Source organism: Catellatospora vulcania (assembly GCF_009720385.1).
GTDB classification, from domain to species: domain Bacteria; phylum Actinomycetota; class Actinomycetes; order Mycobacteriales; family Micromonosporaceae; genus Catellatospora; species Catellatospora vulcania.
This window is the reverse complement of record NZ_ML769306.1, coordinates 125,005-238,122: the sequence shown is the minus strand read 5'-3', so window position 1 is coordinate 238,122 and position 113,118 is coordinate 125,005. Positions and strand designations below refer to the sequence as shown.

The 113,118-nt window shown below is 71.7% G+C and carries 110 protein-coding genes and 1 pseudogene (1 of these 111 only partly in view); 64 read left to right on the top strand and 47 right to left on the bottom strand.

What is annotated here, in order from left to right; all coding sequences use genetic code 11:
• The 3 genes from F6W97_RS14410 to F6W97_RS14400 all read left to right on the top strand — a co-directional run.
• A protein-coding gene (locus F6W97_RS14410; protein ID WP_155370812.1) for a helix-turn-helix transcriptional regulator crosses the window boundary here: on the top strand, window positions 1–124 show its end. It extends 2,579 nt beyond the left edge of the window; 124 of the gene's 2,703 nt are visible here — the last part of the coding sequence; its start codon lies off the left edge, out of view; its stop codon occupies window positions 122–124.
• Window positions 125–224: 100 nt separating this feature from the next.
• A complete protein-coding gene (locus F6W97_RS14405; protein ID WP_155370811.1) occupies window positions 225–788 on the top strand; it encodes a superoxide dismutase family protein in 564 nt (187 codons plus the stop codon).
• A gap of 68 nt (window positions 789–856) precedes the next feature.
• The gene (locus F6W97_RS14400; protein ID WP_155370810.1) at window positions 857–1,327 is read left to right on the top strand and encodes a hypothetical protein; all 471 of its coding nucleotides are present in this window, start codon (window positions 857–859) and stop codon (window positions 1,325–1,327) included.
• A 31-nt stretch (window positions 1,328–1,358) separates the two neighbouring features.
• Here F6W97_RS14400 and pdxR read toward each other — a convergent pair whose 3' ends face one another.
• On the bottom strand, window positions 1,359–2,747 hold the full coding sequence (gene pdxR / locus F6W97_RS14395) for a MocR-like pyridoxine biosynthesis transcription factor PdxR (protein WP_230686672.1): 1,389 nt from the start codon (window positions 2,745–2,747) through the stop codon (window positions 1,359–1,361).
• A 46-nt stretch (window positions 2,748–2,793) separates the two neighbouring features.
• On the opposite strand from pdxR, the gene F6W97_RS14390 reads away from it, so the two are divergent.
• From F6W97_RS14390 to F6W97_RS14375, 4 genes are all read left to right on the top strand, one after another.
• Window positions 2,794–3,249 (top strand): carboxymuconolactone decarboxylase family protein, encoded by a 456-nt coding sequence (locus tag F6W97_RS14390; protein ID WP_155370809.1) that lies wholly within the window; start codon window positions 2,794–2,796, stop codon window positions 3,247–3,249.
• The gene (locus tag F6W97_RS14385; RefSeq protein ID WP_155370808.1) at window positions 3,246–4,142 is read left to right on the top strand and encodes an isocitrate lyase/PEP mutase family protein; all 897 of its coding nucleotides are present in this window, start codon (window positions 3,246–3,248) and stop codon (window positions 4,140–4,142) included. The genes F6W97_RS14390 and F6W97_RS14385 overlap by 4 nt, the downstream gene beginning before the upstream one ends.
• 12 nt (window positions 4,143–4,154) lie before the next feature.
• Window positions 4,155–5,156: an SMP-30/gluconolactonase/LRE family protein gene (locus tag F6W97_RS14380; protein ID WP_155370807.1), complete on the top strand. Its 1,002-nt coding sequence runs from the start codon at window positions 4,155–4,157 to the stop codon at window positions 5,154–5,156.
• Window positions 5,157–5,225: 69 nt separating this feature from the next.
• On the top strand, window positions 5,226–5,849 hold the full coding sequence (locus F6W97_RS14375) for a class I SAM-dependent methyltransferase (protein ID WP_155370806.1): 624 nt from the start codon (window positions 5,226–5,228) through the stop codon (window positions 5,847–5,849).
• Window positions 5,850–5,894: 45 nt separating this feature from the next.
• Here the strand turns inward: F6W97_RS14375 and F6W97_RS14370 are convergent, their stop codons facing one another.
• Window positions 5,895–7,070, bottom strand: coding sequence for a cytochrome P450 (locus tag F6W97_RS14370; RefSeq protein ID WP_155370805.1), 1,176 nt, complete (start codon window positions 7,068–7,070; stop codon window positions 5,895–5,897).
• Window positions 7,071–7,286: 216 nt separating this feature from the next.
• Here F6W97_RS14370 and F6W97_RS14365 point away from each other — a divergent pair, with 216 nt between their 5' ends.
• Window positions 7,287–8,246 carry an oxidoreductase gene (locus F6W97_RS14365; RefSeq protein WP_155370804.1) on the top strand — a complete coding sequence of 320 codons (960 nt, stop codon included), beginning with the start codon at window positions 7,287–7,289 and terminating at the stop codon, window positions 8,244–8,246.
• Here F6W97_RS14365 and F6W97_RS14360 read toward each other — a convergent pair.
• From F6W97_RS14360 to F6W97_RS14345, 4 genes are read right to left on the bottom strand one after another with little or no spacing between them, the layout of a single operon-like run.
• A complete protein-coding gene (locus F6W97_RS14360; protein ID WP_155370874.1) occupies window positions 8,202–9,098 on the bottom strand; it encodes a carbohydrate ABC transporter permease in 897 nt (298 codons plus the stop codon). The two genes, F6W97_RS14365 and F6W97_RS14360, sit on opposite strands and share 45 nt — an antisense overlap.
• 26 nt (window positions 9,099–9,124) lie before the next feature.
• Window positions 9,125–10,186, bottom strand: a complete 1,062-nt coding sequence (locus F6W97_RS14355; protein ID WP_155370803.1) for an ABC transporter ATP-binding protein — start codon at window positions 10,184–10,186, stop codon at window positions 9,125–9,127.
• Window positions 10,183–11,511 (bottom strand): ABC transporter substrate-binding protein, encoded by a 1,329-nt coding sequence (locus F6W97_RS14350; RefSeq protein ID WP_230686671.1) that lies wholly within the window; start codon window positions 11,509–11,511, stop codon window positions 10,183–10,185. The genes F6W97_RS14355 and F6W97_RS14350 overlap by 4 nt, the downstream gene beginning before the upstream one ends.
• Window positions 11,508–12,341 (bottom strand): carbohydrate ABC transporter permease, encoded by an 834-nt coding sequence (locus F6W97_RS14345; RefSeq protein WP_155370802.1) that lies wholly within the window; start codon window positions 12,339–12,341, stop codon window positions 11,508–11,510. Before F6W97_RS14345 ends, F6W97_RS14350 begins: the two co-directional genes overlap by 4 nt.
• A 101-nt stretch (window positions 12,342–12,442) precedes the next feature.
• On the opposite strand from F6W97_RS14345, the gene F6W97_RS14340 reads away from it, so the two are divergent.
• Window positions 12,443–14,710, top strand: coding sequence for a WD40/YVTN/BNR-like repeat-containing protein (locus F6W97_RS14340; protein ID WP_196279139.1), 2,268 nt, complete (start codon window positions 12,443–12,445; stop codon window positions 14,708–14,710).
• 113 nt (window positions 14,711–14,823) lie between these two features.
• Window positions 14,824–15,261, top strand: coding sequence for an STAS domain-containing protein (locus F6W97_RS14335; RefSeq protein ID WP_155370800.1), 438 nt, complete (start codon window positions 14,824–14,826; stop codon window positions 15,259–15,261).
• A gap of 98 nt (window positions 15,262–15,359) precedes the next feature.
• On the opposite strand, the gene F6W97_RS14330 is transcribed toward F6W97_RS14335, so the two are convergent.
• From F6W97_RS14330 to F6W97_RS14305, 6 genes are all read right to left on the bottom strand, one after another.
• Entirely contained in the window at window positions 15,360–15,989 is a 630-nt protein-coding gene (locus F6W97_RS14330) for a LysE family translocator (protein WP_155370799.1), read from the bottom strand.
• Between the two features lie 67 nt (window positions 15,990–16,056).
• Window positions 16,057–16,959 carry an SMP-30/gluconolactonase/LRE family protein gene (locus F6W97_RS14325; protein ID WP_230686670.1) on the bottom strand — a complete coding sequence of 301 codons (903 nt, stop codon included), beginning with the start codon at window positions 16,957–16,959 and terminating at the stop codon, window positions 16,057–16,059.
• 22 nt (window positions 16,960–16,981) lie between these two features.
• Window positions 16,982–17,938 carry a sugar kinase gene (locus tag F6W97_RS14320; RefSeq protein ID WP_155370798.1) on the bottom strand — a complete coding sequence of 319 codons (957 nt, stop codon included), beginning with the start codon at window positions 17,936–17,938 and terminating at the stop codon, window positions 16,982–16,984.
• The gene (locus F6W97_RS14315; protein ID WP_230686669.1) at window positions 17,929–18,627 is read right to left on the bottom strand and encodes an SDR family NAD(P)-dependent oxidoreductase; all 699 of its coding nucleotides are present in this window, start codon (window positions 18,625–18,627) and stop codon (window positions 17,929–17,931) included. The genes F6W97_RS14320 and F6W97_RS14315 overlap by 10 nt, the downstream gene beginning before the upstream one ends.
• Window positions 18,624–19,523 (bottom strand): dihydrodipicolinate synthase family protein, encoded by a 900-nt coding sequence (locus F6W97_RS14310; RefSeq protein ID WP_155370797.1) that lies wholly within the window; start codon window positions 19,521–19,523, stop codon window positions 18,624–18,626. Before F6W97_RS14310 ends, F6W97_RS14315 begins: the two co-directional genes overlap by 4 nt.
• Window positions 19,520–20,671 carry a mandelate racemase/muconate lactonizing enzyme family protein gene (locus F6W97_RS14305; protein WP_155370796.1) on the bottom strand — a complete coding sequence of 384 codons (1,152 nt, stop codon included), beginning with the start codon at window positions 20,669–20,671 and terminating at the stop codon, window positions 19,520–19,522. Before F6W97_RS14305 ends, F6W97_RS14310 begins: the two co-directional genes overlap by 4 nt.
• An 88-nt stretch (window positions 20,672–20,759) precedes the next feature.
• Here F6W97_RS14305 and F6W97_RS14300 point away from each other — a divergent pair, with 88 nt between their 5' ends.
• The 14 genes and pseudogenes from F6W97_RS14300 to F6W97_RS14235 all read left to right on the top strand — a co-directional run bounded on the left by F6W97_RS14300 (window position 20,760) and on the right by F6W97_RS14235 (window position 34,400).
• Window positions 20,760–21,575: an IclR family transcriptional regulator gene (locus tag F6W97_RS14300; protein ID WP_155370795.1), complete on the top strand. Its 816-nt coding sequence runs from the start codon at window positions 20,760–20,762 to the stop codon at window positions 21,573–21,575.
• A complete protein-coding gene (locus tag F6W97_RS14295; protein WP_155370794.1) occupies window positions 21,572–22,471 on the top strand; it encodes a carbohydrate ABC transporter permease in 900 nt (299 codons plus the stop codon). The genes F6W97_RS14300 and F6W97_RS14295 overlap by 4 nt, the downstream gene beginning before the upstream one ends.
• On the top strand, window positions 22,468–23,358 hold the full coding sequence (locus F6W97_RS14290; protein ID WP_155370793.1) for a carbohydrate ABC transporter permease: 891 nt from the start codon (window positions 22,468–22,470) through the stop codon (window positions 23,356–23,358). The genes F6W97_RS14295 and F6W97_RS14290 overlap by 4 nt, the downstream gene beginning before the upstream one ends.
• 40 nt (window positions 23,359–23,398) lie before the next feature.
• The gene (locus tag F6W97_RS14285) at window positions 23,399–24,694 is read left to right on the top strand and encodes an extracellular solute-binding protein (RefSeq protein ID WP_155370792.1); all 1,296 of its coding nucleotides are present in this window, start codon (window positions 23,399–23,401) and stop codon (window positions 24,692–24,694) included.
• On the top strand, window positions 24,691–25,314 hold the full coding sequence (locus F6W97_RS14280; RefSeq protein WP_155370791.1) for a bifunctional 4-hydroxy-2-oxoglutarate aldolase/2-dehydro-3-deoxy-phosphogluconate aldolase: 624 nt from the start codon (window positions 24,691–24,693) through the stop codon (window positions 25,312–25,314). Before F6W97_RS14285 ends, F6W97_RS14280 begins: the two co-directional genes overlap by 4 nt.
• 25 nt (window positions 25,315–25,339) lie before the next feature.
• Window positions 25,340–26,182, top strand: a complete 843-nt coding sequence (locus F6W97_RS14275; RefSeq protein WP_155370790.1) for a fumarylacetoacetate hydrolase family protein — start codon at window positions 25,340–25,342, stop codon at window positions 26,180–26,182.
• Between the two features lie 13 nt (window positions 26,183–26,195).
• Entirely contained in the window at window positions 26,196–27,140 is a 945-nt protein-coding gene (locus F6W97_RS14270; protein ID WP_155370789.1) for a glycoside hydrolase family 88 protein, read from the top strand.
• A gap of 64 nt (window positions 27,141–27,204) precedes the next feature.
• Window positions 27,205–30,783: a glycoside hydrolase family 2 TIM barrel-domain containing protein gene (locus tag F6W97_RS14265; RefSeq protein WP_155370788.1), complete on the top strand. Its 3,579-nt coding sequence runs from the start codon at window positions 27,205–27,207 to the stop codon at window positions 30,781–30,783.
• A 2-nt stretch (window positions 30,784–30,785) separates the two neighbouring features.
• A pseudogene (locus tag F6W97_RS40650) lies at window positions 30,786–31,214 on the top strand (mandelate racemase/muconate lactonizing enzyme family protein); the annotation flags it as partial.
• The gene (locus F6W97_RS40645; RefSeq protein ID WP_230686668.1) at window positions 31,175–31,714 is read left to right on the top strand and encodes an enolase C-terminal domain-like protein; all 540 of its coding nucleotides are present in this window, start codon (window positions 31,175–31,177) and stop codon (window positions 31,712–31,714) included. The pseudogene F6W97_RS40650 and the gene F6W97_RS40645, both read left to right, overlap by 40 nt.
• Entirely contained in the window at window positions 31,714–32,883 is a 1,170-nt protein-coding gene (locus F6W97_RS14250) for a glycoside hydrolase family 16 protein (RefSeq protein ID WP_155370786.1), read from the top strand. The genes F6W97_RS40645 and F6W97_RS14250 overlap by 1 nt, the downstream gene beginning before the upstream one ends.
• 144 nt (window positions 32,884–33,027) lie before the next feature.
• On the top strand, window positions 33,028–33,435 hold the full coding sequence (locus tag F6W97_RS14245; RefSeq protein ID WP_155370785.1) for an ester cyclase: 408 nt from the start codon (window positions 33,028–33,030) through the stop codon (window positions 33,433–33,435).
• 192 nt (window positions 33,436–33,627) lie between these two features.
• Window positions 33,628–34,227, top strand: a complete 600-nt coding sequence (locus tag F6W97_RS14240; protein ID WP_155370784.1) for a DEAD/DEAH box helicase family protein — start codon at window positions 33,628–33,630, stop codon at window positions 34,225–34,227.
• Window positions 34,224–34,400, top strand: a complete 177-nt coding sequence (locus F6W97_RS14235) for a hypothetical protein (protein WP_155370783.1) — start codon at window positions 34,224–34,226, stop codon at window positions 34,398–34,400. The genes F6W97_RS14240 and F6W97_RS14235 overlap by 4 nt, the downstream gene beginning before the upstream one ends.
• A gap of 28 nt (window positions 34,401–34,428) precedes the next feature.
• Here F6W97_RS14235 and F6W97_RS14230 read toward each other — a convergent pair whose 3' ends face one another.
• Window positions 34,429–35,190 (bottom strand): DUF427 domain-containing protein, encoded by a 762-nt coding sequence (locus tag F6W97_RS14230; protein ID WP_155370782.1) that lies wholly within the window; start codon window positions 35,188–35,190, stop codon window positions 34,429–34,431.
• Window positions 35,191–35,460: 270 nt separating this feature from the next.
• Window positions 35,461–36,039, bottom strand: coding sequence for a TetR/AcrR family transcriptional regulator (locus F6W97_RS14225; RefSeq protein ID WP_155370781.1), 579 nt, complete (start codon window positions 36,037–36,039; stop codon window positions 35,461–35,463).
• 71 nt (window positions 36,040–36,110) lie between these two features.
• On the opposite strand from F6W97_RS14225, the gene F6W97_RS14220 reads away from it, so the two are divergent.
• On the top strand, window positions 36,111–37,283 hold the full coding sequence (locus tag F6W97_RS14220; protein ID WP_155370780.1) for an FAD-dependent monooxygenase: 1,173 nt from the start codon (window positions 36,111–36,113) through the stop codon (window positions 37,281–37,283).
• 50 nt (window positions 37,284–37,333) lie between these two features.
• Here F6W97_RS14220 and F6W97_RS14215 read toward each other — a convergent pair whose 3' ends face one another.
• The 6 genes from F6W97_RS14215 to F6W97_RS14190 form a co-directional block, all read right to left on the bottom strand.
• Window positions 37,334–38,185 carry a DUF6999 family protein gene (locus F6W97_RS14215; protein ID WP_230686667.1) on the bottom strand — a complete coding sequence of 284 codons (852 nt, stop codon included), beginning with the start codon at window positions 38,183–38,185 and terminating at the stop codon, window positions 37,334–37,336.
• Window positions 38,182–40,074, bottom strand: a complete 1,893-nt coding sequence (locus tag F6W97_RS14210; protein ID WP_155370779.1) for a 3-oxoacyl-[acyl-carrier-protein] synthase III C-terminal domain-containing protein — start codon at window positions 40,072–40,074, stop codon at window positions 38,182–38,184. Before F6W97_RS14210 ends, F6W97_RS14215 begins: the two co-directional genes overlap by 4 nt.
• A 70-nt stretch (window positions 40,075–40,144) precedes the next feature.
• The gene (locus tag F6W97_RS14205) at window positions 40,145–40,774 is read right to left on the bottom strand and encodes a response regulator (protein WP_155370869.1); all 630 of its coding nucleotides are present in this window, start codon (window positions 40,772–40,774) and stop codon (window positions 40,145–40,147) included.
• 17 nt (window positions 40,775–40,791) lie between these two features.
• The gene (gene macS / locus F6W97_RS14200) at window positions 40,792–41,904 is read right to left on the bottom strand and encodes a MacS family sensor histidine kinase (protein ID WP_155370778.1); all 1,113 of its coding nucleotides are present in this window, start codon (window positions 41,902–41,904) and stop codon (window positions 40,792–40,794) included.
• A 178-nt stretch (window positions 41,905–42,082) separates the two neighbouring features.
• Entirely contained in the window at window positions 42,083–42,529 is a 447-nt protein-coding gene (locus F6W97_RS14195) for a hypothetical protein (protein WP_155370777.1), read from the bottom strand.
• Window positions 42,530–42,643: 114 nt separating this feature from the next.
• Window positions 42,644–43,432, bottom strand: a complete 789-nt coding sequence (locus F6W97_RS14190; protein ID WP_196279137.1) for a hypothetical protein — start codon at window positions 43,430–43,432, stop codon at window positions 42,644–42,646.
• A gap of 224 nt (window positions 43,433–43,656) precedes the next feature.
• On the opposite strand from F6W97_RS14190, the gene F6W97_RS14185 reads away from it, so the two are divergent.
• Window positions 43,657–44,184 (top strand): hypothetical protein, encoded by a 528-nt coding sequence (locus F6W97_RS14185; RefSeq protein WP_155370775.1) that lies wholly within the window; start codon window positions 43,657–43,659, stop codon window positions 44,182–44,184.
• Between the two features lie 196 nt (window positions 44,185–44,380).
• On the opposite strand, the gene F6W97_RS14180 is transcribed toward F6W97_RS14185, so the two are convergent.
• From F6W97_RS14180 to F6W97_RS14170, 3 genes are all read right to left on the bottom strand, one after another.
• On the bottom strand, window positions 44,381–45,112 hold the full coding sequence (locus tag F6W97_RS14180) for a VOC family protein (RefSeq protein WP_155370774.1): 732 nt from the start codon (window positions 45,110–45,112) through the stop codon (window positions 44,381–44,383).
• 145 nt (window positions 45,113–45,257) lie between these two features.
• The gene (sodN, locus tag F6W97_RS14175; protein WP_155370773.1) at window positions 45,258–45,662 is read right to left on the bottom strand and encodes a superoxide dismutase, Ni; all 405 of its coding nucleotides are present in this window, start codon (window positions 45,660–45,662) and stop codon (window positions 45,258–45,260) included.
• Window positions 45,644–46,144: a flavin reductase family protein gene (locus tag F6W97_RS14170; protein WP_269059690.1), complete on the bottom strand. Its 501-nt coding sequence runs from the start codon at window positions 46,142–46,144 to the stop codon at window positions 45,644–45,646. Before F6W97_RS14170 ends, sodN begins: the two co-directional genes overlap by 19 nt.
• Window positions 46,145–46,310: 166 nt before the next feature.
• Between F6W97_RS14170 and F6W97_RS14165 the strand changes: the two genes are divergently transcribed.
• Both F6W97_RS14165 and F6W97_RS14160 read left to right on the top strand, forming a co-directional pair.
• Entirely contained in the window at window positions 46,311–46,544 is a 234-nt protein-coding gene (locus F6W97_RS14165; protein WP_155370772.1) for a DUF3040 domain-containing protein, read from the top strand.
• A gap of 7 nt (window positions 46,545–46,551) precedes the next feature.
• Window positions 46,552–47,160 carry a class I SAM-dependent methyltransferase gene (locus tag F6W97_RS14160; protein ID WP_155370771.1) on the top strand — a complete coding sequence of 203 codons (609 nt, stop codon included), beginning with the start codon at window positions 46,552–46,554 and terminating at the stop codon, window positions 47,158–47,160.
• 62 nt (window positions 47,161–47,222) lie between these two features.
• Here F6W97_RS14160 and F6W97_RS14155 read toward each other — a convergent pair whose 3' ends face one another.
• Window positions 47,223–47,783 carry a CGNR zinc finger domain-containing protein gene (locus F6W97_RS14155; RefSeq protein ID WP_155370770.1) on the bottom strand — a complete coding sequence of 187 codons (561 nt, stop codon included), beginning with the start codon at window positions 47,781–47,783 and terminating at the stop codon, window positions 47,223–47,225.
• Between the two features lie 88 nt (window positions 47,784–47,871).
• On the opposite strand from F6W97_RS14155, the gene F6W97_RS14150 reads away from it, so the two are divergent.
• From F6W97_RS14150 to F6W97_RS14120, 7 genes are all read left to right on the top strand, one after another.
• A complete protein-coding gene (locus F6W97_RS14150; protein ID WP_155370769.1) occupies window positions 47,872–48,321 on the top strand; it encodes a VOC family protein in 450 nt (149 codons plus the stop codon).
• 7 nt (window positions 48,322–48,328) lie between these two features.
• Entirely contained in the window at window positions 48,329–49,192 is an 864-nt protein-coding gene (locus F6W97_RS14145; protein WP_196279136.1) for a pyridoxamine 5'-phosphate oxidase family protein, read from the top strand.
• Window positions 49,189–49,509, top strand: a complete 321-nt coding sequence (locus F6W97_RS14140; RefSeq protein ID WP_230686666.1) for a cupin domain-containing protein — start codon at window positions 49,189–49,191, stop codon at window positions 49,507–49,509. The genes F6W97_RS14145 and F6W97_RS14140 overlap by 4 nt, the downstream gene beginning before the upstream one ends.
• A 50-nt stretch (window positions 49,510–49,559) precedes the next feature.
• Window positions 49,560–50,108 (top strand): signal peptidase II, encoded by a 549-nt coding sequence (locus F6W97_RS14135; protein ID WP_155370866.1) that lies wholly within the window; start codon window positions 49,560–49,562, stop codon window positions 50,106–50,108.
• Between the two features lie 10 nt (window positions 50,109–50,118).
• The gene (locus F6W97_RS14130; protein ID WP_155370767.1) at window positions 50,119–51,189 is read left to right on the top strand and encodes a winged helix DNA-binding domain-containing protein; all 1,071 of its coding nucleotides are present in this window, start codon (window positions 50,119–50,121) and stop codon (window positions 51,187–51,189) included.
• Window positions 51,190–51,267: 78 nt separating this feature from the next.
• The gene (locus tag F6W97_RS14125; protein WP_155370766.1) at window positions 51,268–51,741 is read left to right on the top strand and encodes a (2Fe-2S)-binding protein; all 474 of its coding nucleotides are present in this window, start codon (window positions 51,268–51,270) and stop codon (window positions 51,739–51,741) included.
• Window positions 51,738–53,960, top strand: coding sequence for a xanthine dehydrogenase family protein molybdopterin-binding subunit (locus F6W97_RS14120; RefSeq protein ID WP_155370765.1), 2,223 nt, complete (start codon window positions 51,738–51,740; stop codon window positions 53,958–53,960). The genes F6W97_RS14125 and F6W97_RS14120 overlap by 4 nt, the downstream gene beginning before the upstream one ends.
• 208 nt (window positions 53,961–54,168) lie before the next feature.
• Here the strand turns inward: F6W97_RS14120 and F6W97_RS14115 are convergent, their stop codons facing one another.
• Both F6W97_RS14115 and F6W97_RS14110 read right to left on the bottom strand, forming a co-directional pair.
• Window positions 54,169–56,619, bottom strand: a complete 2,451-nt coding sequence (locus F6W97_RS14115) for an ABC transporter permease (protein WP_155370764.1) — start codon at window positions 56,617–56,619, stop codon at window positions 54,169–54,171.
• A complete protein-coding gene (locus F6W97_RS14110) occupies window positions 56,616–57,296 on the bottom strand; it encodes an ABC transporter ATP-binding protein (RefSeq protein ID WP_196279135.1) in 681 nt (226 codons plus the stop codon). The genes F6W97_RS14115 and F6W97_RS14110 overlap by 4 nt, the downstream gene beginning before the upstream one ends.
• Window positions 57,297–57,469: 173 nt before the next feature.
• Here F6W97_RS14110 and F6W97_RS14105 point away from each other — a divergent pair, with 173 nt between their 5' ends.
• From F6W97_RS14105 to F6W97_RS14075, 7 genes are all read left to right on the top strand, one after another.
• The gene (locus F6W97_RS14105) at window positions 57,470–58,747 is read left to right on the top strand and encodes a sensor histidine kinase (protein WP_155370762.1); all 1,278 of its coding nucleotides are present in this window, start codon (window positions 57,470–57,472) and stop codon (window positions 58,745–58,747) included.
• Complete coding sequence (locus tag F6W97_RS14100; protein WP_155370761.1) at window positions 58,744–59,424, top strand: response regulator; 681 nt, start codon at window positions 58,744–58,746, stop codon at window positions 59,422–59,424. The genes F6W97_RS14105 and F6W97_RS14100 overlap by 4 nt, the downstream gene beginning before the upstream one ends.
• Window positions 59,425–59,463: 39 nt before the next feature.
• A complete protein-coding gene (locus tag F6W97_RS14095) occupies window positions 59,464–60,132 on the top strand; it encodes an MDR/zinc-dependent alcohol dehydrogenase-like family protein (RefSeq protein WP_155370760.1) in 669 nt (222 codons plus the stop codon).
• A gap of 172 nt (window positions 60,133–60,304) precedes the next feature.
• Window positions 60,305–61,414 carry a ricin-type beta-trefoil lectin domain protein gene (locus F6W97_RS14090; RefSeq protein WP_155370759.1) on the top strand — a complete coding sequence of 370 codons (1,110 nt, stop codon included), beginning with the start codon at window positions 60,305–60,307 and terminating at the stop codon, window positions 61,412–61,414.
• A 337-nt stretch (window positions 61,415–61,751) separates the two neighbouring features.
• Window positions 61,752–62,930 (top strand): serpin family protein, encoded by a 1,179-nt coding sequence (locus tag F6W97_RS14085; protein ID WP_155370758.1) that lies wholly within the window; start codon window positions 61,752–61,754, stop codon window positions 62,928–62,930.
• Complete coding sequence (locus tag F6W97_RS14080; RefSeq protein ID WP_155370757.1) at window positions 62,927–64,207, top strand: serpin family protein; 1,281 nt, start codon at window positions 62,927–62,929, stop codon at window positions 64,205–64,207. Before F6W97_RS14085 ends, F6W97_RS14080 begins: the two co-directional genes overlap by 4 nt.
• Before the next feature lie 49 nt (window positions 64,208–64,256).
• Window positions 64,257–65,276, top strand: a complete 1,020-nt coding sequence (locus F6W97_RS14075) for a hypothetical protein (RefSeq protein ID WP_155370756.1) — start codon at window positions 64,257–64,259, stop codon at window positions 65,274–65,276.
• On the opposite strand, the gene F6W97_RS14070 is transcribed toward F6W97_RS14075, so the two are convergent.
• Complete coding sequence (locus tag F6W97_RS14070) at window positions 65,196–65,393, bottom strand: hypothetical protein (RefSeq protein WP_155370755.1); 198 nt, start codon at window positions 65,391–65,393, stop codon at window positions 65,196–65,198. The genes F6W97_RS14075 and F6W97_RS14070 overlap by 81 nt on opposite strands.
• 320 nt (window positions 65,394–65,713) lie before the next feature.
• Here F6W97_RS14070 and fxsT point away from each other — a divergent pair, with 320 nt between their 5' ends.
• Window positions 65,714–68,623, top strand: a complete 2,910-nt coding sequence (fxsT, locus tag F6W97_RS14065; RefSeq protein WP_155370754.1) for an FxSxx-COOH system tetratricopeptide repeat protein — start codon at window positions 65,714–65,716, stop codon at window positions 68,621–68,623.
• A 32-nt stretch (window positions 68,624–68,655) separates the two neighbouring features.
• Entirely contained in the window at window positions 68,656–69,426 is a 771-nt protein-coding gene (locus F6W97_RS14060) for a CYTH domain-containing protein (RefSeq protein ID WP_155370753.1), read from the top strand.
• On the opposite strand, the gene F6W97_RS14055 is transcribed toward F6W97_RS14060, so the two are convergent.
• From F6W97_RS14055 to F6W97_RS14045, 3 genes are read right to left on the bottom strand one after another with little or no spacing between them, the layout of a single operon-like run.
• Window positions 69,417–70,319, bottom strand: a complete 903-nt coding sequence (locus F6W97_RS14055; protein ID WP_155370752.1) for a patatin-like phospholipase family protein — start codon at window positions 70,317–70,319, stop codon at window positions 69,417–69,419. The two genes, F6W97_RS14060 and F6W97_RS14055, sit on opposite strands and share 10 nt — an antisense overlap.
• A gap of 23 nt (window positions 70,320–70,342) precedes the next feature.
• The gene (locus F6W97_RS14050; RefSeq protein ID WP_155370751.1) at window positions 70,343–71,617 is read right to left on the bottom strand and encodes a hypothetical protein; all 1,275 of its coding nucleotides are present in this window, start codon (window positions 71,615–71,617) and stop codon (window positions 70,343–70,345) included.
• Window positions 71,617–72,681, bottom strand: a complete 1,065-nt coding sequence (locus F6W97_RS14045) for a fatty acid desaturase family protein (protein ID WP_155370750.1) — start codon at window positions 72,679–72,681, stop codon at window positions 71,617–71,619. Before F6W97_RS14045 ends, F6W97_RS14050 begins: the two co-directional genes overlap by 1 nt.
• A 207-nt stretch (window positions 72,682–72,888) precedes the next feature.
• On the opposite strand from F6W97_RS14045, the gene F6W97_RS14040 reads away from it, so the two are divergent.
• The gene (locus tag F6W97_RS14040; RefSeq protein ID WP_155370749.1) at window positions 72,889–73,065 is read left to right on the top strand and encodes a hypothetical protein; all 177 of its coding nucleotides are present in this window, start codon (window positions 72,889–72,891) and stop codon (window positions 73,063–73,065) included.
• A gap of 79 nt (window positions 73,066–73,144) precedes the next feature.
• Here the strand turns inward: F6W97_RS14040 and F6W97_RS14035 are convergent, their stop codons facing one another.
• Window positions 73,145–74,011, bottom strand: a complete 867-nt coding sequence (locus F6W97_RS14035) for a sulfotransferase domain-containing protein (protein ID WP_196279134.1) — start codon at window positions 74,009–74,011, stop codon at window positions 73,145–73,147.
• Between the two features lie 240 nt (window positions 74,012–74,251).
• On the opposite strand from F6W97_RS14035, the gene F6W97_RS14030 reads away from it, so the two are divergent.
• Complete coding sequence (locus F6W97_RS14030) at window positions 74,252–75,874, top strand: ankyrin repeat domain-containing protein (RefSeq protein ID WP_155370747.1); 1,623 nt, start codon at window positions 74,252–74,254, stop codon at window positions 75,872–75,874.
• Window positions 75,875–75,900: 26 nt separating this feature from the next.
• Here the strand turns inward: F6W97_RS14030 and F6W97_RS14025 are convergent, their stop codons facing one another.
• On the bottom strand, window positions 75,901–76,710 hold the full coding sequence (locus F6W97_RS14025; protein ID WP_155370746.1) for a DUF6585 family protein: 810 nt from the start codon (window positions 76,708–76,710) through the stop codon (window positions 75,901–75,903).
• A 295-nt stretch (window positions 76,711–77,005) separates the two neighbouring features.
• On the opposite strand from F6W97_RS14025, the gene F6W97_RS14020 reads away from it, so the two are divergent.
• A complete protein-coding gene (locus F6W97_RS14020) occupies window positions 77,006–78,454 on the top strand; it encodes a hypothetical protein (protein WP_155370745.1) in 1,449 nt (482 codons plus the stop codon).
• Window positions 78,455–78,609: 155 nt separating this feature from the next.
• On the opposite strand, the gene F6W97_RS14015 is transcribed toward F6W97_RS14020, so the two are convergent.
• Complete coding sequence (locus F6W97_RS14015) at window positions 78,610–79,371, bottom strand: cutinase family protein (protein WP_196279133.1); 762 nt, start codon at window positions 79,369–79,371, stop codon at window positions 78,610–78,612.
• 169 nt (window positions 79,372–79,540) lie between these two features.
• Between F6W97_RS14015 and F6W97_RS14010 the strand changes: the two genes are divergently transcribed.
• Window positions 79,541–79,999, top strand: coding sequence for a hypothetical protein (locus F6W97_RS14010; RefSeq protein WP_155370743.1), 459 nt, complete (start codon window positions 79,541–79,543; stop codon window positions 79,997–79,999).
• Between the two features lie 130 nt (window positions 80,000–80,129).
• Here the strand turns inward: F6W97_RS14010 and F6W97_RS14005 are convergent, their stop codons facing one another.
• The 3 genes from F6W97_RS14005 to F6W97_RS13995 form a co-directional block, all read right to left on the bottom strand.
• Entirely contained in the window at window positions 80,130–83,858 is a 3,729-nt protein-coding gene (locus tag F6W97_RS14005) for a S8 family serine peptidase (protein WP_155370742.1), read from the bottom strand.
• Between the two features lie 117 nt (window positions 83,859–83,975).
• Complete coding sequence (locus tag F6W97_RS14000; RefSeq protein ID WP_155370741.1) at window positions 83,976–84,953, bottom strand: helix-turn-helix domain-containing protein; 978 nt, start codon at window positions 84,951–84,953, stop codon at window positions 83,976–83,978.
• A 296-nt stretch (window positions 84,954–85,249) separates the two neighbouring features.
• Entirely contained in the window at window positions 85,250–85,657 is a 408-nt protein-coding gene (locus F6W97_RS13995) for an SHOCT domain-containing protein (protein WP_155370740.1), read from the bottom strand.
• Window positions 85,658–85,905: 248 nt separating this feature from the next.
• Here F6W97_RS13995 and F6W97_RS13990 point away from each other — a divergent pair, with 248 nt between their 5' ends.
• Together F6W97_RS13990 and F6W97_RS13985 are read left to right on the top strand one after the other, a co-directional pair.
• The gene (locus F6W97_RS13990) at window positions 85,906–86,631 is read left to right on the top strand and encodes an ester cyclase (protein WP_155370739.1); all 726 of its coding nucleotides are present in this window, start codon (window positions 85,906–85,908) and stop codon (window positions 86,629–86,631) included.
• Between the two features lie 101 nt (window positions 86,632–86,732).
• A complete protein-coding gene (locus tag F6W97_RS13985; RefSeq protein WP_155370738.1) occupies window positions 86,733–88,100 on the top strand; it encodes a fibronectin type III domain-containing protein in 1,368 nt (455 codons plus the stop codon).
• A 46-nt stretch (window positions 88,101–88,146) separates the two neighbouring features.
• Here the strand turns inward: F6W97_RS13985 and F6W97_RS13980 are convergent, their stop codons facing one another.
• Window positions 88,147–88,677, bottom strand: coding sequence for a MarR family winged helix-turn-helix transcriptional regulator (locus F6W97_RS13980; protein ID WP_155370737.1), 531 nt, complete (start codon window positions 88,675–88,677; stop codon window positions 88,147–88,149).
• Between F6W97_RS13980 and F6W97_RS13975 the strand changes: the two genes are divergently transcribed.
• On the top strand, window positions 88,676–89,296 hold the full coding sequence (locus F6W97_RS13975) for a hypothetical protein (protein ID WP_155370736.1): 621 nt from the start codon (window positions 88,676–88,678) through the stop codon (window positions 89,294–89,296). The genes F6W97_RS13980 and F6W97_RS13975 overlap by 2 nt on opposite strands.
• 128 nt (window positions 89,297–89,424) lie before the next feature.
• Here the strand turns inward: F6W97_RS13975 and F6W97_RS13970 are convergent, their stop codons facing one another.
• Window positions 89,425–90,159, bottom strand: coding sequence for a TetR/AcrR family transcriptional regulator (locus tag F6W97_RS13970; RefSeq protein ID WP_155370735.1), 735 nt, complete (start codon window positions 90,157–90,159; stop codon window positions 89,425–89,427).
• Between the two features lie 58 nt (window positions 90,160–90,217).
• Here F6W97_RS13970 and F6W97_RS13965 point away from each other — a divergent pair, with 58 nt between their 5' ends.
• Window positions 90,218–91,012, top strand: a complete 795-nt coding sequence (locus F6W97_RS13965) for a DUF2306 domain-containing protein (protein WP_230686665.1) — start codon at window positions 90,218–90,220, stop codon at window positions 91,010–91,012.
• Between the two features lie 44 nt (window positions 91,013–91,056).
• Here the strand turns inward: F6W97_RS13965 and F6W97_RS13960 are convergent, their stop codons facing one another.
• From F6W97_RS13960 to F6W97_RS41235, 3 genes are all read right to left on the bottom strand, one after another.
• A complete protein-coding gene (locus tag F6W97_RS13960) occupies window positions 91,057–91,491 on the bottom strand; it encodes a hypothetical protein (RefSeq protein WP_155370734.1) in 435 nt (144 codons plus the stop codon).
• Between the two features lie 118 nt (window positions 91,492–91,609).
• Window positions 91,610–91,831 carry a hypothetical protein gene (locus tag F6W97_RS13955; RefSeq protein ID WP_144127914.1) on the bottom strand — a complete coding sequence of 74 codons (222 nt, stop codon included), beginning with the start codon at window positions 91,829–91,831 and terminating at the stop codon, window positions 91,610–91,612.
• 229 nt (window positions 91,832–92,060) lie between these two features.
• Window positions 92,061–92,195, bottom strand: coding sequence for a hypothetical protein (locus F6W97_RS41235; RefSeq protein ID WP_269059689.1), 135 nt, complete (start codon window positions 92,193–92,195; stop codon window positions 92,061–92,063).
• A 168-nt stretch (window positions 92,196–92,363) separates the two neighbouring features.
• Between F6W97_RS41235 and F6W97_RS13950 the strand changes: the two genes are divergently transcribed.
• Both F6W97_RS13950 and F6W97_RS13945 read left to right on the top strand, forming a co-directional pair.
• Window positions 92,364–92,717, top strand: coding sequence for a gamma-glutamylcyclotransferase family protein (locus tag F6W97_RS13950; RefSeq protein ID WP_155370733.1), 354 nt, complete (start codon window positions 92,364–92,366; stop codon window positions 92,715–92,717).
• Window positions 92,718–92,884: 167 nt separating this feature from the next.
• Window positions 92,885–93,217: a YciI family protein gene (locus F6W97_RS13945; RefSeq protein ID WP_155370732.1), complete on the top strand. Its 333-nt coding sequence runs from the start codon at window positions 92,885–92,887 to the stop codon at window positions 93,215–93,217.
• A gap of 32 nt (window positions 93,218–93,249) precedes the next feature.
• Here F6W97_RS13945 and F6W97_RS13940 read toward each other — a convergent pair whose 3' ends face one another.
• The 4 genes from F6W97_RS13940 to F6W97_RS13925 are packed head-to-tail and all read right to left on the bottom strand — an operon-like array spanning window position 93,250 to window position 97,160.
• Entirely contained in the window at window positions 93,250–94,482 is a 1,233-nt protein-coding gene (locus F6W97_RS13940) for an adenylosuccinate synthetase (RefSeq protein WP_155370731.1), read from the bottom strand.
• Window positions 94,479–95,444 carry a hypothetical protein gene (locus F6W97_RS13935; protein WP_155370730.1) on the bottom strand — a complete coding sequence of 322 codons (966 nt, stop codon included), beginning with the start codon at window positions 95,442–95,444 and terminating at the stop codon, window positions 94,479–94,481. Before F6W97_RS13935 ends, F6W97_RS13940 begins: the two co-directional genes overlap by 4 nt.
• A gap of 10 nt (window positions 95,445–95,454) precedes the next feature.
• Window positions 95,455–96,435, bottom strand: a complete 981-nt coding sequence (locus F6W97_RS13930; RefSeq protein ID WP_155370729.1) for a serine/threonine-protein kinase — start codon at window positions 96,433–96,435, stop codon at window positions 95,455–95,457.
• Window positions 96,432–97,160 carry an NUDIX hydrolase gene (locus tag F6W97_RS13925; RefSeq protein ID WP_155370728.1) on the bottom strand — a complete coding sequence of 243 codons (729 nt, stop codon included), beginning with the start codon at window positions 97,158–97,160 and terminating at the stop codon, window positions 96,432–96,434. Before F6W97_RS13925 ends, F6W97_RS13930 begins: the two co-directional genes overlap by 4 nt.
• A gap of 199 nt (window positions 97,161–97,359) precedes the next feature.
• On the opposite strand from F6W97_RS13925, the gene F6W97_RS13920 reads away from it, so the two are divergent.
• Both F6W97_RS13920 and F6W97_RS13915 read left to right on the top strand, forming a co-directional pair.
• Window positions 97,360–98,469: a glycoside hydrolase family 18 protein gene (locus tag F6W97_RS13920; RefSeq protein WP_230686664.1), complete on the top strand. Its 1,110-nt coding sequence runs from the start codon at window positions 97,360–97,362 to the stop codon at window positions 98,467–98,469.
• 402 nt (window positions 98,470–98,871) lie between these two features.
• Window positions 98,872–99,417 (top strand): hypothetical protein, encoded by a 546-nt coding sequence (locus F6W97_RS13915; protein WP_155370727.1) that lies wholly within the window; start codon window positions 98,872–98,874, stop codon window positions 99,415–99,417.
• Window positions 99,418–99,528: 111 nt separating this feature from the next.
• Here the strand turns inward: F6W97_RS13915 and F6W97_RS13910 are convergent, their stop codons facing one another.
• Window positions 99,529–100,443, bottom strand: coding sequence for a MerR family transcriptional regulator (locus tag F6W97_RS13910; protein WP_155370726.1), 915 nt, complete (start codon window positions 100,441–100,443; stop codon window positions 99,529–99,531).
• A 78-nt stretch (window positions 100,444–100,521) separates the two neighbouring features.
• Between F6W97_RS13910 and F6W97_RS13905 the strand changes: the two genes are divergently transcribed.
• A complete protein-coding gene (locus tag F6W97_RS13905; protein ID WP_155370725.1) occupies window positions 100,522–100,668 on the top strand; it encodes a hypothetical protein in 147 nt (48 codons plus the stop codon).
• Between the two features lie 22 nt (window positions 100,669–100,690).
• The gene (locus F6W97_RS13900) at window positions 100,691–101,527 is read left to right on the top strand and encodes an SDR family NAD(P)-dependent oxidoreductase (RefSeq protein WP_155370724.1); all 837 of its coding nucleotides are present in this window, start codon (window positions 100,691–100,693) and stop codon (window positions 101,525–101,527) included.
• A 201-nt stretch (window positions 101,528–101,728) separates the two neighbouring features.
• On the opposite strand, the gene F6W97_RS13895 is transcribed toward F6W97_RS13900, so the two are convergent.
• Entirely contained in the window at window positions 101,729–103,237 is a 1,509-nt protein-coding gene (locus F6W97_RS13895) for a glycoside hydrolase family 27 protein (protein WP_155370863.1), read from the bottom strand.
• A gap of 626 nt (window positions 103,238–103,863) precedes the next feature.
• On the opposite strand from F6W97_RS13895, the gene chvE reads away from it, so the two are divergent.
• The 6 genes from chvE to F6W97_RS13865 all read left to right on the top strand — a co-directional run bounded on the left by chvE (window position 103,864) and on the right by F6W97_RS13865 (window position 113,050).
• Window positions 103,864–104,988: a multiple monosaccharide ABC transporter substrate-binding protein gene (gene chvE / locus F6W97_RS13890; RefSeq protein ID WP_155370723.1), complete on the top strand. Its 1,125-nt coding sequence runs from the start codon at window positions 103,864–103,866 to the stop codon at window positions 104,986–104,988.
• Between the two features lie 61 nt (window positions 104,989–105,049).
• The gene (gene mmsA / locus F6W97_RS13885; RefSeq protein WP_196279131.1) at window positions 105,050–106,582 is read left to right on the top strand and encodes a multiple monosaccharide ABC transporter ATP-binding protein; all 1,533 of its coding nucleotides are present in this window, start codon (window positions 105,050–105,052) and stop codon (window positions 106,580–106,582) included.
• Window positions 106,583–106,587: 5 nt separating this feature from the next.
• Entirely contained in the window at window positions 106,588–107,850 is a 1,263-nt protein-coding gene (gene mmsB / locus F6W97_RS13880) for a multiple monosaccharide ABC transporter permease (protein WP_155370721.1), read from the top strand.
• Window positions 107,851–108,403: 553 nt separating this feature from the next.
• The gene (locus F6W97_RS13875) at window positions 108,404–109,759 is read left to right on the top strand and encodes an RICIN domain-containing protein (RefSeq protein WP_407924576.1); all 1,356 of its coding nucleotides are present in this window, start codon (window positions 108,404–108,406) and stop codon (window positions 109,757–109,759) included.
• A gap of 72 nt (window positions 109,760–109,831) precedes the next feature.
• Window positions 109,832–111,649: a family 43 glycosylhydrolase gene (locus tag F6W97_RS13870; RefSeq protein WP_155370719.1), complete on the top strand. Its 1,818-nt coding sequence runs from the start codon at window positions 109,832–109,834 to the stop codon at window positions 111,647–111,649.
• A 45-nt stretch (window positions 111,650–111,694) separates the two neighbouring features.
• Window positions 111,695–113,050, top strand: a complete 1,356-nt coding sequence (locus F6W97_RS13865) for an extracellular catalytic domain type 1 short-chain-length polyhydroxyalkanoate depolymerase (protein WP_407924575.1) — start codon at window positions 111,695–111,697, stop codon at window positions 113,048–113,050.
• The last annotated feature ends 68 nt before the right edge of the window (window positions 113,051–113,118 follow it).

The following is a 113,118-nucleotide window of genomic DNA, read 5'->3' as shown; positions in this document are numbered from 1 at the left end:
CGCCGCGAGGCTGTTCCTCAGCGTGAAGACCGTCGAGGCGACACTGACCAAGCTCTACCGGCGCACCGGAGTGCGGTCCCGCGCACAGCTGCACCACCTGCTCACCTCGACCGGCCAGGGCTAGTCGAAGGGCCGTTGGCCTGCACTTACGTTTCCCGGTCCCGGGCGGCGGGGTACGGCAGGGGACGGACCGATGCACAGCCCGACCGGAAGGGGGCCACGGCATGAGGATCATCACGCGCGCCGCGGCGATGCCCGCGGCGCTGGCGCTCGCCGCGTTTGCGGCAGCCCAGCCCACACCACCGCCGCAGGTGGAGGCGGCATTCAGCACGTACGCGCCTGGCGCGGCCGCCGTCACCTATGACACGACTCTGGTGCCTGCGGGGGCGACCGTACGGCTGGCGCTCGCCGACACGGACACCACGCCGAAGGTCACCCTGTGGCTGACCGGGCTCAACCCCGACCACACCTACGGCGCACACCTGCACCAGCGGCCCTGCGGCCCGGACGGCGCCGCCGCGGGCCCGCACTACCAGCACACCGCCGACCCGGCGGCCACACCGGAGAAGCCGTCTGCCGACCCGGCGTACGCCAACGCGACCAATGAGGTGTGGCTCGACTTCACCACCGGCCCCGACGGCAGCGCACAGAGCTCCGCCACCCACCAGTGGCCCTTCAACGAGCAGAATCCGCCACGGTCGCTGATCCTGCACGCTGAGGCGACCCAGACCGCGGCTGGTCACGCCGGTATGGCGGGCGCGCGGCTGGCCTGCGTCAACCTGCCCTGAGGTCACGGTTGGGCGGCCTTTCGGCGCCGGGGCGGCGGCGCTGCCCCACGCGCATCGATACTCGTCGCATGAACGGGGAACGCAGTTGGTTGCCGGCGGCGCTCGTCGCCGTCACCGTGCCGGGGGTGCTGCTGCTGTTGTGCTTCGGCGCCGGACGTCTGGGTCTCGGGCCGTTAGCCGTGGCACCCGGCCCGATCGTGACGCAGCACGAGCCGCAGAAGGTGCTGTTGGACCACAGCAGCCCGAAGTTGCTGAAGATCGGCGTGGCGTGGAGCGAGGACGGCTACTGCTCCGGCCAGTTCACCCTGTCGGTGACCGAGACCCCGACCGAAGTCCGCGTGGGTACGGTGACCAGCCGCGACTACCCGCACGGCACCTGTGCCGGCCTGGGTTCGTGGCAGGGTATGGCATGGCCTTCCGTGGTGCTGGCAGATCCGCTCGGGAACCGGGCGGTCGTCCGGGACAGCGACGGGGCACGCCTTCCGCTCTACGACAGCCCCCTGCAGCTGGCGAGCCCGTTGCCCACGAACTCCCGTTGACCGTCTCGCCGGAACTGCCGTACGGCGGGGTTCAGGTCCCGCGTAGAGCGCGCGCGAGCAGGTCCAGTGCTGCGGGATAGGCGCCCTGGCCCGGTGCGGCGTAGCCGACGATCAGGCCCATGGCCGGGTCCTGCCCGGGGGCGTGCATGTGCGCGCGAAGTCCGCTGAGGGCCAGACCGCGGAGGGCTGCGCGGGCGATGACGTCGTCCTCACCGGGACCTGTTGCCGGCAGGGGGAGGAGCGCGTGCATCCCGGCCGCGATGCCGTGCAGCTGGTGGCTGCGGCCCAGGCGTTCGATGAGCAGGTCACGCCGTCGGCGGTAGTGCAGCCGGCAGGCGCGGATGTGCCGGTCGTAGGCGTGGCTGGTGATCAGTTCGGCGAGGGTGAGCTGGCCGATGGTCTCGGTGTGCAGATCGGTGAGTCGCTTGGCGTGGGCGACCGGCTCGACGAGACGTTCGGGCAGCACCATCCAGGCCAGCCGCAGCGCCGGGCCCAGGGTCTTCGCGGCGGTGCCGACGTAGGCGACGTGCTCGGGTGCGATGCCCTGCAGCGCGCCGACGGGTTGCCGGTCGTAGCGGAACTCGCCGTCATAGTCGTCCTCGATCACCAGCCCCCGGTGCGCTCGGGCCCACGCGACCGCCGCGCGGCGGCGTTCGGGGTGCAGCGTCACACCGGTCGGGTACTGGTGGGCCGGGGTCAGCACGGCGGCCCGTGCCGGCGCCAGCGCGCCGCCGCCCAGCTGACCGGTGCAGGCGCCCTGCTCGTCGACGGGCAGGGCGAGCACCTCGCAGCCGGTGTGGCGGACCACGTCGCGGTGGAACGCGAGCCCGGGGTCCTCCATCGCGATCGGCCCGCGCAGCACTCCGGCGAGCAGCGAGAGGGCCTGGACGTATCCGGAGCAGACGATGATGTGCTCCGGGTCGGCGCGCACGCCGCGGGCGCGGCCCAGATATCCGGCCAGCGCCGTGCGCAGTTCGGCCCGCCCCCGCGGGTCGCCGTAGTCGTACGTGGACACGGGTGCGCGCGCCAGCGCCCGGCGGGTGGCCCGAACCCACGCGTCGACCGGGAAGGTGGCCACGTCGGGGCTGCCCGGGCGCAGGTCGAAACGGGGCGTGGGAGCGGTCGTGCGCGCGGCCGCACCGGTGTGGGCTTCGGGCACCCCGGCAACCGTGGTCCCGGATCCGGTGCGGGCGTGGAGATAGCCCTCCGCGGTGAGCTGCTCGTACGCGGCGGCGACGGTGTTGCGGGCCAGGTTCAGCTCTGCTGCCAGCGTCCGGGTCGAGGGCAGCCTGGTGTGCGCGGCCAGCCGCCCGGACCGGATGGCCGTCCGCAGCGCCTGCTCCAGCGCGGTGCGCCGCCCACCGGCGAGGTCGAGGTCCAGATGCAGATCGACACCGGAATTGGCCCAACCATCGGTCACACTATTGGACCTTAGCGGCAGGCCATTACCGCCATACGGTGGGTCCATGAACATCAACGAGATCCCGGTCCGAGTCGCGGTCGACAAGCTCGCCCCGCACCTCAACAAGGCCATGAACGCCCTGGACACCGCCTCCCGCGACACCAAGCTGGAGACGGGACTGCTCGAACTGGTCCGCACCAGGGTGTCCCAGATCAACGGCTGCGCGTACTGCGTCGACATGCACAGCGGCGACGCCGTCACCGGCGGCGAGGACCCGCGGCGGGTGTACACGCTGCCGGTGTGGCGGGAGGCCCCGTTCTTCACCGGCCGTGAGCAGGCCGCCCTGGAACTCGCCGAGGCGATGACGAGGCTGAGCGAGGCGCCGGTCGCCGAGGAGACGATCGCACGGGCGGGCGAGCACTTCACCGAGGTCGAACTCGCCGAGCTCATCTGGACGGTCACCGTCATCAACGCCTGGAGCCGGCTGGGCGCGACCGCCCGGCCGTGGACGCTGAAATGACACCGCCCAGCGCCTGGTCCCCGGGGGCCGCACCCCGGCCGACCGCGGACCAGGCGGTGGCCGTGTCCGGCCGGGCCGCGCTCCTGCGCAGCCTGCACCGGCCGGGTGAGCCACTGTTGCTGCCGAACGTCTGGGACTGCCGGGGCGCTCGCCTGGTCGCCCAAGCCGGGCTGCCCGCGGTCGCCACCAGCAGCGCGGCGATCGCCGACAGCCTCGGCTACGCCGACGGCGAGGCGACCCCGGTCGGGGAGATGCTCGACATGGTCGCCCGCATCGCCGCGGCCGTGGACGTGCCGGTCACCGCGGACCTGGAACGCGGGTACGGCATGAGGCCCGTCGAGCTGGTCGAACGGCTCGCCGCCACCGGGGCCGCGGGCTGCAACCTGGAGGACACCGATCCGCGTACCGGCCGTCTCGTCGACGCCGCACGCCAGGCTGACCTGCTCGCCGAGGTCCGGGAGGCGGCCGAGGCGTGCGGTGTCGACCTGGTCGTGACCGCCCGCATCGACGTCTACCTCGACACGGCACCGGGTGATCCGGCCGGGCGGCTGGACGAGACCCTCCGGCGTGCCCGCCTGTACGCGGCGGCCGGCGCGGACTGCGTGTTCCCGATCCTGCTGTCCGACGAGGCCGGCATCGCCCGGCTCGTCGCCACCGGCGTCGCGGTCAACGTCCTCGCCGACAGCGGCCGGAATCTCGTCCGGCTGGCCGAACTCGGCGTGGCGCGGATCAGCCTCGGCCCGCACCTCTACCGGGCCGGCCGGGCGCACCTGGCGGGGGTCATCGCCGACCTCGTCCGTGCCCAGCACCCCGCAGCGCTGGAGTCCAGCTCGCCGACCGGACTTGCCGGCGTCCCGGCCCACACCGTAGCGCCACCGGCGGCTGGGACTTAGTCTGAGCGTCCCATGAAGCCCAGTATCAAGCCGATCGTGTGGCAGCCACCGGCCACACCCGCCCGAGCGCGCCGCCCGCACGGCGCGGTCGCCATGCCGCAGCCCGTCCTCCACCCGCTGCCCGGCATCGGGCCCGAGGACGTCGCGGTGGCGCCCGACGGCGCGGTCTACACCGGCCTCGCCGACGGCAGGATCCTCCGGGTCCGCGAAGACGGTGTGGACGTCGTGGCCGAAACCGGCGGTCGCCCACTCGGCATCGAGGTCGACCCCGATGGCGCCCTTGTCGTCTGCGACGCCGCTCGCGGCCTGCTCCGCGTGCAGCCCGTCGACGGGGCGATCGAGGATCTCGTTCCGGCGGGCACGCGGATCGACGGCGTACCACTGCGGATCTGCAACAACGCGGCTATCGCCGCCGACGGCACCATCTGGTTCAGCGACTCGTCGGCCCGGTTCGACCTCGCGCACTGGAAGGCCGACCTCATCGAGCACTCCGGAACGGGACGCCTGCTGCGCCGCGACCCGGACGGCACGGTCACCACCGTCCTCACCGGTCTGCACTTCGCCAACGGCGTCGCCCTCGCCGCCGACGAGTCGTTCGTCGCCGTCGCGGAGACCGGCGCATACCGGTTGACCAGGCTCTGGCTGACCGGCCCGCAGCCGGGCCACCGCGACGTGCTCGTGGACAACCTGCCCGGCTTCCCGGACAACATCGCCCGCGGCAGCGATGGTCTGATCTGGATCGCGATGGGCTCGCCGCGCAACCGCGCACTCGACCTGCTCGCCTCGCGGCCGCCGGTCCTGCGGCGGCTGCTGTGGGCATTGCCGGACGCATTGCTGCCGCAGCCCGCCGACACCGTCTGGGTCCAGGCCGTCGACGCCGCCGGACGCACCGTCCACGACCTGCAGACGGCCACGCCAGGGTTCTCCATGGCCACCGGAGTGCGCGAGGAGGCAGGCACGGTATGGCTCGGCAGCCTGCACTCGGCAGCGATTGCGCACTTCAGGCTGCCGTGAGCCGGTGGTGGCCGACCCGCCAGGCAGCTGAAAGCGGCCGCATTCCCGCCGTGGTGGAATCATCGACACATGACCGACACCAGCGCCACGCCGCCTGACTCCGAGCGCAGCCGCGGCTTCGACGCCGCGTACGCCGGCACTCCTCCGTGGGAGATCGGCCGGCCACAACCGGCGCTCGCCGCCGTGGCCGCCGCGGGCGGTCTGCGCGGCCGGGTGCTCGACGTCGGCTGCGGCACCGGCGAGCACGCCATGATGGCCGCGGCGGCCGGATTCACCGCGACCGGGATCGACGCCTCGCCGACCGCGATCGGTCTGGCCAGGGCGAAGGCCGCCGCGCGGGGCCTGGCGGCGACCTTCGTCGTCGACGACGTCCTGCGCCTCGCGGAGCACGGGCGCTGGGACACCGTGCTGGACTCGGCGCTGTTCCACACCCTGTCCGACGCCGACCGCGTCACCTATGGGCAGGTCGTCCGCACTGCGGTCGCTGTCGGCGGGACCTATCACCTGCTCTGCTTCAGCGAGCGGGAGCCGGGCGACTGGGGGCCTCGCCGCGTCACTCAGGACGAGATCCGGGCCGTTTTCGGCCAGGGGTGGACGGTGGAGCGCATCGAATCCGCCGTGCTGGAGATGAGTTCCATCCAGGCCACAGCGCAGGGCTGGCTCGCCACGATCCGCCGCACCGGCGAACACTGAGCCTGCCCGGCCGCGCGGGCACGGCTCACGAACCGGTGGCCGTTGTCACGTCAGGACGGGCAGTGCCTCCGTGCCGTGCTGGACGAAGCCGCGCGCGCCGTAGAAGAAGCTGGGTCGCGTGTCGGGGTCCAGGCGCAGGTCGGGGCAGGCGCCGAGGAGTGCATTGAGGGCCGCGCTGACTTCGATGCGGGCCAGCGGTGCGCCGACGCAGTAGTGCGGGCCGATGCCGAAGCCCAGGTGGGCGCCGCCGCGCCGGTCCAGGCGGAACGTCTGGGCGTCGGGGTATACCTGCTCGTCGAAGTGCGCCCCGGCGATGCACAGGTAGACCATGCTGCCGGCGGCCAGGACGGTCCCGGAGAGCTCGACGTCGCGCGTGACCAGGCGGTAGAGGCCGGCCGTCGGATTGGCCCACCGGAAGGCCTCGTCGATCGCGGCCTCGGTGAGCCTGCCGTCGGCCCGCACCTGCGCCAGCGCGCCGGGGTTGAACAGCAGCGAGCAGACCGTGGCCGACATCATCTGGATCGTGGTCTCGAAACCGCCGAGCAGCAGGCTGACCACGGCGGTCGTCACGGCTTCCAGGGAGTAGGCGTCCTCCGCCTCGAACGCCCTGATGATCTCGCCGAGCATGTTGTCGTTGCGGTCCCGAAGCTCCTGCCGCACCAGCGTGGACGTGTACTCGCTCAGCTGCGCATACGCCTGTCGCCCGGCTTCGGCCACGGACGGGTCCATCGGCGAGCCCAGCCAGGTGATGATCGCCCGCACCCACAGCAGACCCTGGTCACCGAGATCGTCGGGCATGCCGAGCAGGGTGAGGAAGACCTCCATCGGGTACCGCGCGATGCTCTCTTCGACCAGCTCCACCTCGGGCTTCCCGGCGAGCGCCCCGAAGGTGCGCTGCGCGATCGGCACCACGGCCTGGGCGTACTTCGCGCTGGCGCTCGCGCTGAAGAAGCGGTTGTGGCTGCGGCGCAACCGCTGGTGCTGCGGCCCGTCGAGCGCGATCATCGCCTCGCTCATCGGGCCCATGCCGTAGAAGCGGGTGCTGAAGGTGGCGGTGTCGCGCAGTGCGGCGCTCACGTCCCGGTGCCGTAACACCAGTGGCGCGTTCATGAGCTCGTCGAAGATGATCGGTTCCTGCTGCCCGAGTGCCGCGAGGTTGCGCCCGAGCGCGGCGGGTGAGCTGGATCGTTGCGCGAAGGCACTTTCAGCGGCCGGGATCATATATCGATTACAGCCGTTGCATGGGAGGCCGATCGCAAAGCGACGGATGCCCGACAGTGACCGTCACCCTACCGGTGGTAATTGTTGAATGACCACTGTCGCATCAGGACGGCAGCCGACCGAGTAGCGATCGGCTCCGGCGAATCGGCCCATGTCGCACCCCGGCGGCTGCGCTGTACCGTGATCGCCTCTTCCGGACACCGAAAGGTGGCGCACATGAGCAGGGTCGCCGTCGTGACCGGTGCCTCCGCGGGGATCGGCGCGGCCACCGCGCAGCGGCTGCACGAGCTCGGCTTCACCGTGTACGCGGTGGCCCGCCGGCTGGACCGGATGGCGCCGCTGGCCGCGCTGGGCATCCACACCGCCTGTGTCGACGTCACCGACGACGCCGCCCTGGTGGCCCTGGTCGACCGCGTGGTGGCCGAGTCGGGTCGCATCGACGTGCTGGTCAACAACGCCGGCTACGGGTCGTTCGGCGCGCTCGAGGACGTGCCGATGGACGAGGCACGCCGGCAGTTCGAGGTCGACGTCTTCGCCGCGGCCAGGCTCTGCCAGCTCGTCCTGCCTCACCTGCGGGCGCAGGGCTCGGGTCGCATCATCAACGTCTCCTCGGTCGGGGCGCGGCTCTACCAGCCGCTGGGCAGCTGGTACCACTCGACCAAGTACGCCCTGGAAGGCCTGAGCGACTGCCTGCGGGTGGAGCTGCGGCCGCTGGGCGTCGACGTCGTCGTGATCCGGCCCGGCGGCATCGCGACCGAGTTCCCGCAGGTGGCGGGGGAGCGGCTGCTCGCCACGTCCGGCGGCGGACCGTACGACGCACACGCCCGCCGGTACGCGGCGACGCTGATGTCGGAGCCGGACCACATCTCGCCGCCCTCGGTCGTCGCGAAAGCGATCGCGCGGGCCGCGACAGTGCGCCGGCCGCGCGCCCGGTACGCGGTCGGGCGTGGCGCACGTGCCGCGGTGTTCCTGCGCTGGCTGCTGCCGGACCGCGCCTTCGACCGGGTGGTGGTGGCGCTGTTCACGGCGTTGGGCGACATCGCCGCCCGGCGTGCCCGCACGGCGGAGCAGGCGCCGGGCGCCGGACCGGCAGGCCCCTTGCCCGCGACGTCGCCGAAGAGCGCCGAGCCGTCAGTTCCCGGGCAGCCGCGCCTGCCCGCCGACGAGGCCGCGTGACGCCCAGCGGCGCAGCAGCCGCCATTGGATCAGCACCGCCACCGCGGTCAACGCCAGCATGAGCGCGGCGACCGCGGCGGCATAGCCGTACCGCAGGTACTCGAACGCGTCCTGGTAGAGCACCAGGGACAGGTAGGTCGTCGCGTACGGCGGCGGGCCGCCGTTCGTCACGACCAGCGTCGGCACGAACGACGCCTGCAGACTCAGCAGCGTGTCCCGCACGACCAGGACAGTGAGCACCGGCGCGAGCAGCGGCAGCGTCACCCGGCGCAGCACCTGCCCGGCGTGGGCTCCCTCCAGCTCGGCGAGCTCGTAAGCCTCCGGCGGCAGCGCCAGCCGGGCCGTGAGCACGATGACGAACGTCTCGCCGATCGTGAACAGACTCATCAGGACGATGCCCGCGCGGGCGTCCTCGGGGTCGGTCAGCCACTGCGGCGGCAGGCTGCCGAACATGGTCCGCCCGCCCTGCCCGCCGAGCATGAGGAGCTGGTTGACCGGCCCCTGGATCGGGTTGAGCAGCCACAGCCACAGCAGCCCGTAGGCGAGTTCCGGGACCGCGCCGGGCAGCAGCACCGCCGCCCGGGCGGTGCCGACGGCCCGGGCACGCCGATGCAGCAGCAGGGCCAGCCCGACCGCGAGGACGAGGCGCAGCGGCACCGAGACGGCCAGGTAGGACAGCGAGTTGCCGACCGCGGCCCGGACCGCGGGGTCTCCGGTGAGCTCGACGAAGTTGTCCCAGCCGACCAACCGCGAGCCGGCGATCAGGTCGGTCTCGGTGAACGCCATCGCCATCGTGGCCGCGGCGGGCAGCAACACCAGGACCACCAGCCCCACCAGGTACGGCGTGAGCATGAGCAGCAGCTGCCGGCGGTCGCGGCTCATCGGGCGGCCGCCCGGCCCGCCCCGGCGGGCAGCGGGATCCGTTCGCCGGTGACGAGGTCGAAGGCGTGCAGGTGTTCCTCGGCGACGCCGACCGTGACCCGGTCACCGGGGGCGGGCCGGGTCCGGGCCGGGACCCGGGCGATCAGGGCGTGCCCGCCCAGGCGGACGTGGACGAGCGCGTCCTCGCCGAGCACCTCGACGCGTTCGACGTCGCCGGGCGGGCCGTCCCGGGTGGTGCCGTCGCCACCCAGCCGCACATGCTCCGGGCGTACCCCCAGCTCGACGGCCGACGCCTGCACGCCCGGCAGGCGCAGCGGCCCGTCGCCAGGGAGCAGGTTCATGCCGGGCGCGCCGACGAAGGAGGCGACATGACGGGTGCGCGGGCGGTGCCACACCTCGTCGGGTGTGTCGACCTGCTCGATGCGGCCGTCGCGGAGCACGGCTATCCGGTCGCCGAGCGCCATCGCCTCCGACTGGTCGTGGGTCACGTACACCGTCGTCGCACCGAGCCGGTCGTGCACCGCCCTGATCTCGGTGCGCATGCGGGTCCGCAGCCCGGCGTCCAGGTTGGCCAGGGGCTCGTCGAGCAGGAACACGTCGGGCTCGCGTACCAGGACCCGGGCCAGCGCCACCCGCTGGCGCTCGCCGCCCGACAGCTGGTGCGGGCGGCGGGTGAGCAGGTCCTGGCAGCCGACCGTCGCCGCGGCCTGTGCCGCGCGGGCCGCGGCGGCCCGGCGGTCCGCGCCGCGGATCCGGTGCCCGAACGCGATGTTGTCGGCCACCGTCAGATGCGGCAGCAGCGAATAGGACTGGAACACCATGGACACGTTGCGCTGTCCGGGCCGCAGCCCGGTGACGTCGCGCCCGCCGATCTTGACGGTGCCGCCGGTGACGGGGTCGAGTCCGGCGATGGCCCGCAGCAGTGAGGACTTGCCCGCGCCGGACGGGCCCAGGACGACCAGCAGCTCGCCGCGGTCGACGACGAGGTCGACGCCGCGTAGGGCGGTGACCGCCCCGCGCGTCAGGTGCACGCCGTGCAGGCTCAGCCCGGCTGTCACCGCGCCGCCGTGCCGCGCTGGAAGACGGCGCGGGTCGCCGTGTCCAGGTCGGCGATGACCTTGTCGAGCGGGTCGCCGTGGAAGAAGGCGTTCTCCAGCACCTTGCCGGTGGCGTCCTCGATCTCCGGCCAGGTCGAGATCGTCGGCACCGCCCGCAGCGTCGGGATCGTGTCCAGGAAGATCTGCGAGCGGGCCGGTGACGTGCCCGGCGACAGGAACGCCGGCGAGGTCGCCACCGAGGTCCGCGACGGCACGGTGCGCCCGGTCCGGGCCATGAGCGCGGCCCCGGGGTCGCTCAGCGCGTATTCGAGGAAGCGCCACGCCGCGTCCTGGTGGCTTGACGCCTTGGTCATGCAGTACGCGTCGCTGTGCAGGATGTTGGCCGGGGACTGGTACTGCGGCAGCGGGGCGACGTCCCACTCGAATCCGGTGATCGCCCGGAAGGCGGTGGTGACCCGCCGGGAGGAGACGAACATCGCCAGCTTCCCGGCCGCGAACCGGGCCTCGTGGTCCTGGGTCTCCATCTCGACGTCGGACGGGACGACGCCGATCTTCGGCAGTTCCAGGAAGTCCTGGAGCACCTGCCGGGCCTGGGGCGTGTCGAGGGTGAGCCGGGTCGGCGCGTTCGGGTCGTCGACGATGTCGCCGCCGTTGGACCAGATCAGCGGTGCGAGCCGGATCAGCTCGGGCGTGATGCCGAGCCCGTGCACGGCGACCGGCGTTCCGGCGGTCTCCGGCTCTCCGGCCCGGACGGTCCGGCCGTTGGCGTCACGGGTCAGCGCCTGCGCGACGGCGACCATGTCGTTCCAGTGCCAGCCCGCCACGGGCTCGGGGACCTGGTATTTCGTGAACAGGCTGCGGTTGTAGTAGACGGCGAGGCTGGAGATGTTCTGCGGCAGGCACATCTGCTCGCCGCGCCAGCGGAAGGCCCCCATGGCCTGCGGGTAGAAGTCCTTGTCGTGCAGGCTGCCCGAGGCGGCGAGCCGGGCGGTCATCGGCGCGAGGGCTCCCTTGGTGGCGAACTGGCCGAAGGTGCGGTAGTTGATCAAGAACAGGTCAGGGGCGGCGTTCCCGGCAATGGAGGTGGACACCCTGGTCATGAGGTCCTTGGCGCTACTCGCCTCGATCAGGGCCACCGTCGCGCCGGGGGAGGCCTTCTCGTATTCGGCGGCGAGCGTGCGGTAGGCGGCGAGTTCGTCGGGGGTGCCGGCGACCAGCAGGGACACGGTGTCGGCGGCCGGGTCGGCGTCGGCGCCGCACCCGGCGGTGACCGCGGTGGCGGTGAACATGGTGAGCAGGCTCAGCAGGGCGACAGTGCGCTTCACGGGGCTCCTTCGGGGCCGTAGGAGTGCATGAACCGGCGCTGGGCGACCCCGAGCACGAGCAGGGTCGGCAGGGTGGCCAGGACGGCGCCGGCGAGGAACACGGGCTGGTTGTGCGGGTCCATCGCCGCCAGGGCACGCAGTGCCAGCGGCAGGGTGAAGGTCGCCCGGTCGTAGAGGTAGACCATCGGGTCGAGCAGGTTGGACCAGGTCAGTACGAAGGTGAGCGCGGCCAGCGCCGCGGTGACCGGCTGGACCTGGGGCAGCGCCATGCGCCGCCAGGTCTGCATCGGTGTGAGGTCGGCGAGCCGGCAGAGGTCGTAGCTGTCGGCGGGGATGGACCGGAAGGCGAGGTAGTAGATCAGCGGGTAGAGCGGTGAGGTCGCGATAAGCGCGGGTGCGATGAGCGGGACGAGCGTGTCGGTCAGCTGGAGCGTGCGGAACAGCACGAAGCGCGGCAGCAGCAGCGCGGCGGCGGGCACCGTCATCGCCAGCACGGACAGGCCGATGACGGTGTTCGTGAGGCGGCGCGGGAGCTGGGCCAGGGCGAATCCCGCCAGGGAGGCCACGAGCAGGCTCAGCGGTACGCCGACCGCGGCGACGATCATCGAGTTGGCGGCCGCGCGTACCAGGTCGCCGTGGGAGACGGCCTGGTGGTAGGCCGTGAAGCCGGCGTCGTCGGGGATGAGTGGCGGCGCGATGACGGGCGGCAGGCCCGGTTCGCGCAGGGAACCGGTGAACAGCAGCAGCAGCGGCGAGGCGAAGAGCGCCGTCACGGCGACGGCGCCGTAGGTCCGCCTGCGGCGGAGCTTGGCGAAGTCGTGCCAGGACACCGGACACCTCTAGACCTTTAGATGTATAGATGCGTAGCATTGCATGTCTAGCCGGGGTGGGGAATATGAGATCATCACTGGGTTTCAGTCTTACCGTCCTTTTGGGCCTGTCGTTCGTCGCCGCCGCCGACGCGCACCGCCTGCCCGCTGACGTCGTGATCGGAGTCGACGTCGCCGCACTGGAGGCGCTCGAAGGTGTCACCGGCCCGTCCGGCGCCGACGAGTGGTTCATGGCCCAGCGCCTGGGCGCCGGTCAGACCGGTGACCTTGTCGCGCTGGCGGGGCGAGCCCGTGCCCAGGCCGCGCGGATCGGCGCCGCGGGCGCGTCCACGTTCGCCGCGCTGCCCGCCTGGCAGTCGATGGGCCCGACGAATCTCGGCGGCCGGGTCACCGACCTGGTCGTCGACCCGTCGGTCGCCAACACGGTCTACGCCGCGACCGCCTCGGGCGGCGTCTGGAAGAGCACCGACTCGGGCAGCACGTTCAACTACGCGTGGGACTCCGCCATCACCCAGGCCGTCGGCGCGATCGCGATCACCAGCGCGGGCGTCCTCTACGCCGGGACCGGCGAGGCCAACCCCGGCGGCGGCAGCGCCTCATTCCCCGGCACGGGCGTCTACCGCTCGACCGACCACGGCGTGACCTGGCAGTCGATCGGCCTGACCGGCACCAACCGGATCGGCCGCATCGTCGTCGACCCCGCCAACGAGAACCGGATCCTGGTCGCGGCCACCGGAAACCTGTACGTGCCCGGCGGTGCCCGCGGCCTCTACCGCACCACCGACGGCGGCGCCGCCTGGACGCAGATCCTCGCCGGCGCCAACTCCACCACCGGCGCCTCGGACGTCGCCCTCGACCCCGCCGACCCGAACCGGATCTACGTCACCATGTGGGACCACCAGCGGATGCCCGGCAGCCGCCGCTACGGCGGGGTCGGTTCCGGCCTGTTCCGGTCCACCGACGGCGGCACGAGTTTCACCCGGCTCGCCAGCACGCTGCCGGCGTCGGGCGCCAACGTGGGCCGGATGGGCGTGGCGGTCGCCAAGAGCGACGCCAACCGGGTGTACGCGATCGCGGCCAACGCCACCGGCAACTTCCTCGGCTTCTGGACCTCCACCAACCGCGGCGACACCTGGACGAAGATCACCAACACGACGGCGCTGAACTCCTCCCAGTCCACCTTCGGCTGGTGGTTCTCCCGGATCTTCGTCGACCCCCTCGCGCCCCAGCACGTCTGGGTGCCCGGCGTCCCGATGCTCGAATCCAGCAACGCCGGCGGGAGCTGGACCAGCAACTCCAGCTCGTTCCACGCCGACCAGCACGCCCTGGCGTTCGACCCCCGGGTCGCCAACCGCGTCTTCCTCGGCAACGACGGCGGCATCTACCGCTCCACCGCGAACGGGTCGCTGAGCGGCTCCTGGACCAAGACCACCCGGCTGGGCAACATGCAGTTCTACACCGTCGCGGTGTCCCAGCAGGACGTCACGCGCATCAGCGGCGGCCTGCAGGACAACGGCTCGGTCCGGTCCTGGTCGGCGTGGGGGTCCTACTACGGCGGCGACGGCCTGCAGAACCTCATCGACCCCACCAACCACCAGAAGGTGTACGCCTGCTCGCAGAACGGCTCCTGCGGCCGCTCCACCAACGGCGGCAACTCGATGAGCAGCTTCGGATCGACGACCTCGGACCGCCGCGCCTGGCTGACGCCCGTCGTGTTCGACCCGTCGAACCCGGCCGTCATGTACTACGGCGGCAACCGGCTCAACCGCTCCACCAACTCGGCGCAGAGCTGGACCGCGATCAGCGGTGACCTGAGCCGGGGCAGCAGCGGCAGCACCAGCTACAACACCATCTCCACGATCGCCGTCGCGAAGACCAGCGCCGCGACCATCTACGTCGGCACCGACGACGGCCGCGTCTGGGTCACCCGCAACACCGGCAGCACCTGGACCGAGATCGGCACCGCGCTGCCGCAGCGCTGGGTCACCCGGCTCGCCGTCGACCCCACGGACGCCAACCTCGTCTACGCCACCCTGTCCGGATACACCACCGGCGACGCGGCCGCCCACGTCTACCGCACCACCAACGGCGGCGCCAGCTGGCAGCAGATCTCCGGAAACCTCCCCAACGCGCCCGTCAACGACCTGGTCCTCGATCCGCAGAACCGCAACGCGCTCTACGTCGGCACCGACGTCGGTGTCTTCACCTCCACCGACGCGGGCGCCACCTGGTCGGCCGCGGGCACCGGCCTGCCCGTGGTGTCGGTGATGGACCTGGCGACCGCCGTCTCCGGCGGCCGCACCCTGATCACGGCGGGCACCTACGGCCTGGGCGTCTACCGGCTCGACGTCGGTGCGCCGGTCGCCTGATCGGCCACTGTCCGCTTGTTGCCCAATCGTGATGGAGTTCGAGGATTAGCGGCACGCCGTACGGGGAATCGACAGCGGAACCCGACCATCACAACGACGTGAGCGAGCGGCCGATGACCGAGAAGCTGGAGCTGCGCCTGTACACCTCACCGGTGGGCGTCTACCTGACCGCCCGCGGGCGGCTCGACTCGACCACCGCACACCAGCTGGGCAAAGCGATCGGTGTCGTGCTCGACCGTTTTCCCACCGACCAGCTCACCGTGGACTGCGCCGGCCTCGACGCGATCGACGCCGCGGGCGTCAGCGTGCTGATGCTCTTCCGCACCAGCGCGCTGCGACTGGGTGTGCACCTGACGATCGCCGACCCGCCGCCGCACATCCGTGCCGCCATCCAGGCGCTACGTGCCGACCAGCTGCTCGCGGCCACGCCCTGCGACGTTTCGGACAGCGCCCCGCCGTGGCATCACACCGACCGGCGTCGCTCCATCACCGCACACCTGCACTGTCTACGTCCGACGGCAGCGGCCCGCCGCCCACGGCGTACCCGCTGACCCCGGTGCCGGGCACCGCCGAACCTCGGCGTCTGCTCCGCTGCGCCCCGGACGTCGGTGTCCCGGCCCGGCCGCCCATGCAGCCCAGGTACGCACGATCAGTCCAAGGCGATCTTCACGCCAAGCCCGATCAGCACGATCGCGGTGACGGCGTCCAAGGCCCGGCGCGCGCGTGGCTGTTCGAAGAACCGGCGGAGCAGGGAGAATCCGAGCGCCACCACGACGAACCAGAGCAGGACCACGAGCACGGTGATCACACCGAGCGCCGCCCGGTCCACCATGGCTGGTGATTGCGGCAGGAACTGGGGCATCAGCGCCACCAGGAACACCATCGCCTTCGGGTTCAGGATGTTGACCACAAAGCCTCGCCAGAATGCCGTGCGTGCGGAATGCCGCGATTCGGGCTCGGTCTTCGAGGGAACTCCGTCGCGCCTGACCCGCAGTATCGAGACCACTAACCGGATGCCCAGGTACAGGAGGTACACGGCGCCGATCAGCCGAACGACGGTGTAGACCTTCGGCGAAGCGGCCAGCACCGCCCCGAGACCCAGTACCGCAGCCGCCGTGTTCACCGCCATGCCGGAGGCCACTCCGCCGGCGGCGAGCAGGCCGGCGCGTCTTCCCCACCGCGAGGCATATCGAGTGACCAGCGCGAAGTCGGGCCCGGGAGCGACGGCCCCGAGCAGGGCGACCAGGGCATAGGGTATGAGCTGCGAGTTGTGGAACATCAAACCGCATCCTTGTGTCACTCATTTGGGGAAGGCGCAGAGAAGACCCGCTCGCGATGGTATGGCCTCAGCAGGGCACACCGGCCCAGGCGGTGGCGGCCGGGCCGGTGACTCCGATGTCGACGGCGAAGATACGGCCGCTGAGCGGCGCTCGGGCACGGGCCGCCGGATCCAGTCCCGCCCACGCGGTCGTCACCACCAGCGCCGTGCCCGCTAGGCAGACCGCGGTGGGCCGGGGCACCGGCAGCTCCAGTGTGGTGAGCAGCCGCCCGGTGGCGGTGAACCGGCGTACGCACCAGGCGTCCCACACCGCCACCCAGACGCAGCCCTCGTCGTCGACGCAAAGCCCGTCCGGGCTGCCGTCGTCGAAGGCGGCCAGCTCCCGCCGCGCGGTCGCCGCACCGGTCGCGGGGTCGTAGTCGAAGACGTCGAGCCGGCGCGCCAGGGAGTCGATGTAGAACATGGCTGTTCCGTCGGCGTTCCAGCCGATCCCGTTGGAACACCCGACACCCGTGAGGACCGTGCTGACCGTCCGGTCAGGGTCGAGCCGGTGCAGCGCCCCGGAGCGGGGCGCCGTGCCGGGCAGGATCTGGCTGCCGGCCAGGAAACGTCCCGCCGGGTCGCAGGCGCCGTCGTTCATGCGGGTGCCGTCGGCGGTGATCGCGTCGGCTTTGGAAATGCCGTCGTCCGGCCGGAGCTGCCCGAGCGGGCGTACGGTGCCGTCGGCGGCCACGTGCGCGAATCCCCGTCCGGCCGCCACCACCCACCCGGCGCCGTCCCCGGCGACGGGAGCCACGGCACCGACGTGGGTTCCCACCTGGTACCCGGCGGTGGGTGTCAGCGTCGCGCCGTGCCAGCGGCCCCGGTGCAGCCGCCCGGCGGCGATGTCGACCCAGAGCAGCTCACCGGTGCGCGGATCGACCCGCGGGCCTTCGCCGAGCTGGTACGCCTCCGCCGAGATCACGTCCACGTGCCACACCTCCGAAATCTGGTCACCGCCCGACGGCGTCGCACAGGAGCGCCCGTGCCGTGTCGGCTGCGGGCAGCCCGTCCGTGTCGCCGTCGGCCGCCACGACGCCTGCCGCGAGCCGGCTGCCGAGCCACGCCGCCCCGGACGGGGCCGCACCTCGCAGCCGTGCGGCCAGGTAACCGCCGCCGAACGCGTCGCCCGCCCCGACCGGGTCCACCACCGTGGACGCGGCCGTTGGCAGGTGCGCGAACCCGGCGTCCGTGGCGTGGTAGCAGCCGTCGGCGCCGGCTTTGAGTACCGTCTCGCGTACCCCGGCGGCCGCCGCGGCCCGGAAGATCGAGGCGGGGTCGGCCGTGCCGAACAGCGGCTCGGCCTCGTCCAGCCCGAGGAGCAGGACGTCGACGTGCGGCAGCAGCGCGCGGGCCTCGGCGAGCTGGCCGTCCACGTCGCCGAGCGCCGGGCGCAGGTTGGGGTCGAAGGCGACCGTGGTCCCAGCCGCGCGGGCGCGGTGCAGCAGCGCGCGTACCGCCGCCCGCGGCCCCTCGCCCAGCGCCGAGGTGATGCCCGAGACCGCGACGAGCCGGGGTGGATCGGCGAGCAGCCGGGCAACGTCGTCGCCGCTCATCGCCGACGCCGCCGAGCCGCGCCGGTAGTAGTGCACCCGCCGCACCCCGTCGGGCCGGACGTCCTTGAGGAACAGCCCGGTCGGGCGCTGCGCGTCGACGGTGACGAGTCCGGTGTCGACGCCCAGCGACCCGGCGTGGTCGACGACCCGGGTCCCGAGCGGGTCGTCGCCGACCCTGCTGCAGAACCCGGCCCGCAGCCCGACCCGGGCGGCCGCGGCGCACAGGTTCAGCTCCGCGCCCGCCACGTGCACGCCGACCTGGGCTGCGGTACGCAGGTCGGCGCCGTCGAAGGGCTGGAACAGCGCCATCGCCTCGCCGAAGCCGACGATGTCGAGCCGCCGGCTCACTGCCATCGTGCCCGCAGGTCCTCGCGCAGGAACGCGGCCGGGGACGCGATGGACAGGCCGCCGTCGACCGGCAGCACCGCGCCGGTGACGAAGCCGGCTCCGGCGAGGAAGTGCACGGCGGCGGCGACCTCGTGCGGCCGGCCGGTCCGGCCCAGCGGGTAGCCGGCCGTCGCCGCGGGGGAGCCGCCGTCGTCGATGAGGCCGGGGGCGACGGCGTTGACGGTGATCCCGCGCGGGCCGTACTCGAGGGCCAGCTGGCGGACCAGGCCTTCGAGTCCTGCCTTGGCCGCGGCGTAGGCGGGCAGTCCGGGCGCGGCGAGGGTGGCGTTGACCGAGCTCACCGCCACGATCGTGCTGCCACGGCGCATGATCGGCAGCGCGGTGCGGCACACTGCGAACGCCGTGCCGAGCACCGCGTCGAGTGCGGCGTGCCACTGCGCGTCCGTGGTCGCGGTGATCGGCGCGACGGGCATGACCGCCGCCGCGAGGACCACGACGTCGAGTGATCCGGCGCGGTCGACGACGGCCTGCACCGCAGCCTGTGCGCCCTCGGCGCTGGCGCAGTCGGCGATCAGGTCGGCGGGCTGGTGCAGGGAGACGCCGACGACGGTGTCGCCGCTCGCGGCGAAGGAAGCGCCGATGGCCTGCCCGATCGGTGAGCTGGAGCCGACGAGCAGGACGCCGCGGCCGATCACGACAGGAGCCCGAGGTCGGTGAGGATGTCGTCGAGCCAGGCGAGGGTGGCGGCGTCGGCGTCCACGGCGGGCGGGCGCACCGTCGCCGAGGCGATGATTCCCCGGCGTACCAGCACATGCTTGTGGATCGACCAGGCGATGCCCGGCTGCAGCCCGAACCGGATGAGCGGCAGCAGCGTGGCGAACGACGCCCGTGCCGCGGCGGCGTCCCCGGCCGTCCACTGGCGCAGCACGGGTGCCAGCAGGTCGGGGAACTCGCAGGCGGGCATGGTGCCGACCGCGCCGCGGGCGTACTCCTCCAGCAGGAACAGCGCGTTCTGCCCGCCGAGGGTGAGGAAGTCGTCGGCGGTGCCCTCGTGCACGGCGGCGACCTTCGGCGTGGTCGGCTGGGTCTCGACCTTGACCGACGCCACGCCGTCGATCTTGGACAGTTCGACGAGCAGCGAGACCGGCATGTTGACCCCGGTCGGCCCGGGAGCGTCCTGCACCATGATCGGCAGCCCGCCCTCGGCGGCGACGACACCGTAGAAGTCGACCATCTGCGCGGGGCTCGGCTTGACCATGAACGGCGGCACCACCATGGCGACGCTGGCACCGTTCGCGGCCGCGGCGCGGGTCTGCTCGACCGCGTCCCGGGTGCCGACGGCGGCGACCCCCGCCACGATCGGCAGCTCGGCGGGCGCGGCCGCCACGACGGTCTGCAGGATGCTCGCCCGTTCGGCGGTGGTCAGCGTGAACCCCTCGCTGGCGAAGCCGAAGACGGCGACGCCGTCCACCCCGGAGGCCACCTGGAACTCCACCAGCCGCCGCAGCGACGGCAGGTCGAGCGAGCCGTCGGGCTGGAAGGGGGTGGCCAGGACGGGGATCAGGCCGTGTACGTCGGACGAGCGGGTCATGCTTCCTCCTGCAGGGTGCTGATGTCGACCTCGACGCCGAGGCCGGGTGACCGGGGGAGTGCGAAGGCCACCGGACCGCCGGTCAGCGGGCTGGTCAGGATCCGGTTGGCCACCGCCATGGTGGCGGGTTGGAACTCGAACGCCGGCATGTCGTCGACTGCGGCGCTGACGTGCAGGCCGGCGGCGACGGCGACGCCGAGCCCGACGGAGTGGTGCGGGGCGAGGGGCAGGTGGTGGGCTGCGGCGAGCGCGGCGATCTCCATCGCCTCGGTGATGCCGGTGCGCCCGACGTCGGGCTGGCACAGGTCCACGGCACGGGCGTGCAGCCAGTCGCGGAACTCGAAACGGTTGCGCATCGCCTCGCCGACCGCGATCGGGGTGCTCAGTGCGGCGGCGAGCTCGCGGTGGGCGGTCACGTCCTCGGGCACCAGCGGCGCCTCCAGGAACCAGGCGCCGCGCTCGTCGAGGGCGCGGCCGAGCCGCAGCGCGTCGCCGAGGGAGTAGGCCCAGTGGGCGTCGACCGCGACCCGCAGGTCCGGGTGCGCGGCCTGGACGGCGTCGAAGGTGGCGAGGTCGGCGGCCACACCGTGGCCCAGGTGCAGCTTGATGGCGCGTACGCCGCCGTCGGTCCACTGCCGGGCCAGCGCCGCGCGTTCGGCGTCGCTCGGTTTGGCCAGCCCGGAGACGTAGGTGGGGATCTCGTCGCGGAACGCTCCGCCCAGCAGCGCGTGCACGGGTGCGCCGTGAGCCTTGCCGGCGAGGTCCCACAGTGCGATGTCGACCGCGGCCAGGGCGTCGGCCTGGTGACCGGTGAGGTGGCCGCGTTCGCGCATCAGACCGGTGAGCGTGGACCACAGCGGCCGTACGCGGCGCGGGTCGCGGCCGATGAGCACCGGTGCCAGCAGCCGGTCGACGACGGCCTGCGCGATCTCCGGCGCGACGGGAGCCAGTGCCTCACCCCAGCCGTACGTGCCGTCGTCGCAGGTGATCCGGACCAGCAGCGACTCGAACCGGTCGGAGTAGAGGCTGCGCCACGGCGGCCGCAGGTAGTAGGCGTCGCCCGGGGCCGCACCGGCCGGCCGTGCGCCCAGATATGCCTCCGGTGGGCGCAGCTTGACGACATAGGACTCCACGGCCGTTACTTTCACAAGGTGCTCCCACTCACTGATTGACGCCTTGCAACATACGGGATACCTTGCCGTATCGCGCAAGCAACTTCCAGAGGGGCTTTCTCACATGGCTTCGGATACAAGCGGCAACCAGAGCGTCGAGCGAGCGCTCGGTGTGCTGCGGGTCTTCACGGCCGGGCGCGCCGAGCTGCGCGTCTCCGATGTGGCCAGTGCGGTCGGGCTCACCCTGTCGACCGCGTCGCGGCTGCTGGCGACCCTGGAGGCGGCCGGCTTCGTGGACCGCGACCCGGTGAGCGGCCTGTACCGGCTGGGCCTGGACATGGTCTCCTTCGGCGGGGCGGTGCTCAACAGCCACCCGGTGCACCGCGAGGCCCGCCAGGTCGCCCAGAACCTCGCCGCCGAACTCGGCCTGGGCGCCAACGTCGCCATCCGCCGCGGCGACGAGCTGTTCTACCTGCTCAACTTCGAGGGACGGCAGGCCCCGCGGCCGTTCACGCTCGCCGGCCAGCGCAACCCGCTGCACAGCACCGGGCTCGGCAAGGCCCTGCTCAGCGGGCTCAGCCCGACCGAGCGCCGGGTGCTGCTGGAGGACCTGCCGGGCTACACCCCGCGCACGCTGACCACTCACGAGGCACTCGACGAGGCGATCGCCCAGGCCGTGGCCCGCGGCTACGCCAGCGAGATCGAGGAGCTGGCGCTCGGCCGGGCCTGCGTCGCCGCCCCGATCCGCGACGCCTCCGGCGCCGTCGTCGCCGCGCTGTCGGTGTCGGGGCCGCTCTCTGCAATCGACTTGCAGAACCGGGAGGCGGCGCTCGCCAGCGCGGTCATCGAGGCCGCCGACTCCATCAGCATGGGCCTGGGCTACCACGGCCCGGCCCGGGTGCCGTCGCAGCAGGCGTACGCGGAGGTGTGGCAGGCATGACGCCGTTGCCCACCGCCGAGCGGCGGCCCCTGTCCGACCGGACCTTCGGCTTCCTGCTGACCCTGCCCGCGCTGGTGCTGTTCGGCGCGATCGTCTTCTACCCGCTCATCGGGTCGCTGACCACGAGCCTGTTCGAGCAGAGCCTGGTGCAGCCGGGCCGGGAGTTCGTCGGCCTCGGCAACTTCCGGGCCGTGCTGGACGACCAGTTCTGGCCGGTGCTGTGGAACACCATCGTGTTCACCGGGCTCGGCACGATCGCGCCGTTCCTCATCGGCTTCGCGTTGGCACTGGCGCTCAACACCAGGCTGCCGGGCCGGGCGCTGCTGCGCGGGGCGTTCCTGTTCCCCTGGGTCATCCCGGGCGTGGTCGTCTCCTTCGCCTGGCTGTGGATCTTCAACGCCAACTACGGGCTGCTCAACGGCATTCTGGTCCGCCTCGGACTGATCGCCGAACCGGTGAGCTGGCTCGGCGACCCCGACACCGCCATGTACGCCGTCATCATCGCCAAGACCTGGGCCAGCTTCCCGTGGATCATGGTGATGCTGCTCGCCGGCCTGCAGACCGTGCCCGGCGTGCTGCACGAGGCGGCCGGCATGGACGGCGCGGGGGTGCTGCGCCGGTTCTGGCACGTCACCCTGCCGCACCTGCGCGGGATCATCGGCATCGTGGTCCTGCTGGAGATCATCTGGAACTTCCAGCACTTCGACACGATCTACGTGCTCACCGGCGGCGGCCCGGCCGGGGCCACCACCACCTTCGCCGTCGCCGTCTACGACACCGCGTTCAAGGGCTTCGACCTGGGCCGGGCGGGCGCGCTCGGCGCGCTCTGGCTGGTGCTGCTGCTCGTGCTGGTCGTCGTCTACGTCCGGTTCGCCGAACGGGAGGAGCAGTCGTGACCGCCACCGTCCACGCCCCCACGCAGACCGCCACCACACCCGCGGCCGTGCCCCCGCCGCGCAGGCGCAGGCCGGGCAACCTGGGTGCGGCCGCGACCGTCGCCGTCATCGGGGTGTTCGCCTTCGGGCCCGTCTACTGGCTGCTGGTCACCGCGTTCACGCCCAACGACGACGTGTTCCGGTTCCCGCCGCGGCTGTGGCCCGAGCACTTCACCCTGGAGCACTTCGCCAACCTCGCCGACAACGCGGTCCTGGGCCGCTACCTCGTCAACAGCCTGATCGTCTCCAGCCTCACCGCGGTGCTGACGGTGCTGGTGTCGGCCTACACGGCGTACTCGTTCAGCAAGTTCCGCTACCGGGGCCGCCGGTCCCTGATGTCGCTGATCCTCGCCTCGCAGATGTTCCCGCAGGCGCTGCTGCTCATCACCCTCTACCTGGTCTTCAGCGCCTACGGGCTGCTCAACTCCTACCTGGCGCTGATCCTGTCCTTCACCACCTTCACGCTGCCGCTGTGCGTGTGGATGCTCAAGGGCTTCTTCGACACGATCCCCAACGAGCTGCTCGAAGCGGCCAAGGTCGACGGCGCGGGACAGGGCTCCGTCATCCACCGCATCCTGCTGCCGGTATCGCTGCCCGGCCTCGTCGCCACCGGCCTGTTCGCGTTCATCCGGGGCTGGAACGACTTCATCTTCGCCCTCACCCTCGCCGGGCCGGCGAAGCAGACCCTGCCTCCCGGCCTGGTCAACACCTATCTCGGTGAGTTCCAGGCCGCCTGGCCCGACCTCATGGCCGCCTCGCTCGTGGTGTCCCTGCCCGTCGTCATCGGATTCGCCGTCCTGCAGCGCTACCTCGTCGCCGGTCTGACCAGCGGCGCGGTCAAGGGCTGAGCAACACCCCTCCCACACCACACCTCCCTGGAGAACAACGATGTCTCTGTCACCGATGAGCCGCCGCGGCGCGCTCAAGCTCCTCGGCCTCGCCGCCGGCGCAGGCGCCCTGGCCGCCTGCGCGCCCTCCAGCGGTCCCGCCACCACCTCCGGCGACCCCCTCGCCGACAACGGGGTCAAGGACTTCAACTTCACCGCCTGGTCGCTCAACGAGGCGTCCACCAAGGACGCGCTCACCGGCCTGGTCGACACGTACGCCGGCGCGTCCGGCGGCAAGATCACCACTGCCTCGTACCCCTACAACGACTACCTCAACCAGCTCCTGCTGCAGGTGCAGGGCGGCAGCCTCAGCGGGGTCGTGCAGCTCGACGTCGCCTGGCTGACCACCCTGGCCGCCACCGGCAAGCTCGTCGACCTCGGCCCCCTGGTCGACAAGGGCGGCTACACCGACGCCGCGATCGGCATCGGCAAGGCCGCCGGCAAGCAGTACGGCCTGCCGTGGACCTCGGCCGGCATCGGCCTCATCGGCAACTCCGAGCTGCTCGGCAAGGCCGGTATCACCGCCGCGCCCAAGACGGTCGACGAGTTCGAGCAGGCCCTGCGGGCGCTGAAGGGCCTCGGCGGCGGCGTCGTGCCGTGGGCCGCGATGACCAAGGTCGACCAGCTCAAGGACTTCATCGCCTGGATGTGGACGTTCGGCTCGCCGGTCGTCGACGGCGGGAAGATCGTCGTCGGCGACGACGCCAGCGTCGAGGCGCTGACCTGGTACAAGAAGCTCTACGACGAGAAGCTGATCGCGGCCGACGTCAACCGCTTCGACGCCCGCGCCCTGTTCTCCCAGGGCAAGGTCGGCTTCTACGAGGACGCCATCGGCGCGCGCGGCGCGGTCACCAAGACCGCCGCCGACAAGGACCTCGGCAGCAAGCTGATGCCGATCTCCCGGCCGGTCAAGGGATCCGGCGGCACCCCGCGCCACCTCGCGTGGGGCCACGCCCTGGCCGTCCTGCAGGGCGACGGGTCCGCGGCCGCGGCGAAGTTCGCCGCCACCGTCACCAGCGACCCGGCGTACACCGCGAAGTGGTTCAAGAGCGCGGGCCTGCCGCCGACCACCAAGGCCGGGCTCGCCGGCGCCGACGTCACCGCCGACGCCTACGTCACCGCCTTCACCAGCACCATCGGCGCGAACACCACGGCCGACCCGTTCTGGATCTACCCGAAGTTCGCCCAGATCGAGTCGGCACTGGCCAACGGGGTGCAGTCGGCGCTCATCGGCAAGGCGTCCCCGAAGGAGGCTCTCGCCACGGCGAAGTCCCAGATGGACGCCCTGACCTCATGACGGTCAACGGCGGGCTCAGCCGAGTGATCGCCATCATCAGGCTGCCGTCCGCCACGGACGCGGTCCGCGTCGGCGAGATCATCGCCGGCGCGGGCCTCACCGCGGTCGAGGTCACCCTGACCACGCCCGGCGCGCTCGACGCGGTCACCGCGCTGCGCGCCGCCCTGCCGCCGGAGTGCCTGGTCGGCGCGGGCAGCGTACGCAGTCCGGAGCAGGCGCTGTCGGCACGCGACGCCGGGGCGCAGTTCCTGGTCACCCCGACGCTGCGGCTGCCCGTGCTGGCCGCGACCGATCTGCCGGTGATGTGCGGGGCGTTCAGCCCGACCGAGATCGAAACCGCGGCCGAGGCGGGCGCGGCGCTGGTCAAGGTGTTCCCCGCCGCGGCGATGGGTCCCGGCTACGTACGTGAGCTGCTCGCCCCCATGCCGGAGTTGAAGCTCGCCCCCACCGGCGGCGTCACCGCCGACCTGGTGGCGTCCTATGCCGCGGCGGGTGCGGTAGCGGTCGGTGTCGGCAGCGCCCTCGTCAGCGCAGCCGTCGTCGATGCCGCCGACTGGCCCGAACTGCGCCACCGAGCCCACGCCTTCGCCACCGCCGCGGCGGCGGCCTGGCCCACCTGACACATCGGAAAAGCGAGGCGCTGCGATGCGATTCATGCGTGTCGGGCCGGCGGGCCGCGAACGGCCCGCCCTGCTCGACCGGGACGGCACCGCCTACGACCTGTCGTCGGTCACCTCTGACGTCGACGGTGGATTCCTCGACGGCGGCGGGGTCGACCGTGCCGCACGGGCCCTGGCGGTCGGGGACCTGCCCGTGCTCGACCTCGCGGGACAGCGGATCGGCGCGCCGGTGGCGCGGCCCGGCAAGATCGTCTGTGTCGGGCCCAACTTCCGCAAGCCGGGCCTGCAGACCTGGCCCGACGAACCGGCGCTGTTCCTCAAGGCGGCCAACACCGTCGTCGGACCCGACGACGAGGTGCTGCTGCCGCGCGGCGGCACCGCCGTGGACTGGGAGGTCGAACTCGCCGTCGTCATCGGCGCCACTGCCCGCTACCTGGACTCCCCGGCCGACGCGAAGGCCGTGATCGGCGGCTACGCGATCTCCCACGACGTCTCCGAGCGCGTCTTCCAGCACGAGCGCGGCGGCACCTGGGACAAGGGCAAGTGCTGCGAGACCTTCAACCCGCTCGGCCCGTGGCTGGTCACCCCCGACACCGTCGGCGACGTGAACGACCTGGGCATGCGGCTGTGGGTCGACGGGCTGCTGCGCCAGAACGGCACCACCGCCGACATGATCTTCGACGTGGCGTACCTGGTCTGGCACGTCAGCCAGTTCATGGTCCTCGAACCCGGCGACGTGATCAACACCGGCACCCCGCCTGGCTGCGCCATCGGGCTGCCCGACCGGCCCTACCTGCGGGCCGGTCAGATCGTCGAGGTCGAGATCGACGGCCTCGGCCGCCAGCGCCAGCGCGTCGGCCAGGCCTGAAGGGGGTGGGCGGATGCGCGACACGATCGAGGCCGTGGCGGCGCGCACGCTCGACCACGACTTCCGGATCTGGGGCTTCGGCGAGGGCATGGCCCTGCTCGGGCTGCTGCGCGCAGGAGCGCGCTACGACCGTCCGCAGTGGATCGACACCGTCGCGGACCTGACCGCCCCCGCCCTCGGTCGACAGGTTCAGCCCACCGATCACCTCATCCCGGTCGAGGTGCTCGTCGAGCTGCACCGGCTGCGTCCGGCGATCCGGGTCGACGCGGCGATCACCAGGTTCGTCGCGGCCGTCTGGCAGGACGGCGCACCACTGCCGCTCCACCGCCCCGACCTGCCCGACCTCGGCGACACCGTCTGGGTCGACTGCATGCACACCGACGGCCCCGGCCTCCTCCTGGCCGGGCACCCGGACGCGGCCACCGCTGCGATGACCCTGGCCTGCGACCGGCTCCAGGACGCGACCGGCCTGTTCAGCCACTCCTACAACACCGGCCCGGCCCGAGCCGACGGCGTCCACTGGGGACGCGGCCAGGGCTGGGCACTGCACGGGCTCGTCCCCCTCACCACCGCCGACCCGGCTCACCACCCCCTGCGGGAGCGGACCTCGCACCTGCTGGACGCGCTCGCCCGGTACGAGACCGACGGCCGGTGGCGAACCATCGTCGACGACCCGGCGGCCCCGTTCGAGCACAGCGTGTCCGCGCTCGTCGCCGCCGGGATCCAGCACGGACTGCTTACCCGGATGGTCGATCCGGCCTGGCGTGCCCTCGCCGACCGGAGCCTGCGCGCGGCCGTGAACGCCCTCGACGGCCACGGCGGGCTACCGGTCTCGGCGGCCACCCCCGCCGGGCCGCCCGACATCTACCTGCACCGCACCACCGGCGTCTTCCCCTGGGGCCAGGGCCCGCTCCTGCTCGCGCTCCTCGACGCCGCCGCGACCGACTCGCCCCGCTGAGTCCCGGCACGGCCTGCTCCACCCCACCCGCTCCCACCCGCCCCGTCCCCACCCTGGAGGCGTCATGTCCCTGCCACGCCGCAACGTCCTGAAACTCCTCGGCGCAGGCTGCGCCGGTGCGCTCCTGCCCCTGTCCCTGCCCGGCGTCGCCGACGCGCTGACCCCCGGCCACGCCACCACCGCCGGACAGACCGACATCACCCTCGACGGCATCTGGAAGTTCGCCACCGACCCCGGCCGGACCGGCGAGGCCGGCGGCTACGCCGGAACGGCCCTCAACGACGCCGCGTGGGCCGAGCAGCTCGTCCCCGGCAACTGGGATGTCCACGACACCTACGCCAACTACCGCGGCCTGGCCTGGTACCGCGAGCGCGTGCCCAGCCCCGCCCACACCGCCCGGCAGGTGGTGCGGTTGCGCTTCGAAGCCCTGTACTACCAGGCGAAGGTCTGGTTCAACGGCACGCTGCTGGGCGAGCACAAGGGCGGCTACACGGCCTTCGAGTACGACGTGACCAGCCTGCTCGCCGCGACCGGCGACAACACGATCGCCGTCGCGGTCGACAACACCTACTCCGTGGGCGCGTGGTGGCCGTGGGGCGGGTTCAGCCGCTCGGTCGGCTTCACCGTCAACGACGCGGTCCGCCTCGAACGCCAGCACGTCATCACCACGGTGACACTGGCCGGGCCGTCGGCGGTGCTCAAGAACTGGGTCACCGTCACCAACCGGTCGGCGTCGACGCAGACGGTGACGCTGTCCGGCGCGGTCACCGACGCGGCCGGGCAGCCGCTGTCCGGTGTCACCGTGCCCAGCGTGCAGGTAAGCGTCCCGGCGGGCGGCAGCACGGAAGGGCTGCTCACCGTGAGCCTGCCCGCCGGCAGCTTCGCGCTGTGGGGCCTGGACCGGCCGAACCTGTACACGTTCACCACCACGGCGAAGGTCGGCGGCACGGTGCGCCACGCGCTGGCGGACCGGTTCGGGCTGCGCACGGTGCAGGTCCAGGGCACGTCGCTGCTGCTCAACGGCGAGCCGGTACGCCTCAACGGATACAACCGGGTCGGCGACGACCGGATCGCCGGGGCGACCGAGCCGACGTACCTGATCCGCCGGGACCTGGACCGGATGAAGGCGTCCGGGGCGAACCTGGCCCGCATCCACCACGTGCCGCAGGCCCCGGAGCTGCTCGACTACGCCGACGAACGCGGTCTGCTGATCATCGAGGAGATCCCGGTCTGGGGGAGCGGCGCGAACCTCAATCCCACGGACCCGGTGACGGTCGGCCAGCTCACCGACATGATCCGCCGCGACTACAACCACCCGTCGGTGATCGCCTGGTCGGTGGCCAACGAGATCCAGGGCGCGAGCGCGGCCGGGCGCACCTACGTCCGCGACATCATCGCCCTCGCCCGGACCACCCTGGACAGCACCCGCCTGTACACCTACGTCTCCAACAGCTTCGGGGCCGCCGCCACCGGCGCCGACGAGGCGCTGCAGTACACCGACTTCGCCTGCATCAACATGTACGGCGGCTTCGCCTCCGGCGCCGACCACGTGCACGGCCTCTACCCGACGAAACCGATCTTCGTCAGCGAGTACAGCTCCGACACGTTCACGTTCCCGATCACCCGCGAGGACGTGGACTTCACGACGACCTCTGCGGCGTCGGCGACCGTCTTCACCGGCCGCCCGTGGCTGATCGGCTCGTCGCACTGGACCTTCAACGACTACCGCAGCAACTTCAGCGGGACCTCACCCAACCAGGTCCGCGGTTGGGGCATCCAGAACGTGTGGGGGCAGCTCAAGCGGGCCTACCCGCAGCTGCAGGCGACCAACGCGCCGATCCGGTCGCTTGCCGTCACCACCTCGGCGGGTTCCGGCACGCGGCTGAGCCTGCTCACGCTGACCCCGCGCGGCGCCCTGGCCACCGACGCCCCCGCCTACCCGCTGCGCGGCTACCGGCTCGCCTGGCAGGTCACCAGCGCGTCCGGAACGGTGCTCGACGGCCGCCTGATCGACCTGCCCGACATCATGCCCGGAGCCGCCCCGGTGCAGGTCGGCGTCGGCTGGACCGACCCCGGCACGGCGGTCGGGCAGCGGCTGACCCTGCTCAGCCCGCTCGGCTACGAGATGGCCGTCGCCACCGCCGACCTGCGGGCCCCGGCCACCCCCGGCGGCGTGGTCGCGATCGCCGCCGACGGCGCGCTGCGCGTGGCTTTCACCCCGGTCGCCGGGGCCGTCGGCTACCGGGCCACCGCGACCGCCGGGTCCACCGTGGTCACCTCCGTCGACACCGCCAACCCGTTCGCCGAGCTGACCGGGCTGGTCAACGGCACCGCGTACCAGGTCACCGTCACCGCCCGCAACGGGTTCGGCAGCTCCGCGCCGTCCGCTCCCGTCACCGTCACACCGACCGCCGCCGCGCTCGGGCTGCCGCCGCGCTGGCAGGACCTGGCGCCGATCCCCGGCGGCCTCGTCGCAGGTTTCATGACCGTGCCCGGCGCGGTCAACTACCAGGTCGAAGTGAGCACGGGCGGCACCGTCGTCCGCGACTACCTGACCACGCTCAAGGCCTCCACCAGGATCGAGGGACTGGCCGGGGGAGCGGCGCACAGTGTGCGGATCCGCGCCCGCACCACCTCCGCGATCCTGACCGCCTGGTCGGAGCCCCGCACCGCGGTGCCCCAGAGCAGCGCGGCACCGGCCGCGGCCACCGTGCACGGGGTGCTGCGCGGCGACGACAGCCTCGGCGTACGCCTCACCCCGCACCGCTACGCCGAACGGCACGAGGTGGCCGTCACCGGCGGCGCCACCCACGTGATCGAGGCTGCCGCGGTCGACCTGCTGACCGTGCCGGGTCTGCAGCCCGACCGCGACTACCAGCTCGCAGTACGCACCCAGACCGCCACCGGCTGGTCGACGCCCGTGGCCGTCACCGCCCGCACCCGCCCCGCTGCGCCGGGCACCGTGCCCGCCGCCCCGACCGGCCTGACCAGCAGCACGACCGCCGGGCAGACCACGCTGACCTGGACGGCTGTCGCCGGGGCCGAGGGCTACCTCGTCACCGTCGACGAATGCGGGGCCGAGACACCGCTCGCGACCGTCGCAGGCACCAGCCAGCTGCTGCTCGGGACCACGGCCGAGGCGGCCGGGCGCACCCACCGGGTCCGCGCCGTCGGCCCGGCCGGGGTCAGCGCCCCGTCGGCCGCCTACCTGGTGCCCGGCACACCCGGCCCACGCCAGGTGACGCTGACCGTGACCGCCACCGCCCCGAACTGCTCCGGCGTCGTCGGCTACACCGAGACCGGCGTGTGGTCGGCGAGCGCGCTGACCGGCGTCGACGGCACCCCGAGCCGCTACACCGAGGCGGCCGGGGCGAGCGCCACCTGGCGGCCCACCCTGGCCGCCGCCGCGAACTACCGGGTCGAGATCTGGGTCCCGGCCAACAGCGGCAGCACCACCGCCGCCCAGTACGCCGTCACCCACACCGGCGGCGCCGCCACCGTCACGGTCAACCAGGTGACCCAGTCCGGTGCCTGGACCACCCTGGGCACCTGGGCGATGGCGGCGGGTGCGGGCAAGGTCGTGTCGACGTTCAGCGGCGGCTTCCTGCGCAGCAACGCGATCCGCCTCACCCCGGTGGCCTGACCGTGAAAGTCGTCTCCGTCGAAGCCTTCGCGCTGCTCGCCGAGCCGATCGGCGAACGCTACTGGGGCGCCCGCGCCTGGAGCAGCAGCGGCGCGGCGCTCGGGACCTACCCGGTCCAGGCCCGCCGCCGCTACGCCTACTCCGCGACCATCGACACCGTGCTCGTGCGGGTCGAGACGGCCGACGGCGTCATCGGCTGGGGCGAGTGCAAAGCCCCCGTGGCCGCCCGGGTCACCGCCGCCCTCGTCACGGAACTGCTGACGCCGCTGGTCGTCGGGACCTCCGTCGACGAGATCACGGTGACCTGGGAGCGGATGTACGCCGCGATGCGGGTGCGCGGGCACGACTCCGGCTTCTGGCTGGAGGCGATCGCCGGGGTCGACATCGCCCTGTGGGACGCCTGGGGGCACACCCTGGGCGTGCCCGTGCACCGGCTGCTCGGCGGCGCCTTCCGCACTGCCGTGCCCGTGTACGCCTCAGGCATCCCCGCCGCGCCGCCCGGCTGGACCTGCCGCTGGCCCTGGACTCGCTGGCCAACCGGCACGGGGCGCTGGAGTTCCTGCGCGCCGGCGCGCTGCACGTCCTGCAACCCGACGTGTGCCGTGCCGGCGGGATCACCGAGACGATGCGGATCGCCGCGCTCGCCGACGCGTTCGGCGCGCAGGCCACCCCGCACGTGAGCATCGGCTCGGCGGTGCACTTCGCAGCGAGCCTGCAGTGCGCCGCGGCGATGCCGAACCTGGAGGTCATGGAGCACTGGGCCGGCGAGAACCCGCTCGCCGCCATCGCCCCCGACCTCGACACGCCCCACCCCGGGCCGGACGGGCCGATGGTCCGCACCGTGCCCACCACACCCGGCCTCGGTATCACCGTCGACGAAGCGACGGTGCGCCGACTGGCCGACACCCGCCTCTGGCAAGGGAGGAAATGATGCGACGTCTCATCACCCTGGCGGCCGTGCTCGGGGTCGTCACCGGCCTCGGCGCGGCGGCACCCGCGCACGCCGACCCGACCGGCACCGGCTGGACCATGGTCTTCAGCGACGACTTCGACGGCACCGCCGTCGACACCGCCAAGTGGAACTACCGCACCGACGTCAAGGCCTACAGCGCCCAGCGGCCGGAGAACGTGACCGTCTCCGGCGGGCTGATGAGCATCAACCTCAAGCAGGAGGCGTACGCCGGCAAGAGCTTCACCGGCGGCGGGCTCGTCAGCAAGCAGACCCTGCGCTACGGCTACTACGAGACCCGCGCGAAGATCAACGACGGGGTGGGCTGGCACAGCTCGTTCTGGCTGATGGCGGGCAACGGGTCCACGACGTTCCCGGCCGAGCAGCGCACCGAGATCGACGGTTTCGAGATCGACTCGACGTCGTCACCCGCGCTGCTGCGCAACAACCACTCCGGCGTGCACACCTGGAACGGCAGCGGATCGTCGGGCCCCTACCACCCGGGCTCGACCTACAACACCGGCCTCGACCTGCGCCAGTGGCACACCTACGGCATCGACTGGGCCGAGACCTCGGTGAAGTTCTACATCGACGGGGTGCTGAAGTACACGGCCCCGTACACGCCGAGCCAGTGGACGCACGACCACACCAGCATCTGGCTGACCAGCATCGGCTACGGCACGTCGCCGGACCCCGCGTTCCTGCCCGCCGCCGTGCAGTTCGACTACGTCAGGTTCTGGCAGAAGGACTACCACCTCGACAACGACGGACCGGCCGCCTACGGCTACTCCGAGACGGGCAGCTGGCTGGACTCGACCCTGACCGGCTGGAACTACGGCTCGCCCACCCGGTACGCCGCCTGCCACAGTGCCGGCAACACCGCCACCTGGCGGCCCAACCTGCGCGCGGCCGGGACATACCAGGTGTACGTACACAAGATCGTGCACTCGGGCAGCGACACCAACGCCCGCTACGACACCGTCCACGACGGCGTCACCAGCACCTCGTACGTCAACGGCACCACAGGCACGTCCGGCTGGGTGTCGCTGGGCTCCTACTACTTCCCGTCCGGCACCGCCGGTTCGGTGAAGCTGACCTCCAGCGGCTCGGGCTGTGCCCGCGCCGACGCCGTCAAGTTCGTCCGTATCTGATCCTCAGCCGGTCCGTGAGAACGGCCGCCACGCCGTCCGCGCTCGAAGCGCGAGACCTGTCATCCCGGCCGTGGCGGCCGTCGGCGGCAAAGGACGGCTTGACCGTCCAGAGATGATGATCTTCATCTGCTACGGTGCAGGACCATGACGGCGGAGCAGACGGTCCGGGAGCTCATCGACCGGGTATGGAACGGCGGGCGCACCGACGAGCTGGAGCGCTTCTATGCGGACCCGTTCGACCACGGCGGCAGGCCCGACACCCTTGCCGGACTACGTCAGTGGCACGCCGCTGACGCGGCCACCTGGGCCGACACCCGGTACGAGGTGCATTCACTGGTCAGCGACGGCGAGCAGGTCGCCGTACGGTGGCGGGCGACGGCTCGCCACGTGGGCGACTGGGGGCCGGTGCGTCCCACCGGCAAGACGATCACGTGGGACGGCGTGCACTTCTTCGTGGTACGCGATGGACGTGTCACCGCGGTGTGGGCCATGGCCGACCTGTTCGCCAAGGCGACGCAGCTCGGCGTGACCATGACGCCGCCCGAGTCCTGACCGCTCCGCGGCGTCGCGGAGCGTGGCGCGCGATGGCGGCGACCGCCCGTTATCCGGTCGACAGCATGGTGTGTACAAGGTCAAGGTGTTCGGGCGAGCGCACTCTACGGCCGCCTGGGCTGGGCTGGTTGCGCCTGGTCACCCACGCCTCAATAGGCACCTTGAGGTCACGCGGTCGAGGAGAGTCACGCGATGCGTTATTGCCAGCGTTGTGAACCTGCGGTCGGTCTCGAACCGGCCGCTGATGTCGCCGTCTGCGCGCGCTGCGGCTGGACCGAACCTGCCCGCCGCGAGCCGCTGTACGTCATCACCGGTGCGTCCGGATCCGGAAAGTCGGCGATCTTCGCGCCGCTGGCCGCTGCGTTGCCTGAGTGCGTGGTCTTCGACGTCGATTGGCTGATCGACCCGATGAAGACCACCGGCCCGGTCGACTGGGACGCGTTCCGCGATGCCTGGCTGAGTGTGGCGCACGGGATCGCGCAGGGAGGCCGCGGCACTGTCCTGTTGGGGCCGCTGATGCCCGAGCAATTGGTGGGCCTGCCGTCGTGGCGCTGGATGGGGCCGACTCACTTTGCCGTCCTGGACTGCACGGATGAGCAGCGCCGCGCCCGGCTCCAGGACAGGCCGTCATGGCGTGAGCATGCGATCGACGAGCACCTGGCCTTTGCCGCGCACCTGCGACGCGCCATCCGCACCGTCCTGGACACCGGCACGGATACCCCGGAGCAGACCGCCCAAAAGGTCGCCGCCTGGGTCAGAACAACCGCCGCCTCGACACAGTGGATCAGTTGAGGCTGGCGGCGGTGGATGTCTCCGCACTGGGCCGGCCGTCAGATCATCGACCGTCGCTGGCGTTGTCGCGCGACCGGACCGACTCTGCGGACATGCAGAGGAGATTCGGCAAGTGGTCGGTCGCAGCGGTTGTCGCGCTGATGGCCGTGGTGATGACGCCCAGCATGGCGTGAGGCGCGGCGGCCTCGGGGACGACGACCGTCAGCTGAACTTCGTGTTCGGCCGTTTCTGCAGCACACCGTCCACATAGAGGTCGACCTTCTCGTTGTAGAACGAGACCAGCCCTTCGACCCTCCGGCTCTCGTGCAGCGGCGTGCGGTACGACCACACGATGTCGTCGTGCACCGTGTCGCCGGCCCGCACCGACCAGTACTCGGCCTGGCCCTTGTACGGGCAGTGGCTGACCGTCGCGGTGGGCGTCAGCAGGTCGAGCCGGACGTCGGTCTTCGGCAGGTAGAAGCGCGGCGGCAGGCCGGTCTCGAACAGGATCGTCGGGCGGTGCGACTCGGCCACGGTCACCCCGTCGACCTCGACCCGTACATGGCGTGAGCTGGCCAGGATGTCGACCCGGGTGTGCGGGTCGCGGGGATGGGTGTACACCTCCTCGTCCTCCTCGAACCAGGCGTCCATGGCCGCCCACTCGAACCGCACGAGCCCCCGCAGCTCCGCTGTCGGCGAGTGCTCGTAGCGCACCGCGGCGTCCTCGGCGGTGCGGTCGCCGACCTGCACGGTGTAGAGGTCGCCTTCGCCCAGTCCCGGCGCGTCGGCCGTGCGGCCGGTCGGTTTGAGCAGCTCGCTGCGTACATCCTCGACGGGCACGTAGTAGGCCGGGTAGTACGGCACCTCCCAGACGAGCACCGGCCTGCTCGTGTCGGCCAGGACCTGGCCGTTGAAGTAGACGCGGACGCGCTTGGCGCCGTGCTCGATCCGGGTGCGGGTGCCCGTGCTGGTGGAAACGCTCATACACCGGTCAACGAGGTGGTGCCGGGTCACATTCCACCGACTACGGCGGGCGCGTCAACGGATACAACGCGACCGGCTGCCAGGGCAGCGCCCGTGGGGGAGGGGCAGGGCGCGCCGGGCTGGAGCGGCGGCGCGTCGGTGCCGTACTGCCAGTGGCAGAGCGTGCGGGGAGGCAGCTGCACCCTGCCGCACGATCTGAACCGACCAGCCTGCCCTGCCCGAAGGCGGGCCCGCACCCGCGGCGGCCGCATTCGGGATTCTGGCGTGCCGTCACCGGACGCGGCGCTGCGGGCGCAGGCCGTCCATGAGGACGGTGACACAGGCGTCAGCGAGTTCCCGGGACGCGGGTCGCGCCCGCGCGACCGCATAGGCGGCCTGCCCGATCAGGGTGGTGACGACGGCGGGACTCAGGTCGGTGCGGATCGCGCCGTCGGCTCGCGCCCTTGTGATCATCTCCTCCACGTTGCGCACCAGTTCTGCCCGCTGGGCGGTCGTGGCGGGCAGATCGAGGTCGCCCAGCTGGTCGCTGATGGCGTGGTGTGCGGACTGGAAGGCGATCAGCTCGGCGAGGAAGGTGCGCAGGGCGTCTTCGGCGGCGGTCTGCTCCAGTAGGGCCCTGGCCCGCCGGACCACCGGTTCGAGCAGGCCGGACACTGCGGCATCCAGGAGCGCGTCCTTGCCGCCGAAGGCGCGCACCACGGTCGCCGCGCCCAGGCCCGCCTTGGTGGCGATGGCCTCGACGGTGAGCGCGGTGCCCGGCTGGGCCAGCAGGGCCGTGGCCGCCTGCAGGGCGAGTTGCCTGTTGCGGACTGCGTCGGCTCGGCGTCCGGTCTCGCCTCGCGTTGACATCTGGAACGTCCCTTCCACATACTCTAACTGGAACGTGCATTTCAGTTATCGTAGCGTAGGGAGCGACCTGGATGAACGAGCAGATCCTGATCTCGGGCGGGAGCATCGCCGGGCTGACGCTCGCGCACTGGCTGGCCCGGTACGGCCTGCGCCCGACGGTGATCGAGCGCGCACCGCGGCTGCGTCCCGGCGGCAACGGCGTCGACGTGCGCGGCCAGGCCCTCGACGTGACAGCACGAATGGGGATCATGCCGCAGCTCCGCGCGGCAGCCACCGACGTACAGGGCATGAAGTTCGTCGACGCCGCCGACCGGAGCGTCGCGCGCCTCGACATCAACGACCCCGGCGCGATCGAGATCATGCGCGGCGACCTGGTGGCGCTGCTCCACGGGGCCACCGAAGCAAACGTCGAATACGTCTTCGACGACTCCATCCGCCACCTGGAGCAGGACGCCGACGGCGTCACGGTCTCCTTCGACCGCATGGACACCCGCCGGTTCGACCTCGTCGTCGGCGCCGACGGCATGCACTCGACGGTCCGCCGGCTGGCGTTCGGTCCGCCGTCGCAGTTCCTCAGGCACAAGGACCACTACTTCGCGTTCGCCGACGCCGACGCGGCACTGGGCGAGGACCGCTGGGTGACCATGTACAACCTGCCCGGCAAGATGGCCGGGATCTACCGCTCCGGAAACCACGCCCAGGCCAAGGCGTACTTCATCTTCCGCTCCGGCGTGCTGACCTACGACCACCGCGACGTCGACCAGCACAAGCGCCTGGTGCGCGACGCGTTCGCCGGCGAGACGTCGTGGCGGATCAGGGACCTGCTCGCCGCCGCGCTGGCCGATCCGGACTTCTACTTCGACGCGCTGAGCCAGGTGCAGATGGACTCCTGGTCCACCGGACGGGTGGCGCTGGTCGGCGACGCCGCCTGGTGCGCCTCGCCGGCCTCGGGCGCGGGCGCTGAACTGGCGCTGGTCGGGGCGTACCGGCTGGCCGGGGAGCTCGCCGCGGCCGGCGGGGACCACCGGCTCGCCTTCGCGCGCTACCAGGACAGCCACCGCGACCTGGTGCGCAGGAAGCAACAGATCGGACCCAACGTCCGGCTCATGGTGCCCAGGACCGCAGGCGGCAGGTGGGTCCGCGACGCCGTCGCCGCGCCGCTGCTGCGGGCGATCGGGGCAGTGCAGCGGCTCACGCCGGCCAGAGGCGTCCAGGCGCTGCCCGAGTACACCGCGGCCGGCTGACACCGCCCCGGCTCCCCGCCCCGGCAGCCGAGCCGGGAGCGGGAGCCGGTTCACCGTGCCGCGGCCGCCGCCACGTGCCGCCGGTCGGCGTCCGCCTGGCCCGCCGCAAGGGCGACGAGCCGGGCGTGGGCGTACTCGTGGATCACCGCGTGCTCGTACACCGCGCGCGGCACATCCAGGCCGCTGTCCACCCGCACCACCACCCCGCCCGGCCGCCAGCGCAGGAACGTGTCGTCGCCGGTCAGCTCCGCGAGCACCGTCATCAGCGACTCGTCGAGCCGCATCGAGTGCACCGCGCGCCGGTACTCCTCCGGGGTCAGGCACAGCGCGAACGGGATGTTCATCAGGCACAGCGCGGTCTGGATGTCCAACCGCAGCAGCCGCCGCAGGCCTGGTGAGGCGTCGACTGGCGGCAGCGCCAGCATCGAGAAGTCCAGCGGCCCGCGCGGCCCGCGGCGTCCCGCGCCCAGCGCGATGAGCACGTCGTACACATTGACGTCGTGCTCGATCACCGCCCGGTCCCCGAGCCCGGCGAGCGTGGTGGGGCGCAGCACCGGCTCGGTCACCCCGGCCACGCCGCTGTTGCGGGCGATGAACGCCAGCAGGTCCGTCTCGATGAGGAAGTGCCGGATCAGCAGCTCACCGGCCCGCGGTGAGACGAACCGGCGCAGGAACCACACGCACAGCCGGTCCATCGCCGTATGCGCCGAGAACGTCCACGGCAGCAGCACCTTGACCACCCGGATCAGCCACACCGCGACCCGCGACACGATCCGCGCCGGCGGATAGAGCCAGCGGCGGGTCCACTGCCGCTGGTCGGCCACCACCATCCGCAGCACGTCGCGGTCGATCGGCACGGTCGGATCGGCCATGATCGCCGTCCACACGGTCGGGCCCTTCACGCATCCACCTCCGTCAGCTGCATCGCGTACAGCCGTGCGACGACCTCGGCCGTGCGCACCACCCGGGCCGCGGCCGCCCGGTCCGGCACCGCCTCCCGCAGCAGGTGCGCCAGCTCCGCGAAGTGCGCGTCGTCGGCGTCCCCGTGATAACCCAGGAAACTCACCTGGTCCTCGCGCAGGTCCAGCTGCTCGCGCAGCGCCCGCGCCCAGCCCAGCACCAGGCCCGCGCCCAGCCCTTCGATGACGAACATCGCCCCCAACAGGTCCACCGGATCCGGCTGGCTCGCCTGGTGGAACACGTACGCCGACAGCGCCTCCGACCCGATGTTCTTGCGCGCCCCCCGGATCTCGGCCAGGGTGCCGCCGACCGCGCAGAAGTCGCGTTCGAGCAGCTGGTAGTCGCGGTGCTCCTCGGCCGCGTGCTTGATCGCCGCGCTGCGCAGCGCGAACATCTCGACGGAGAAGTTCGACGCGGCCCGGCTGATCCAGCGCCCGCCCTCCACGACCTGCTGGCGCAGGTGCACCAGCAGCCGCCGGTAGTCGTCGAGGGTCGCCGTGCCGGTGTCGATCCGGCGCACCAGCGGCGTGGACCGCACCTGCCGCTCGAAGTCCTCCCACACCCGGGCCAGCTCCAGCACCGTCCAGCGCACCAGCTCCCCGTCACCTTCGTGCGCCACCAGCGGCGACGGCGTCGCGGCGACCGCGGTGGGCTGCAACGCGGCCGGGACCGCCGGAGCCGCCCGCACCGGGCGCGGCGCCGGGGCAGTCTCGTCGGTGTCACCGGCGGCGACACAGGTGAGCTGCGCGAACGCGAGCGAGTAGCGTCCGGATTCCGGCACGATGAGCAGGATGCGCTCGCCGGGGCTGAACCGGCCCGACCGCGCCGCCTCCTCCAGCATCACGAAGATGCTGGCCGCGCCGGTATTGCCGCGCGTGTGCAGGTTCGTGAACCAGCGTTCCTCGTCGATCATCAGATCCGCCTCGCGGAGCAGCCCGAAGATCTCACCCCGGAAATGCTCGGCGCTGTAGTGGCACAGCACGTGGTCGATGCCGTCGGGCGTGAACCGGCCCGCCCGCACCAGCCCCATGTACTCGCGCAGGCCCAGCCGGAACAGCGCGGGCAGCGACTTCACGTCCTGCCGTAGCCGCACCAGCCCGGCCCGCTCCGCACCGGCCACATCGGGCCCGTCCAGCCACGTCTTCCCGGCGACCGGTTCGCCACCGGCCGACATGCACACCGGCCGCTCCCCGGCGTACGACACCAGGTGCGTCCAGTCCACGCGCAGACTCAGCCCGTCCGGGCGCGGTCGCGGCTCCAGCACGACCGCCCCCGCCCCGTCCGACAGCGTCCAGCGCAGGAACTCCGCATCGAAGCTCACCCGGTCACCTTCGTACCGGCTCTGCCGCAGCGAGCGGCTGACCAGCTCCGACCCGACGACCACGGCGGCCTCGTGCTCGCCGAGCCGCACCGCCCGCGCCGCGGCCGAAAGCGCCGCCATGCTCGACGCGCACACCCCGCCCGCGGACAGCACCTCCATCGGCGGGCCGCCCAGCCGGCCGTGCACCATCGACCCGAAGCCCGGCACCAGCAGGTCGCCCTGGGTGGTCCCGGCGGCCAACATGCCGACCGACTCCAGCGGCAGGTCCCGGTCCTTCAGCGCCTCCTGCACGGCCGCGGCGGCCAGCTCCTCGTTCAGCATGGTGACCGAGCCGTGCTCGTCGAGCGCGTAGTGCCGGGTCCGGATGCCGTTGGCGGCCAGCACCCGGGCCCGCAGGCCGGCTCCGCGCGCCCCCGCGCCCAGCCGCTGGGCGATCTGCTCGGCGTCCAGGGGCTCGCCGGGCAGGTACGCGCCGAACCCGGTCAGGTACACGTTCGGGAAAGCAGTCATACCCCCGATTCAGCCAGCCGACGGGCGTGGGCGCATCCGCTCAGGCGCTCAACCAGGATGTGCGCCGTACTCAGTCGTCCAGGCCCTGCTCGATCGCGTAGCGCACCAGTTCCACCCGGTTGTGCAACTGCAACTTGCCCAGCGTGTTCTGCACATGGTTCTGCACCGTCCGGTGCGACAGCGTGAGCCGCTCGGCGATCTGCCGGTAGGTGAGCCCCTTGGCGACCAGCCGCAGCACCTCGGTCTCCCGCTCGCTGAGCCGCGGGGCGTCCGGTCCGTCGCCGGGCGCGGCCGCCAGTCGGCGGTACTCGCCCAGCACCAGGCCCGCGAGCCCGGCCGTGAACACGGCATCGCCCTCCGCGGTGCGCCGCACCGCGTCCAGGAACTCCTCCCGCGCAGCCGACTTCAGCAGATAGCCCGCCGCCCCGGCCTTGACCGCGTCGAGCACGTCCTGCTGCTCGCCACTGGCCGACAGCACCAGCACCCGCACCTGCGGCACCGCCGCGACCAGGCCGCGGATGACCTCCACCCCGGACAGGTCCGGCAGCTGCAGGTCGAGCACCACGACGTCGGGGCGCACCGACGGGCCGATCCGCACCGCCTGCGCGCCTTCGCCGACCGCCGCGACCACCGTGTACCCGGCGTCGGTGAGATCACGCGCCACACCGTCGCGCCACATCGGATGGTCGTCGACCACCATCACGTCCACCACGCGCGTCAGCCTAACCCGGGCAGCGGCACCCGCAGCTCCACCTCGGTGCCCTGGCCGGGCCCGCTGACGATGGAGACGACCCCGCCGAGGTCGCGGATGCGGCCCTGGATCGACTGCGCCACCCCGAGCCGGCCCGACGCCGCCGCCTCGGCGAGCCGGCCCGGCACGATGCCCGGCCCGTCGTCCCGGATCGACACGGTGACCGCGTCCGGCTCCTGCTCGACCAGCACCCAGGCCCGCGCCGCGGGACCGCAGTGGGCGGCCACGTTGTCCAGCGCGCTGCCGGCCGCCGCGGCCACCTCGGCGGCGACCCCGGCCGGCAGCACCACCGGCGTGGCGGGCGTGGCGACGGTGACCCGCGGCGAGCCGAACCTCCCCAGTAGCACCCGCAGGTCGGCGCTGCCCGCGGCTGCCGCCGTGTCGTGCACCCCCACCAGCGAGCGCAGCACCGCCTCCTGCTCGCCCGCCAGCCGGCCCAGCTCCGCGGCCTCGCCGCCCAGCTCCGTGCCGCGGCGCTGGACGAGTGCGAGCACCTGCAGCACGGAGTCGTGGATACCGCGGGCCAGGCGCTCGCGTTCCCGGGTCGCGGCGTCCAGTTCGGCGGCGCGCTGCATCCGGGTCTCCGCCACGTCGGTCAGCCGGGACACGTATCCCATGACCCCGCCCGCGAGCAGCAGCAGCACCGTGCCGTTGACGGTGGCGGAGGTGATCTCGCCGCGCAGGAACAGGTCGGCCGCGCCGACGATCAGCGCGGCGATCCCGCCCGCCCGCCGCCCGCCGCGCAACGCCCAGACCAGGACGGCTCCGGCCACCCAGGCCATCGGCAGGGTCGGGCCGCCCGAGGCCAGCCGCTCGGCGGGCACCACCACCATGGACGCGAGCAGGCAGGTGAGGGTGACGGCCAGGTCGGCGGCCAGCCAGGCCCGGCTGCGGCCCGCGGGGTCGTGGTAGCGCACGCCGGTGACAGCGGTCCAGGCCACCATCGCCGCGAGGACCGCCCAGCCCAGCCAGGGCCGGGTGAAGTCACGGAAGCCGGCCAGCATCAGGACGGTGGCGTACACGAGCGCGGCCACCCGGAACACGGTGACGGCCCGCCACAGCGGTGCCTGCAGTCCCATCGGCGGTTCCTTCTCGCAGCCGGAGCCGGCACACCGGTGCCGGTTGTCGTCGGCAGCCAGACAAGAGGATCGGCCGGCGCATGTCAACCGCGCCCTGCGCTCGCCCGGGTCTTGTGGATCTGCACCACGTTCCGCATGCGGCTCCGGCGTCCGACGTGCTCGCGTACGGTGCGGTTGCTCAGGAGTCGAACATCGCGGCGACCAGCACCACGATGGTGGCGATCGAGCCGACGACACAGAAGATCATGATGATTTCGACGGCGGTCGCCGTGAGGTAGGCGCCCCACGTCCGCCGGATCTCGTCGACATTGGATGGACGGCGCCGGTCGTACCGCACCCTGATGCGATCGCCGACGACCGGCACCTCACGGCGGTCGTCGAGCCTCAGATGCACCGTCGGGCCGCCGTCGATCCGCACGTCGGCGTGGTGGATGACGATGTCGTCCTGGTGCCGGTCGGAGCGGTTGACCACGGTGGCCCACCCCGTGACGCCGCGCAGCCGCCGCAGCCAGATCTTCGTGTAGGAGTAGCCCACACTGACGGCGAACAGCAGGCAGACCGCGATCAGCACCATGAACCTGGCCGCGTTCGCGGGATCGAAGCTCGCTGCCAGAAACCTGGGCACCTCAGCATTGTCGGGCATCGCGAACCGATCGTCGATCCGTCCGCGACGCGGGCCCCACGACGACCCGCCTGCCTCAGCCCGCCCTGCCGTGAACGGGGCCGCGACATCCGGCGGTCACCCTCGCGGCGCGTTGTCCGCCTGCATCGACCGCACCCGGTGCCAGATCTGATCCGGGCAGCGGGCGGAGTCCCTTCGGCGCAGGTCGAGCCTGTTCACTTGCCTGACCCTGAGCTCAAGGTAGCCGTCGTCGACGGCGTACGGGTCGGAGCTGCCGGTCCGGAACGGAATGTGGTCGTCGCGGTGCGACTTGTCCTGCGACGTGATCTGCAGGACCTCCACGTGCTGCGGCAGTGCCCGCAGCACGACGAACGGGCGGTCTTTGGAGCCGTCGCCCTCGCGGAACTCGATCTCGCCCCACCAGATCTCCTGCGGCTGCGGATCGAGCCAGGCGGGTGCGGTCCGGCCGCGCGACGCGGCCTCGGACCGGTGCGGGAGCCGGCGGTCGAGCAGCCGGAGCACGAAGTAGAACACCAGCGCCGTCGTGCCCGCCGCCACCGGGCCGACCAGCGGCAGGGCATTCTCCAGCGTCAGCGGCTGCGGCCCGGCCGGCGGCGTCGCGCCGGTCACCGTGCCACCGGCGTACTTCTGGTGGAGCACCAACGCCAGCAGCGCCGCGCTCGCGCTCAGTGCCGTCAGGATGCCGGCACGGACCAGGTGGACGCGGTGCCGGGGGTACACCCTGCCCCGGCCGGCGAACCGGACCACGAGGTACGCCACGAGCGGTGCCAGCGCCACACCGGCCCACCACGAGGGGTACGCCGCGATCTGGCTCGGGTCTCGTGCCAGCAGGAACGCCACGATCGCGGGTGAGGCGAGGACCGTGCCGGGAACGGAGACGACCAAGCTCGCCAGGAACGGCCCGACCAGGAGGAGCAGAACACACCCACACCCGGACGGGTTGTTGCGCCGCGCCATCGAGATCCCTCCATTTCGGACGACCGAGTGATCGTAACGAGACCGGTGGGGGAGTCGTCACCGGGTCTCCTTGCTGGTCAGGCCGCCAGTCGCGACGGTGGCCACGATCAACGGGCACCACGAACCGCTGCGCGGGCATTATGGTCTCGCGCATGAATGCCAGTCGGGTGAAGTATCTGGCGTATCTCGCGGCAGCCGTCAACCTCGGCTTCGGCGTCGCGTACGGTCGCGAGCTGGCGGACGCGCGCATCGTGCTGCTCTGGGAGCCGCTGCGGGAGATCGCCCTGATCCTCAGCTCGCTGGTGCTCGTGTACTACGCGATCAGGACCGACCGCGGCCACGCCCGCTCCTACCGCCGGCTCGGCATGAGCACGGGCCTGCTGACGATAGCGCTGCTGATCCTCGCGGTGACCGCGGTGACGCTGCCGAACGTCATGCGTATGCAGTTCGTCGCGTACGCGGTCGTGACCGCCGTGATGGCGTGGCTGCTCGGCCTCCGGTCGACCCGGGAGCAGTTCGACAACGAGGACGAGGCCGAGTCGCTGTCGCCGTTCATGGGCACGGTGTCGGAGACCGACACGTGGGAGTCCGACGACTGGGCCGACAAACTGCACCGCGACAAGCTGATCACCCACGAGGACCGGCGGCGCGAGGACTACATCAAGGAGGTCGAGCAGTAGCGACCTGCGCCATGAGGTCGGTCTGGCGGGCCTCGGTGACGCGGGACAGCCGGCGTGCCGCCTCGTCGGGTGGTAGCTCTTCGTGGAAGGTCATCGTCGGGACCAGGTGCTCGTAGACGCGGCCGTTCAGCCAGCCGTACCTGCCGTTCGGCCGACGAGGCGGTCGGCGAGCAGCGTGTGCCGCTGGAAGTTCGGATCAGGCTGGGGTGAGCAGGCAGAACTCGTTGCCCTCCGGGTCGGCGAGGACCGTCCACGAGACAGCGCTCTCGCCCAGGTCGACGGCGGTGGCGCCGAGAGCGCGCAGCCTGGCCGCTTCGGCCGCGGGGTCGTCGCCCGGGTACGGGCGGATGTCGAGGTGGACGCGGTTCCATCCGGTCTTCACGTCAGGTGTGCGGAGGAACTGCAGATAGGGGCCGACGCCCTGGGCGGAGCGCAGCACCGCGCTGTGCTCGGTGACCTTGTGCACGGTCCAGTCCGTGGCCTGGCCCCAGAAGTCGGCCATGGCTCGGGGATCGGCGCAGTCGACGACAACGGAGGCGATCGGTCCGGTCTGCGCGTAGAGCGAGTCCAGCACGCAGAACTCGTTGCCCTCAGGGTCGGCCATGACTGTCCATGCGACGTCGCCCTGGCCTATGTCGGCGCGTGTCGCGCCGAGCTCCTCCAGGCGCGCGACCAGCTCCGCCTGATGGGCAGGCGAGGTTGTGGCGAGGTCGACATGCACGCGGTTCTTCACCGTCTTGGGTTTCGGGGAGATGACGAGGTCGATGCAGACGGCGATCGGGTCGGGATAGACGAAGCCCTCGGGTTCGAGGTTGGTCACGCCGGGTTCCTCGCTGGAGACTGCCCAGCCGAGCGCCTGCGCCCAGAAGCCGCCCAGCGCGGAGTCGTCGAGAGCCTTCATGTTGATCTGCACGAGCCGCGTTGCCATGCCGACGATGCTATCGCGATCATGATCGTGGAATGGGGATGCCTCCGGTAGGAGGGTTCATCCACCCAGCGGAACGTGACTCCGACAGGCCTCGCGGCGCCCTGGGCAGTTCCCGAGTCGAGATCCTGCCCAGGGGGTGACGTCGTCAGCTCTGCTTGGTCTCCCAGAAGATCTTGGAGATCTCCTCGATCCTGCCCAGCAGCTGCTCGGCGACGGCCGGGTCGGCCTGGCCCTTGGTGCCACCGGCGCCGGCCAGCTTGGTGGCCTCGTTGAACAGCTGGTTCAGGTTCGGGTACTTCTCGAAGTGCGGAGCCTTGAAGTAGTCGGTCCACAGCACCCACAGGTGGTGCTTGACCAGCTCGGCCCGCTGCTCCTTGATGATCAGCGCCCGGGTGCGGAACTCCGGGTCGGTGTTGGCCTGGTACTTCTCGCAGATGGCCTTGATCGACTCGGCCTCGATCCGGGCCTGGGCCGGGTCGTAGACGCCACACGGCAGGTCGCAGTGGGCGCTGGCGACGAGGCGCGGGCGCATCAGGCGTGACAGTCGCATGAGGTTGCCTCCGTTGGCAGTGGTGAGGTGTGGAACCGGCGGGCGTGGTAGATCAGCTGCCCGCCTTCGGGTCCGTGGTGCACGTCGAGGACGCGGGCGACGACGAGCGTCGCGTCGCCGACCGGGACCTGCCGCAACGGCCTGACGCGAAGCGCGGCCAGTGCGCCGGGCAGGAACGGTTCCCCGGTCGGCAGCGTGCGCCAGCCCTGGTCAGGGGTGAATCGGGGCCCGCCCGAGCGGGAGAAGTCCCGGGCCACACCGACGTGCGCAGGCCCCAGCAGGTGGACGACCAGGCTTTCGGCCTGAAGCAGATGGCGTGCCGACCGTGTGTCCATGACCGAGAAGGACAGCGCCGGCACCGTGAGCGACACCGAAGCGACGCTGGAGGCGGTCAGCCCGACCGGCCCTTGTGGGCCGGCTGCGCAGATGACGGCCACACCCGTGGGGTAGCGGCCGAAAGCCTCCCGCAACCGGAGGCCCACCGGCTCCAAGGCAGCTGTGTGATCCACAGCTGGCACGCTAGAACCTCAACCGCGCTTGATGTCAACCGCCGGTGACCGGATGTGCCGATCGCGCGTCGAAGTCCCCGCGGTGAGGGTGGTGTGCGAGCGCGTGTGCCGGGTAGGCGGGAGGCACAGGAGGTGGGCGATGTCGCTGCGTCCGGAGGACCGGGAACTACTGGAGGGGCTGGCCGAGTACACCCGCGCCGGCGATCCGGTTTTCGTGGCGGGGCTGAGCAACGGCGTCGCCTTCGCACCCGTGGAGTACCGCCGGCGCGACCGGGCGCAGCTCGGGTCCGCCCTGGCCGCCGCCGGGCTGGCGCTCGCGTTCATGGTGCTGGTCGTAGGCCTGCTGGGTACGTGTACGCAGGGACCCCTATAGTCGCGTGGTGAACGTGGAGCAGGTTCGGGACGCGTACGCCTCCGTCGCACACCTCTACATCGACCTGTTCGGCGCTGCTCACCAGGTGCCCGCCGAGGATCTTTCCCTCATCGGGCGACATCTGACGATCAAGCCTGGCGCCGTGCTCGATCTGGGCTGCGGCCCCGGCCACATCACCGGCTACCTCCGCTCACTCGGCGTCGACGCCACGGGGATCGACCTGGTGCCCGAGTTCATCGCCCATGCGAAGGCGACCCACCCGGACGGCACGTACCGACTCGGGTCGATGAAGAACCTCGACGCCGGCGACGGTTCGATCGCGGGCATCCTGGCCTATTACTCGCTGATCCACCTGCCGCCGCAGGACCTCGACGGTGTGCTCGCCGAGTTCCGGCGGGTGATGGCCCCCGCCGGCACGCTGGTGGTCGGCTTCGTGCACGGCGACGACGTCGCGGCCTTCGACCACAAGGTCGTGACGGCCTATCGCTGGCCGGTCGACGAGTTCTCCGCGCGGCTGGCGCGGGCCGGTTTCACGGAGGTCGAGCGCCTGCATCGTCCCGCCGACGGCACTCAACGGCCGCAGGCCACGATCGCGGCGGTGCTGGGCGGACGGTGAGCAGCGCCTGCGTGCCTGCTCACCGGTAGGAGACCCGGGTCTGACGGCGATCCGGCGTCAGGTCACCCGCCCTGTTGCGGTGTCGCCTGCTTGTGCCGGTCGTGGTGGCGCGCCACCCGGGCCCGGTTGCCGCAGGCGTTGCCGCACCACTCGCGGTTCGGCCGGTCGCGGAGGAACAGCAGCACGCATCCCGGCGCGGCGCAGGCGCCGATGCGGCCGGCGGAGAGCAGGTCGACCGCGTCGGCGGCCACCTCGGCCAGGGCGCCGGGGACGGCCGTCGTGCCGTGCCGGGTCGCGGCTGCCGGCGCCATCTCGTCGATGACCAGCTCCTGCCAGCGTGGAGCGGCCCGGACCGCGGCGTTCAGGCGCTCGACGTGCTCCGGGTCCGGGGCCTGCCCGGTGGATGCGGCCGCCGCGACGGCGCGGACGGCATCCCGCAGGTCGCGGGCGGCCGCGAGGTCACCGCGGCTGACCGCGAGCGGTGACCCGCCCTCGACGGGCACGGCGAGCAGCGCTCCGACGCGGTCGAGCCAGGCGGCGAGGTCCGCGGGCGTCTGGAGCTCGTCGCGGAGCTCGCCCTGGCGGGCGTGGAGGGTGTTGGCGAGCTCGATCGCTAGGCGCATGCCCTAATGGTATCTGCCCTTGATGGCATTAGGTCACCGTGCTACGTTCTAACGGGCAGGGAGTTAAAAGCCATTAGAAGGTAGTGACATGATCGACCAAGGCATCACCATCGGCCACGTCGGGCTGAACGTCACCGATCTCGACCGGTCCATCGACTTCTACCGTGACGCGCTCGGCGTCGAGATCGTCGGCCGTGCCGACGCCGACGGACGGCGCTACGCCTTCCTGGGCAGCGGCGGCGTGCCGATGATCACCCTCTGGCAGCAGAGCGCCGCGCCGTTCCCGGCCGACCGGGCCGGCCTGCATCACCTCGCGTTCCAGGTCGCCGATGTGGCGGCGCTGGCGCAGGTCGAGGTTCGGCTGCGCACGCTCGGCTCAACCATCCGCGACGACAGCGGGGTGACCGGCGAGCCGGCCGCCGCCGGGCAGCTGTTCTGCTTCGACCCTGACGGCATCCGCCTGGAGTTCCATGCCGTCGAGAGGCCGTCCCGACCGGTGCCCGCCACCGGCGACGGCCCCGCGTGCGGGTTCTTCTGAGCGCGCCATGCGGACACATCCAGGAGAGCTGTACGTGCAGCGCCGGTCCGGCTACGACCACGACGGGCTCGGCTCGGCCGGCATGGGCGTCCGGCTGCCCGAGGTCGCCCGCCGTTTCCTCACCGAACAGCGCATGCTGCTCATCGGCGGAGCCGACGCCGCAGGAGCCCTCTGGGCGAGCGCGCTGTACGGGCCGCCGGGGTTCCTGCACGCCGAGGGCGAGCGCGAGGTGATCGCCGAGACCGTGCCGGCCGCCGGCGACCCGCTGGCGGGGGCGTTCATCGTCCCGAGCGCGATCGGCGCACTCGTGCTCGAACCGGCCGGCCGCCGCCGCATGCGCGTCAACGGCACCGGCCAGGTCCACGGCAGCCGGTTGATCATCACCGCCGACCAGGTCTTCGCGAACTGCCCGAAGCACATCACGCCCCGGGAGGTCCATGGCGAGGCCGACAGCGGCCCGGCCGCGGCCGCCGGCACCCGGCTCACGGAGGAGCAGTCGCGCTTCGTGGCCAGGGCGGACACCTTCTTCATCGCGACAAGCGCCGCCGGTCACGGCGTCGACGTCTCGCACCGTGGCGGCGCGCCGGGATTCGTCCTGGCCCGCGATGGCAGGACCCTGTCGTGGCCGGAGTACCGCGGCAACGCCATGTACATGACGCTCGGCAACCTGCACGTGCAGCCGCGCTGCGGGCTGCTGTTCGTCGACTGGACCGGAGCGCGGCCCGCGCTGCGGCTGACCGGCCGGGCCTCCATCGACTGGGACCCGGGCCGGGTGGCCGGGCATCCGGGCGCGGAACGAATGATCGACTTCGTCGTCGACCGGGTCGTCGAGACACCGGGACCCACCCTGACCTGGAGATCGTCACAGTGACAGAGCAGCGCGACGACATGCAGATCGTCCACGTCGACGAGGTCGAACCCGTCGAGGTCGTGCCCGGTATCGTCCGGCGGCGGCTGCCGGCCACCGACCGGGCACGCGGCTGGATGTACGACTTCGCCCCCGGCACGCAGTGGCCGGAGGTGGACGTGCACGACGGCGAGGAGCGCTACTACGTGGTCTCGGGCGAGTTCATCGACCGGGGGCACCGGCTGGGGCCGGGCAGCTACGTGGTCTTCGCCCCCGGCAGCACGCACCGCCCGCGGACCGAGACCGGCGCGCGCATGATCGGAATCAGCATCCTTCCGTAGGTTATGGTTGCCAGCCGGTGAGCTGGTCGACGGCGTACGGAGAGATCGTGATGGCAACAGGGCAGTCCGCATCCACCGCCCGCGTACCGCGGCTGTTCGCGGCGGTGCTCGCCCTGGCCGCCGTGCTGGTGGTGGTGGATCAGCTGACCAAGTGGTGGGCGGTGTCGGCGCTGACCGGCCGCGCGCCGATCGACGTGATCGGCGAGCTGCTGCAGTTGCGGCTGACCTACAACCCGGGCGCGGCGTTCTCCATCGGCACCGAGTACACCTGGGTGCTGACCTTGATCGCGGCTGCGGCCGTCGGGACGATCACCTACATCTCCCGCCGGGTGGGGTCGCGGGCCTGGGCCGTCGGGCTCGGCCTGATGCTCGGCGGCGCGACCACCCACCTGCTGGACCGGCTGCTGCGCGAGCCGGGATTCATGCGCGGCCACGTGGTGGACTTCATCGACTACGGCCCGTTCGTGGGCAACGTCGCGGACATCGCGCTGGTGGTCGGCGTGGGCCTGATCCTGGTGCTCAGCCTGCGCAACATCCCGATCACGGGCCCGGCGGCCGAGCCCGAGGCCGCGCCCGAGCAGCCCGTCGAGGTGCCGTAGCTTCTACGCCGTGCCCCGCCGCGCCGACGATCCCGTGCGTACGGCGCGTGCCCGTGCGCAGCTGCTGGCCGGCGACCGCCGCGGGGATGGCGCCGCTGACGTCGTGCGGCAGGTCTTCGCGATCCAGGCCCAGGACACCACGGCCGCCGACCTCGGTATCCGGGCCCGCGGGCAGGACCTGACCGCCCAGGCGATCCGCACCGCGTACGAGCAGGACCGCTCGATCGTGCGCAACTGGTTCATGCGCGGCACGCTGCACACGATCCCGGCGGAGGACGTCGGCTGGGTCACCCGGCTGCTCGCCCCGCGCGTGCTCGGCGCGACCCGTCACCGCTACCGGGAGCTCGGCCTCACCGACGACCTGCGCCGCCGCGCCGACGAGCTGATCGGCCAGGCGCTCGGCACACACGGCCCGCTCACCCGGGCCGAGCTGACCGAACGCCTCGCCGTGATCGGGATCGCCCCGACGGGCCAGGCGCCGTTCCACCTGATCCGGCACGCCGCACTGACCGGGCTGCTCTGCCACGGGCCGCTGCGCGCGGGTGAGCCGACGTATGCGCTGCTGCACGACTGGATTCCGGCGACCGCGGAACGCGGCATGACGGGCGAGGCGGCCGTGGCCGAACTGGCTCGCCGGTACCTGGCCGCGTACGCCCCGGCGGGCGTGGACGACTTCGCGTCGTGGTCGGGCCTCGCGCTCGGCTCGGCCCGCCAGGCCTGGCGGGACCTGGCCCAGGCCGCGACGATCGTCACCGACGGGGACTCGGCGGTGCTGGCCCGGCAACCGGAGCCGGCCGGTGAGCCCGGCCCGCCGGACGTGCGGCTGCTGCCCGCCTACGACAACTACCTGACCGGCTACCGCACCCGGCAGGAGTCGGTCGACGCCGCGTTCGAGGCACGGGTGTGGCCCGGCGGCGGCGTGATCCGGCCGACCGTGCTGGTCGACGGTCAGGTGCTCGGCACCTGGTCCCGGGGCCGGGCGATCACGGTGGACCCCTTCTCGCCCCTGCCCGGACAGGTCCAGATCGAGGTCGCGCGGGAAGTGGACACGATCACGCGGTTCCTGCATCCGCCCGGCTGAGCCGATCGATCGACGACGGTGGTGGTGCCGCGGGTGCGTGCCTACACTACGTCGCATGGTCTTCAGGGTGCGGGCGCGATGCGGCTGCTGATCAACGGCCGGCACCATGAGATCGAGCACGGCGACGAGCCGCTGCTGTGGGTGCTTCGCGACGAGCTCGGCCTGACCGGCACCCGGTATGGCTGCGGCGCCGGGATCTGCGGCTGCTGCACCGTGCTGCTGGCCGGACAGCCGGCGAGAAGTTGCCGGATCACCGCTGCGGAGGTCGGTGAGCGTCCGGTGGTGACATTGGAGGGTCTGGCCGAACGCGGGGCCGACGGCCAAGTGGTGGCCCTGCATCCGGTGCAGCAGGCGTTCGTGGAGACCCCGCTGCAGTGCGGATGGTGCCTGCCCGGCCACGTGCTCTGCGCCGTGGCACTGCTGGCCCGTGATCCCGACCCGGACGAGGCGGCCATCGCCGAGGCGGCACAGCCGAACCTCTGCCGGTGCGGCGGCTACAACACGATCAAGGCGGCAGTGGCCCGCGCCGCCGAGCTGGCGCGCGAAGCATGACCGACACGAACGCCGTGCCGTCCGACGCCGCACCGTCCGAACCGGACGCGCGGCCCCGGCGCTGGCGGGTCGCCCGCCGCCGGCTGCTGATCGGGGCCGGGGCGACATTCGGGTCGCTGCTGGTCGGGGTGCCGATCGCGCTGGAGTACGGCCGCCCGACCCTGGCGCAGTGGATGCTCGAACGCGGTGCCGGGTCGTCCGAGGTCCCCGAGTCGTCGCTGGTCTGGTTCGAGCTGACCGGTGACGGGATCACCCTGCACGTGCCGAAGATCGAGATGGGTCAGGGCATCCACACCGCCCTGGCGCAGATCGCGGCCGAGGAACTGCGGGTGCCGTTCGAGGCGCTGACCGTGGTGCAGGCCGACACGGCACGCGGGTTCCCGTCGGCGACCATGTTCACGTTCGGGTCCACCTCGGTGTCGTCCCTGTACACCCCGATCCGCGAGGCGGCCGCCGCCGTACGGGCGATGCTGGCGGCCGAGGCCGCCCGGCAGCTCGGCGTCGACACGCAGCAGCTGACCGCGGCTGACGGCGTCTTCCAGGTCGGCGGAACAGAGCGCCGCGTCGCGTACACCGAGGTGATCGCAGCACACCAGGGACCCTGGCAGGAGCCCGCAGAGCAGCCGGAGCTGCGTCCCGCCGGCGAGTTCACCAGCATCGGCCGGTCCGTGCCCCGGGTCGACTTCCGGGCGAAGGTGCTCGGCGAGGCGACCTACGGCTACGACGCCCGGCTGCCCGGCATGGGCTACGGCGCGTTCGTGGTGCCGCCGCGCTTCGGCGCGGAACTGGAAAGCGCCGAACCGGGCGACGCCGCCGCCATGCCGGGCGTGCACCAGGTGGTGATCGACGTGGAGGCCGGGTTCGCCGGCGTGGTCGCCGACACCAGGACCCGCGCCTGGGCGGCGGCCCGCGCCCTGAAACTGAGCTGGAGCGAAGGCACCCGGGTCGACAACGCGGCCCTCGAAGAGCAGGTCACCGCCGGTGACGGCGTGGTGCTGCGCCGGGACGGCTCGATCCGCGACGCCCTGTCGCAGGGCCGGCTCGTGGCAGCCGAATACCGTACGCCGATGGCCGCCCACGCCCACCTGGAGCCGCTCGCGGCGCTGGCCCGGGTGGAACCGGGACCGGCCGGCAAGGTCGAGGTGTGGGTGCCGACGCAGAGCCCGGAGAGCGTGCTGGAGGATCTGCACGCTGCGCTCGGCGAGGACCGGCCGGTCGTCGTGCACGTCACGCAGCTCGGCGGCTCCTTCGGGCGCAAGGGCGGCCAGCACCTGGCGGTCGAGGCCGCCCGGCTGTCCGCGGCCGTCGGCACACCGGTGCACGTCGGCTGGACCCGCGACACGGACCTGCGGCAGGCGTTCTACCGGCCGCCGACGCACACCAGGATGCGCGGCTCGATCGGGCCCGACGGCATGATCCGGGGCGTGGAGCAGGTCAGCGCCGCCGGTGACATCATCTGGGCCGTCGCCGGGCTGCCCGAGCCGGTGCGCAGCCTGATCGGCTTCGATCCCGGCGGGCTGCTCGGCCTGTTCCTGCCGTACGACCTGCCCGCCTACCGGCTGGTCAACCGCCGCGAGCAGCTGCCGGTGCCGACCGGGCCGTGGCGCGGGCTGGGCCTGATGCCCAACACGTTCGCCCTGGAGAGCTTCCTCGACGAGCTGGCCGAGGCCGCCGGGTCCGACCCGCTGACCTACCGGCTGGCGCACCTGCGCAAGTCCGGCGAGCAGGGGGAGCGGCTGCGGACCGTGCTGCGCACCGCCGCGCAGATGGCAGGCTGGAGCGAGTCGCTGCCGGCCGGGCGCGGCCGGGGCATCGCCTGCTCGGGCGACGCCGGGACCGTGGTCGCCGTCGTCGCCGAGGTCGACCTGTCCGACGGGCGGCTGCGCGTCACCGGCGTCGACGTGGCGGTCGACTGCGGCCTGGTGGTCAACCCGGCCGGGGCGAAACTGCAGGCGCAGGGGTCGATCGTGATGGGTCTCAGCTCGACCCTGCGCGAGGAGCTGCGCATCCAGGACGGCCAGGTCGTCTCCGACAACTTCGACACCTACCCGATCCTGAGCATGGCCGACACGCCGCCGGTGCGGGTGGCCTTCGTCGGCGGCGGGGACGTGCCGCACGGGATGGGCGAACCGGTCGTCGGCCCGGTGCCCGCCGCGGTCGCGAACGCCGTCCGCGCGGCCGGCGGCCCCCGGCTCCGAACCCTCCCCCTACGCCTCTGACCAACAAACGTCGGGCCCGGCTCGCCCGTCTGCGGTCACCGCGCAACCCGCAGGCGTAGCCCGCACGCTCCATGACGCCGCGCACCACTGCGGCCTGCTCGCAGTTTCGGGGAAACTGCACTTGTCAGCCGCACGGTGGCTGCAGTTTCCCCGAAACCGCAGCGGGGCGGCAGCGGGTCGTGACCGCGTGCCGCCCCGCGCCCGACTGCTACTCGGCGCGTAGGGCGGTGGCGACGCGGGTGCGGGCTGCCCAGCCTGCGGGTAGCAGGGCGCCGAGGACCGCCAGCACGATGCCCGCGCCGCCGAGCAGGACCAGTTGACCGCCCTGGTAGACCTCCATCGCGGACTGCGGCAGCGCGGTGCTCGCGGCCTCGCCCATGATCGGGATGACGGCGTGGTGCAGCGCGATGCCCAGCGGCACCGCGATGACTCCGGCGAGCAGGCCGAGCCCCACCATCGATGTGATGACCATGGTGCGGGTCTGCCGCGGGGTCATGCCCAGCGACTTGAGTACGCCGATCTCGTGGATGCGCTCGCGGGTGGTGAGCACCACCGTGTTGAGCACGCCGAGCGCGGCGACGACCGCCAGCAGCAGCGTCAGCGTCGCGATCAGCGACTGGATGATCAGCATCGTCTCGCCGTCCTCGCCGACGGTGCGGTCCTCGACGTACACCCCGGACTTCTCCTCCGGGTACTTCTGCTGCAGCGCCGTCGCGTACACGCCGGGGTCGGCGCCGGGCGTGAGCGCGATCTCGACCTGGGCCATCATCGGCTCGGCCACCAGTGACCCGTCGCCGATCACCTTCAGCCCGTTGCTGCCGTCGATGAACTCCCCGACGATGGTCACCACCTGCCCGCCGGGCATGGTGAGACGGTCGCCGACCTGGTACCCGGTCTGACGCAGGAAGTACGACGAGACCACGACCTCGCCCGCGCCGGAGTACCAGCGCCCGGACGCGATGCGGTACCCGGTCCAGCTCGCGTCGCCGGTGTAGCCGTGGAGACGGACCTCCTGCGCGATGCCCGCGAGGCGGATCTCGGCCTCCTGCAGCAGTGCGGTGTGCGCGGTGCCCGGCACGGCGGCCGCGGCCGCGACGAGGTCGGCCGGGTCGGGCGGGTCGATCGGGCCGCCGCCGGGCGGTCGGAACTCGGGTCCGAACGCGCCCGGGATGATGACCTGCGCCGTCACGGTGACGGCGTCGATGCGGGTGAACGCGGTGTTGACCTCGGTCATCGACGCGGACAGGCCGCTGGAGAAGACCAGGGTGACCGCGCCGAGCAGCAGCGCGACCAGCGTCGCCACGGCTCGGGACGGCCGGGCCAGCGGCATGCCCAGGCCCAGTGCGACCGGCCGGGGCAGCGCCGAGGCCAGCAGCGCCCGACGAACCTTGAAACCCCGGCCGGTACGCGGCGCGCGGCCCACGCTGATCGCCTGGTTGGCGGCCAGCCGCCCGGCCCGCGACGCCGGACCGATCGCGGCGAGCACCACCAGCAGCGGCGCGGCGAGCAGCACCAAGCCGAGCACCCACAGCGGCACGCCGGCGCCGTCGCCGGGCAGGCCGTACGCGTCGTCGGTCTCGGCGAGCAGCGGCACCGCCAGCCCCGCGCCGAGCCCCACCCCGAGCACTGCGCCGACCAGCGCCGGGGCCAGCACCTGCGCGACGTAGACGGCGACGACCTGCCCCGGGGTGAAGCCGAGAGTCTTGAGGATGCCGATGGTGCGGAAACCGGAGACGACCGCCCCGTTGACGACGTTGACCGTGATCAGCACCGACAGCACGATGCCGAGCACCGCGAACGCCACCACGAACGGCGCGATCGCGGAGATCGACCGGTTGAGCGACTGCCGGATCGTCAGGTACGTGGCCGCGCCGGTCACGGCCCCTTCGGGCAGCGCGGCGGTGGCCGTGTCCAGGGCGGCGCGCAGCGCGGCGTCGTCGACGCCGGGGGAGGCGAAGCGGTAGAGCATCTGCCGGGCGGCGTTCTCGCCGCCGAGCACGTCGGTTTGCGTGGGCCACACCCAGGCTTCGGCGGTGCCGGTGACCGATCCGGCGACGCCGGCCACCCGCAACCTCACGCCGCGGACCGTCACCTCGCTGCCCGGCGCGGTACGCGGCCCGGACGTGCGTTTGGTGAGCACGATCTGCCCCGGCCCGCTCAGCCATGAGCCGCTGCTGAGCGTGATCCGGTCCACGGGCCCGTTCTGCTCGGCGCGGCCGACGATGACCGACTCCATGCCGCGCGGCCCCATCACGCCCGAGATCGGTGCGGTGACCTGGTCGAACGGGCCCGCGCTCGCGGCGACCCCGGTCGCGGCGCCGGTGGCGGCGACCTGGTCGGCGGGGGTGTCGGCGCTGATCGTGGCAGTGACGTGGGAGCCATGCGCGTCGGTGAACGCGGCGTCGAACGGCCCGTGCGAGGAGACGAGCAGCCCGACGCCGAGCACGGCCGTCGCCGCGGACAGCAGCACCACCACGCCGACGATCACGGTCTGCAGCCTGCGCCGCGCGACCGCCGATCGCGCCGCGGAGAACACCGCGTTGCCGCCCCGGCCGCGTCGCGGCACGTCGGTTCGAGCGCTCGGCGGCGGTTGCGGCGACGCCGTTCCGGTCGTGCCCGTCGCCGGCGCGGTGCGGGTGCCGGTCAGCTCGGCGCTCACGCGGGCACCGCCTCGGTGGCGCGGCCGTCGCGCATGGTGATCAGCCGTCGGCCCGCGGCCGTCGCCAGCTGTGGATCATGGGTGACCAGCAGCAGGGTCAGGCCGTCGGCGGACAGCTCGTGCAACAGGTCGCGGACGCCCGCGGCGGCCTCCTGGTCGACGGCGCCGGTGGGCTCGTCGGCCAGCAGCAGCTGCGGGCGGTTCATCAGTGCGCGGGCGATGGCAACGCGCTGGCGCTGGCCGCCGGACAGCCGGGCCGGGTACTCGTCGGACTTGCCCGCGATGCCGAGGCGTTCCAGCAGCTCGTCGGCGCGCGAGCGGGACTGGGCGGCGCGTGCCCCGGCCAGCCGGGCCGGCAGCAGCACGTTGTCGCGCACGGTCATCTCGTCGAGCAGGTGGAAGAACTGGAAGATGATGCCGACGTGGGCGCTGCGGAAGCGGGCCAGCGCGGTCTCGGACAGCTTGTCGACGCGCACCCCGGCGACCTCGACGCTGCCGCCGGTGGGCCGGTCCAGCCCGGCGATGACGTTGAGCAGGGTCGACTTGCCGCTGCCGGACGGGCCCATGACCGCGACGGCCTCCCCGGCGTGCACGGTCAGGTCGACGCCCGCCAGGGCGGGCGGCCCGGCGGCCTCGTACGCCTTCGCGACGTCGCGCAGGCGGATCAGTTCGGTCATGGTCAATGGCCCCTTCCAGGTCGGACATCGGACCTGGTGACCGTAGGAAGCCGCAGGGGACGGGCGCGTCCGGCGCAGGAGCGAACCCGGCGGCGTGGCGTCCGCCACGATGATGAGCCGGGTAGTCATCACGGCGGACGCAGCCCGCGGCCGGCCTGGGCACAATGGGCGGCGTGCCGATAGACCTGCGCCGCCTGCCCGACCGCCTCGGGGTGCCCCGGACCGACTTCGCCCTCGCGGCGGTCCTGGTGGCGGCCGGGATCGTCTGGGCGGCGACCAGCGGCGGGGGAGACGCCCCGGCGCCGGTGGATCTGGACCTGCCCGGCGGCTTCGGCGTGCGGCACGACGTCCCGCCGGTCCCGGAGGTCCCGTACGTGCCCGGGGTGGGCCGCGTGCCGCCGGTGCCGCGGGAGTTCCACCCGCCCGACGACGACGGCGGAACCTCGTTCGGCATGCTGGCCGTCAACGTGATCGCCGGGGCCTCCGTCGCGGTACGCCGCAAGTGGCCGATGACCGCGCTCGCCGTCGCGGCCGGAGCGGTGTTCGTGATCCAGGACGGCCTGCTCTGGCCGGGCTTCGTGGCGATCCTGATCTGCGCGTATTCGGCGGTCGCGTACGGCCGGTCGGTGCGGTGGGCGGCGGCGCTGGTGCTGGTCGCGGCGGTGATCTCGGCGACCCTCTTCGCTCAGTCGATCCCGCAGATGCCCGGCTGGGCGAGCCCGTTCGCGGTGCTGGTGCCCGCGGGCCTGTTCGCGTTCGCGCTGCGCAACGCCCGGGGCCGCGCCGACGCCGCCGCCCGCCGCGCCGCCGCGCTGGAGCAGGAGCAGGCGGCCACGGCCCGTGCGGCGATCGTCGAGGAGCGGGCCCGGATCGCCCGCGAGCTGCACGACGTGGTCAGCCATCATGTCAGCGTGATGGTGGTGCAGGCCGGGGCGGCCGGGAAGGTCATCGACCAGCGCCCCGACCTGGCCGCGGGCGCGCTGTCGGCGATCGAGGACAGCGGCCGGGCCGCGATGGCCGAGCTGCGCCACCTGCTGGGGCTGATGGCGCCGGTCGACGACCGCCTGCACCCGCAGCCCGGCCTGCGCGAACTCGACACCCTCGTCGACGCGGTACGCGCCGCGGGCCAGCCGGTGACGCTGCGCCGCGACGCCGCCGACGTGCCCGAGGGCGTGGACCTGACGGCATACCGGGTGGTGCAGGAGGGGCTGACCAACGCGTTGCGGCACGCGCCGGGCGCGGCGACCGCGGTGGCCATCCGCCGCGACGGCGGTGACCTGCTCGTCGAGGTCAGCAACGAGGTCCCGACGGCAGCACCGGGCGGTCCCGGAGCCGGGCGTGGCCTGCTCGGGCTGCGCGAGCGGCTGCGCCTGCACGACGGCACCCTGCAGGCCGGGGCCGCGCCGGGCGGCGGGTTCCGGCTGACCGCGCGTTTCCCGGCGGCGTCATGACCGGGCAGCCGGTGCGGGTCGTGGTCGCCGACGACCAGGCGCTGGTCCGCAGCGGGTTCACGATGATCCTCGCCGCGTCGGGCATCGACGTGGTGGGGGAGGCCGGCGACGGCGAGGCGGCGCTGGCGGCGGTGCGGCGGCTGCGCCCGGACGTGGTGCTGATGGACATCCGCATGCCCGGCATGGACGGGCTGGAGGCGACCCGACGCCTGCTGGCGACCGGGGCGACGACCACCGCCGGCGAACCCACCCGCGTGATCATCCTGACGACGTTCGACCTCGACGAGTACGTCTACGCGGCGCTGCGCGCCGGGGCCAGCGGCTTCCTGCTCAAGGACGTCACCCCCGACCACCTGGTGCACGCGGTGCGGCTGGTCCGCGACGGGGACGCGCTGCTCGCGCCGTCGATCACCCGCCGGCTCGTAGACCGGTTCAGCTCGACCTCCGGGGTACGCGAGGACTACGGCGCGCTGCCGACGCTGACCGCCCGCGAGCGCGAGGTGCTGGTGCTGCTGGCCCGCGGGCTGTCCAACGCGGAACTGGCCGCACAGCTGCAGCTCGGCGAGGCGACCGTGAAGACCCACGTGGCCCGCATCCTGGCCAAACTCCAGCTGCGCGACCGGGTCCAGGCGGTCATCTTCGCGTACGAGAGCGGCCTGGTCAGCCCTGGTTCGTGACCGTCCGGGCCACAGCGTGCCCCTGCTCGGCAGAGTCGCGTGCCGGTCGAGGCGGCTGTTCGCGGGTCTCCGCGCGACTGGTCCTTCCGCGACACTGTGCCGATGGAGAACATGGCTGTCGACGAGTTCACGGTCGAGGTGGACCAGGACGCGGTGAGGCGGGCCAGGACCACGACGCTGCGGGCGCTGACGTCCTCGGCATGGGTGACCCTGGTGGGTGCGGGCGTGATCGCCGGTCTGACCGTGGTGCTGGTCTCGCTTGCCGGACCGGTGGGGCTGGTCAATGCGGTGCCCGCGGTCCTGCTGGGCGCGTCGGGCACGCGAAGTCTGCGCAAGGTCCGTGAGCTGCGTGCACTGTGGGCCGCCCAGGGCGTGACACCGGTGGCGATGCGGATGTCGCCGGCGGGGTTGCGGCTGAGCATCGACGCGGCACCGGACTCGATCTTCCTGCCGTGGGCCGCCGTGCAGGGCATGCGACTGGTGAGTCGGCTGGGCCGGCAGATCCTGGTGGTCGACCTTGCGCCGGGTGTCGGGCCCGGCTCGCCGGGGGTGACCGGTTTGGAGCACCCAGACGTGCAGCGCGTGCTGAACCACAAGGTGATGGGTGTCAAAGGTCTGCGAACGGCGGTGCGGGTGCTGCGTCAGCCGGTTCCCGCGATCGACCAGGCGCTGGCAGGCTACACCGGCGGCCGGGTTCGCGTCCGCTGACTCCCCGTCGGGCGTTCAGGAGTGTGCGCAACGGTCGTCGCGGAGGCGAGCAGGTCGGATATGAACCAAGCCACCTCCAGCACACTCGCTTCGTGCCTTAATCTTCGTGACGTTGGAGCGAAACCTCTGAGTTCTTCGATGTGCATGGGTTCGCCAACGGCAATGGGGGTTTATGTTGATCACGAAAATCCTGCGGCGGCTTCTGTCGCTAGTCCTGGTCGCGACGGCTGGCGTGGTGGGCCTCACGGCCTCGCCGGCCTTGGCCGCGAACTGCGATCTGTCCCCGGCATCGGCATGCCTGAAAAACTCGGCTACAGCTCACGTCGCTGTCGTCAACTACTGGTGCTGGGACCGTTTCGATTGGTACAAGCAACTTGAGGTCATGCCATGCGCTCCGGGTACGTCGACGGAGGTTGCGCCGTTCGGCAACGTGAATGACGACGTCGACGCGTTCCGGGCGGACGCCAACTGCATCACGAAGGGACAGGGGACTCGGAACGCCCTTCCGTTCTCGGTCAACAGGGACCGGCGGAACCAGGGCAGCGAATGGTACAAGATCTTTGATGTGGACAGCTTCTTGATCACCGAGAAGAACTGCTTCCCGCCGACCGGGCTGCATGCGACCAGCAGCAACCAGTCTTCCATCACCATCGCCTGGAATCCGATCCCTGGAGCCGATTACAAGGTCTACGTCAACGGCGTGTACCCAGGCGGAAATGCTTTCGTATACGGCAATAACGGAACGGTGTCCTCCTATACGCGGTATAACCTCACCGCCGGGACGACCTACACGTTCGCCGTGACGATGGTACGCGGGTCGATTGAGACCACGAAATCAGGATCGATCTCGGTCACAACCGGCGCGCTTCCGCCGGCACCCTGGCAGTACAACACCCAACGGCAGCTCAAGAATGCGCAAAGCGGTCTCTGTCTCGTGGTGCAGGGAACCGCTGACGGCAGTCAGGCCTTCATGCACGACTGCTCGGTTCCCTACGCCGACCAATTGTGGGTGACGCGAGCCGGGAACGGCGGTGGAACCGAGATTGCCAATGCCAACAGCGGTATGTGCCTGGTCTCACCGTATTGGTTTGACTTCGGCGTCACACAGACCTATTGCGACATCTATCCTGACTCGAAATGGGTAGTCCTCGACACGGGGCCGACCTATCGACTACAGAATCTCAACTCGGGCCAGTGCCTGGTCGGGTCGACCGTTTTCGCATACAACGCGACGATGGCGCCGTGCAGCTCGTCTCAGGACCAGAAATGGTCGCAGCGCTGACGCCGCATTCGATGGTTTGAGGATGACCCGCCGGCTGAACCGGCTGGCGGGTCGTCCACCCTGCGGAGTTCGACCATTCCGCATCGGCGCCCGCTCGACGTGTCTCATGAGTGGGGTCTGAGCCATCCGCTGACGCGGAGCCCCTCCCCACTGCGCGCCCGCTGACTCAGGCACCAAGATCAACGGGCCACCGGGCGAACTCACCCACACCGACTCCAACCCGCCTCCTTCCCGACGCCGATGCCATGCGGCCGCGCCGCATAGCAGGACCGGCAACCCAGGCACCGCGCTGCGCAACCAACGAGCGGGGATTGCCTGCAGGACATAGGGTGTCGCGGTGATCGAGAAAGCGGTGGCGGGCGCGAACGCGCTGACGCGGCGATGGGTGTCCACCATGGAGGCCGAGGATTCGGCGGCCGTGTCCGGGGCTGGAGTGTGGCCGCTGCTGGCCTACCTGGCCCCGGCCGCCGACGGCGCCGGCCGCGACGAGCTGACGACGGCGATCGGGCTGACCGCGAACGACGCGGCCGCCGCGGCGGCGGCGCTGGTCGAGCTGCTGCGCTCGGCCCCCGGGCTGCGGGCCGCGATCGGCGCCTGGGTCCGCCCCGGGCTGGAACTGCGCAGGCAGTGGCGCGACAGCCTGCCGCCCGGCACCGTGGGCACGCTCGGCGAGCAGGCGGTGCTCGACGCCTGGGTACGCGAGCAGACCGGCGGCCTGCTCGACCGCATGCCGCTGACCGTAGACCCCGAGACGCTGCTCGTGCTGGCGTCGGCGCTGGTCGCCCGGACCCGATGGAAGCAGCCGTTCAGCGAAGGCATGCTCAACGGCGCGGACGGACCCTGGGCCGGGCGACGCCTGGCCGGCCTGTACCGGGCCACCGCCGATCGCGATCAGCTCGCGGTGTACGAGACCCCGGCCGGTCCGGTCACCGTGCTGACCGTCGAGGGCGCCGAGGAGATCGACGTCGACCTGGCCATCGGTCTGCCCGAGGCCCCGGCCGCCGCGGTGGTCGCCGCCGGGATCGACGCCCCGTCGGCCGTGCCGTCGCGGCGTGGTTCGCAGTTCGTCGAAGGGGAGACCGCGCCCGGCGTCACCGTGGGCATCGGCCGGTCGTACGACGACACACCTGAACTGCTGGCCGGCCTGCCCCGGTTCACGGTGACGTCGTCGCATGACCTGCTCGCCCACGCCGACGTGTTCGGGCTGCGTACCGTGTCGGACCTCAGCCGGCAGCGGCTGCCCGGCGTCAGCGACTTCCCGCTGGGTGTCGGCGCGGCGGCGCAGGACCTGACCGCGTCGTTCACCGAGGACGGGTTCGAGGCGGCGGTGGTGACCGCGTTCGGTATGCGGGCCGGCGGCGGCGGGCCCTCGGGTCGCCCGCTGCAGGTGCGGCTGGTGCTCGACCGGCCGTTCGGGTTCACTGCCCGGCACCGCCCGACCGGCCTGGTGCTCGTCGCGGGCTGGGTCGCCGAGGGTGAGCCGTTTGCCGTGACGAGTTTCGGGCAGCCCCGATGAGCACGGCGCACGCCCGGCCGACGGCCACCACCGCGACGAGCTCTCCTGCTGCCGACGACGCGGTCGCGAGTGCGGTATCGCAGGCCAACGCGCTGACCGCGCGATGGGCGGCCACCGTCACCGGCGGCACGGCCACCGCCCTGTCCGGGGCCGGCCTGTGGCCGCTGCTGGCATACCTGTCCTGGGCTGCCGCCGGCCAAGGGCGTGAGGAACTCGCCGCGGCGGTCGGACTGGACGCCGACCACGCGGTTCGGGCGGCGAACGCGCTGGTCGGCGTGCTGGACGGGCAGGCCGCAGTGCGGGCGGCCGTGGGGTGCTGGACGCGGCCGGACGTGCCGGTACGCGAGCAGTGGCGGCACGCGCTGCCCGCCGAGTCGGTGGGGGTGCTGACCGAAGGCGCTGTCGACGCCTGGGTGCGCGCACGGACCGGCGGGCTGCTCGACGGCCTGGCCGTGCCGACCGACCCGGAGACGCTGCTGGTCCTGGCGACGGCGCTGACCGTCCGTACCAGCTGGACGCAGCCGTTCGAGGACACGATCCTGGCCGCGGACACCGGGCCGTGGGCGAAGCGGCCGCTGGCCGGGCTGAAGCGCAGCGGCCCCGACCGCGACCAGGTCGCCGTGTACGCCGCCGAGCCCGGCCCGATCTCGGTGCTGTCCGTCGCGGGCGACAACGGGGTCTACGTCGACCTGGTCATGGGCCTGCCGGAAGCGCCACCCGGGGAGGTGCTGTCCGCCGGGATCACCGCCCCGGGCACGCTAGCGGCGCGGACCGGTTCGCAGCTCAGGGACGCCGATGCCGCCCCCGGGGTGACCCTGGGCCACTCGCACCGCACCGACGAGCCGCTGCTGTTCGCATACGTGCCGCGCTTCGATGTGGCGGCGTGCCACGATCTGCTGGCGTCGGCGGAGCTGTTCGGGCTGCGTACCGTCGCCGACCGGTCCCGGCAGCGGCTACCCGGGATCAGCGACCTGCCGCTTGCGGTCGGTGCGGCGAGGCAGGAGCTGACCGCCTCGTTCACCGCGGACGGATTCGAGGCGGCCGTCGCTACGCCGGTCAGCATGGCCGGCGGGGGTGGGCCGCCCCTACGGGCGCGAAACATCGTGTTCCGCGCCGACCGGCCGTTCGGGTTCGTGGCCAGGCACCAGGCGACCGGGCTGGTGCTGCTCGCGGGCTGGGTCGCCGAGCTGGAACGGTACCGTCCGCACCCGTCCCAGCTCGTCGACCTCACCGACTTGCTGCGCAATCCTCGCACCGGACCCCGACCTCAGCCCTGACCTCGGGCGAGGCCGCCCCGGCAGCCGCGGGCAGCGCGATAATGGCCTGGTGGGACGGGCTGCCTGGAAGATCGGCACCGGCTCGGTGCTGATCGCGGCGTCCTGGCTGCAGGTCCTGGCTCCCGCGTGGGTGTTCGCGCCGATCCAGCCGCGGGTGTTCGGCCTCCCGCTCGCTCCCGTCCTCGTCCTGGGCCTCAGCTCGGCGCTGTTCGCGGTCGGCGCGATCGTCGCCGGTGAAGGGATCTGCAACGCCTTCGGGTCCACGTCCTTGGGGGACATCTTCGTGCGGGACCCGCTACGGGCGCTGCGGCTGCTCGCCTGCGGCACCGTGGCCGGACTCGTCCTGGAGATCGTCGCGCAGTGGCTGGGCCGGCTCTGGTACTACCCGTGGTGGACGACCTGGTTCTACGCGCTGGTGCTGGTGCCGGGCTTCGCGCTCTACTGGCTGTTCATCGTGGAGAGCTACCTGGCAGCCAAAGCCGTGCTCGACACCGCCGTGCGCCGGCTGCCCGCCCGTAGGCCGGTGCGCCTCTGGCCGGTCGGCGCGGCCGCCCTGGCCGTCTTTGCCGCGCTTTCCATCAGGTGGTACGCCGAGAGAGGCTTCACGTTCGACGTCACGAATCCGACGCCGAGCGCCCCTCCGTTCGGCCATGCCGTCCTGGCGTTCGCCGGGGTGGCCCTGCTCAGCGGCGCGCTGGTGACCGCCGCGGGCCGGCTGTACCGGGTGCCCTTCGCCGCGATCGTGCTCGCGGCAGCGGTCGTGTCGGTGGTGTACGAGGTGCCCAATGCCGTGCACTGGCACTGGGCATACACCCATTTCCCGGGACCGCGGCTGCGGGACGGCCTGCCGCTGACGGTGTTCCTGGCCTGGCCGATGCAGTACGTGGTGTTCCTGGCGGTGCCGAGCGTGATCATGCCCAGCGCCGCCGCCCTGTTCTGGCAACCACCGGCCGACCCCGGTGCCGATCAGAGAATGTGCCGGGAGCCGCTACCGGGCGAGCTCGGCGACATCGAGTCCGAGGGTGCGGAGCAGGCCCGCGTTGGCCTCGATGTCGATGATCTCCGGTAGCTGCCGGTCGACGAAGTCGGCCCGCGCATCCTGGCCCTTGGCGCGCAGCGCGGCCAGCACCTTCGACTTGTCGATCTCTCTGGCTCCTGCGTCGGTCTGGGGGGATTTATCGAGCATGACGGCTCCTTCACAAGCTTGACGAGCGGTTCGACCAGCACGGTCTGCAAGTGAGTGCCAGAAACGCCATGGGCGTGAAACGGATCGACTGACCCGGGTGAACTGTACTCCTCTGCGCGCTGCGCCCTCCGGCTGGTCGGCGAGCCGACCGCCGGTCGATGCCCCTTGACCAGCGCTTCGCGCCCGCGACGTCGACCGGTGCGGGTGCCGGATGTTGAGCACCGCGGGTCGGCGGCACACCATGCGTTAATGGACCGCGGTCGAGGCCCGCCCGCCATAGGATTGACGCCTGTCGGTGCACACCTCCAGGCGGATCTACAGTGGACATTCAGCTTCTCGGGCCGGTGAGTCTGCTCGTCGACGGCGTCGAGGCCGAAGTCGGGACGCCGCAGCGTCGCCTCGTGCTGGCCGCGCTGGCGGCCGACGCCGGCCACAGCGTCAGCGTCGGCGAGCTGAGCCGGCGGATCTGGGACGCGGCACCCCCGACCGATCCGCGGCGCAGCCTCCGGCCGCACGTCAGCGGGTTGCGGCGGCTGCTGGCGCAGGGCGCCGGACCGCGGCACGGGGCGTCGCTGGAGCACGCGCACGGCGGATACACCCTGCGGATCGCCCGGGACCGGGTCGACGTGCTGCAGTTCCTGGCGCTCACCCGGCAGGCCGCGCAGGCCCCGGCCGGCAGCAGCCGGCTGCGCGAGCTGCTGGGCCGCGCGCACAGCCTGTGGCGCGGCGAGGCGCTGGCCGGGCTGACCGGGGAATGGGCCGACGCCACCCGTCACAGCTGGCTGATCAAACGGGTGGCGGCCCTGGTGGCCTGGGCGCAGGCCGAGGTCGAGGCGGGTGACGCCACCACGGTCATCGGACCGCTGGCCGACTTCGTGGCCGGCGAGCCGCTGGAGCAGAAAGCCGTCGGCGCCCTGATGCGGGCGTTGTTCGCCGCCGGGGACGGAGCCCAGGCGGTGGAGCTGTTCGAGATGACCCGGGAGCGGCTCGCCGACAGGCTCGGCATGTCACCGGACCCGCAGCTGAGCGAGCTGCACGTGGCCATCCTGCGCGGGCGTGTCGACTGGCAGGCGCCCCGGCCGCCGGCCGTCCGGCCGGACCCGGCGTGGCCGCACGCGGTGGGCACCCTGCCGCCGCGTGCCGACGCCTTCCAGATCCGGGCGGCGGCGGGGATCCTCGACGGCGCGGCCCAGCCGGGACGGACCGTCGTGCTCACCCACGTGGTCGCCGGGCTGGGCGGGGTCGGCAAGACCCAGCTGGCCGCCGACCTGGCCCGGCGGCTGTGGGACCGGGATGCGCTGGACCTGCTGGTGTGGGCCTCGGCGCTGAGCCGCGACTCGGTCGTGTCGGCGTACGCGCAGACGGGAACGGACCTGGCGATCGGGCCCGACGGCGAGGAGCCCGAACGCACGGTCGCCCGGTTCATGTCCTGGCTGGCCCGCACGGAACGGCGCTGGCTGATCGTGCTGGACGACGTGACCAATCCCGCCGACATCCGCGATCTGTGGCCGCCGGAGCGCCCCAACGGCCGGGTCGTGGTCACCACCCGCCGCCGGGACGCGGGTCTGCTGGCCGGCCGCAACCTCGTGGAGATCGACGTCTTCACCGCCCGGGAAGCCGCGGGCTATCTGGAGCGCAGGATCCCGGCCCGGCTGGCCGACGACATCCCCGGCGTCGCCGACGACCTGGGGGCCCTGCCGCTGGCGTTGTCGCACGCGGCCGCGTACATCGCCGACCAGGGTCTGACGTGCACCGACTACCGGATCCGGTTCGCCGACCGGCGGCGGCGGCTGGCGGACCTGTTCCCGCACCCGGACACCCTCGCCGACAGCAGCGCCCAGACCGTCGCGACGACCTGGAACCTGTCCGTCGAAGCGGCGGACGCGCTGCCGCCGGCCGGGTTGGCCCGGCCGCTGCTGGAGATCGCGGCGGCGCTGCAGCCCAACGGCATCCCGGAGGAGGTCTTCAACGCGCAGGCGTGCCGTGCGTACGTGGCCGAGCGCAGCGGCCGCCGGCCCGATCCCGCCGACATCTGGGACGGGCTGCGCAGCCTGCACCGGTTCCACCTGATCACCCACGAGGACGGCGTCGTGCGGGTGCACGCGCTGGTCCAGCGGGCGGTCCGGGAAGGGCTGGGCCAGGCGCAGGCCAACGCGGTCGCCGGGGCGGCGGCCGACGCCCTCATCCAGACCTGGCCTGCCGCCGACCACGACGCCGGCCATCTCATGCGCGCGAACGCGATGGCACTGCAGGACAACTGGCAGGACGCGATCTGGAACGCCGAGCACGGCATGCATCCGGTGATGCTGCGCACCATCGAAAGCCTCGGCGCGGCCGTGCAGCTCACCGAGGCGATCCGGCTGTGCCGGGAGCTGAGCGGCCTGGCGGCGAGCCTGCTCGGCCCGGTGCACCGGGACACCCTGACGTTGCGCAACCAGCTCGCCACCTGGCTCGGGGACGCGGGGTTCGTCGCTGAGGCGACCGAGCACATCGAGGAGCTGGCCGCCGACGTGGTCAGCGCGCTGGGCGCGGAGCATCCGCTCGCGCTGAAGGCCCGGCGCACGCTGGGCTACCAGCACGGGCTGGCGGGGTATCCGGCGCGGGCGGTGGCGGGGATCGAACCGGTCCTCGGCGCGCTGCTGCGCACGCTCGGCCCGGACCACCTGGAGGTGATCTACACGCGAAGCCAGCTGGCCTACTGGTGCGGCAAGTCCGGCGACGTGGAGCGGGCGGTCGCGGAGTACGACACCCTCCTGCCGCAGGCGACGCGTGTGCTCGGCCCCGACAGCCGTCTGACGCTGGACATCCGTGCCGGGCTGTGGAAATGGCGGGCCGAGGCAGGCGACCCGGCCGGCGCCGCGGCGGCGTATCAGGACCTGGTCACCGACGCGGAGACTGTCCTCGGGCGGGACCACCGTGACGTGTCCCTCTACCGCCACCACCTCGCCACCGCCCAGGCCCGCGCGGGCCACCTCCAGGAGGCGGCGGCGACGTTCGCGCAACTGACCGTCCAGCGGCTGAGAGTCTTCGGGCCCCACCACCGCGACACGCTGGCGACCCGGCGTGAACACGGCCGCGTCCAGCTGCGCCTGGGCAACCCCGGTGCGGCGGTGGAGGAGTTCGAGCAGGTGGTAGCCGGAATGGCCAGGCTGCTCGGCGACACCCACCCCGACACCCTGCGGGACCGTCAGGAACTCGACCTGGCGCGTGCCGAGGCCGAGACCCGGTAACCGGGATCGCGGTGTGCTCGTTGCCATCACACGTGACCCCTGAAATCGGACAGCACGACAACGCCCGGTACGCCGTGCCCGACGTCCCGGCGCTGCTCGACGCCTGCGACTCGGTTGAGCTCAAGGCCGTGATGGCCGAGGCGGAGGGTCGCCGTACGGCGGAGTCGCTGGGTTTCGATCTCGGCAAGGCGCTGACCAGCCAGGTCTACTACCTGGACACGCCGGGGCTGGCGCTGGAGGCGGCCGGGCTGATCGTGCGGATCCGCCGTACGGGTGACGCCGGAGCCGACGCGACGGTGCGCATCCGCCCCGCCGACCCGGCTGCGCTGGATCCGGAGCTGCGCCGCCGCAAGGGCTTCCACGTCGAGCTGGACATGGTCTGCGACGGGTTCGTCTGCTCGGCGTCGCTGAAGACCAGGCTGGCCGGGGCGACCGTGCAGGAGGCGGCGGCCGGCCGCACACCACCGGGTGCGCTGTTCACCCCGCGGCAGCGGCGGCTGTTCCAGAACTACGCGCCGCACGGCGTACCGCTCGACGGGCTGTCGCTGTTCGGCCCGGTGCTGGTGCGGCGGCTGTCCGGCACCGCCCGCGGCTGGCCCCACCCGCTGGCGGTGCAGTTGTGGGAGTTCCCGGGCGAGCCGCTGCTGGAACTGTCCACCAAGATCGACGCTGCGGACGCGGCGGCATCCGTGGCGCGCTGGCCGTCGTTCCTGGATCTGCACCGGGTGATCCCGAGGCTGTTCCGGCACACGAAGGCGCAGACGGCGCTGCGCGTGTCGGCGCCGCGGCCCGCCTACGGCTGAGCGCCGGGCGCGATGCCGGCCAGCTCACCGGCGGCGGCCAGCGCGCGTACGCCGTCCGTGTAGCCCATCTCCTCCAGGCGCAGCAGGCGCTGCCGGCGGGTTTCCAGCCGCGAGCCCACCGCGCCCTGGTCGGCCGGTGCGATGCGGATGATCCGCACCCCCGCGACCGTCCCGGCGACGGCCAGCGCCTCGCTGGCGGCGGCCAGCGGATTGCGTGTCAGCAGCAGGTGTTTGACGTCCGCCGACAGCACGAACGGGGTCAGCCTGATCGCGGCGCGTTCCAGCGGGCTCTCCAGCTCGATGCCCAGAAACGACTGCGCCACGCTCGACACCGCGATGACCACGTCCGGGCTGCGGCGCAGCGCCCGCAGCAGCGGCAGCGGATCGCTGATGCCGCCGTCGAGGTAACGGCGGCCGTCCAGCACCACCCGCTTGGGGTAGAGCACCGGCAGCGCCATCGTGGCCCGTAGTGCCTGGTAGAGCTCGTCGTCGTCGCCCTGGGCCACGTCGACGTAGCGGGGCGCGCCGGTGCGGGCGTCGGTCATGCCGACCTCGAACACCGTGCCGCGCTCGGCCAGCCAGCGCGCCGACAGCCCGGTGACCTCGCGCATGGTCGTGGTCAGGTAGTCGACGTCGACCACGTTCCACGGCCGCAGCGGGTTGACGAACCGCCGGCCCGCCAGCCGGTCCAGCAGCTCGTCGCGGACCTTGTCGAGGGCGGGGCCGGTCGGGTCGGCCAGGTGCGCGCCGAGCAGGACCCCCGAGACGCATCCGGCGCTGGCGGTGTGCACGGTGCGCACCTGTTCGGCCAGCCCGGCGTCGACCAGCGCGCGGACGGCGCCCAGGCAGTAGATCGAGCGCATCGCGCCGCCCTGAACGGCCAGTGAGATCATGGTGGTCCCTTGCTGGATGCGGGTCACTGGAAGTACTCCAGGAGCGGGATGACGATCGCCGAGAGCGTGCCCAGCAGCGAGAGCACGCCCGCGATCAGCCACTTCTGCCGGATCGGGGTATTGGGGATCATGGAGATGTACTCCAGCTGCCGGTAGGAGACCAGCAGCAGGAGCAGCCGGTCCGTGTCGCGCAGGTGCGGGTCGTCGCGGCCGGGCTGGCGCGGCACGCCGTCCAGTGGCGCGCGTACGTCGAAGCGCTGCTCGACCGCGGCCAGCTGCCTGCTGATCCGCGCGCCGACCTGCAGCGCCTGCTCGTTCTTGCTCTCGTTGACCTGGCGGCGGAAGTTCGTCTCGACCGAGAAGTAGACGTACACGACGATGCCGACGAAGATCAGCAGCACGACGACGGTGGCCACGGTGCCCACCGACGGCAGCAGGAAGAATGAGAACGTCCACGCGCTGAGCAGCGTGCAGACCAGGCCCGCCTGCAGGTTGGTGATCACCTGGCGCAGCCGGCTCCAGCCGAAGAAGCCGTCGGGGTTGAGCGGGTTCGCGGTGAAGTCGTACTTCTGTTGGCGGTGCAGCCGCCGCAGGAAGCTGACGTAGGTCAGGCCGAGGACGGCCTCGACGTACACCATGTAGATGCCGATCCCGCCGAAGACGACCCAGACGATCCCGCCCGGCCGCAGCGGGGTCAGGCTCGCCCACCAGTGCTGGTACAGGCCGGGTCCGAGGAACGCGAACAGCTCGGCCTGCATCGACAGGTTGACCAGCACCATCAGGATCAGCGCCAGCACGAACGCCAGCGGGGAGAACCGCCCCCACCTGCTCAACCGCTCGTTCACTTCGTTGATCATCTGGGTGAGCTCCGCCCGGTTCGCGTCCTTGACCGTAACGCAGCCCGACTTCTCCAGGTCACTGTGCAGTTTGGCCGCGTCACCGTAAAGGTGGTACACCAGCGCCACCGCCGCGGCGATGGTGCAGGTCAGCACGATCGAGGGGTAGTCGCGCAGCAGCGGGACCGTCGCCGCCTCGGCCGACGGCCGGTGCGCGATGAAGTTCCAGACGTCGGCCCACAGCGCCTGGGGCGTCACCCGCCAGAACAGCAGATCACCTGCCGCCGCCGCCCAGACCACCAACCCGAAGATCAGCACCGGTACGGCCGCCGAGATCCACTGCGGGCGCGCCCTCGCGCCTCTGAGCGGACCGAGCAGCACCGGATCGATGTTGAACGGCTGCAGGTCGGGCAACGACGTCAGCGCCGTCGCCTCGGCCCGCGCGGCCTGTGTCACCGTCATCAGAGTCCCTCCGGTCGGGATAGCTGTCGCAGCAGCCGGTGATGCGAGCGCACGGCCGCCCACAGGCCCGCGTGTGCGGGCAGCTCGTAGCCGGCCTCCCGCAACGCCGCCCGCAGCCGCGCGCTCACCTCGGGCAGTTCGAAGAAGGTCAGGGTCGGCGCGAGATGATGCACGATGTGGAAGTTCACGCCGCCGCACAGCCACCACCACACGCCCCGGCCGTGGCCGACGTCGGTGGTACGCAGCAGCTGCTCGCACAGCGGCAGGCCGGGACTGCGCCCGACGGCGTCGCCGGACAGCGCGGTGTTGTGCTGCACCTGCGTGATCAGCGAGGCGAGAACCCCGGCGACCAGGTGGAACGCGATGAACACCCGCAGCGCGTTCCCAGCGCCGTGGGTCAGCACCAGGGGCGTCCACACCAGCGCGAACGGCACATACTTGTCGACCAGCAGCAGCCAGCCCGGCGGCGGACGGCGCAGCTCGATCAGCCGGGCGTACCGGCCGACGACCCGGGCCTCCTCGGGCTTGAGGATGTTCAGGGTGGCCAGCGCATACAGCGGCCAGATGTGCAGGTGCTGGGTCCGGTGCCTGCGCCGCCACGGCTGCAGCGCGCTCACCCGCACGACGTAACCCAGCTGGATGTCCGGGTCGAACTCGGGATTGCCGGGGTAGCGGTGATGCAGCCGGACATGCTTGAGCAGCCACCACCGCGGGCTGAACCCGACCGGCGCGGCGCCGAGCCGCATGAGCAGGCGGGCCAGCGGATGCCGGATGGAGGAGTGGACGCCGTCATGGAACCAGGAGCCGAGCAGCGAGGTCGTGGCGAACGCGAACAGCACGGCGAACGCCATGTCCAGCGGGTACGCCAGCCAGACCGTTCCGCCGTAGCCGACGGCCAGCGGCGCCAGCCGGGCGATCCCGTCGAGCCACATCGGTCCGGCGCCCGGCCGGGACCGCCGGGCCAGCTCGCGGGCGCGGAAGCCGCGCAGCAGCCGCTCCAGCTCCGGTGAGGCGGCCAGCGCCCGCCGGGCCGGAGCGATAGGTGCGGTCAGGACATCCGTCATCTCGTACACCTGACCAATCCGCCGTGGTCCGCGTATGGCCACGTTCAGCGGCGACGCCGAACACAGCTGTCTCGATGTGATCCCACAAAGGTGGCAGCCGGCCCGGTGCGCCGAGTTGTCGAAAGATTGCCGCGCTGGTCAGACGGCCGCACCGCCACCGCGGTGGCTGCCGGTGCCCGCCGTCGTGCAGCCGTAGACTGCCTCGACATGGACGACCTGACTTTGGACCGGCTGATCGCGAACACCCTCGTCGAGGACTACGACTGGGATGAGGAGCAGGCCGAGGAGGCGGTGGCCGCCTGGCGGGACAGCGGAGAGGACGGCGGCTGGGACGCCGCCGCGATCGCGGAGAGCATCCACCGGGCATCGGAGGACGAGGACTGAGCTCAGCCGCGTACACCCGCGCTGAACTGGTCGATCACCTGCCACCAGCCGTACCCCGGGCAAGCGGCAGGTCGACAACTCAGTCGGCTGGGTAGCCCAGCCGTTCCGCCAGGTCGCCGTAGCGTGCCCGGAAGGCCTTGCGGTGGCGCTCGGTGAAGTGGTTGCGCCAGTCGCCGGGGACGCCGTTGCGGTAGTGGTTCATCTCGTCCACGTCGCCGGGCCTGCGATCCGAGTAGGACAGCCGGGTGAACGTGTAGTGGTCCAGCGCGAGCGGCACGAACGAGCGCGGCAGCCGGCGCAGCGTGAACGCGGGCAGGGCGCGGCGGAGCCGGGCATCGCCTGGTTCGGCGCGCAGCGCGGGCAGGCGCCAGCGGATCGCGGCGGTGCGGACCCACTCGCCCAGGGCCCGGGGCGGCACCAGCAGCCCGTAGTGCTCGAAGATCCGGGTCCACACGCCGATCTGGTCGCTGATCTGGTCCTCCATCTTCAGCTCCAGGACCTCGGGCTGGTGGTAGTCCCAGGTGTTCATGTGGTCGAGGAAGTAGCCGCTGAACTCGATCTCCTCCAGCAGCCCGTCGGGGACGTCGAGTTCGAGCAGGCGCTTGCGGTGGTCGATGAGCTCGTGCCAGGTCACCCCGAGGGCGTGCACGCCGTGGGTGTTGCGATGGCTGAAGTATCCCGAGACGACGATGTCGCGCGGGTCGCGGATGACGTTGACGGTGCGCCGTGGCGGCAGGGTCTCGTAGTGCCGCTGTTCGATGTTGGTCAGCGACAGCAGGTCGACCCGCTCCTGGCGGACGAGTTCGGCCAGCGAGCCGTAGGGCGCCCACTGCTCGGGCGCGATGACCGTGAGCATGTTCAGGCCGAGCAGGGCGGCGGCCTCCCGCAGGATGGCGCGCGACCAGCTGGACGCCGCCTTGTGGCGGCCGGAGTAGACGAGCAGCACGCGACCTCCAGGATCCGTTGCATCGCGGGGTGCCGGCAGCCCGTCGGCGTCGGGCATCGACAGTGATCGAAAAAATATTTTGCAACATTGTTAACTGATAGACAAGCGCTCCAGGATGGCATCGGTTCACATCGCGTCGTCATACCTGCGACTTACGATCGGCTCCGCTTCCCGGCGGGTGGCGAGAGCGGTTCCGGAGGGCGATCATCCTCCCGGCGGAGGTCGAGGGGTGTCGGCAAGGTGGAGGGTGGACTGAGCGCCGCTTTGGGCAACCTGCGGATGGTCCGCCGCTACGGGGTTCCCGAGTGGATGATCGCCGAGTGCACCCGGGCGCGTGAGCGCGGCGATTGGCGGGCCGCGTGTGAGGCGGCCCGGGTCACGGTCTGCTTCGACGATGCCGACCCGGTCGCGGACATGCTTGCGGGTCTCGCGCCGGATCTGCTCCGCTGGCATCTGCCCCGATCGTTCAGCGGGACGGCGGCGCTGGCCGCGAGAATGACGTACGTGCTGGCTCCCGACGGGCCGGTCACCGCCGACACGGTGGTGCTCGTCGTCCGTTCACCGGCTTGGGTGACCGGGACGCAGCGGATCACGCTGGCCGCTGAGCGGGTCGGTGACCTCGCGGAGGGGCACGTCTTCCCGCTTCCGCGGTACCTGTGGGACGCCCGCCGGGTGGGCGAGCTGCGGGCTGCCTTGCGCGGGTTCGCCGCAGGGCCTTCCGGGGTCGCCTCAGCGGAGGATCCGTCGTGGTTCGGCGGGCCGGGGGCGGACGGGGAGCCTTCGCGGGCCGCTCGATCGGTCTATCCGGCCGGACCGGTCGAGGCGTGGTCCGCGGCCGGGTGGCTGATCGACGAGTCGGCGGCCGGCTACTGGTGGCCATCGCAACTCGACCTGCTGCGTCTTGCGGATGCGCAGTTCGCGGTCGCTGAGTTGCGACGTGTCACGGCCCAGTTCGGCGGCACGTCGTACGGACTGCGCGGCGCCGGCCGGCGTTGGCGCCGGCCGAGCGACGTGTGCCCGCGTCTCGAGGTGGCCGGGGGTCGTCACCGGCTCCGCCTCGGCGCGGCGGCGCCGTGTCAGCCGGTTTCGATCAAGGCGGAACTCTGCCTGCATCCGGCGTTGTTACGTCCGCCGCTCGACGTGGACCTCCTCCGGCAGGGCCGGATCGGCGTCATGGACCTGCATCCGCTGGTTCGGTCAGCCCTGTTCCCGTCCACGGATCGCGTCCAGCCCCGGCCCGATCCAGAAGTCTCCATCGTTCCACCTGGTCTAGACACCGAGCAGCGGTTCCGTGTCCGCTGCGGCGGCCAGTGGCACTGGATCGGCGTGCGTGGCGGGCGTCTCGCACTGATCCACCACACCGCGGCCGAACGTCGGCGCGAGCGCGCCCTGCGTGCTTTCGGTGGGGCACTGGGCGGCTGTTTCAGAGCCGAGATCGCATGGCACGACAGCGACGGGGCCGTGCCGAGACGTCTGCGCGCCTACCGCGATGATCTTTGGCGGCGGATGGAGCATGGAGGCAGCAGGGTGGTGCTCGCGCTGCTCGACGCCGGCATGGACCCGCGCATGCGGGACGGTCAGGGACGGACGCTGCTGCACCGGATCCACCAGTTCGAGTACGCGGAGCTGCTGCCGCGCCTGCTCGCCGAAGGCCTGGACGTGAACGACCGTAGCCGACGCGGCTACACGCCGATGTGCGAGGCTTTGGTTCATTCTGCGCCGACCGGCCTGCTCATGGCCTTGAACGAGGCCGGTGCGCACCCTCCGCTGTCCCTGACTGACCCGCGGACCTGGCCCGAACCCGCCTGCGGGCCGTACGCGCCGACGCCGGATGACGGGCCTGTGGGCTCGGGGATGGCTTAGGAACCGCGCGGCAGGCGAGTACCAGGTCAGGGGCGACTTTCCCGGCCCGGTTCAGAGGGTGTGACGGGAGGGTCGGAGCCTTCGGACGCCTGCCGCAGCTCCGGCCAGTGCGCGATCAGGTGGGTCAGCACGGTGCGGTCGGGAAGGGCGCTGAGCAGCTGTGAGACGACCGGACTGCGGCCACCGGTCCAGATCTTCAGGCGGGTCTTGCCGAACTCGATCCGGGTGATGCCGCCCCACGGCACCAGCAGCTCTCGCCAGCGCACGCCCTCATCCATCAGCGTGACGGGCCCGAAGGTCACGACACCGGTGGTGCGAAGTTCGTCGAGCCTGCGCGGCAGCACCAGCGCGGAGACCTGCTGGTCGACGAACGCCACGAGTTCCGGCAGCTCCTGGTAGCGGGGCTTGGCCAGGTCGACGACCTCGCCACCGGCCAGGTCGAGGCGGCACTGCGGCACCTCGGCGTACGCGGTGCCGAGGTTGACGACCCTGGTCCAGTACCGGACGTGGGCGATGTCGTGCCAGGTGACCAGTGACGTGACGGTGCCCCGGTGATCGACCGTCAGGGTCCCGCCGGTGTAGAGGTGGCGCCACGTGTTGGCCTTGCGCCAGGTGACCCAAGCGCCCACCGCGCCGAGCGCGAGCACGCCCACGCCCATCGCGACGACCGCACCGGCGGCGCCCGCGGCGGCCAGCAGCACGAGTCCCAGCGCGACGCAGCACACGACGATCGCGATGTCGGCGCCGACGGCGGGCCGGTAACGGCCGTGCAGCTCGCCCAGGTCGGCCTCGGCCACCGCCTGCTCGACCGAGCGTGGACCCTGCTGGCTCTCCATGCGCAAATCATGCCAAGCCCATGGTCGCGCATCAATGCCTGCGGTCGGTTTTGGCAGCATCGTCGGCGTCGGACCCGACGCCGACGATGCCGGGCGGGTTCTTTCGCGAAGCCGACCCGTCAGAGCTGGGACGTGAAGTCCGGCCCGCCCCCCGAGCGACTCGCGTGCCGCCCGCGAGAATATAGCTGTGAGCAGGCCCGACGATCGGCAAACCGGCTTGCACCGCCGGTGCGAGTCGGTGATCCTGGGCGACGCGGCGACCGGTGCCGCACCTCCCCAGCCGATCAGGAGTGCCGTGGCCGCCCAGCAGATCCTGCTCGCCCTTGCGGGCAACCCCGCGCTGCCGCCCGAGCACGTCGACCAGATCATCGCCGACGGCGACGCGGCCGTGCTGACCGCGCTCGCCGAGGAGCAGCAGCTCACGCCCCGCCAGGTCGACGCGCTCGCCGCGACCGGGCACCGCGACGTCCTGGAGCGGCTGATCATCTCGGAGCAGCTCGCGATCGGCCGGATCCCGCCCGGTGACCCGTGGCTGGCCCTGGCCGCCGTCAAGCGCGCGGACCGGCCCGACGATCTGCTCCGCTCGCTCGCGTCGAGCCCGGACGCCGCGGTTCGCGACGCCCTCGGCAGGTCCGCCTACGACCGGACCGACATCGCCGAGGCCCTGGCCGACGATGCGGACTGCTCGCTCGCCGCGCACGCCGCCGGAAACTGGGACCTGCCCGAGCACCTGGCGCTGCGCCTGGCCGCCAGGACCGAAGCGTGTGTCCGGGTCGCCGTGGCGGCGAGCCGGCACGCCCCGGCCCCGCTCCTCGCCGAGCTGATCGGCCACGGTGGAGCACCGGCGATGCGCCCCTGCCCGCACCGGCCCGACGCGCCGGCCGCCTTGCACGAGTTACGTGTGTCCGCGGCGGGAAACCCGGCGACACCCCTGGACGCGGTCGAGCCGTTCACCACCCACCCCGACCCGCGTACGGCGCTCGCGCTCGCCGCCCGCACCGACCTCCCGGCCGCGACGTACGACCGCCTCACCACGCTCGGGGACAGTCAGGTGACGGTCCGCGTCGCGATCAACTGGGCGGCCCCGCCCGACCTGCTCCGGCTCCTGTTCGACGCGGACGCGGGCCAGTGGCGGGGCGCTGTCCTGGCCAACCCCCGCACCCCGCTGGACCTGCTGGTGCGGCACAGCCGCGAGGGCGGCTCACCCAACACCGCTTTCCACCCGGACACCGACGAGGTGCGCGCCCTCGCCGCGCACGCCGACCCGCGGGTGCGGCTGGTCGCCGCCGCGAGCCACCGGCTGTCCGACGACATACGGACGGCACTGGTCGTCGACCCCGACCTCGACGTGGCCCGCCAGGCACTTCGCGCCGCGTTGTCAGGCACGCAGATCCGGGCGAGCGTCGCCCGGCACGGACCGGCGGTTTTCTCCGAGATAGCCGGACACCCGTCTTGCCCACCCGACCTCCTGCTCGTCATCGCGACACATCCCCAGGCGCCCGCCGCAGCCGTCACGGACGTCGCCTGGAACGAGGCGTCGCCGCCCGCCGCTGTCGCGGCGTGTCTGCGGGACCCGGCGAACGCGGTGTATGCGGCAGGTAACCCGGCCACGCCGCCGGACATCCTGCTGGACCTGGCCGGACACTCCGACCCCGCGGTGGTCGTGGAGGTCGCCCGCAACCGGGGACTGCCGCCGCAGGTCTGCCGACTGCTGCTGGACGCGGCCACGGGTGGAGCACTATAGAACGGGGCAATGCCGGACTCGGCCCCCGTGCGCCGTGGACGGTGCGACATTCGAAAAGCACCTGACGCCTGTCCGGAAGGTCTCCACGTGCGGCATCGTCGGCGTCGGGTCCGGCGCCGACGATGCCGGGCGGGTTCTTTCGCGGAGCCGGCCCGTCAGAGCTTGGAGAGGATGAAGCTCTTCGCCGAGGTCTGCACCGCCGACGTCTGGTACCTGGTGCCGTGCACGTCGTTGGGGTCGCTGGTGTTCTGGCACCACTTGTCGCTGGCGTAGCAGTAGGAGCGCAGCCGGGAGTTGAACTCGCTGAGCACACCCGCGGCACGGGGCCAGGTGCCGGTGCCGGTGGCGCCGCCGACGTTGAAGGGCTCGCCCTTGCGGTAGGTGGGGTCGCCGAAGAACACGACGGCCGCGATCCGGCTGCGGTAGGCCGCCGCGATCCGGTTGGCCGAGTCGCTGGCCAGCGCGTCGCCGATGACGTGCGCGCCCTGGGAGTATCCGACCAGGACGAACCTGGTGGCGTACGAGCACTGGCTGCCGAGTGAGGTGACCAGGTTCTTGAGGTTGACCGTGCCGTCGTGCTGGCTGATCGGGTAGATCGGCGCGATGGCGGTCGCCGGGTACTTCACCGCGATGCGGCGCGCGCTGTAGGACGTCTCGATGACGGTGCTGGAGGTCAGATTGAGCCGGCCGCCGAAGCCACCGCTGGCGTAGTTGTAGGACCCGCCGCCCGAGCCGGCGGCCTCGTTGGTGCCGCGTACCCCGATGACGATGACGCCGGGGCAGGTCAGGGTCGAGGTCACGGCGTGGGCGGGCGTGGGTACGGCCGCACCTGCCGCCAGCGTCGCCGCCGCCAGCCCGACGGCCGCCGCCGTCCGGCGCAGCCTCCGGGCGAGCGGCCGGGAAACCATTCGATGCATCAACGACCTCCAATGGATGACTGGTGGCGTCATGATGGCACGGCCTGCGGAACCCGGCGCACATCCGGCATACAGCGGGCGCACAACCCGTCGGTTCACGCGAGCGCAGCCGGATGGTCAGCCGAAAGTGGGGCAGACGGGCGGGCCGGTGACTCGGCAGAATGCGCCGGTGCCCCCAGTCGCCGTACGCCGCTCGAAACGCCTCACCCCGCTGCCCGCCCTCGGACCGCTCTACCTCGTCGGGATCGCGATCTGCGGGGCGCTGGCCGTCGAGGCGCTCGCCGACGGCCGATACCGCGATCCGATGCTGCTCCCGCTGGCCGTCCTGTTCGCCGCCGCCTACATCGGGCTGCGCCAGGGCGTCTACCTGGCCGGAGACCAGCTGATCCTGCGGTTCGGGCTGGGCCGCACCGTCATCGGGATGAGCCAGGTGCGCGAGTTCACCATCCGCCCGCAGCCCGGCCGGGCCGCTAAGCGGCTGCTCCACCTCGAACTGCTGGACGGCACCCAGGTCCCCACGAGCGTCGGTGTCAGCCGGAACCTGTTCAGCCCGGTGGTCAGGATGCCGTTCGAGAAGCTGGTCGCGCTCGTGGAGCAACTCGACGAGCACCGCCGGCAAAGCCACTGACCGGACGTCGAGGGGGCGGGACCGGCGGCCCCGCCCCCTCGGTCTACGAGCACACCTCCCCTCGTGGATCCGGGTTCGGCTACCCGTGATGGACGGCCCGGCCTGAACACCGGCGCGTGTGGCGGGTCCGTCAGCGCAGCCCGAAGGCCCGCTCGACGGTCTGTGTGACGGTGTTGCCCGCGGTGTCGACGGCGGTGACCCGCACCGCGACGAACCGCGCGGCACGCGGTGCGTCCAGCGTGGTCCGCCAGCCACCGTCACGCTGCGTCAGGGTGGCCCGACGCCAGGTGCGGCCGTCGTCATAGGACAGCTCGACGGTGACGGCGCGGATCTTCCCGGCCCGGTGCGCGTCCGGGTGGTGTGCCGCCGACACGGTCAGCCCGGCCCGCCGGTCGGCCCGGCCGAGCACATCGGTGTCCACCGCGTAGTGCACGCCGATCAGCGGCAGCCGCCACGACTCGTCCGACGCCGCGGGAGTGAACGGGAACGTCCACGCCGTCTGCGTGCTCGTCGAGTACGGCGACACGACCTGCTGCGTGCCGCGGTTGACGATCCGCACCCGGCCGGCGCCGGGCGTCAGCTGCCCGTACAGGCTGCTGCCCGGACCCTCGGTGATCAGGTCGCCACCCTGGTACAGGCTGGTGGTCTGGGCGATCTCGCCTTCCCAGACCTGGCCCTGGTGGTGCGGGTCGGCGTCGCCCCAGCTCGGCAGGTTCCAGATCATCACCTCGTTGCCCAGCTGCGTGGGCACGCCCGAGATCAGGCTGTCGCGCAGCAGGCTGGGCCGGCCCACCGGCGCGAACCAGCTGACCTCGTGGCGCGCACCGGGCCGGTAGCCGAGCAGGTCCGAGGAGAGCATGATGCGCGTCTCCATGGCCTGCTCGAACCACTGGTTGTCGTGCTCGGCCGACACCCAGTCGGTGCGCCGGCCCTGGGCGGGCGCGAGCAGCACCGGCCCGCCGAGGCCGGCGTGCGACTGCTCCGGTGAGACGTCGTAGCGCAGGAAGTTGACGGTGCCCGGGGTGGGGCGTTCGAAGGAGACGTCGATCCGGGCCAGGTCCCGCGGTCCGGGCCGGTAGCTCAGGTCGGCCGGCACCGCGCCGCGGTGGCGGCGGACCAGGTCGTACACGTAGTCCGAAACCGGGTGCGCGGTCACCGTGTGGCGGGCCCGGCCGCGGCGGAGCTGCGCGATGAGAAGTTCGCCCTGGCTGCGGCCGATGGACGCGACCGGAAGCGCCGGGTTCGGGTCGGGCACGTCCGTCCACGCGTCGAGCCGGCCGGGGCCGTCGTTGACGACGACGAGCAGCTTCGCCCCGGCGGCCGCCGCGGCGTCGGTGGAGGCGACGACGTCCACGGCGGGGTCGCGGCGGACGACGGCGACCTTGCCGCGTACGCGGGCCCCGGCGAGTTCGGCCGGGGAGCCGTTGCCCGCGTAGACCAGGTCGAGCTGCTCGCTGCCCTCCGGCAGGCTGCGTGACGCCGTCTGCATCAGCAGGTCGTCGAAGCGCTGACCGTACCCGCCGATGGTCAGCGGCGGCTGGACCAGGCTCCACCGGAACCCGAGGCTGAACGTGCCCTGGGTGACGTCCTTGCCGGTCGGCGTGGCCCAGACGCTGTGGTAGCGCTTGTCGACGGTGTAGTTGTCGAACATCGGGAACCGGTCGGCGTAGGTCCGTCCGTAGTCGACCCGGATCCCGGCGCTCGCGGTGTCGGCCTTGACCTCGGCGCTGACCCTGCGCAGCCGCCGGGCGTCGAGCACGACGGTGCGGTCGCCGGTCAGCACGGTCTCGGGGGCGAAGAGCATGCCCAGGCCGAGGCTGTCGGGTCCGTCGAGGCCGGGCATGTCGGCGTGCATGACGGCGCTGTAGGTGCCGGTCGGCAGGCGCAGGTCCACGTGTCCGGTCGCGTCGACGGCCACCAGCCTCGGCGTGGTGTTGCGGGTGATGTCGTTGATCAGCAGGAGTCCGGACAGGCCGCTGCCGTCGCGGTCGCGGGCCTGGAAGGTCAGCCTGGCCCGCTGCCCTTCCTTGTTCATCCCGACGAGCGTATGGGTAAGCCGCACCCCGTCGGGCCCGGCGGCGTCGACACTGGCGTTGGCATACGTGTCGTCGGCGGCGCGGTCCAGGTCCAGGCGCACGGTGGCCTGCGCGGTGCCGTGGGCGGGCACCGTCACCCGGTCGGCGGTGAGCGTGAACAGGCCCTCGGGGGCGGTGGGGGCGCGCATCGACAGGTCGAGGGTCACCGCGGCGTCGCCGGTGTTGGTGTAGGAGACGGTCCGGTCGATCCGCTGACCGGGCTGGTAGGGCCAGGTCAGGGCGGTGAAGTCCGAGCCGGTGGCGAACACCGTCGCCGCGACCGAGCCGGCGGCGTCGACGCGGCCACTGCCGTCGCGGTACGGCTCCAGCCGCTGCGCCGCCCGGCTCGTGCTCATCAGCGCGTCCTTGAGCTGCCGGCCGGTCCAGCCGGGGTGCTTGGCCGCCAGCAGCGCCGCGGCCCCGGCCACGTGCGGCGTCGCCATCGAGGTGCCGGACATCGTGGTGTACATGCCCTCGCCCTCGCCGGACTGCTGCGAGCGGGCCGCCAGCACGTCGACGCCGGGTCCGGACAGGTCGGGCTTGAGCGCGTTGTCGCCGCGCCGCGGCCCGCTGCTGGAGAAGAACGCCCACCGGTCCTGGCCGTCCACCGCGCCGACGGTCAGTGCCGCGTCGGCCGCGCCGGGTGCGCCGACGGTCTGCATGTCCGGGCCCGAGTTGCCCGCGGCGATGGTGAACAGGGCGCCGGTCTGCGCGCTGAGCTCGTCGACGGCCCGGCTGAGCGGGTCGGTGCCGTCGGTCGGCGCGCCGCCCAGGCTCATGCTGACGACCTTGGCGTGCTGCTGCCGGGCGGCCCACTCCATGCCCGCGATGATCCAGGAGTCCTGGCCCTCGCCCTGATCGTTGAGGACCTTGCCGACGTGCAGCCGTACGCCCGGGGCGACGCCCCGCTCCAGGCCCTGCGAGGCCGCGCCGGTGCCGGCGATCGTCGACGCGACGTGCGTGCCGTGGCCGTGCCGGTCGGTGACCTCCTGACCGGGTACGAAGCTCTGCGCCTCCGCGATCTGGCCCGCGAGGTCGGGGTGGGTCTGGTCGACTCCGGTGTCCAGGACGGCGACGTCGACGCCCGCGCCGGTGTTGCCGGTGGCCCACACGGTCGGGGCGCCGATCTGCGTGGTGGTGTCGGCCAGCGCGGCGCGGACCTTCCCGTCCAGCCAGACCTTCGTGATGCCGCCGCTGAGCACCGGCTTCGCGGCGGTAAGCTTCCCGGCCGCCGCGGGCGCGGTGAGCGCCTGCCAGAACCGGGCCGCGCCGGCACGGTCCTGCTCGACCGCCGCGCCGTGCACGCTGTCCAGCGTGCGCACCTGGGTCGTCCCGGGCAGCGGCGTGCGGCGCGCGGCGGTGGCGCCGTACTCGACGATCAGGGGCAGGCGGCCGATGTGCGCGTCGTCGTACCCGGCGGCGATCAGCCCCGTCACGTCGAACAGGCGCTCGTCGAGCAGGCCCGCGGCCACGTACGGCGCCACCGCGTCCGGGTAGACGAAGGTGCGTGCGCCGAACGTCACCACGTGCGCTCCGACGGCCTGGCCCGCCGGTCCGTGTACGACGGTGGTCGTGTGCCCGCCGGGCAGGTCCGTCACGGTGACACGGTCACCGTTGATCAGGGTGACGGTGTGCATGGCGCCGGACCGCGCCGGTGCGGCCGCGCCGGGGGTCGCCGCGGTGGCGGCCACCGGCGCAGCGGAGGAGAGGCCGGCGACCAGCGCGAGCGCCAGTACGGCGCGCGCCAGGGCCTTGCGGCGGTGGGCAGGTAAACGGGCGGTCATCAGGGCGACTCCACTCGAACGGGGGGTGAACGTGTGGAGATCGTCGCAACGGCGGGTGCCGGCGTGAAGCGATCACGGTGGCACGGTTGTGACTTGCCCATCCGCGACTTTCCGCGGTCAGAGCCACCCGCAACGCGCCGCGTGGTAGGCCAGGCCCGCCCGGGTGTCGACGCCCGCCAGCGCCATCAGCCGGTCCAGCCGCCGCTGCACGGTCCGCCGGCTGACTCCCAGCTGCGAGGCGATCGCCTTGTCCGGCACCCCGCCGACGACCAGCGACAGCACGTAAAGTTCGGCCTCGTCCGGGCCGCCGGCATGATCGGCGCCGCCACCGGGGACGCGGATCGGCACCGCGGCCTGCCAATGGCTGTCGAACAGCGCGACGAGCGCGTGCAGCATCTCCCCGTTGTTGATCACCGCAGCGCGTGGCCCCGCGGCGTCCCCGGGCTCGCGGATTAGTGACAGCACCGCCGTGCTCCGGTCGGCGACCAGCATCCGCACCGGCAGCGCCTGCGTGGCCCGAGCGACCTGCCCGCGGCGGATGCCCTCGGCCACGTTGTCGAGCACGCCGGGCACCAGCAGCGACTCGCGCTCGTAGACGACACGGCAGCCCACACCCCGGGCGAGCGCATCGAACTCGGCGGTGTTCTCGCCACTGGCCAGCGCGACCGGGTTGGCGCGGCAGAACCACAGCAGCTCGCCTCCGGCCAGGTCCTGCACCTGGCGCAGCCGCCGCCGCAGCGGCTCCGCGCCCACGACCAGCTCGGCCACCTGCTCGCCGCCACGCCGGCGGCTGGAGGCACGGTACTGGTCGTGCAGCTCGGCCATCAGCCGGCGGCCCCGTTCGAGAGCCTCCTGCCGGCGCAGCAGGCTCGCGCCGAGCGCCACGTCCGGCGGCAGCGGCTGATACACCGGGTCGGGGCCGGGTTCGACGACGGCCAGCCCGGCGTCCAGCAGGGCTCCCAGCGCGGCCGCGGCCTGCGCGTGCGACAGCTCGCCGAGTTCGGCTACGTCGGCGACCCGCCCTCCACCCGACTCCACCAGGGACCGGTACGCCTGCTCCTGCGCGTCGGTCAGCAGGTCCATCTCCTCGGGCATCGGGGCCGCCTTTCACGATCGTGTTCCGCCCCAACCGACCGCGCAGACAGCCCCAAGGTTCCCTCCACTCGCGGATCGGCACGATACGTGCGCTTGCGCGCCCCTTGGCGCAGTCTCGCAGACCATGTGAACACGGCCGCGCCTCTGCACACGGCAGCCCTCTGCTGTGGAGGGTCCTGCGGGTGCTCGCAGCTCGGAAACGATCTGCGCGTCATGTCGGGCGCGGCGCCAGGGTGCGGGAGTGACGAGTTCACCCCGGCAAGCCGAAGCACGCCTCGGCCGCAGGTCGGGCGGGTTCAGGACGACAGCGCTTTGGCCTTGAGCGCCTCGAACTCGGCCTGGGTGATCGCTCCGGTGTCGAGCAGGGACTTGGCCTGCGCGATCTGGTCGGTGGGCGACATGCCGGTGCCGACGGCGGAGCGGATCTGCGCGTCCATCTGCTGCTTCATGGCCTGCTGCTGCTTCAGGTTGCGCTGCGCCATACCGCGGCCGCGCGCGATGAGGTAGATGAAGATGCCGAGGTAGGGCAGGAAGATGAGCAGGATGACCCACAGCGCCTTGACCCAGCCCGAGGTCTCGTGATCGCGGAACAGGTCCGAGAAGACGATGACCAGCAGCCAGAACCAGATCACGAACAGGAAGAACTCGAACATCCAGAGAAGGAAGTCGCCGTTGCCGAACGACGACTGAGCCAGCGTGATCATGTTCGTCCTCGGATGCCGTAGGTCACTGACCTGGAGAGCTGCCCTTGCCGGTGTCTTTTCACGCTAGGGCAGATCCTTCGCAGATGTGGCGCAATGCTCCAGAAAGTGCCACTTGCGCTGCCTGCTCACGTCCGACGCGTGACCGGGCGGGGGAGCGCACGGCAGTGATCGCAAGGCGGGCAAGGGCATAACCTGGGGAGAGGCCGCGTATCGGCCAGGTGCGTGGTCCCGGAGCAGGGAGGCACCCCATGACATTCATGCAGATCATCGATTGCAAGACCGAACGTCCTGATGACCTCAACCGGCTCATGGACACGTGGGTCGAGCAGACCGCCGGTAGGCGAACGGCCACCCACACGCTGATCGGCCGCGATCGCGACGATGCCGGCCACTACCTGGAGATCGTCGAGTTCCCGTCGTACGAGCAGGCCATGCGCAACTCGCAGCTGCCGGAGACGAGCCGGATCTTCGATGAGATCGTGGCGCTGTGCGGTGAGCCACCGACCTTCACCAACCTGGACGTCATCCGTGACGAGCAGCTGAACAAGATGAACGCCCGGGTGTTCTTCGATCAGATCGCCTCCGAGGGCCGGCTGGACCTGCTGCCGGACCTGTTCGCCGCGGACTACGTCGGCCATGACCCGGCCGGTGAGGGCGAAACGGTCGACGAGGGGGAGACGATCGGCCTCGACGCGCTGCGCACGCAGGTCGAAGGCTACCGCCGCGGGTTCGACTGCCGGTTCGACGTGCAGGCCCAGGTCGCCGAGGGCGACGAGGTCGCCACCCGGTGGAGCTGGGCCGGAATGCACCATGGCGAGTTCCGGGGCGTGGCCGCGACGGGCCGGGAGTGCACCATGACCGGTATAGCGATCTTCCGGTTCGAGGACGGCAAGGTCAGGGAGGCCTGGTGGAACTGGGACAACCTGCACCTGTACCGGCAACTCGGCCTTGTCCCCCAAGCTGCGCCCAGGTGAACACCGCCACCGGCGGTGACGCCGTGGTCGTGAACGTGGCAGGTTTCGATCACTGAGCGCCGGGCATATCGTCGCGACCGCGATGGACGACGGGAGACGACGTGGCTCAGCCATGGCTGGCCGAGGCGCAGCTCGCCCGCTCACTGATCATGACGCTCGGGGCCACGCTCGACGACGTCGTGAGCGGCCGGAGCGGCCTTGAGGTGCACCAGGTGCTGATCGACGCCTTCGACGCGCCCCATGATGACAGCCGGATCGACGGAGTCGAGGTCGGGCGGGACGAGTTCATGCAGCTCTGGACCGGCGTCCAGCAGGGCCTCCGGCTGCCCGAATCGGCCTGGCAGAAAATCGTCCTGCCGGCCGTCATCACGTTCAGCGGTCCGCGCGTCCAGAAGATCCACCTTGAACTGGCCACAGCCCAATGGTTGGCCGCGCGCGCCGCCGTCGACGCCGTGCCCGGCTACGCGGAGATCGCCGCCACACTGGGCCCGGCAGCCCGTCCGGCACAGGACGACGGTGCCGGTGAACCGTGGGCGGGCGGCGGGATCACGGTGCGGCCGAGCGCCGACACCACCCTGCAGACCGCCGAAATTCCCCGTGCGTCGGGCGTCAGAAGCCGCGCGTGGGCCGTCGCGGCAGTGGTCGTGGTGGCCGCGGCGTCGGTGTTCGCGCTGAGCAGTCGCACGCCCGAGACGCCTTCCGGGGCCGCAGCCGGCACGCCGACGGCGTCCGGGTCCACGGCAGCGGTGGTCGTGGCCGGCTCTTCGATGCAGCCCAGCGCCCTGCCGACCGTGCTGGCGTCGGCAATGCGGCCACCGTCGGCGATCACGGATCAGCCGCCACCGGTGTCGGTGTCGGCCGGCCCGGCGTCGAGGCCGCCGTCCGCGCCAAGGGACCTGGCCGCCATGGCGGCCACCCACGACAGCGTGATGCTGAGCTGGTCGGTGCCCGCTGACGTGGGGACCGGAGGTGTGGCGTACTACCGCATCGTGCAGGACGGCGCCGACGCCGGCTGGACCAGGTCCCCGGGGGCGACGGTCACCGGTCTGGCAGCGGGCACCCGGTACATCTTCGTGATCGTGGCGTACAACGCGGCAGGTCAGCAGTCGCCGCCGAGCAGCGCGGTCACCGTGGTCACCGCCGGCCCCGCGGCGTCTGTGCCACCCTCGGTGGCCCCGCCTTCCTCGCCGGGCGCGCCACCGTCCCCGCCACCCTCGCCGTCGCCTCCGGTCGTGCTGCCGGGGTCCGATGTCACCGCGCTCGGTGGCACGGTGCGGGTCACGTGCTCGAACAGGCAACCGGCCGTCGTGCGTGTCACGCCGGCTGCCGGATACACGGTCAGGGATGTTCCGCAGCCCAAGGACCAGGTCCGTATCCTGCTCGTGTCACCGGACAACGACAGCGAGATCACCGCCCGGTGCGACAAGAACGACGTCGTCGCCGCCACGGTGAAAGAACACAGCCATTAGCCGAGGGGTCGGCCGTCGCTGGTGTCCTCACCACTCCTGCGTAGGGTCAGGGCGCGTCGACCGGGGGCGCGATGGTCGCTCGGGCGGCGTCCAAATGCGCGTTGACCTCGGCGACGAGGCCGATCAGGTTGCGCAGACGGTCATCGTCGAGCGACTCGAAGGTGAGGGTCGCGTCGGGGTGCATCGCCATCATCGCCCGGGTGAGCAGCTCGCCGCCGGCCTGAGTGAGGCGGACGACCCGCCGCCGGGCGTCGTCCGGCGCCGGTTCGACGGTGACCACGCCGCGATCGGTGAGCGCCTTGATGGTCTTGGAGACGGCCGGTTGATTGACCTCCATGGCGTCGGCGATCTCGCCGACCGAGGTGCCCTCCGGTGTGCTCATCAGGTGAAAGAGCAGGCTGGTGTGGGTCGTCGTGATGCCGAGGGGGCGTAGCGCGCGGTTGAGCCGGGTGGTCGTGAGCTGATGCAGGATCGACAGCTCCCGCAGTGCCTGTCCCTGCAGCTCCGCTCTCATCGGGCAATCATATTCCATGGAACGCTTGACAGGCCGGCGTCGCCCGGTCAGGATATATTCCATGGAATATGAAATCGCCACCGGCCGGGCCTCGCTGTACACCCACCTGCGGATCGCGGCGCGACGAGCGACGTCGTCGCGACTGCCCCTGCTCCTCGGCCTGTTCGGGGCAGGCTTCGTGGCGCAGCGGGTTAGCCAGGGCGTGCTCGACGGGCTCTATGCGCGGTCGGGCTATCCGGTGCCCTACTACGCCGGGCAGCTCTCCTTCAGCGGCCGGAAGCTGTCGGGGTGGTACTCGGCGATGGAGCGCGGCGGAACCCTGGAGACCTACTGGCAGACGCAGTTCGTGGACTTCGCCTTCATCGCGGCGACCGCCCTGTTCTTCACGGCCGCGCTGCTGCTGGTCGCGCGGGCGATGCCACCGGCGAGCGCGGCGCGATCGAAGGCGGTGGCACTGGTCCCCCTCGCGCTGGTGGCGCCCGTGGCCGACGCGCTGGAGAATCTGATCTCGTTCGTGCTGCTGAGCGACCCGGCGCATGTGAACGGCGCCCTGGCGATCGTCTACTCGACCGTCGCGGCGGTGAAGTTCGCCGGCTTCGCTTTCGTCTACCTCTGGCTTCCGGCGGGCCTGCTGACGGCGGCACTGCTCCGATTCCGCGGTCGCTGCCTCGCCACCAGCTGACAACTCGGTTGGCCAGGGGGAGGACGGGCAGGTGTGCGTTGTCTTCCCCCGGTCAACCCGTTGCGGGCGACGGCGTCGGAGACCGGTTGCCGGTCGGCCCCGGTAAGCGGCCGGTCAGGCTGCGCCCTTCACGCTCCCGGACGCACGTGTCCCTCCACGCCGTCCAGCAGCAGCCGCACGCCGAGCCGAAGTCCCGCGTACAGCTCCGCACCCGCGTCGAAGCCACCGGGTTCGGCTGCTGTGAGCAGCCCGTGCAGGGTCGGGAATCGATCAGGTGTCGCCAGCTTGCGCAGCGCCTCACTGAACTCGGCGGTGGTGCCGTCCTGCTCGGTGGTCAGGTCGATCGAGAGGGCGGCCTGGCCCCTGGTCGACGCGAGGATGTGCTGGGCGATCGCCATCACCTCGGCGCCTTCGAGGCCGCCGCGGCTGAGGGCGTGCAGCAGGGCCTCGAACCACGCCATCTGGTTCGGTCCGATCGGCACGTTCACCGTCGGGACCTTCAGCACCCACCGGTGCGCGTGATAGAGGTCCCAGGTGGCGCGCACCCAGCGTTCGACCCCGTCGCGCCAGTCGTCGCCGTCGTCCGGGACCGGCGGTGGCGGGGTGGCGGCGTCGATCATCAGCTCGATGAGCTGATCCTTGCTGGGCACGTAGTTGTACAGCGACATCGTCGTGTAATCGAGGTCCTTGGCGACGCGTTGCATGGAGACCGCGCCGATGCCCTCGGCGTCGGCGATCGCGAGCGCGGCCCGGGTGATGGCCTCCACGGAGAGCCCGGGGCGCGGTCCGCGGGTGCCCCGCGACGTGCTCACTCCCCACAGGAGCTCGACGGTGCGGGCCAGGCCGCCGGTGTCGCGGGGCATCTTTCTCCGATCGTCGTGGTGAGGCCATCCTAAAACTCTGTATGACATACATTTTTCGTTGTACGCTATACAGAGTTTTTTCGTCGATCGAATGGATCCCCTCATGACAAGCACCGTCGACACGGCAGCGGCGACCACCTCACCCCAGGTAGAACCCCGCCCGCGCTTCTGGCGCCGCCCGTGGATCGGCCCGCTGATGCTCCTGGCGGCGACCTTCCTCGCGTTCTCCGTGCCCCGCTATCTGACCTTCGACCCCGCGCAGACGAACGTGCCGGCCCCCGACGGCTTCGCCGCTCACTACGCGCTGCTGGTCGGTCATGTCCTGTGCGGCACGGTCGCCATGGTCACGGCGTGCTTCCAGATCTGGCCCACGTTCCGCGCCCGCCACCCGAGAGCACACCGCGTCATGGGCCGCGTCTACGTTCTCGCCGGCGTGCTTCCGGGCGGCGTGCTCGCCGTCGTCGTCGGCGTGATGAGCCCGTTCGGGCCGGTCGTCCGCGCCGCCAATGTCACCCTCGGCATCCTCTGGCTCGCGACGACGATCGCGGGATTCCGCATGGCGCGCCGCCGCCGATACGTCGAGCACCGGCGCTGGATGGTGCGCAGCTTCTGGCTCACGTTCGCGATCATCACGACGCGAGTGACCGGCACGATCACCGGCTTCATCATGTACGGCGAGCAGATGGCCGAGCTCACCGGCCCGACCGATCCGCGCGCGCAGATGTTCAGCAGCATCGGCGTCTGGGTCGGCATGATGATCAACCTGGTGATCGCCGAGTGGTGGTTGGAGCGCGGCACGGCCTCGCAGCGCAGGGCCCGCGAGCAACGCCGGCTTCGCGCTGCCCAGGAATAGCGGTCAATCCGGCAGGTCTGAGGCCGCGATGTCGGTCGAGCCGATCAACGGGGCAACCGTACGACCGCCAGGTCCCACTGGCCGTGCAGGTCCTCCCAGGTGGTGACGACATCGCCGAGGGGGAGCGGATTACGGCCGGGACGGTCGTCCCGGTCGAGTTCGACGTCGTTCTCCTCGAACTGCCCGATGACCCGGACCGCGTCGTCGAGGGTGCCGTCGGTGGCCAGTCGCAGGTAGCCGACGCGCCATCGCTCGGGGAGCGTGGTCAGGTCCCGGCCTGTCACGTACCCGGCCGGGGTATCGAACAGTGAGCGGCTCACGTCGATGGCCAGCGGTACTTCGTAGACGGTGAGCCGGTCGTCGTCGAGCAGGCGGTCACCGCGCAGCAGTCCGGGGTCGGCGAACTCGGGTAGTCTGTCGAGCTCGGTCTCGTGGATGAAGTTGCCCCACGCGTAGAGCGCGTACTGCCCGTCCATCATGGACACGATGATAACGGCGCGGACGACCGCGGGTCTGACCGATCCGTCGCCCGCCGATCGGGCCGGGCTACGACGACCGCAGCGGGGCCGGCCGGCACAGCAGCCGGCCCCGGGAGAACTACTTGGCGTCGGCCAGGTCGGCGATGGCCCGCGCCGCACGGAAGTACGGGCTGCGGCCCAGCTCGCCGATCGTCTTGATGCCCAGGGCGTCCTTGAGGTGCTCGGCGGCACGCTCGCTCACACCGGCGAGCGCGGCGACGGGCGCGTTGGCGAGCTCCTCAAGGCTCTTGTCCTGGTAGTCCTTGTCCAACAGCTTGGCGAGGTCAGCGGAAACCGGCATGGCCACTCCTTCGGGGTCGTGGTCCGGCGTGGTGCCGAACGTGCCCCCGAATCCTTTCACTTTCGACATCCGGCCGATCTCGGGGCCCCCGGACCGCTGATTCTCCTGGCGCGGCACGATGCGACGCATCGGGACTCTCTGTTACCGACGGTCGGCAATACCCAACGCAGTGTGGACAGCCTCATTACCTCGCAACCACTCGCCGTTCCTCGTCGGTCATGCTGCGCTGTCAGCCGCCGGTGTACTCCGGATCGTCGGGCCCTTCCGCGGGTTCGATGGGGTGCGGAGTGCGTCCCCGCTGTTCGAGAACCTCGGCCTCGTCGTCCTCACGGACGATTTCCGGCTCCTCGGGTGTCTGGCTCATCTCGGCCTCCTCGGCATGGCACCGGCAGACGTACCCACGAAGCGCCAGTTCCATTCGCCGGCACACCGCAGAGCGCGAGGCGCCGGCGCGGTCGCGCCTCGGCGTATCCGCAGCCCAGGTCGCCAACCACGGCCGGCTCCCGCCGGGATACGACGGTAGAATCGTCCGGTGAGCGATGATCTCGGGCCGGCTCACCGCCTGGCGACCTACGGAAGCCTTGCGCCGGGTAAACCGAACCATCATCACCTGGACGATCTTGGCGGCCGCTGGTTCCCCGGCCACGTACACGGCCGGCTCATCGACGCCGGCTGGGGGAGCGCCCTCGGGTTCCCCGGGCTTGCCGTCGATCCCGACGGCGAGCGCGTAGGCGTGGAGGTCTTCGAGTCCAGCGACCTGCCGGCCCGCTGGCCGCGGCTCGACGCATTCGAAGGTCCGCAGTACGAGCGAGTCGTCACCGACGTGCACACGCCGGGCGGTCCGGTCGAGGCATGCATCTACGTTCTGAAGGCAGCGAAGCCGTGAGGTGAGCGCGTGGACGCGGCGTCTGTAGGGCAGGATGCAAGCCGCTCAACGGGGCGACGGCACCCGCAGGTGTGCTGGGTAGGTTTCATCGCCCGCCTGATCGGCGAGTCGGTAGGTGTCACCGGATCGTCTGGCTCGGTGACCTCCTGCCACGGAAGGACCGCGTCATGGCGAAGTTCTTGACCATCGGATACGGCGACCAGGCCGGATACGACCGTACCGCCGCTGAGCTGCGCGACCGCGCGCATGCCCATGATGCGCGGCTGCGGGAGGCCGGTGCCGAGTCGGGGATCGCCGGCGCGCCGGTGCAGGTGAGAAATCATGACGCCACCGGCGTGGTCGTCGAGAAGGGTCCGTTCATGTCGGCTGGACTTCCCGTGGCCGGGTTCGCCCTCATCGAAGCGGCCTCGCTGGACGAGGCGATCGAAGCCGTGGCCGCGACTCCGTGCGCGATCGCGCACGGAGTCGTCGAGGTGTGGCCGCTGCACGAGTCGGCGTAGGTCGCCGCTGCGCCATGGCCGAGGACAACCCGTCACCGCGACCGCGTGGACCGCTGCGCCTTGTCTGCGCAGGTCGGGCCGAATGAGGTGACCGCGACCGGAACGCCGAGCACCTCTCCGGGATCGCCGAGCCCCGTGTAGACCGGGGTGGCGGTGCTCAACGTCTGGGTGAGCTTCTCCTGGTACGCCAGATCGCCGCGCTCGCCGGGCACGATCCGGTCCAGCTGCCCGTACGCCAGGCACATCTTCAGCTTGTGGTGTTCGGCCGTGTCGGTGTGGGTGACGGCGAGCGCGTCGACGCCGCCGCAGACCTCGACGGCGTAGCGGTGGGCGACGGCGTCGAAGTGACCGGCCCGCCACGCGCCCTGCCATCGGCCGTGGCCGTTGTGCCGTTCCGGCAGCGCCGCCGTGAGCTGCGGATCCTCGGTGACGAGAGGTCCTGCGCCGTGGCGGGTGGTGTAGGTGCGCACGATGCCCAGGCGCAGGGCGTCGCCGTCGCCGTCGCCGTCGGTGGCCAGCAGCGTCTCGGCGTTGTCGAAGGTGGTGGTGGACCAGGTGGTGTAGGGGTGCCAGCCACGCCATTCGTCCAGCAGCACCCCCTGGGCTCCTTCGAAGACGCACGGGCCGGACAGCGCCTGCCGGGACGAGGAGACGAGCCGGACCGCGGTCCCGAACCACCGGAAGGCCTCGGCGACGGCGGCGACCGGTGGCGCGTCGAGAGGTCCGAGTTCGGCGGTGAGCGCGTCGCGGACCGCGCCGAGCTTGCGTTTCAGCGCGGCCGGGGACTCGGTGTCGCCGGCGCGGACCGCGAGGTCGGGGTGGGCCAGCGCGAACGCGGCGGTCTCGCCGACGCCCATGCCGCACGACCCGTGCCGGTCGTCGCCGCGTGCGGCTTCGCGGCGGCGGTTGGCGGCCCGATGCCACGGCGTGGTCAGCAGGGCCCGCCGGTCGACGGTGAGCAGTTCGAACGGCGCGGCCACGCCCAGCTCCGCCAGGTGCCCGGCCTCCGTGGCCAGCGCCAGCGGGTCGACCATCATGAACCGGGACAGGTGGGTGCGTACCCCGTGCAGGGTCCCGGAGCCGAACTGGGCGAAGGTGTGGTGACGCCCGTCGGGCGTCACCACGTTGTGGGCGGCCTGCGCGCCCCCGTTGAACCGGATCACGGTGCTCACCGGCCGGGTCGCGCAGAGCCAGTCCACGATGGTGCCCTTGCCGGCGTCGCCGTAGCCGAGGTCGACGACGATGACGTGGCGGGGCTCGGTCACAGCCGGGTCACCGGCGTGGCCCGGTCGCCGAACCCGGCCGGCAGCGCCGAGCGGACCAGTGCGCCGCGGGTGCTGCCGAGCGGGGCGAGCGCCTTGCCGACGGTCGGGCCGGCCGCCGATCCGGCGTCGGCGAGGTCGACCAGCCCCGAGTCCAGGTCGGTGGCGTCCTCGCCGAGCCCGACGGTCAGGGCGATGGTTTCGCAGACGGCGTCGAGGTCGTCGAGTTCGATGACGTGCTGGCCGAGCAGCCTGCGCCAGAACCCGAGGATCTCGGCGTCGCCGGTGTAGCTGGCCTGGGCGGGCATGATGAAGTACACGTCGTAGCTGCGGCGCAGCTCGGCGACGATCGCCTCGGTGCTGATCGGCTCGGCGATCGTGTCGCCGACGACGCGGCGTACCTCGTCGGGCTTGACCCGCGGGTAGGCCATCTCGTCGCCGATGATGAACAGGTAGCCGCGCCGGCCGCGGGCGACGGCGTCGAGGTCGGTGTGGCGGGCCATGAAGTACATGGCGAGTTCGTAGGACTCGGTGCGCTGCCCGCCGCCGCCGCCTTCGAGCAGGATCCGGCCGAGGTCGTCGTCGGTGCGGTTGTCGGACTCGAACTGCCCGATCTGCAGCGGCGCCCGGTCGCAGGTGGCGTCACCGATCGCGCCGAACAGGATCTGCGGGTCGGTGCAGTAGCCCTTGCGGATCAGCAGGCCGAACAGTTCCGGCAGTTTGGTCTGCAGCACCCGCGGCACCGAGCCCATCGACCCGGTCACGTCGAACAGGATCGCGATCGGCGTCGAGTTCGGGTGCTGGTCGCTGTCGCGGCTCTCCCGCATCGTGACACCGTGCGGGTTGAGCGCGTCGTGTACCGTACGCGCGCCGGAGTCGCTGTAGGCGAACGCGCTCGCGCCGGTCGCTTTGCGGTACTTGGCGGTGGCCGCGTAGACGTCGGTGGACCATCGTCCACTTCCCATGATCTGCTCCTTAGAGGGTGAAGGGGCGGTAGGTGCGGGGCCCGTAGAGCGCTTCGAGGAGCTCGTCGAGTTCGGCGAGCAGCCGCCACGCGTCGTGCGGTCGGTTGTTCGGGTTGGTCAGGGTGCAGCCGCGGGCGAACCGGGCCAGGGCCGGTGGTGTCCGGTCGCCCATGAGCCAGGTCATGCACCGGGTCGCGAGGTGGATGTCGGTCGCCTCGCTCGCGGGCTGCTTGCCGGTGACCTCCGGCGGGTAGAGGTCGTGGTACCCGGCGGCGAGCGCCGGGACGGTCTGGCCGGGTTCGGTGCTGCTGTAGCACCAGTCGACGAGGACGAGGCCGTGCTCGCCCGGGTGGATGAGCACGTGGTCGGGCACGATGGCGCCGTGGACGACACCGGCGTGGTGGGCGTAGCCGACGGCGACGAGCAGCCGCCGCCACATCCAGGCCGCGTCGCGCGGGTCGACGCCGTCGGGGTAGGACTGCTTGACCCGGGCCAGGTTCACGAAACCGTCCTGGTGGGCGAGGACCGTCGCGGTGCGCTGGGTGCCGCCGGCGGGGTCGCGGTGCGTGAACGACTCGATCAGCCGCGGGGCGTAGGCGTGGTGGCGTGCCTCGCCGTGGTCGCGCAGCCGGGTCAGCGCACGTGCCTCGCGGCGCATGAGGTCGCTGTCGGCGGGGTGGCGGGGCAGCTTCAGCAGCGCCGTGCCGCCGTCGACGGTGTACAGGTCGGCGACGTCGCCCGCGTACCGCAGCGGCCCGACGCGGTACGCGCCGCGGCGGGTGACCATGACCGTGCCGTCGCGGTGCGCTGCCCACAGGTCCGCGAGCCGCGCGAACGCGTGCGTCGCGGTCGCGGTCGCGCCGGCCGGTGCGGCATCGGGGTGCAGGACCTTGGCGAGCATCCGGTACGCGTGCCCGCTGTCGCCGCCGAACAGGTCGCCGGGGGTGCGTGCGGCCGCCACCCGGGTGACCGCGTCGTCGAAGGCGTTCATCGAGGTTCCTGGGTGGGTCGCAGCAATGCCGGGTGCAGGATGCGGGCGTCGCCGGCCCGGTAGAGCTTGGACCGGGGGCCGCCGCGTTCGCCGCCGCGCTGGGTCGTGGCGCCGGTGTCGGCGATGAACCCCGGCACGGACAGCACCTTGCGGTGGAAGTTGCCCGCGTGCGGCTCCTCGCCCCAGACCGCCGTGTACACGCCGCGCAGCTGCGCGATCGTGAACTGCTCGTCCACGAACGCGGTCGCCAGCGGCGTGTACTCGATTTTGGCGCGGGCGCGTTCGAGGCCGGCGGCGAGGATCGCGTCGTGGTCGAACGCGAGGCCGGACGCGGCGCCGACGGGGACCCAGCGGGCCGCGGCGGCGTCGCCGCCGACGGTCGGCTCGGGCAGGTGCGGCGCGAAGGCGAGGTAGGCGACCGACATCACCCGCATGCGCGGGTCGCGGCCCGGGTCGCCGAACGTGGCGAGCTGCTCCAGGTGGACGCGGGGAAGGATCCCTGTCTCCTCGGCGAGCTCGCGTAGCGCGGCCTGGTCGAGTGTCTCCTCGCGGACGAAGCCGCCCGGCAGCGCGAGGCGGCCGGCGTGCGGCTGCTCGCCGCGTTCGACGAGCAGCACGTGCAGGACGCCGTCGCGGATGGTGAGCGTGACGACGTCGACGGTGACCGCGACCGCCGGGTAGGCCCGCGGGTCGTAGCCGTCGAGGAACTCGCGCTCGGTGACCATGGCATGTCCTTCTCGATATGAGATTAACTCGAACTGAGAATGACTTTAGGTCGAGGTGTGGCCGTTGTCAATCGCCGGCGGAGGCAGTGCGGTGGCTCGCAAAGCAGATGCTTCGGGCGGCAGTGACACATCGGCATCCGCTGACGCCATAACAGTGAACATTGTTTCCTGTTTGGTCCCACGTCAACGGAGGTCCACTATGAGACGACTGGCACTGGCCGTCGCCGTCGCGATCGGATTGGCCACGCCCGCTCCCGCCGCGGCCGTACCACCGGCCGCCCCCGCCGGGGCGGCGCAGGCGGCGGCCGTGACGCCGATCCAGATCTACGGCGCATGGCATTGCAGCAACGACGCGTGCACCTGGGCGGCGGCGCGTACGGTGGCCGAGTTCGACAGCCAGAACCACTGGCTGGTCGACCGCGGCGACGGCCGACCCTCGGTCAACATCGTCGTGCTCAGCTTCGTCAATCCGCTGCGGCTGCTCAACCAGACCACCGACGCCGGCAACCTCAACGGGCTGCCGCGCGGGATGACGCCTGAGATCGTCAACTACTTCACCTCCCGCGGCGTCCGGGTGATGCTGTCCATCGGCGGCATCACCTACACCGACGACTGGGACGCCGCACTGGCCGCCAACGCGACCCTGCTCGGCCAGCGGGCCGCCGCGGTCGCCGGCCAGCTCGGTGTCGGTATCGAGATCGACTACGAGCAGAACACCAATCCGAACCTGACCGGCCTGCAGAACTTCATCAACGCCTACCGCGCCGTGCACCCCTACAACGCCGCCGGCACGGACCCGACGGCCCGGCTGACCATCGACGTCGCCGCCGGTGACCGGTGGCTGATCGACATCAACCGCAAGGCCACCGCGGACTGGCTGCGCACCGACACCCCGGTGCTCGACTACGCCAACGCGATGGTCTCGGCCCGGCAGCCCTCGGCGTCCACCGCGCAGGCCAACTGGCAGGAGCACATCGACGGCAAGCCGCAGTACAACCCGCCGGTGCTGCCGCTCGCGCCGGCGAAGTTCACCGGCGCCTTCTACGTCGCCGCGGGCGGCAAGGCCATCCCGGAGTGCAACAACTTCGCCAACTCGCTGCAGAAGGCCACCGCCCCGTACGTGCAGTCGGTGACACCCAACGGCGCCGGCGCCAGTGCCGGGATGCTCGGGTTCATGTTCTGGGCGGCGGAGAAGCCCTCCACCCGGGGCATCGGCACCGCACCGCCGAACACCTGCGAGGGCGGCATGGGGGTCGGCGCGACCAGCCTGAACATCCCGATCCCGATGCCGGCGCTGCGCCAGAGCTGACCCGCGGCTCGGCCCGGACGGCGGCCATCCCGGCGACGCGCGTCGCCGGGATGGCCATCCCAGGGATTCCAGCCACGCAGGCCGCGGACCACCCGCATGCCCGGCCGAGAGCATGTTCGATCGACTGACGCAAATTGACATGTCAGACGATAGTGGAGGTTCGCAGCGCCCAGGAAGCTGACCCGGGAGGGTGCCCATGGCTCAGGAGCCGACTCGCAGCGCGGCTGCCGACGACCCCATCGACGGTGCGGCCGCCGAAAGCGGCCCAGCGCCGGCTTCCGGGGCACCGCTGCCACGGCCGACGACGCCGCCGACACCGCCGTCGCGGCCTGCATCGGCTCGGCGGCGCGCGGGGGGCGAGGGCCCTGGGATGCACTCGCGGGGATCTCGGCTGCCGCCGGTGTGGTCGTCGCGCTGATCCTGGGCCTGCCGGCTCTGCTGCGCGGCGACGACCCGACCTCGGACCGTCCCGCGGCCCCGGCCGTGAGCGCTGCCGACTCACCTTCACCCCAGCGCCCGACCGTCTCGGTGTTGTCTCCCGGGTTCGGCGACAAGATCGCCGTGACGTGCGTGCGGGACGCTTGCGCCGTCGAAGTGCGCGGACGGTACGACGGGCACGGCCGGTCGCTGCATCCGTACGTGCTCATCGCCCACGAGTGCTGCCCCGGCAGCACACTGGTCTACTACGTGCAGTGGGACTCCACCGAGCAGGTCTCCGCCGGCGACTGGGTGTCGCGGGCGTACGTGGCCAAGCCGAGCACCGGCACGACGTTTCAAGTGAAGGCGGTCCTGGCTACGGCCGCCATCCGGCCGTCCGGATCGAGCGGGGGCCTGGTCATCTGGTCCGACTCCATGGTCGACAAGTTCGGGGTGGTTGCCGAGTCCGATGTGGTCACCGTGAAGGTGGGCGCCGTGGTGGAAGCGACGGCCTTCTGCGACTGTCCGTGACGACGTGCAGCCGGCAAGACCGGACCCGCGCGTTCCCGGCCAAGGCCCGGTCAGCCCTTACCTCTTTGCAGACAGCGGTGCAGCACTGCGACCACCGCACCGTTCACACGACTATTCCACCGCGTCGCCGGTGGCGGGCCACCCGGACGGCTGGATCTCCGTGCTCGCCCGCGGCGTCGTCGAGGGCGGGATCGTCGGGCCGGCCCGCAGCGGCGCCGGCAGGGCCAGCCGGAAGACCGGCCAGCCGATCTCGGTACGCCACCGGCCAGACTCCTCGGTGTCCCGCGGGCCGACGAGGTAGGTCTCGTGGATCGGCCCGTTCACGGCCAGCGCGTGCTCGACCACCCACGAGCCCAGGCGGCCGTAGGTGACGTCGAGATCGTCGTGCGGCCCGGAGTGGACGGCGACGGCCAGGTCGACCGGCGGCAGGGTGAGGGCCTCGATCCGGCCCGCTCCGCGCGGCCGGCGCACGGGCCGGAACACGGTCATCGTCCCGCTGCCGCCGGTGAACAGCTCGTTGGCGTATCTGCCGCCGGGCGGACCGGTGCATTCGGTCGGCGGATAGGCGGCATCCAGTTCGGCCGTCGCGGCGGCGTACCACGCGACCGCGCTGTCCAGCGTGACGTCACCGGTGATCGCGGCGACCGTGCGTGCGGGCACCGAGCGCAGCTCGACCCGCAGTTCAGCCGGGTCGGGGCGTAGCAGCTGCCGCAGCGACACGACGGCGGCCCGGGTCCGGTCCAGCTCCGCCTCCAGGCGGCGCAGGTGGCCGGTGATGAGGTCGGCACGGCGCTGTGGATCGTCGGTGGCCAGGATCGACCTGACCTCGGCCAGCGGCACGTCCAGCTCGCGGAGCCGATGGATGACCTGCGCGGGTGGGATCTGGTCGGCCGAGTAGTAGCGGTAGCCGGTGAACGGGTCGACGCGGGCCGGTTCCAGCAGCCCGGCCTCGTGGTAGCGGCGCAGCGTACGCACGCTCAGGTGGGTCAGCGTGGCGAACTCGCCGATCGTCAGTACCGGGCGCATGCCGCCATTCTGCGCCCTCTCCCTGGGGGAGGGCCCCGTTCTGGACCCTCCCCCAGGGAGAGGGCCCACAGTGGGCTCATGAGCACAGTCGACCGGAGTCGGGCGACCACGATCGCGCCGGCCGAGCTGCCGGCGATCATCTGCCGCCTCGAGCTGCACGGATCGTCGATCGCCGAACCGGTGATCAAGGCAGGAAGCTCACTTTCCCTACCGACCCTGACATGATCTACAACTACGGGGGATGGCGATGAGGACGTGGTTCATCACCGGCGGGACACCGGGCGGGTTTGGCATGGCGTACGCGGATGCCGCACTGGAGTGCGGCGACCGCGTGGCGCTGACCGCGCGGCGGCCCGAAGAGCTCGCCGGCTGGGCACAGGCGCACGGTGACCGGGTGCTGGTGCTACCGGTGGACGTCACCGACCCGGCGCAGGTCGAGCAGGCGGCACGCGCGGCCGAGGGGCACTTCGGCGGCATCGACGTGCTGGTCAACAACGCGGGCCGCGGCTGGTACGGGTCGATCGAGGGCATGGCCGACGCGGACGTGCGGGCCATGTTCGAACTGAACTTCTTCGCGGTGCTGTCGGTGATCCGGGCGGTGCTGCCCGGGATGCGGGCCCGGGGCAGCGGCTGGATCGTGAACATGTCCTCAGTCGCGGGACTGCGCGGGATCACCGGGTTCGGTTACTACAGCGCCGCCAAGCACGCCCTCGAGGCCATGACCGAGGTGCTGCGCGCCGAGGTCGCGCCGCTGGGCATCCGGGTGCTGGCGGTGGAGCCGGGGGCCTTCCGCACCCGGGCCTACGCCGGGTTCGCCGACGAGCCCGTCGCGGAGTCCGTCACGGCATACCGGCCGATGCTGGAAGACGTCCGCACCGCCATGATCGACCAGGATGGCCGACAGCCCGGGGATCCGCAGCGCGGGGTCCGGGCGGTGATCGCCGCGATGGCCCAGGACGAGCCTCCGCACCGCCTGGTCCTGGGCGGCGCGGGGTTCGACGCGGTGATCGCCACGCTCGACGCGACCCGAAGTGACCTCCGCGCGTGCGAGCCGCTCTCCCGGAGCGCAGATTTCCCGGCCTGATCGGCTGCTCGCGGCTGGCCCGGACCGGGCCGTGTCCACGGCCGAGCCGGACCCGGCAGGCTTGGGCCGCCGGGCACGCGCGCTGCATGCCCGGCGGCACACCTCCGGACCGTCATCACGGATCCGGTGGTGCCGACGTATGACGTCTGATGCGTTCGATGCGTGTCGAGTGTCGCTGATCAACCGCGTTCTTCTGGCGGGCTAGCGCCGGGTCCAGCGCTGATTCGCCGCGCCGGTGCAGGTCCACAGGATGACCAAGGTCCCATTCGCGGTGGCGTTGCCGTTGACGTCGACGCACAGACCCGACTGGCGGCTGGCGACCGTGCCGTCGGAGTTCAGGTTCCACTGCTGGTTGGTGCCGCCGTTGCAGTCCCAGAGCTGTACCTTGGCGCCCGCCGCGGCGTTGAGCGGCGCGTCGAGGCACTTGCCCAGTGCCTGCAGCGCCGCCCCGTTGACAGCCCACTGCTGGTTGGTCTGGCCGTTGCAGTCCCAGATGACCGGCTGGGTGCCGTTGGCGGTGTTGCTCTGCGGGACGTCCAGGCAGCGCCCGGAGGACGTGCTCACCAGTGTGGTCGTCGTCGGTGGGGGAGTGGTGCCGCCGCCGCTGACCCGGTACACCACGGTGCCGTGCGCCGGGACGCTGGCGGAGATGGTCCCACTCGTCGAGCTGGTGGTGTTCGTCCATGCGTCCAGGAGGGTGAAGGACGTGCCGGTCTTGCCGGCGGCCGCGGCGGTCGTGGACACCGTGGTGGTCGTGGATCCCTGGTTGAACAGGGCGACCGCGACGTCTCCGTTGGCGAGCCTCTTGGCGAGCACGCGCCGTGTGCCGTCGTGGGAGACCTGCGTGGCCTGCAGGCCCAGGGAGTCCTGGTTGATGGCGATCAGGTGCGAGTTCTTGAGGATGGTCTGCGTCGCCGTGGACATGGAGCGGAGGTCGTTGCCGGCGATCAGCGGCGACGCCATGACCGCCCAGAGCGCGAAGTGGCTGCGCATCTCGGTGTCGGTCATGCCGCCCCGGCCGACCTCCATCATGTCGGGGTCGTTGAACTGGCCCGGCCGGGCGTAGGAGGCCAGCGGAACGTTGACGTTGACGATGTTCTGGATGCCCATGGGGTAGCCGTTGGTCTGCCCGCTGTCCCAGGTGTTGGTGATGTCCTCGGTGGTGCGCCACATGTTGGCGACGTCGCCCCAGTTGCGCAGCGGCCCGGTCTTGGCGTGGATGCTGTTGGGGTTGATGCTGTAGACGATCTGGCGGCCGGAGGCGGCGAGCGCGTCGCGCATCTTGGCGAACGTCGTCACCTGCTGGTCGATGGTGCCGGTGGGTGAGCACCAGTCGTATTTGAGGAAGTCGACGCCCCAGGCGGCGAACTGCCGGGCGTCCTGGGCCTCGTGCCCTTGGCTGCCGGTGGCGCCCGGGTACGAGCCGAAGTACTGCGCGCAGGTCTTGTCCAGCGGCACCTGGTAGAGGCCGAACTTGAGGCCCCGGGCGTGCAGGTAGTCTCCGAGCGCCTTCATGCCGCTGGGGAACCTGGTGGGGTCGCCCTGCAGGTTGCCGGCCGAGTCGCGGTTGGGGTTGAACCAGCAGTCGTCGACGACGACGTACTGGTAGCCGAGCTCGCGCATGCCGCTGTTGACGATCGCGTCGGCGTGCTGGCGGATCAGGGTCTCGTTGATGTTGCAGCCGAAGGTGTTCCAGGAGTTCCAGCCCATCGGGGGCGTGCGGGCCACGCCGTTGTCGAGGGCGTGGGCGGCGGGGGCCTGCAGGCCGAGCGCGGCGGAGGTCAGGAGCAGCGCTGCCGTCAGGGCAGTGGTCAGGCGATGTCGGAGGGGACGGTTCACGGCTTCTCCTTGGGAGTGGTCGGGCAAGCCAGGGGCGGTGTGATGCGGAGGCCGCCGTGCAGGCGGGCGCACTGCCCGGACAGGGCGGAGCGGGCGGGTGCATATGTGCGGTACGCCCGATGCGGTGCGGGCAGCCGCAGGCGTCGCCCTAGACTGTGACCGATAACATCGAACAACGTCAAGATGTTACCGAAAAATTTCGAGTGGCCGGACCGGTTCGCGGTGCGCTGCTCGACTGAATCGGCGATCCCGCTGCTGGTCGCCTGAAGATAGTGCTTGTGCCGCCGCAAAACGGTGCACCGGAACGGTTTCGATGAGGTGTGCGGCCGGATTCCGTTGTGACGCAACCGTTACTAAACCACCATTGACCAACACGATCCAACAGGCTGACAGTATGTGATCGGTAACAATGTGGACGCGCCGTGAACTTGTCGCAGTGGTGTCCCGGTCGAGATCTGATCCTCCGGCCTGCGGGCCGTCCTGAGCGAAGGAGTGATATGAAGATCGCGAAACTGGCCAGCGCCGCAGTGGGCCTGATGGTCGTGGCCGGTCTGGCCGCCTGCGGATCCAGCACCAAGACGGGCGACCAGGAGCCGGGCGGCGACTCGTCCGCCGTGCTGGTCGGCGTGACGATGCCGACCAGGTCCTCCGAGCGGTGGATCCACGACGGCGACAACGTGAAGTCCCAGTTGGAGGCCCTGGGCTACCGGGTGGACCTGCAGTACGCGGAGAACGACATCCCGACCCAGGTGAACCAGATCGAGAACCAGATCACCAAGGGCGCGAAGCTGCTGATCATCGCCTCGATCGACGGCACGGCGATCACCACCCAGCTGCAGCAGGCGGCCGACAAGAAGATCCCGGTGATCGCCTACGACCGGCTGATCCGCAAGTCGCCCAACGTCGACTACTACGCCACCTTCGACAACTACAAGGTGGGTGTCCAGCAGGCGACCTCGCTGCTGGTCGGCCTCGGCCTGAAGAAGGCGGACGGAACCGACGGCGCGGCCAAGGGCCCGTTCAACATCGAGCTGTTCGCCGGCTCGCCCGACGACAACAACGCCACCTTCTTCTTCAACGGCGCCATGGACACCCTCAAGCCCTACCTCGACAAGGGCACCCTGGTGGTCAAGAGCGGCGAGACCGACTTCAAGACCGTGGCCATCCTGCGCTGGGACCCGGCCACCGCGCAGAAGCGGATGGAGGACCTCCTCACCAAGACGTACGCCAAGGGCGCCAAGGTCAACGGCGTGCTGTCCCCCTACGACGGCCTCTCGATCGGCATCCTGTCCGCGCTCAAGAGCAGCGGCTACGGCACGTCCGGCCAGCCCTACCCGATCGTCACCGGCCAGGACGCCGAGGTCGCCTCGGTCAAGTCGATCATCGCGGGAGAGCAGTACGCGACCATCTACAAGGACACCCGCGAGCTGGCCAAGGTCACGGTCAAGATGGCCGATGCCGTGCTCAAGGGCGGCAAGCCCGAGGTGAACAACACCAAGGACTACGACAACGGCAACAAGGTCGTCCCGTCGTACCTGCTGGAGCCGGTGATCGTCTACAAGGACAACTACGCCAAGACGCTGATCGAGACGGGCTACTACACCGAGTCCCAGCTCAAGTGATCACCGCGACCCGCCCGGCCCGCCTTGGCCGGGCGGGTCGCGCATGCGGAAGGGGACGTTCGTGACCGACGCGATCCTGCAGATGCGGGCCATAACCAAGACCTTCCCCGGGGTTACCGCACTCGACGACGTCAACCTCACGGTCCGCCGCGGGGAGATCCACGCCGTCTGCGGCGAGAACGGCGCGGGCAAGTCGACCCTGATGAAGGTGCTGTCGGGGGTGTACCCGCACGGCTCCTACGCCGGCGAGATCGTCTTTGACGGCCAGGCGTGCCGGTTCTCCGACATCCGCGACAGCGAGCGCCTCGGCATCGTCATCATCCACCAGGAACTCGCCCTGTGCCCGAACCTGTCGGTGGCGGAGAACATCTTCCTGGGCAACGAGCGGGTGACCCGCGGCCTGGTGGACTGGAACCGCACCCATGCCGACGCCGCGCGGCTGCTGGACATCGTCGGCCTGCGCGAGAACCCGGCGACGCTCGCGATGGACCTCGGCGTCGGCAAGCAGCAGCTGGTCGAGATCGCCAAGGCGCTGTCCAAGCAGGTGCGGCTGCTCATTCTCGACGAGCCGACCGCCGCGCTCAACGAGACCGACTCGGCGCACCTGCTCGACCTGCTGCGCGGCCTGCGCGACCGCGGCATCACCTGCGTGATCATCTCGCACAAGCTGAACGAGATCGAGGCGATCGCCGACGCCACGACCGTGCTGCGCGACGGCCGCACCGTCGAGACGCTGGACATGGCCGCCGACGCCGTGACCGAGGAGCGCATCATCGCGGCGATGGTCGGCCGCGACCTCGACCACCGCTACCCCGAGCGCGTCCCCGACATCGGCGAGGAGGTGCTGCGCATCGAGGACTGGACAGTGCACAGCCCGTCCCAGCACGGACGGACCGTGGTCTCGGGAGCGAACCTGACCCTGCGCCGCGGCGAGATAGTCGGCCTCGCCGGGTTGATGGGAGCCGGGCGCACCGAACTGGCGATGAGCGTGTTCGGGCGCAGCTACGGCACCGGCATCACCGGCCGCATCCTCAAACACGGTCGCGAGATCCGCCTGAGGTCGGTCCGCGACGCGATCAGGCACGGCATCGGATACGCCACCGAGGACCGCAAACGCTACGGCCTGAACCTGATCGAGGACATCAAGCGCAACGTGTCCGCCGCCGCGCTGGACAAGCTGTCCACGCGCGGCTGGATCCACGACAACGACGAGTACCGCGTCGCCGAGGGCTACCGCACCGGCATGAACATCAAAGCGCCGAGCGTCGCCGCGATCACCGGCAAGCTCAGCGGCGGCAACCAGCAGAAGGTGGTGCTGTCGAAGTGGCTGTTCACCGACGCCGACGTGCTCATCCTGGACGAGCCCACCCGGGGCATCGACGTCGGTGCGAAATACGAGATCTACTCGATCATCAACATGATGGCGGACCAGGGCAAGGCCCTGCTCATCATCTCCTCCGAGCTGCCCGAGCTGCTGGGCGTCTGCGACCGCATCTACGCGATGTCCGCCGGGCGCATCACCGGACAGCTCACCCGCGACCAGGCCACGCCCGAGCGGCTCATGCAGTACATGACGAAGGTTAAGGAGCAGTAGCCGCGATGACCAGTGTCGGCCCCAACACCGCCGTGCCGACGGCCGCCGAGGACCAGGCAGGGATCCCTCTCGCGCCGGAGCGGTTCAGCGGCCGCCTCCTGTCGGCAAACCTGCGCCAGAACGGGATCTACATCGCCTTCGCGCTGATCATCGTCCTGTTCGCAGTGCTCACCAACGGTGATCTGCTCGCGCCGCAGAACATCTCCAACCTGGTGGTGCAGAACTCCTACATCCTCATCCTGGCCATCGGCATGATCCTGATCATCATCGCCGGGCACATCGACCTGTCCGCCGGCTCGGTCGTCGCGGCCACCGGGGCGATAGCCGCGGTGCTCATGGTCGAGCATGCCGTGCCCTGGCCGCTGGCAGTCCTGCTCACCCTGATCTGCGGTGGCCTGATCGGCGCCTGGCAGGGCTACTGGGTGGCCTACTTCGGCATTCCGGCCTTCATCGTCACCCTCGGCGGCATGCTCGTGTTCCGGGCGCTGACCCTCGCGGTCCTGGGCAATCAGGGCATCGGACCCTTCCCGAGCGAGGTCAGCACCATCGCCAACGGGTTCATGCCGACCTACCTGGGCAACATCGGCCTCGGCCCGCTCGACGGCGCAGACCTGTGCACGCTGCTGATCGGGCTGGCCTTCGTCGCCGGGATCATCGTGACGCAGTGGCGCAGCCGCGCAGGCCGCGTACGTCACGGCCAGACGGTCGAGCCCGTCGCGCAGTTCGCGGCCAAGGTCGCGGTGGCCGTCGTCGTCGTCATGACGGTGATCGTGCAGCTTGCCCGGTTCAAGAACCTGCCCTGGGTGCTGCTGCTGCTCGCCGCGCTGGTCATCGCCTACACGCTGCTCACCGACCGGGTGGTGTTCGGCCGCCACATCTACTCCATCGGCGGCAACATCAACGCGGCCACCCTGTCCGGCGTCAAGGTCAAGTCGGTAACGTTCTGGCTGTTCGTCAACATGGGTGTGCTGTCCGCCATCGCCGGCATGGTGTTCGCAGGACGGCTCAACCAGGCTGGACCCACTGCCGGCACCGGATTCGAGCTCGATGCGATCGCGGCGGCATTCATCGGGGGCGCCGCGGTCCAGGGCGGGGTCGGGCGCGTGGTCGGCGCGATCACCGGTGGGCTGATGATGGGTGTCATCAACAACGGCATGTCCCTCATCGGCGCGCCCACCGAGCAGGTGATGCTCTTCAAGGGACTCGTCCTGCTGGGCGCGGTCGCCTTCGACGTCTACGCCAAGCGGCGCGCGGGCGCGGGCAGGTGAACCTGGTTTCCCGCTGATCGAGATGTTCGTCGCCGGGGCGGGCCCCGCCCGCCCCGGCGGCTCCACGGCCTGCCCGCCGAGGAGCGAACCGCCTGACGTGGTACGAGATTCGCAACGCCAAGACATATGATGTGTGCGCGCCGCGTTCGCGGTAAAAATACGCCCCCACCGCTCCGTCGACCCCGGAGCCAGGTCGGGTCCGCCCTGGTGGCCAGCAGGAGCTGATCAGGCGTTCCTGGTGCACGGCGGGCAATCGACAACAGTCATTGACATGTGACGTGATATGTCGTTACGGTGGCGCTGCCCCTGTGGGGCACGCGGCCCCGGGCAGAGGGCCGAGCACACGGGTCGACGCCGCCGCACGGTGAAAGAAACGCCGGGCCACCCACGGTCGCGCTCCTGGCCTGAACCACCCCGATCGGCTCCACCTGCCGACACATCGACCCACCGTCTCCCCGCCCGGGGCGCGGCGGTCCGGTGGTGCTGTCGGAGTGCTCCAGTCCCATGTGGCCGCGGCAGTGCCGCCCCCCGCTCCCAGCAAGGAGACAGCATCGTGACAGAGACACACCTGGCAAGCCGGCGTCACCGGTGGCTCGCCGCCATCGGCACGGTCACCCTGGTCGTCGCGGGAGCCCTGGCGGCGACCGCGCTGACCGGCCCGTCCGCGTACGCCGCGTCGACCGCGGGATGCGGCAAGGCTCCGACGCTGCGCAACGGCGCCCAGACCATCCAGAGCAGTGGCCAGAGCCGCAGTTTCGTCCTGCGCATCCCCGACGGCTACAGCAACACCCGGCCCTACCGGCTGATCTTCGCCTACCACTGGCGGGGAGGCACCATGAACGACGTCTCCTCGGGGGGCACCAGCGGGACCGCCTGGTCGTACTACGGCATGCAGGAGCAGTCCAACAACAGCGCGATCCTGGTCGCCCCGCAGGGCCTCGGCAACGGCTGGGCCAACACCAACGGCGTGGACCTGACCTTCACCGACGACATGATCCGCCTGATCGAGAACGACCTGTGTGTCGACACCACCCAGCTGTTCGCCATGGGCTTCAGCTACGGCGGGGGCATGAGCTACGCCATCGCCTGTGCCCGAGCGACGACCTTCCGGGCCGTCGTGGCCTACTCGGGCGCGCAGCTGTCCGGTTGCAGCGTCGGCAACCAGCCGATCGCCTACTTCGGCATCCACGGCATCTCCGACAACGTGCTCAACATCTCGCAGGGCCGGTCGCTGCGGGACAGGTTCCTGAGCAACAACGGCTGCGCCGCGCAGAACGCCCCCGAACCGGCCCCGGGCAGCGGCAGGCACATCACCACCACGTATTCCTGCCGCGCCGGATATCCGGTGCAATGGGCGGCTTTCGACGGCGGGCACGGCCCGGCGCCGGTGGAGGGCTGCTCCGGCTGCGAGGACGGCGTCCGGACCTGGAGCAAGGGAGAGGCCTGGCGGTTCCTGTCGCAGTTCGGCAGCAACCCGCCGCCGAGCTCCCCGCCGCCGAGCAGCCCTCCGCCCGGCCGGTCGAACGTGCTGCTGGCGGGCCAGCAGTCGGGCCGCTGCGCCGACGTGCCCGGTTCCGCCACGGCCAACGGCACCCAGCTGCAGCTGTGGGACTGCCACGGCGGGACCAACCAGCGCTGGACCTACAGCGCGAGCCGGCAGCTGACCGTGTACGGCAACAAGTGCCTGGACGCCAACGCCAACGGCACCAGCAACGGCACAGCCGTGATCATCTGGGACTGCAACGGGCAGGCCAACCAGCAGTGGAACGTCAACGCCAACGGAACGATCACCGGCGTCCAGTCCGGGCTGTGCCTCGACGTCAGCGGTCAGGGCACCGCCAACGGCACGAAGATCCAGCTGTGGAGCTGCCACGGCGGTGCCAACCAGCAGTGGACCCTGCGCGCCTGACCGCCTGACCGGTGGCGGCGGCCGACACCGCCGCCACCACTCCACCTTCCAGCCAGTTGACGGAGTCGGACCATGACATTCCCCCTGCGGCGTGCGTCGATACGCCTGCTCGCCCTGCTGGTCGGCCTCTCGTGCCTGACCGTAGTCGCTCCGCGCACGGCCCGCGCGGACAACCCGATCGTGCAACACGTCTACACCGCCGACCCCGCGCCACTGGTCCACAACGGCCGGGTCTACCTGTACACCGGACACGACGAGGACGGTTCGACGTACTTCACGATGCGCGACTGGCGTGTCTGGTCGTCGGCGGACATGGTGAACTGGACCGACCACGGATCGCCGATGAACCTGGCGACCTTCAGCTGGGCCAGCTCCGACGCCTGGGCGGGCCAGGCCGTCTACCGCAACGGCAAGTTCTACTGGTATGTGCCGGTGCGGATGGCCAACGGGTCCAACGCCATCGGGGTCGCGGTCGCCGACAGCCCCACCGGGCCGTTCCGCGACGCGCTCGGCCGCCCGCTGATCCAGAACGCCGAGATCGATCCGACCGTGTTCATCGACACCGACGGGCAGGCGTACCTGTACTACGGCAACCCGCGGCTGTGGTACGTGCGGCTCAACGCCGACATGATCTCGTACTCGGGCAGCCCGGCGCAGATCTCGCTGACCACCGCGGGATTCGGCTCCCGCAGCGGCGACGCCAACCGGCCGACCCTGTACGAGGAGGGCCCGTGGGTGTACAAGCGCAACAACCTCTACTACCTGGTGTACGCGGCGAAGTGCTGCTCTGAGTTCATCGCCTACTCCACCTCGTCCGGCCCGACCGGGCCGTGGACGTATCGCGGCACCGTCATGCCCACCCAGGGCGGCAGCTTCACCAACCACGCCGGCATCGTCGACTTCAACGGCGGCTCCTACTTCTTCTACCACAACGGCGCGTTGCCCGGCGGCGGCGGTTTCACCAGGTCGGTGGCGGTGGAGAAGTTCACCTACCACAGCGACGGCACCATCCCGACGATCAACATGACGACCGGCGGTGCGCCCCAGGTCGGCACGCTCGACCCGTACGTGCGCCAGGAGGCGGAGACCATCGCCTGGGGCAGTGGCATCGAGACCGAGCCCGCAGGCGAGGGCGGGATGAACATCGGCTGGATCGACAACGGCGACTACGTCAAGGTCAAGGGCGCGGCATTCGGCACCGGCGCCGCCTCGTTCACCGCCCGGGTCGCCTCGGGCGCCGGCGGCGGCCGCATCGAGGCGCGGCTGGACAGCGCGACCGGAACCACGGTGGCCACCTGCACCGTGCCGGGCACCGGCGGCTGGCAGACCTGGACCACGGTGTCGTGCCCGGTGACCGGCGCGACCGGCACCCACGACCTGTACCTGCGGTTCACCGGCGGGAGCGGATACCTGTTCAACGTGAACTGGTGGCAGTTCACCACCGGCCAGGCCACCGGCTACCCGACCGGCTACCACCCGCTCGTCATCGGCAACAACGGCCTGTGCGTCGACGTGAGCGGCAGCTCCACCGCGGCCGGCGCGGCGATCGTCCAGGGCACCTGCAACGGGCAGAACAGCCAGCGGTTCCAGTTCGTACCGGTCTCCGGCGGCTACGGCCGGCTGCAGGCCCAGCACTCGGGCTACGACGTGGCCGTAGCCGGCAGCTCGACGGCCGCCGGCGTGCTCAACATCGTCCAGCAGGCGCCCAACAGCGCGTCGAACAGCCTATGGCTGCCTGTCCGGCAATCGGACGGCTCGTACTCGTTCCGGAACCAGAACAGCGGACTGTGCCTGGACGTCTACGGCGCCAACAGCACCGTCGGCCAGCAGCTCGACCAGTGGCAGTGCAAGAACGCCCCCGGCACCAACCAGGACTTCACCCCGCGCTGACCACCGACGGCGCGTCATCACCCGATGCCGCACAAGGAGCTGCTCGTGAAACGCATACTCGCCGCGGCGGCCGCCGCCGTGCTCGTCACCCTGGGCGTCGTCGCCGTGGCGGCCCCACCTGCGTCAGCCGCGACGCTGACGCAGGTGACGAACTTCGGCAACAATCCCACCAACCTCAACATGTACGTGTACGCCCCGGACACGACGGCGACCCGCCCCGCGCTGCTGGTCCTGGTCCACTACTGCGGCGGATCGGCGCCGGCGGTCTTCGGCGGCAACGGCCGGGACTTCGCCACCGCGGCGGACCGCTACGGCTATGTCATCGTCCTGCCGGAAGCCACCCGGTCCGGGCGCTGCTTCGACGTCTCCACGGCGCAGGCGCTGCGCCGGGACGGCGGCGGCGACTCCACCGGCATCATGTCGATGGTCGGCTGGGCACGCACCCGCTACAACGTCGACCCGGCCCGGATCGTGGTGAGCGGATTCTCCTCCGGGGCCATGATGGCCAACGTCCTGGCCGCCGAGTACCCGGACGTGTTCGCGGCCGCCTCGGCGTTCTCGGGCGTGCCGGCCGGCTGCTTCGCGACCGGTGACGGCTCACTGTGGAACAGCCAGTGTTCCGGCGGCAACATCAGCAAGACGCCGCAGCAGTGGGCGGACGTCGCGCACGCGATGTATCCGGGCTACACCGGCCGCTACCCGCGCATGCAGCTGTGGCACGGCACCACCGACACCACGCTGGCCTATCCCAACTTCACCGAAGAGATCAAGCAATGGACCCACCTCAACGGCCTGAACCAGACCCCCGCCTACACCGACCATCCGCAGGCGAGCTGGACCCGGACCCGCTACGGCGGCACGGGCACGCAGGCCACCGTTGAGGCGGTGAGCATCTCCGGCACGGGGCACACGCTGCCGCAGGCGGGCATGCTCGCCTATGCCGTCTCCTTCCTCGGCCTGGACGGCGGTGCGACACCACCCAGTAGCCCGCCGCCCAGCCCGGCACCGGGCCGCACCAACGTCATGATCGTCGGGACCGGCTCCGGTCGCTGCCTCGACGACCCCAACGGCTCGACCGCCAACGGCACCCAGCTGCAGCTGTACGACTGCTGGGGCGGCACCTCGCAACGGTGGACGTACACCTCGAACCGGCAGCTGACCATCGCCGGTAAGTGCCTGGACGCCAGTGGACGCGGCACGGCCAACGGCACCGCAGTGATCATCTGGGACTGCAGCGGCCAGTCCAACCAGCAGTGGAACCTCAACAGCAACGGCACCGTCACCGGCGTGCAGTCGGGGCTCTGCGTCGACGCGGCAGGAGCCGGCACCGCCAACGGCACCAAGATCCAGCTTTGGAGCTGCCACGGCGGAGCCAACCAGCAATGGACCGTACGCAACTGAGCCGCATGGTCGCCGGGGCGGGGCGGCGGGGGGGGCCGGCCCGCCGCCCGGCGGGGGCCCACGGGAGG

Coding starts and splice junctions, on each gene's coding strand:
- F6W97_RS41235 (WP_269059689.1), bottom strand. CDS start 92,195: ATGAGCCAGACACCCGAGGAGCCGGAAATCGTCCGTGAGGACGACGAG.
- F6W97_RS14050 (WP_155370751.1), bottom strand. CDS start 71,617: ATGACGGTGACACAGGCCGCGCGGGCCGAGGCGACGGCGCTGACGTCG.
- F6W97_RS14360 (WP_155370874.1), bottom strand. CDS start 9,098: ATGCTCACGCCGTACCTGGTGGGGCTGGTGGTCCTGGTGTTGCTGCCC.
- F6W97_RS13910 (WP_155370726.1), bottom strand. CDS start 100,443: ATGCGCCCGGTACTGACGATCGGCGAGTTCGCCACGCTGACCCACCTG.
- F6W97_RS13905 (WP_155370725.1), top strand. CDS start 100,522: ATGAGCACAGTCGACCGGAGTCGGGCGACCACGATCGCGCCGGCCGAG.
- sodN (WP_155370773.1), bottom strand. CDS start 45,662: ATGCGACTGTCACGCCTGATGCGCCCGCGCCTCGTCGCCAGCGCCCAC.
- F6W97_RS14185 (WP_155370775.1), top strand. CDS start 43,657: ATGAATGCCAGTCGGGTGAAGTATCTGGCGTATCTCGCGGCAGCCGTC.
- F6W97_RS14280 (WP_155370791.1), top strand. CDS start 24,691: ATGACGGTCAACGGCGGGCTCAGCCGAGTGATCGCCATCATCAGGCTG.
- F6W97_RS14330 (WP_155370799.1), bottom strand. CDS start 15,989: ATGTTCCACAACTCGCAGCTCATACCCTATGCCCTGGTCGCCCTGCTC.
- mmsB (WP_155370721.1), top strand. CDS start 106,588: ATGACCAGTGTCGGCCCCAACACCGCCGTGCCGACGGCCGCCGAGGAC.
- F6W97_RS14165 (WP_155370772.1), top strand. CDS start 46,311: ATGTCGCTGCGTCCGGAGGACCGGGAACTACTGGAGGGGCTGGCCGAG.
- F6W97_RS14040 (WP_155370749.1), top strand. CDS start 72,889: ATGGACGACCTGACTTTGGACCGGCTGATCGCGAACACCCTCGTCGAG.
- F6W97_RS14155 (WP_155370770.1), bottom strand. CDS start 47,783: ATGCGCCTAGCGATCGAGCTCGCCAACACCCTCCACGCCCGCCAGGGC.
- F6W97_RS14045 (WP_155370750.1), bottom strand. CDS start 72,681: ATGACGGATGTCCTGACCGCACCTATCGCTCCGGCCCGGCGGGCGCTG.
- F6W97_RS14310 (WP_155370797.1), bottom strand. CDS start 19,523: ATGACCCGCTCGTCCGACGTACACGGCCTGATCCCCGTCCTGGCCACC.
- F6W97_RS14090 (WP_155370759.1), top strand. CDS start 60,305: ATGTTGATCACGAAAATCCTGCGGCGGCTTCTGTCGCTAGTCCTGGTC.
- F6W97_RS14335 (WP_155370800.1), top strand. CDS start 14,824: ATGACCGAGAAGCTGGAGCTGCGCCTGTACACCTCACCGGTGGGCGTC.
- F6W97_RS14015 (WP_196279133.1), bottom strand. CDS start 79,371: ATGCATCGAATGGTTTCCCGGCCGCTCGCCCGGAGGCTGCGCCGGACG.
- F6W97_RS14370 (WP_155370805.1), bottom strand. CDS start 7,070: ATGATCCCGGCCGCTGAAAGTGCCTTCGCGCAACGATCCAGCTCACCC.
- F6W97_RS14385 (WP_155370808.1), top strand. CDS start 3,246: ATGACACCGCCCAGCGCCTGGTCCCCGGGGGCCGCACCCCGGCCGACC.
- macS (WP_155370778.1), bottom strand. CDS start 41,904: ATGGGACTGCAGGCACCGCTGTGGCGGGCCGTCACCGTGTTCCGGGTG.
- F6W97_RS14110 (WP_196279135.1), bottom strand. CDS start 57,296: ATGACCGAACTGATCCGCCTGCGCGACGTCGCGAAGGCGTACGAGGCC.
- F6W97_RS14000 (WP_155370741.1), bottom strand. CDS start 84,953: ATGCCCGAGGAGATGGACCTGCTGACCGACGCGCAGGAGCAGGCGTAC.
- F6W97_RS14375 (WP_155370806.1), top strand. CDS start 5,226: ATGACCGACACCAGCGCCACGCCGCCTGACTCCGAGCGCAGCCGCGGC.
- F6W97_RS14240 (WP_155370784.1), top strand. CDS start 33,628: ATGCGTTATTGCCAGCGTTGTGAACCTGCGGTCGGTCTCGAACCGGCC.
- F6W97_RS14205 (WP_155370869.1), bottom strand. CDS start 40,774: ATGGTGGTCGACGACCATCCGATGTGGCGCGACGGTGTGGCGCGTGAT.
- F6W97_RS14285 (WP_155370792.1), top strand. CDS start 23,399: ATGTCTCTGTCACCGATGAGCCGCCGCGGCGCGCTCAAGCTCCTCGGC.
- F6W97_RS14380 (WP_155370807.1), top strand. CDS start 4,155: ATGAAGCCCAGTATCAAGCCGATCGTGTGGCAGCCACCGGCCACACCC.
- F6W97_RS14070 (WP_155370755.1), bottom strand. CDS start 65,393: ATGCTCGATAAATCCCCCCAGACCGACGCAGGAGCCAGAGAGATCGAC.
- F6W97_RS14390 (WP_155370809.1), top strand. CDS start 2,794: ATGAACATCAACGAGATCCCGGTCCGAGTCGCGGTCGACAAGCTCGCC.
- F6W97_RS14225 (WP_155370781.1), bottom strand. CDS start 36,039: ATGTCAACGCGAGGCGAGACCGGACGCCGAGCCGACGCAGTCCGCAAC.
- F6W97_RS13975 (WP_155370736.1), top strand. CDS start 88,676: ATGGAATATGAAATCGCCACCGGCCGGGCCTCGCTGTACACCCACCTG.
- F6W97_RS14135 (WP_155370866.1), top strand. CDS start 49,560: ATGGCAACAGGGCAGTCCGCATCCACCGCCCGCGTACCGCGGCTGTTC.
- F6W97_RS14125 (WP_155370766.1), top strand. CDS start 51,268: ATGCGGCTGCTGATCAACGGCCGGCACCATGAGATCGAGCACGGCGAC.
- F6W97_RS14400 (WP_155370810.1), top strand. CDS start 857: ATGAACGGGGAACGCAGTTGGTTGCCGGCGGCGCTCGTCGCCGTCACC.
- F6W97_RS14145 (WP_196279136.1), top strand. CDS start 48,329: ATGCGGACACATCCAGGAGAGCTGTACGTGCAGCGCCGGTCCGGCTAC.
- F6W97_RS14080 (WP_155370757.1), top strand. CDS start 62,927: ATGAGCACGGCGCACGCCCGGCCGACGGCCACCACCGCGACGAGCTCT.
- F6W97_RS14320 (WP_155370798.1), bottom strand. CDS start 17,938: ATGGCAGTGAGCCGGCGGCTCGACATCGTCGGCTTCGGCGAGGCGATG.
- F6W97_RS14405 (WP_155370811.1), top strand. CDS start 225: ATGAGGATCATCACGCGCGCCGCGGCGATGCCCGCGGCGCTGGCGCTC.
- F6W97_RS13930 (WP_155370729.1), bottom strand. CDS start 96,435: ATGAACGCCTTCGACGACGCGGTCACCCGGGTGGCGGCCGCACGCACC.
- F6W97_RS14295 (WP_155370794.1), top strand. CDS start 21,572: ATGACGCCGTTGCCCACCGCCGAGCGGCGGCCCCTGTCCGACCGGACC.
- F6W97_RS14120 (WP_155370765.1), top strand. CDS start 51,738: ATGACCGACACGAACGCCGTGCCGTCCGACGCCGCACCGTCCGAACCG.
- F6W97_RS14180 (WP_155370774.1), bottom strand. CDS start 45,112: ATGGCAACGCGGCTCGTGCAGATCAACATGAAGGCTCTCGACGACTCC.
- F6W97_RS13970 (WP_155370735.1), bottom strand. CDS start 90,159: ATGCCCCGCGACACCGGCGGCCTGGCCCGCACCGTCGAGCTCCTGTGG.
- F6W97_RS14245 (WP_155370785.1), top strand. CDS start 33,028: ATGACGGCGGAGCAGACGGTCCGGGAGCTCATCGACCGGGTATGGAAC.
- F6W97_RS14300 (WP_155370795.1), top strand. CDS start 20,760: ATGGCTTCGGATACAAGCGGCAACCAGAGCGTCGAGCGAGCGCTCGGT.
- F6W97_RS13995 (WP_155370740.1), bottom strand. CDS start 85,657: ATGATCACGCTGGCTCAGTCGTCGTTCGGCAACGGCGACTTCCTTCTC.
- F6W97_RS14230 (WP_155370782.1), bottom strand. CDS start 35,190: ATGAGCGTTTCCACCAGCACGGGCACCCGCACCCGGATCGAGCACGGC.
- F6W97_RS13935 (WP_155370730.1), bottom strand. CDS start 95,444: ATGGGAAGTGGACGATGGTCCACCGACGTCTACGCGGCCACCGCCAAG.
- F6W97_RS14055 (WP_155370752.1), bottom strand. CDS start 70,319: ATGATCTCACTGGCCGTTCAGGGCGGCGCGATGCGCTCGATCTACTGC.
- F6W97_RS13925 (WP_155370728.1), bottom strand. CDS start 97,160: ATGGTCACCGAGCGCGAGTTCCTCGACGGCTACGACCCGCGGGCCTAC.
- F6W97_RS13955 (WP_144127914.1), bottom strand. CDS start 91,831: ATGCCGGTTTCCGCTGACCTCGCCAAGCTGTTGGACAAGGACTACCAG.
- F6W97_RS13990 (WP_155370739.1), top strand. CDS start 85,906: ATGACATTCATGCAGATCATCGATTGCAAGACCGAACGTCCTGATGAC.
- F6W97_RS13870 (WP_155370719.1), top strand. CDS start 109,832: ATGACATTCCCCCTGCGGCGTGCGTCGATACGCCTGCTCGCCCTGCTG.
- F6W97_RS14220 (WP_155370780.1), top strand. CDS start 36,111: ATGAACGAGCAGATCCTGATCTCGGGCGGGAGCATCGCCGGGCTGACG.
- F6W97_RS14150 (WP_155370769.1), top strand. CDS start 47,872: ATGATCGACCAAGGCATCACCATCGGCCACGTCGGGCTGAACGTCACC.
- F6W97_RS13945 (WP_155370732.1), top strand. CDS start 92,885: ATGGCGAAGTTCTTGACCATCGGATACGGCGACCAGGCCGGATACGAC.
- F6W97_RS14100 (WP_155370761.1), top strand. CDS start 58,744: ATGACCGGGCAGCCGGTGCGGGTCGTGGTCGCCGACGACCAGGCGCTG.
- F6W97_RS14365 (WP_155370804.1), top strand. CDS start 7,287: ATGAGCAGGGTCGCCGTCGTGACCGGTGCCTCCGCGGGGATCGGCGCG.
- F6W97_RS14265 (WP_155370788.1), top strand. CDS start 27,205: ATGTCCCTGCCACGCCGCAACGTCCTGAAACTCCTCGGCGCAGGCTGC.
- chvE (WP_155370723.1), top strand. CDS start 103,864: ATGAAGATCGCGAAACTGGCCAGCGCCGCAGTGGGCCTGATGGTCGTG.
- F6W97_RS13960 (WP_155370734.1), bottom strand. CDS start 91,491: ATGATGGACGGGCAGTACGCGCTCTACGCGTGGGGCAACTTCATCCAC.
- F6W97_RS14025 (WP_155370746.1), bottom strand. CDS start 76,710: ATGGAGAGCCAGCAGGGTCCACGCTCGGTCGAGCAGGCGGTGGCCGAG.
- F6W97_RS13980 (WP_155370737.1), bottom strand. CDS start 88,677: ATGGAATATATCCTGACCGGGCGACGCCGGCCTGTCAAGCGTTCCATG.
- F6W97_RS13900 (WP_155370724.1), top strand. CDS start 100,691: ATGAGGACGTGGTTCATCACCGGCGGGACACCGGGCGGGTTTGGCATG.
- F6W97_RS13895 (WP_155370863.1), bottom strand. CDS start 103,237: ATGGGCTGGAACTCCTGGAACACCTTCGGCTGCAACATCAACGAGACC.
- F6W97_RS13920 (WP_230686664.1), top strand. CDS start 97,360: ATGAGACGACTGGCACTGGCCGTCGCCGTCGCGATCGGATTGGCCACG.
- F6W97_RS14210 (WP_155370779.1), bottom strand. CDS start 40,074: ATGACTGCTTTCCCGAACGTGTACCTGACCGGGTTCGGCGCGTACCTG.
- F6W97_RS14250 (WP_155370786.1), top strand. CDS start 31,714: ATGCGACGTCTCATCACCCTGGCGGCCGTGCTCGGGGTCGTCACCGGC.
- F6W97_RS14275 (WP_155370790.1), top strand. CDS start 25,340: ATGCGATTCATGCGTGTCGGGCCGGCGGGCCGCGAACGGCCCGCCCTG.
- F6W97_RS14270 (WP_155370789.1), top strand. CDS start 26,196: ATGCGCGACACGATCGAGGCCGTGGCGGCGCGCACGCTCGACCACGAC.
- F6W97_RS14005 (WP_155370742.1), bottom strand. CDS start 83,858: ATGACCGCCCGTTTACCTGCCCACCGCCGCAAGGCCCTGGCGCGCGCC.